Below are 115,343 nucleotides of genomic sequence, written 5' to 3'. Positions count from 1 at the left end.
GCAGAAAAATAATTTTAAAAAATAAAAAAGTGGTAAATATAACGCATAAAAGTAATTCTTTACGAAAAGCCATAGCTCAAGCGGTGGTTAAGGTGGGATCTCAACAAACTATTCAAACTATTAAGGATAACAAAGTTCCCAAAGGAAATATTTTTGAAATGGCAAAAGTTGCCGGTTTATTTGCGGCAAAGAAAACAAGTGACATGATTCCTGATTGTCATCCGCTGCCCATAGAATATACTTCCATAACCTATGAAATGAAAGAGTTAGAGATTTATATTTATGCTGAAATACATACCATTTATAAGACAGGAGTTGAAGTGGAAGCTATGCATGCGGCATCGGTAGTTGCCCTAACGATGTATGATATGCTTAAACCCATTGATAAGAATGTCGAAATCCAACAAATTAAATTATTGGAAAAAAGAGGAGGAAAATCAGATAAAAGTAATTCGTTTGATTTACCATTAACTGCATCCATATTGGTTTGTTCTGACAGCATTTCTAAGGGTGATAAAAAAGACCGTGCTGGTAAAGTAATTATGGAAAAACTTCAAACCATAGGAGTAGATGTTTCCGATTATGAAATTATTCCGGACGAAAAAGAGGATATACAAACCAAAATTAGAGAATATCACCGGAAAGGAGTAAATTTAATTTTGGTAACCGGCGGTACCGGATTGTCCAAGAGGGATGTTACGCCTGAAGCGGTTCAACCTTTACTGGAAAGAGAAATTCCGGGAGTGGCAGAAGCGATAAGAAGCTATGGGCAAAACAGAACGCCTTTAGCCATGTTATCCAGAAGCATAGCCGGATTAATCGGAAATACCTTAGTAATTACTATGCCGGGTTCTACCAAAGGAGCAGAAGAATCTATGGATGCAGTTTTTCCTTCGATACTGCATATTTTCAAAATAATTGAAGGAGCACAACACTAAAAATTTTATATAATCATGAAACGTAAGCTAGTTTTTTTGCCGATATTACTATTTTTATTCGGCTTAATATCTTGTACAAAAGAACGTAAAGCTACTATTGCCGCTGCTGCTAATTTAAGATATGTACTGGAAGAAATTAAAGAACAATATCTTAAAGATTACCCGGGTGCAGATCTCCAAATTACTTATGGATCTTCAGGAACTCTAACCCAACAAATTATTAATGGAGCCCCTTTTGATCTTTTTATGTCTGCAGATACTAAATTTCCCGGCAAATTAGAAGATCGAGGGCTAACTTCTGCATCGGCAGTTAACTATTGTTACGGAAGAGTAGCCATGTGGAGTTCTACATTGAATTTATCGCAAGGATTGTCAGCCGTTTTGTTACCGGAAGTTAAAAAAATAGCCATTGCTAATCCGGACAATGCTCCCTATGGTTTAAATTCTGTTAATGCACTTAAAAAGGAGGATTTATACGATAAAATAAGTAAACGTATTGTATGGGGAGAAAATATTAATCAGACGGCTCAATATGCATTTTCAGGAAATGCAGAAATAGGGTTTATTGCTTTATCGCTGGCCTTAGCACCCGAAATGAAAAATAAGGGGCACTATTATGTATTACCGGAAGATATATGTCCACCGATAGCACAAGCTGCCGTACTTATAAACGGGTGGGAAAAAAACGGTGAAGCTTCTCGTTTCTTGGATTATATCATCAGTTCCAAATGTGACAATATTTGGAAAAAATACGGATACGGTTTAGCAAAAAAAGATTAATTAATTGAGCGAAGATTTTATAAACACTCTTTGGCTTACAGGTAAGTTGGCAACTCTATCAACCCTTTTCTTATTGTTTATAGGGTTGCCGGTTGCCTACCTGTTGGCATATACGCATTTCAAAATAAAACCCCTGGTAGAAGCTTTGATCTGTATGCCTTTAGTTCTTCCTCCCACGGTACTGGGTTATTATTTATTGGTGGCCTTTAGTCCTCAAAACATACCGGGCGCTTTTTTAGAGAAACACTTTAATACCAGATTAGCTTTTACTTTTGAAGGCATAATTATAGCAAGTATTATAGCAGGTTTGCCCTTTATGATACAATCTCTTCAAAATGGATTTTCGTCTCTTCCTGTAAGTTACAGAGAAGCTGCCTATACTTTAGGAAAATCCAAAACAACTACATTTTTCAAAGTTTTATTACCTAATATAAAGCCTTCTCTTATCACCGGTGTAGCATTAACTTTTGCGCATTGTATAGGAGAATTTGGAATTGTGCTAATGGTTGGAGGAAATATCCCCGGAGAAACTCGTATAGCTTCCATTGCCATATACGATCAGGTACAAGCATTAGATTATAAGACCGCAAATCAATATTCATTTATTTTATTTTTAATTTCATTTATATTGCTTACTCTCATTTATAGCATTAATAAAGGTTTTAAAATTAAAACTATATAATTTTCTTAATGATATATATCGATATTGAATATAGAATTTTAACCTCGGAAGGAAGTCGTATTCTATCTGTCCAAACTGAACTTCCCGAAAACCAATTAATATGTATTTCCGGGCCTTCGGGAATAGGAAAAACTACACTTCTTAGAATGATTGCCGGTTTAACAAAACCCGATCGGGGAATAATTCAAGTAGGAGATCGCATTTTCTACGATTCTTTAAATAACATAAATTTAAGTCCGCAAAAAAGAAACATAGGTTTCATGTTTCAAGATTATGCTTTATTTCCCAATATGACGGTAGAAGAAAATATATCTTTTGCACAAAATAAAGTAAAAGATAAAGCATGGGTAGATACTCTAATTAAGTCTTATGGATTAGATGCTTTACGAAATCAGAAACCAGATAAACTTTCAGGAGGACAAAAACAAAGAACTGCTCTTGCTAGAACTTTGGCTAAAAAAGCGGATCTATTACTTCTGGATGAACCTTTGTCTTCTATAGATTCGACAATGAGGATAAAACTTCAAAACGAAATTTTAAAGACACATGCTGTTTTTGGTTCTACTACCTTAGTAGTTTCTCACGATCAAGACGAAGTTAACAAAATGGCTCAGTGTGTTTTATATATGGAATACGATCAAATTCGACTAATCAAGAATTCTTAGAATTATACTATATTTTATTTTATCTTTCTTGTATAAAATACATGTATTTTTATTAAAATTCGTATATTTTTTTAGAAATTTGTATCTTTGTGTGCACTAAATAAATTTTTCACAATATAATTGAAAAATTAAAACTAACTTCTAGATAAATGAAACTATTAATTTTTCTTTCTTCTTTGCCGGGATTTTTAACAATTACTTTTATTATTTTAAAACTTTTAAATATTATAGAATGGTCTTGGTTGATAGTTTTTTCGCCTTTATGGTTTACTTTTTTATCTAGTATGATTTTTATTTTATTATTAATTTTTCATGTAAAAATTTATAAAAGATATCTTGAAAATTTTTTTAAAATAAATGATTATTAGGATTATTAGGCAAAATAATATAACGCTAAAAACGTTCTATTAAACGTAAACAATTGTCTGTATTTAACGGGGGTAAAAAATACAGTACATTACCGGTATGGAAATAATAATTGATTGAAAACAAAATTATTAGGTTTGTAGTAAACCTGTTTTATTGTTTTTTCAAATAACTTCTTAAAATTCTTCTTGCATCTTTGTTATCCGATTTAGGCATAATAAACGTTAACGGATCTTTTCGAGATCTTTTCGGGCAGAATCCGAATCCTTTATAAATTCCGTTTTCAATTAAAACTAATCCCTTTTCATCCTTTGTTCTTCCCGGAAGTTTTAATAATACGGTTTCTTGTGGAAAAGAATTTTTTTCTAAATATTGATGCACACGCTTGTTATAATCATCTACGGGTTCTTCATTAACGCAGGCGCCTAAACACTCGTGTAGCGTATATTGGAAACATTGAGCCTTGGATTTATACAATCCGTTTATTTTTTGGCAAAGTTTATAAGTTTCCGTAATGCGGAATAAATCTTCTTTTCCTTGCTTTAAGCTCAAATAAGAATTAATTTCCTGTGATCGGTTATCTATCTTTTTCAATTGTAAGGATATATACCCTTCTTGAGTTATTTCGGGATATAAGCCATAATAAAAAATGCTGTGCCTTTGCGCTCTATTATAAATAGGTTTGTGGTGTTTTATTTCCTCAGATTCCATAAGCAGGGCAATTAATTCGCTTCCTGTAGGTTCATACCTGACTTTGGAAGCAAAGTTTTGTATTTTTACCGATTTACGGTCGGTACAGGTAAAATGTTGGCTTAATCTTTTTTTGATATTATTGCTTTTTCCGATATAAATCAATCGTTCTTCATGGGTATAAATATAATATACTCCCGGAACGGTGGGTAAATCGGAAACCATCTTTTTTAAATCCTCACGCATATTCACTCTGTTTTTTATAAAATTATCATCGGATGATATTTAGCCGGATCTTCCTTATACCTTAACTTGTATAAGTTCCCTCATATCGGTAGAGAAACGTTTAGAAAGTCGGGTCTGCTTCATCTTCCAAGTCCTTTTAATATCTTGACAACCCAATTTCAGTTTATCTTCATGGTATTTATGGTTCAACTTATCCATAATCTTCATAATAGGTTGGTGCTTCAGGTAATAATCCTCGTCAAACAAAGAAATTTGTCTTTCCGATTCAGGGATAAGACCTGAAACAATAACTCCTGCTTTTTTGTATTGATACCCCTTTTTATATATGGTTTCCAATGCTTTTTGAGCACATTTACTTAACTCAATAGCTGAATTGTGGGGATTAGACAGCGTTAAAGTAACAGCAGGGTGATGTTGAATTAAATCGCCCCTATAAAAATTTGTATGCAGGAATACAGTCACATAATTACAACAACTTTGTTGTGCGCGTAATTTTTCTGAACATTTCACGGCAAAGGTAGCTACTCTTTCTTTTAAATCTTCTAGTTTGTCGGTCATGTAATCGAAGGTGCGGGTAGTGGCAATGGACTTTTTACGAGCCGGCAAGTCTATATCCAGCTGAGGAATTCCCTTTAATTCATTAATCATGCGGATTCCTACTATTCCCATTTCTTGACGTATAAATGTTTCCGGAAGATTAACCAATTCATAAGCTTTACGAATACCTTTTGCTTGAAATCGTTTGTTTAATCTTCTTCCAATTCCCCATATATCTCCAATATGTAACCATTTGAGTGCTTTTTCAATTTTTTCGGGAGAATCAATAACATATACATTATGGGTTTTCTCGGGGTATTTTTTGGCTATCCTGTTAGCTACTTTGGCAAGTGTTTTAGTAGGAGCAATTCCTATGCTGGTAGGAATGCCTACACCCTTAAGTATATATTTTCTTAAATCTAAACAATGTTCCCGCAAATTCAATTGCATATAGCCGTTAAAGTTCATAAATGCTTCATCGATAGAATATATTTCAACTTCTTTGCAATAACGCCCGATGATATTCATTACACGGTTACTTAAATCACCATAAAGGGGAAAATTGGCGGAATAGAGGAATATTTGATTTTCTTCAAATACTTTTTCATATTTAAATGCAGGAGCTCCCATAGGGATGCCGAGGGCCTTTGCCTCATTGGAGCGGGCAATTACGCAGCCGTCGTTATTTGAAAGCACACAAACAGGTTTACCTGTTAAAGAGGGATTACTCACTCTTTCGCAAGAAGCATAAAAGTTATTACAATCTAATAAAGCATACATGCTATGAAAATTTTATAATGGTATGGGTAAGTATTCCCCAAATAATAAAATCTTGATCAGGAGTAACCCGGATCGGTTCGTATTCCTTGTTTTCAGGCAGGAGAATAATTTCTTTTACTATTCCTTTTTCCTTTACTACCTTTAGTCTTTTTAATGTAAATTCCCCGTCTATATAACATACGGCAATATTGCCGTTTTTAGGTTCCAATGCTTTATCCACGATAATAAGATCTCCGTTATAAATCCTCATATCTTTCATAGAATCCCCATTTACTCGTGCCAAGAAAGTGGTTTCGGGATCTCTTATTAATTCGTCGTTCAAATTAATTCGTTCCAAATGAAAATCATCTGCTGCCGAAGGAAATCCGGCTTTGATGTCTCCTGCAAACCATAAAGATAAATTATCTTTTCGCTTCATAAATGCAAATTTATTATGAATTATGTTGAAAAAGAAGCGATAAAATAGCAATTTGATTGATATTTAGATAATATCAATGATATATCCTTAATAAAATAAAGGCATATTTATGAGGTGCTAACTGTTTCAACAATCATTTATATACCGAAAGGATATAGGGATCGGATATTTACTGTTTAATTGATGGATTTCATGAATATATGCATTAAACTTTCATATGTAATTGAAAATAAATCAATTAGGTTATAAAATATTTTTTAATAAATTTTACCGTACGATTTATATTAAGTTCCAATCTGAAAATAAAGTAAGTAAATGTAAAGTAGTTGCAGCTCCGGCATGTTGTCGAATCGATACCAATCTTTTATTTAAATAACTTTCACTGTTGGGATATACCTTTTCTGTTTTGAATTTGACTGAAATTTCAGGCACATTCATACCAACCGATAATAGGCGCACTAATTCCAGGTCGTTGTTTGTGAACTCAAATAATCCGCCTTTTTGAGATTTGTTGGAATACAGGTATATTTTATTTTCATATACATCTTCTATAGCTTTCTTTAATTCTTTTGCACTTTCTGCGCCTTTCGTTATAAAAGCATCTATATTATATTTTTCAAAAAAAGAATTAATAATAGGCTGTCTGTCTTCAATGGAAAAAACAATAATTTTAAGATCGGGAAATTCCTCTTTAGCTACTTTAATAAGTTCTTCCCCGCATGTAATGACATGTTCTTGATTAGGGTCAAATGTTAAGTCTGTAATTAATAGCCCATAAGGTAAATTATTAGAAAAAGACTTTCGAATTTTAGAAATGGCATCATCACAATAATTTGCTTGGTCAATATGAGGAATATTTAGTTCTTCAACTATCTTTTTAACAGCAAAATTATCGTTAGAGAAATTCTCTGCAATAAGAATCTTTTCAAACATAATAAAACTTTTTAGTGTTGTGTTGTTGTCTTTGTATTGCCTGCAAAAATAAGATTATTATTTTAAAATTCAGGGATAAAATTTTACACTTTTTTAGTAGAGATTAAAAACGAAATAAGGAAAAGGGTTTTGAGGATATCATAACAGCAATAGAAGTTAAGTCATGTTTTTTAAAGATTAAGTAATTTATATATAAATATCGGTAATTTTTTACTAATTTTATTGAAATGGTATATATAAAAAATGGCAAGGCTATTAAAACTATTTAATAGCCTTGCCATTTATGAAATTTTTTTAAAACTTCTAGTTATTTACTAAGAAACTGCTTATTTGCTTAATCAATTGAGTATGAATATTTGCACGCTCATTCGTGTCAAATTCACAAGTAGGAACTTGATCCGGTCTGTCTTTTTTAAATAGTTCTATTGCATTTTTTCTGCAGATAGCCATAAAGCTATAATGGGTAGCATTATTCAAAACTATGTGTTTGGAAGTTTTTTCCGGTAGATATTTAGTTAAATAACCGGTTTCTAATTCTGCCGGTATTCTTTCTACAAATGGTCCGGCGGAATACACTAAAACCGGAATTTTTATTTCCGATAAGCTGGACGGAATAAACATGCGGCCAAATCCTATATCTAAGATTACTGCTCTTTTGATACGGGGATCTTTCATGTCTTTATCTAATTTCAGAAAATCTGATCTTTCATCCAAACCTTTCATTTGCTCATTGAAAACGTCACAAGCTAACATGATGGGATATTTACGACATTCTTTTTTGAAAACTTTAGCAGAAGATTTACCGCCAATAGCTTCCACTGCAGTCCATCCTCCATAAGAATGCCCGATAATAGAGATATTATTAGCATCTATATGATCTGAAAATTGTTTAGTTTCCAATAAATAACTGATTGTACGACGAATATCTTCCGGACGGGCTAACATATCTCGAGCAAGTTGCGGATCCATATCTTGCAAAGTAGTTCCTGGATGATTAGGCATTGCTACAATAAATCCCCGTTTACTTAAAGCTGCAGCTAACCAAATATGATTATCCCAAGACCCATTCAGTCCATGAGAAAAAATAACCAAAGGAAAGCTTTTATCGGATATTTTCGCATCATAAATTACATTTTCACCGATGATATATTCATTATCTCCAATTCTTGCAATGGGATGTTTTGCCGAGGTTGGATATACCAAAGCAATTTGAAGCGGTCTTAAATAATCATTTATATTTATTTCACGGAATCCTGTTTTGTAGAAACTTTTTTTAGAATTTGATAACGATTGGGCAGATAAATTAATACTATTAAGTAATAAACATAAAAAAGCTAAGATAATTTTATTTTTCATTTTCATTTTTATATATTAAATTATATTTATTCAATAATATTTATCGTAATTATTTTAAACGTATCCCGTTGGTATAAATAATTACTCCTTACTAGGCAGTATATAATGTAAGCTTAATTATAGAAATTGGTTTTTATTAGAAAAAAATCTATAAATAAGGTGATCCAATTTTATCAGGTTAGATAAAATAAGTTTACTGATTAAATACAGACTTAATCCATAGTGATTAATTTATGAACATTCTTTTTTAAAGTCATAATCATTCATATATATCATTTTAAAATTAAATTATTTATACACAATAATACATATAAATTTTAAAATAATTTTTTAAAATTAATAAAAATATATAAGTTAAACTCCTGATAATTGTCATTTTTATGTTTATTTATATATTATTGTTATTGTGTTTTTTGATTGAATCGGTACGAAATATTATACTCATATTCAGTAAATATTTTTTATTATTTAATTATAAAAAAAAATAATTTTATTAAACTAAAAAATAAATTTTTATATTATGAATTCGAGTGAATACGTGTAAATAATCCAATTTTTATATTTAAATATGGTTAATTGATTTATGTGTATTAAAAAATGAAAAATAAATAAAATATTATATATTTATTTTCATATATTTGATTTATGCTAACATAAAATATAATTTTATGAAATTAACATCAAAAAGTAAGTTTTTAACTCTAAAAGGAAGGCATGTAAGCCGGAAAATTAATTTGAATAGTTTAACTAAAAATTTAATCTAAAGCGTTAACAATTGTTACTTATAAATAAAAAGCATACATCAGGATAATAGAAAGGGTATATGATCAGTCATGAATTAGTATATCCTGCTTGAAATATGAAAAATTAAGTAAAACGATTATAATATTGATTTGCACATATCAGATAGAATATAGGTCATTTCAATCAGAATTATAAAAAAATAGAAATTAAATAGGTGCTATTCTTTTAAAAATAGATAATCCTAAATATAGGGAACGCAGTAGTAAATGAAACTAATTTATTTAAAGAAAATAATTACGGAAAAATTTTCCGGCTATTACCAGGATTAGATTTGTTTTTATAGCAAAAACAGTTTCATTAGTTAATTCATATATAGCTTAAAATGAAAAAAATTAACACAATGATATGAGATAAAATAAATAAGTGAATCTGCTAACCACTCGAAATTCAATAAAACTAAATTTAAACTAAAAAAATAATACTTATGAATAAGACACAAAAAACAGATGAATTTTTGCAAGTATTGCTATACAAAATGGTCATATTTGAATCAGTACTACAAATAATAAAAAAATGGAATTCCTTATTTCCATTAGAAATAGGTGCGTATGTTGAAAAATATGTAATGATATTTTCAAATAAATATTTTTTATTAATAAAGAATGTAAAGAGCATATCGCTAATAGATTCTAATATTTAAATAATAAAAAATGAATCCAATAAAGCCTATTTTAAGACAAATAAAGGGAGTATATAGTTTTTTACAATACACCAAAAAAATAAATGCCATCCATCTCTCAGTACCCGTAGATGCTACTAATCTCGTTGAGTATAGAAATAACAATACAAGAAAAAAAATTTCTTATACTGCTTATATGATATATATTGTATCAGATGTATTAAAAAATTTTCCGGAACTAAATATAGCTGTCAAACGCTCCAAATTTTTTCCGAAAGTGGTACAATACGAAACCATAAATGCAAAATTTATGTTAGACAAAGAAATCAATGGGCAAAAGAAAAATATATCTTGTGTAATTAAAGATTCGGATGAAAAAAAACCTGAAGAAATACAAGAAATTATAGATAAATGCAAATTTTCTGACTATAATACTTCCATCTTTTTTAAAGAAACCAGATTAATAGAAGCTCAACCCCAATATTTGAGACGTTTGATTTCATTTTTAATTTATAAAAATTTAGCTAAAAGACACCGCATTCAGGGAAGCTTTATGATTACTTCGCTAAAGGATAATGATCTAATTACAGAAGTTCCTGTCATAAGTTCAACAATGAGTATAAGTTTAGATGAGTTAAAAAATATTCCGATTGTAAAAAATAATGAAAAGTTTTATAAAGTTATTATGTATTTAACCATGACATTTGAAGAACATGTACTTAATAGTACTTTAGCATCCAATTTTTTAAGTGAAATAAAAAATAAAATTGAAAATTTTAAATAACTTTTAATTAAACATTTGATCTACACGTCAACAAAAAAGAAAAAGTAACAAATTAGAGAAAAATTGTAATCAGGCTTAAAAATTATAGTTGTCTATTGGTAAACTATTTCTACAAATTTACTTGAAACTTTTTTCTTATAAAGAAAGATTCAAATTTAGACCTTACAATAAATCTAATAAGGAGTTGACTTAAACGATTTATTTAGACGCCGATCCATCCCTCATTAATAAATGAAAAACCGGTACTATAGAAGATTACGTAATGTAAACGAATTAATCATATATCCAATATTGAATTTTAATCCGTAATGATGATATCATGAACTATATTTAACGAAAAAGAGTAAACAAGGAATAAATTAATGTTTAACGTTTATAATGAATATAAAATAAATACTTTTTAAGCATATCTTTTACAATAAACCGTTCGTAATTGGAAACTATTTAAATTATTTATGAATGGTATTTTAATAAAAAATAAAATAAAAAATATTTTATTTGGTTTAAAAATATCTTTATATTTATCCTGTATATATATTTATATATCTATAAACAAACTAACTAAAACATTCCTGTCATGAATCCAATTATGCCGGATGAAGGAGAATCCTTCAAACTATTAACTCAAAAAGAAATAGAAGAAGCTAAACAACAAAAAGGAGTTATAGCTGCCTATGGAGGAAGTAAACAACAACTCTATGGAAATTCACATCTTGTTCATATAGAAGTACAAATAAACGGAAATCCGTTTTTTTCAAATACCTGTATACATTTGAAGCTAATTCAGAAAATCAATGCAGATCATGAATTTACTCTAACCGCTGATCCCGGAGAATTCGATGAATCCAATGCCTATTTGCTTCAGAATTCAAAAAAATATCTGGGAAGTCGCATAACTTTTAGTTTCATACAATTTGGAAAAATTGTCTCCGTATGGACAGGACTTATATCAAGCATATCCTCCAATAAAAAAGACGGGATAAAGAAGATTATCATTCGAGGAAAAACTCCGGCTTTTCTAATGGAAAATGGAATTCATTGCCGAAGTTTTGAAAATCAAACCTTAGAAGAGATTATACGAGAAGTTTCCCAAGACTATCCAAAAGATATAGTTTCGTTTGATTGCAATCCCAACCTTAAAAACAAATTGCCCTATACCGTTCAATACAATCAAAATGATTTTCAATTTATAAAAAATCTCGCCGTAAGATATGGAGAATACTTTTATTATAACGGAGAAAAATTTCAATTTTCCTCGTGGGGCAGCCGCATAGTTGAATTGACCGAGGGCGAAGATATATATGACTATGAACTTAAACTTGAAACCAAACCTCAAAAATTCTCTTATGCCGTTTACGATCCCATACAAGGAAAAGATTACACGGTAAACTCTGAAAGAGAAAACCTCCAAAAGTCCACAAATCCCTTTCAACAATCAGCCTTTAATTCCAGTCAAAATTTGTTTACCAAAGCACCTACCGCACATTTCCATCATAGTCTTTTACACAAAGGACAGGTTGAAATAGAAGAGGCGATTATCAAACAAAAGTTAAAACAACAAAATTTGGTTTATATAGAAGCTACCTCTAATAACCCTGAACTACGGATAGGAGATATTGCGAAAATAAATATTTGGATGCCCGGGCATGAGATTTTCAAAACGGGTAAAACTCCCATTGAATCCTACCGAATAACAGAAATAACTCACGAATTTTCAGATGGAGAAGGATATACCAATACCTTTATCGGGTTACCCAAAGAGGTAACCGTTCCTGCGTATTGTGATGAATACGAATATCCGAAAGCCCCCCTGCAACATGCCATCGTTACAGATAATAAAGATCCCTTGCGAATGGGAAGAGTGCGCGTACAATTTGTTTGGCAGAAACCCGACAATCAGCAAACCCCTTGGATTCAAGTAATCCAACCCCATGCCGGATCAGGAAAAGGTTGTTTTATGAATCCCGAAATAGGAGAAACCGTATTGATAGCCTTTCAAGGCGGCAATGCCGAAGCGCCTATCGTAGTAGGAACAGCATACAACGGAGGAGAAATTGCGACCTATTACACAGCCGAAAATGACATTAAAGTCATACAAACAAGAAGCGGAACCCAAATACTGTTTAATGATGCAGAGGGTAGCATTTTAATAACCGATCCCGGAAAAAACAGCTGGTTTATGGACGGAAAAGGAAATATTTCCGTAAATGCCCCTAATAATATGAATTTTACCGTAGGAAATGATTTTACGGTTACCATAGGGAATAATTTTCATGTACAAGTAGGAAATGACAATCATTTGGAAGTAGGGAATGAGCACAAACATATTTCTCATTCTTATACACAAAGGGTATTCGAAAATAAAAAAATTACGGTTAACGGAGAATTAACCGAAACAACAGCTACTTCCACCTATAAAATAGTAGGAGGGGATCTTTGGATACAAAGTTCAGGTACAGCAACAATTTTAGGGGCCATTGATGCAAGAGTAAATAAAGGATAAAAACAAGGTGATTCGAATAACAACAATATATAAATTCCTACTCATGCTTTCATTTATATTCAACAGCTGTCAGGATAAAAATAAAAAAACTATGAAAGAAGAATTTAAATGGAAGGAGTCCGTCTCCTGTCCTTTAGGTTATCCGGTAGACGTATTTATGGGAGGGTTAGAATTAACTGATGGTAGCTTTACCAGTTTATTTTCTGGCTTACATCCAGGGTTAGGTGGATGGGGTAGTTTTGGAAGAAGTATGAGTCATGGAAAAAAACCACTGCCTAAAAGACTAAATGTAATTTGGATCTCATTTGTCGAAAAGACCTTTTATCATGTAGATGCCGAGTTGGATTATGAAAAAATAGCCGGGCTTTTCAGAAAGGGATATTACATCCCTTCATACAATGAAGAAATTCCTGAACCATTTAAAGAAGATTATGGAACCATCAATGTAGGTTTTGCCCCGGGAGGAGTAGCTGTAGTTTGGATAGCGGGAATAGGTCGTCAAATAGAAGTGGGCAGGTACCAGGGAGTGAAAACGGAAATACCCAAAGAACAAGTAGAAAAATTAAAAGACGAACCGGAATACAGCATGCTACGGCCGGAATATCAAGAATCCATAATGAAAAATCCGGGGATCATCCCTCAAGAAGTACAAGATGCTAATAAAGACAAACCCATTCCTTACGGGCTATGGGATACATACAGGAAAAAATACAATTGGAAAATAAATTATGAACTACCCAAAGAGGCAGAATTGGATGAGATGACGTATGAATTCTATAACGGAGAAGAAACAAATTTATTTGGAGACTATCAAATAAAAAGATATCAAATACCAAAGGAATTGCACTGGAACTATGAAGAGGAAAAAGCCATACCTAAACAAATAAGCTTTCGTTGGAAGGAAAAAACAAAAGAGAATTGTGGAGGATATATCAAATTTAATGAAGATCAAATATTTAAAGCCTTTGAAGAGCTTACACCAGGTAAGGCGGAAGAACCTCTACAAATAACCATACGAATCACCCATACCGGAGATGATGCCTCGGTATGGTTGGAAGGAAACGGAAAAAGCATCGGGTTGTATAAAAGTGAGGTAAAAATATTTTAAAATGGGAAACCATTTATATATATAAATATTTAACAATGAAACTAAAAATAAAAAATTATTTCCTGGTGGCCATGCTACAACTTCTTTCCGTGGTGGTAAGCTGTCAGGATAAAAATAAAAAAACTATGAAAGAAGAATTTGAATGGAATGAATCCGTCTCCTGTCCTTTAGGCTATCCGGTAGACGTGTTTATGGGAGGGTTAGAATTAACCGATGGTAGCTTTACCAGTTTATTTTCTGGGTTACATACAGGGTTAGGTGGATGGGGTAGCGAAGGAAGAAGTATGAGCAGTGGAGTAAAGCCGTTGCCCAAACGTCTAAATGTAATATGGATTTCATTTGCAGAGAAGACCTTTTATCATGTGGATGCGGAACTAGATTATGAAAAAATAGCCGGTCTTTTTAGAAAGGGATATTTAACTCCTTCATATAATAAAGAGCACCCACAACCCTATAAACGGACCTATGAAACGATCAATGTAGGCTTTGCCCCGGGAGGAGTAGCCGTAGTTTGGGTCGCGGGAATAGTAAGACAAATAGAAATAGGAAGGTATCAGGGAGTGAAAATGGAAATACCTAAAGAACAAGTAGAAAAACTAAAAGACGAACCGGAATACAGTATGCTACGGCCGGAATATCAAGAGTCGGTGATAAAAAATCCGGGGATTATTCCTCAAGAAGTGCAAGATGCTAATAAAGGCAAACCCATTCCTTATGGGCTATGGGATACGTACAGGAAAAAATATAATTGGAAATTTAACTTTGATTTTCCAAATTCAGATGAAATAACCAATAGAGTTACCTGTTTTTATTTTAATGGGGAAATGGAAATTTTATTTGGAGATTATCCGATAAAATTATATCAAATACCGGAAGAGTTGAGATGGAACAAATCAGAAAAAAAAGCTATACCCAAGAAAATGTCATTTACGTGGATAAATAAAGATAAAATCATAAAATCGGGAGAAATAATATTTAACGAAGCCCAGATATTTAAGGCTTTTGAAGAACTAACTCAGGGAAATAAGGAAGAATCAATACAATTAACCATACGAATCATTCGGACAGGAGATGATGCTTCAGTATGGTTGGAAGGAAACGGAAAAAGCATAGGATTGTATGAAAGTGAAGTAGATATATAATGGGAAACCATTAATTATATAAATATTTAACAATGAAACTAAAAATAAAAAATCATTATCTGATAGCACTGCTACAACTGCTTTCCGTAGTGGTAAGCTGTCAGGATAAAAATAAAAAAACTATGAAAGAAGAATTTGATTGGAATGAATCCGTCTCCTGTCCTTTAGGTTATCCGGTAGACGTGTTTATGGGAGGGTTAGAATTAACCGATGGTAGCTTTACCAGTTTATTTTCTGGGTTACATACAGGGTTAGGTGGATGGGGTAGCGAAGGAAGAAGTATGAGCAGTGGAGTAAAGCCGTTGCCCAAACGTCTTAATGTGATATGGATTTCATTTGCAGAGAAGACCTTTTACCATGTGGATGCGGAACTGGATTATGAAAAAATAGCCGGTCTTTTTAGAAAGGGATATTTAACTCCTTCATATAATAAAGAGCATCCACAACCCTATAAACGGACCTATGAAACGATCAATGTAGGCTTTGCCCCGGGAGGAGTAGCCGTGGTTTGGGTCGCGGGAATAGGTCGTCAAATAGAATTGGGCAGATACCAGGGAATTAAAACGGAAATACCCAAAGAGCAAGTAGAAAAATTAAAAGATGAACCGGTCTATAGTATGCTACGTCCGGAATATCAAGAATCGGTAATAAAAAATCCGGGGATCATTCCCCAAGAAGTGCAAGATGCTAATAAAAACAAGCCCATTCCTTACGAGTTATGGGATACGTACAGGAAAAAATATAATTGGGAATTTAACTTTGATTTTCCGAATTCAAATGAAATAACCAATAGAGTAACCTGTTTTTACTTTAATGGAGAAAAAGAAATTTTATTCGGAGACAAACCGATAAAATTATATCAAATACCGGAAGAGTTGAGATGGAACAAATCAGAAAAAAAAGCTATACCTCGAAAAATATCATTTAGTTGGATAACAAAAGAAAACTTACTAAAATCAGGAGCAATAACTTTTAATGAAGCCCAGATATTTAAGACTTTTGAAGAATTAACTCAGGGAAATAAGGAAGAATCAATAAAATTAACTATACGAATTATCCATACCGGAGATGATGCCTCGGTATGGTTGGAAGGAAACGGAAAAAGCATCGGGTTGTATAAAAGTGAGGTAAAAATATTTTAAAATGGGAAACCATTAATTATATAAATATTTAACAATGATATTAAAAATAAAAAATTATTTCCTGGTGGCCATGCTACAACTTCTTTCTGTGGTGGTAAGCTGTCAGGATAAAAATAAAAAAACTATGAAAGAAGAGTTTGATTGGAAGGAATCTGTCTCCTGTCCTTTAGGTTATCCGGTAGACGTATTTATGGGAGGACTTGAATTAACTGATGGAGGATATGCCAGCCTCTTTTCTGGCTTACATACAGGTAGGAAAGGTTGGGGAAGTTTAGGAAGGAGTATGAGTCATGGAAAAAAGCCTTTGCCCAAACGATTAAATGTTATCTGGATCTCATTTGTCGAAAAGACCTTTTATCATGTAGATGCGGAACTGGATTATGAAAAAATAGCCGGTCTTTTTAGAAAGGGGTATTATCTCCCCTCTATAAATAAAGATAAACCCGAACCATTTAAAGAAAATTATTGGACTATCAATGTAGGCTTTGCCCCGGGAGGAGTAGCCGTGGTTTGGGTAGCAGGAGCAGCTCGTCAAATAGAAGTGGGCAGATACCAGGGAGTAAAAACAGAAATACCCAAAGAGCAAGTCGAAAAATTAAAAGACGAACCGATCTACAGCATGCTACGGCCGGAATATCAAGAATCGGTGATAAAAAATCCTGGGATCATCCCTCAAGAAGTGCAAGAGGCCAATAAAAACAAACCCATTCCTTACGGGCTATGGGATACATACAGGAAAAAATATAATTGGAAAGTAAATTATGAACTACCCAAAGAGGCAGAATTGGATGAGATGACATATGATTTTTATAACGGAGAAGAAACAAATTTATTTGGCGACTATCAAATAAAAAGATATCAAATACCAAAGGAATTGCACTGGAACTATGATGAGGAAAAAGCTATACCCAAACAAATAAGCTTTCGTTGGAAGGAAAAAGTAAAAAAAAACTGTGGAGGATATATCAAATTTAATGAAGATCAAATATTTAAAGCATTTGAAGAGCTTACACAAGGTAAGGCGAAAGCAGTACCTCTACAAATAACCATACGAATCACCCATACCGGAGATGATGCTTCAGTATGGTTGGAAGGAAACGGAAAAAGCATCGGGTTGTATAAAAGTGAGGTAAAAATATTTTAAAATGGGAAAAACCTTTGTATTTAACAGTGGAGAGGCCCGATCTGAACCGGGAGAGCTTCAACTTAATTATGGATTGTTTTTCGACGGAACACTTAATAACCGAGAAAATACCCGGATATGGAAAAAAGTGCGAGGGATAGATGGGTATGGAAATCCCACCGAGGAAGAAATTGAAATATTCGAGCAAAATGCACAAGAAAAAAAATTCTTAAGCAGAAAACGAGTAGATAAAGAAAGCGCCAGCTATTTAAATGATTTTACCAATGTCGCTAGAAAATCCATGAGTTGTGATGAAGAATATACCATTTATGTGGAAGGTATCGGTACCCAAGACAAAAAGGAGGATAAACTATGGGGGTATGCCTTAGGAAGAGGAGAAACGGGAATACAGGGAAAAGTAACCAATGGATGTGAATATTTAGCTAAAAAAATTTATGAAGTCTATAAAAAATATGTTAAAGAGAGTGAAAATATTGATACCATTATAATTATCGTAGATGCTTTTGGCTTTAGCCGAGGAGCTGCTGCTGCACGGTATTTTGCTTACAATATTCAAAAATTAGCGTATTCAGCGAAAGTAAAAAACGGTAAATATTTGGATCATGAAGGAAAGGAAGTGCCACAAGCTTGGGTAAAAAATGGAAAACTGCCCCAAATGGGTAATTTAGGAACAGCCTTATTAAAAATGGGATTTAGTCATGAACTGATCGACAATACCTTCATTCATTTGCGTTTTTTAGGAATCTACGATACAGTAGTTTCTTACGATCCGGATACCTTGCTTTTACCGAATTTCAAAAGTAAAATATCTAAATTACATTTAGATGAATTAGGAAGACCACAAAAAATCGTTCATTTTACCTCGTTGGACGAGCATCGGGAATATTTTCCACTTACCCGCATTAAGCCGGGGAACAATCGCATAGAACGCAATTTTCCCGGGGTTCACAGTGATATAGGAGGCAGCTATTCCAACTATACCGAAACCGGCAGCGAAAACCTGTTGATCGAAAAAAGATCAAAATATGAATTGGAAAAGCTGATAGACTATCGAGCAGAACTGATCCAAGGCGGATGGTACACTCCGGAACAATTAAAAATAGAACCCAAAATGGTAACCAAGCACAGCCATTACAGCTTAAAAGGCGAACGGAACCTAAGGAAAGAATACAGCTATATCTTTCTACACCTGATGCGGGAAGAGTCAGAACCCTATATGGGGAAGTATTATATGCCCGGCGAAATGGAGAAATACAGTCTTTCGGGAAACAAGACCCTGCAACAGGCCAAAGAATATTTACAGCTTTATACCATGAAATGGAATGAAGACTGGGTATTGAAAAGTGAAAAAGAAGAAGAAAAAAAACTCAACCAAGCCACTTCAACAAAAGAAATCAAGGAGAATCACTTGAATCAAGCAGACAAGAAGATACCAACAGAAGAAAAAACAGAAACTAACCACCAACCAATCGAAAAAGAATTAGAAGAAATATACGTCACCGATTCCGATCGATTGCTAAAGAAAATAAGAAACTACTACTTGCATTGGTCTTCCCGTTGGGGAGAATTGGGCAATTCGCCCAATAAAAGCAGAAAAAGAGAATATTATAATGCCGATGGAACCGTTGACACCAATTGAAATAAAAATGCAGCCGGGAAAAACGTACTACTACCGACTCACTACAAGTTTTATGGATCAAATGAATCATGGAAAAGGTAAGGAAAAATTTTGGACCAGAAATGTCGGAATCTTATTTACCGGAAAAACCCGTGAACACTTTCACTTTCAAATTCTGTGTTTTCGCACGGAAATAAAGTTGGAAAAAGCCATACCTCAATATAATTTGCTTCGGGAAATCTCCTATCTTTTTAACGATATACGTATTTGTGTTAATGAGAAAGGAGAAGCCGTTAAGCTTAAAAATCTAAAAAAAATTCAGGAACGTTGGAACACAGAGCGGAGAAAATTGGAAGCTTATCACAGTGGCTCTTCTATTGAATTGTACTTTGATTTTTTAAGCCGTTTACTTCAGGATGAATCAAGAATGATCGGCTACTTGTTAAGTTATGAAATGTACGGTATGTTTTTTAACGGAAGCCGTATCGGAAATTTAAAAAATGAAAATGATACGAAGTATCCAAGAAAAGTAAAACATCCACATTGGAATAAAGTTTTTGCGGAAGAATGGAATGAAGTGAAAGAAAGGGAAGGAGACATAAAAAAATGCTTCCACGTAAAAGGAAAACCATGGCAGACAGAAGAGACAAACACGACTTTATATGAAGGCAGCTATCTCTATTCTTCGGGGCTATTGCATGAGGGATCTTTGGATATAATTTATGAAAATCAACTTAAAAAATACAGAATAGTATGGATTGGTTAAAAAAACTCTTTTCGAACAATAAAGCAAACCATTTTCCCACACTACTAGATGCATCTCGAAGTAGTAAAAAAGCTTGGGACAAGGAGTTTGAAAAACTTCCGATTATGGGAAAAACAGCTACTTCCGAGGATAAGCAATGGAATGAAATTAGCCGAATGGAAGAAGAAAATGCCCGGATACTCGAATCAGATAACACAGAAAGAGAAAAAGAAAGGCAGAAAATATGGGATGAATTAATCGTTATTGACGGAGCAGAGCTGGAATGTCCGTTGTGTACCAATCCCAAAGGAATACTTAAAGTAAATTTAGATACCCCCACTACACAAGAAAAGAAAACAGCAACCATAGAAGAGAAAAGTTCCTTAAGTCTTGTTTTTCGGGGAAACTGTAAAAAAAGCCCGAACCGTTCTTTTCCTTGTCACGTATCCATGATAACGGGAGATTGGAAAAACACAGGAAGTATGAAAATCCAAGATCGGCCGCCTTTATTGCTCAAAAGCACGATTCCTTGCCATTATGGCGGAGTAGATATAAAAATTGTTGACAGCGGTCAAATTAATAAACCTGAACTGAATATGGAAGGAGCCCCCATACCGATTCCCAAAAAGAAAATAAAAATAAAAGCCCTTCAAGATCAATATACAGTAGTGTTGAAAAAGGACGGAACTTTATTCGGCCCAAGCTATCCCAATCTGGAATTTGAAATTACCGACGGAGCACCCGGGGAACCAATTGATATTCAGGTGGCAAAGGTTGATCCTTCTTTATTAACAAATACGGTAGGAATAACCGACAGTTGGGATAAAAATAAATTATCTGTGGAAAGGATTTCGATGAAAACGTTCAGCAGCTATTCTCATGAAGAAAACCCTTTGACTTTAGATGCTTCGGGTAAGGCTTATTACACAATGCCGTTAGAGTGGTGGAGAGATTTAGCCAGACAGCCGTTACACGAATTTTCAACCATGAAAATTTATTTTAAAGTTTTATCATTTTCAGACCCCTCAAAGGTAAATGAAGAAAGTATAGTTCATTTTGTGGAGGTTAGTAATAATTTAATTGAATTACGAACTATACAAAATGTTTATACAGAAAACGCTTTGGGTTTGCCTGTAAAAGATTTTTCGGCAGAATTTGTGGTTAAAGAAGCAGGTACCACCGAAATGTATACTTGGGTTCAAAGGAAAAAAGGTGGAATGGGAATATGGGATGTAAACAAACGGATGACCCGACCGATTATTGAAGAGCATGATCAAAAGCAAATATGCCATTATCCGGAATGGACCTTAGACAGAATTAATTTAAATCCGAGATATGCCGATGGGGTATATCCAATTTCAAACGGAGGAAAAACGGCAACTATAAAAAAACAATCATCTTCACAATCGGTAAATTCTAAGTTTCCTTGGGCATATACACATATTGATTTTGATACAAGAATCCATCTAAATTTTGATGTTCCTGATGCGATCAACGTTATTCGTTTGCCGGATAATACTATCAAAGGAGCGATTCCCTCGCCGGAGCCGCTGCCGTTAGCAAATATTTTTTGGAATGCCCGAATCTTACAAAGTTGGAATTCCGCTCAAGCTAAAACCCTTGTTTCTCATCCTGCTGTATTTATAGGTCCTTAAGAGGATTAAATGTTGAAAAAACTAGTCTTTAAAAAGTACTATGCAGCTAATTTGAACGTTATTTTAAGAAACAATTTAACTATTTAACAAAAAAATGAGTCATCGAAATTCTGATAAAATTTACATCACATGAAATTAAAAAGATAATAGATTTACCCAAATAAAAGATATTAAACAATCGGAACAATCAGATTTTAAAGATTTTAATATAACTGAAAAAAAATTATTTAGAAGACAACCGGCTGCAATTCCTGAATTATTTAATTATGATTGAGTTGAATATCAATCTTCTCTAATCGAAAGTTTTAAAAATTCTATGTTCGAACTTTTTGATTATAATATAGAAGACAACATTCTATGGTTTGTTCTTTGAATGAAGCGGCTAACCGATGGATAAGTTGGAATTGTGAAAGAGACAGGCCGTATCGAGCAAAAAATAGATACTATTATTTTTACTAATTAAATATGTGTTTAAGCTAAGGAATGCATTTAATCATTAGATAAAAATTGGTAAAACCAATCAATAATAAATGTCCAGTAACGGATTTAAATAATAAGGATCATTGAATTAAATTAACGCTTCTTCATAAAAAAATTAAAACAGCAAAACAAAAAGGAACAATTTATGGACACAAGATCACAAAATTTTGCAAAATATTGGCGTAATTCTTTAGCTGATGCCACTTTTACAAAGGGAGGATTAAATAAAAAAGATACCGAAACAATGATATTTTGTTCTAAGGAATTTCTAACGTCAGGAAAATTAGATGAAAAAAAAACCAAAGATCTTTTTAAAAATGAATCATCAGATTGTAATGTTATTGAAATTATTCTAAGACCTATAGTTTATCATCAAATTACAGAACATTGTTTTGGTAAATTTAATGAAACTCCGGAATATCTTGTCCCTATATCAACCGCTGCTTTTTTGGCCAGAGACGGAAGATGTTATCCTAAAAGTGGCAGTACATTTATATCTCGAGATATACTGAAACCTTTAGTTAATGGTTCCTATGCAATTGGATCCATGTATGATTTAGATATTTATCTATCCACATATTCTATATCAGGTATTAATTATAATGAATTTGAAGATGGAGATTTAAAGTTAAGAGATGAAAAATATTTTGATGCTTGGAAAAAATATTGCAGCCATATCGATTTATTATTAAATACGGTGGCAAAAAAATGGGTTAAAGATAACAGATCTTATGAGCGTTTAGATCACAGTTTTATAATAAAACAAGATCTTGTGAAAAATGCGGCAATACATATTTTTCCTTTATATGAACAATTACGAAACAGCTCTAAAAGTATTCCTTTATTTGAACGTTATGCTTCAATAACCTCTCCACCCCAACAACCATGTCTTGAAAGTAATAGTTTCTTTTCAAAACGGTTGGCCCATTCAAGTAATAGTTTTCCTTTAGCTCAAGCGCAACGCGATGCATTAAATCATTTATTAAATGCTGAAACTGGAGAAATTCTTGCGGTAAATGGGCCTCCGGGTACGGGTAAAACGACCCTGTTACTTTCCGTAGTTGCTTCTTTGTGGGCAACGCGAGCATTGGAAGGATCTGAACCCCCCATTATTATTGCAGCTTCAACAAATAATCAAGCAGTAACTAACATAATTGATGCATTTGGAAAAGATTTTTCTAAAGGTGAAGGTCCTTTTTCAGGGAGATGGTTACCTAATATAGACAGTTTTGGCGCTTATTTTCCGGCTAAAAGTAAGTCTCTACAAGCTGAAAAGAATTTTCAAACTGAAAAATTTTTTAATCAAATCGAGGACACAGAATATTTTAAAAAAGCGAAATATTTTTATATAGAATGTGCAGCAAAAGCATTTCAAAATCTTGAAAGTAAAAATACTACCATAGAAGATGTCGTTAAACGATTACATAAAGAAATTCTATGGAAAACAAAACAATTAAAATGCTTGGAAGAATCATGGAACGCTTTATATAATATACGTTTGCAAGTTCATCAAGAATTGGGTAATAACCCCTATGAAAAATTAGCACTCTATGAATATCAAGAAAAAATTTTGAACGAAAAGATAAAGTTATGGAGTAATATTCGATCTAAATGGGAACAATTTCAAGCTGAGGAAAATATATGGTATCAAGTTTTTTCGTGGATACCTTTTGTAGCTAAAAAACGTATGCTTAAGGCTAAGATGTACCTTGCGGATGTATGGGATAAAGAAGATCAATTTCAATTTAAAACTCTTATTTCTATTTCAGAATATATTGAAAATAAAGAAGTTTCAGTAAGTAAGTCTATATTTGAAAATGAGCGGATTTTAGAAATTATTAAAAATTTGTTACAAAATTTAGAAACCTGTTTAGCGAAATGGAAAATTGCATTAGCACCATTACATATTACAAAGAATTCTGAGAAGGTAACACTTAATCAAGCGGATATTGAAGCAGACACTAAAATACGATTTGATATTTTTTTGTTAACTACCCATTATTGGGAAGGGCGTTGGCTATTGGAAATGGAAGATTTACTGCCCAATTTAGAAAAATGGAATAAAAAAAACGCAGAATCTGCCATAATTAAACGATGGAATCTAAGGATGAAATTGACTCCTTGTGTAGTATCAACTTTCTATGTGCTTCCTAATCATTTTATTTATGCGGGAACAGGTTACGTGAAAGATTATTTATATAATTTAGCCGATTTATTAATTGTTGATGAAGCAGGTCAGGTATTACCGGAAGTTGCAGGAGCTTCATTTTCTCTCAGTAAAAAAGCTCTGGTAATTGGAGATACTCATCAAATTGAACCAATTTGGGCCGTTTCTCCAAAAGTGGATGTGGGTAATTTTTTGGAAGCTAAACTTCTGAATAGTGATAATGTAGAAGACGAATATGAAAAATTAACTGATTTAGGAAAAACGGCTTCATCAGGCAGTGTGATGAAGATTGCACAAAATGCATCCAGATATCGTTATGATCCTGATTTGGAACCGGGAATGTATTTATATGAGCATAGGCGTTGTTATAATGAAATTATTAGTTATTGTAATGAATTGGTATATAAAGGAAAGTTATTACCAAAACGCGGAATTTCACCTAAAGAATCACTTTTTCCGGCCTTAGGATATTTACATATTGACGGTATATGTCAAGATTCGGGATCAGGCAGTCGTTATAATTTATTGGAAGCTAGAGTTATTGCTAATTGGTTGATTGAAAATAAACAAAAGTTAGAACAAAAATATAATCAGCCCTTGAATGAAATTGTAGGGATTATAACACCATTTGGAGCTCAAGTTAACGAAATAAAACGGGCTATAAGAAATTCTAAAGCAAATGTAAATGTAGATAAAGGCGAAGATCATCTAACAATCGGTACGGTTCATTCTTTTCAAGGAGCCGAAAGAAAATTAATAATTTTCTCTGCCGTTTACTCTAAACATGTCGATGGTACTTTTATAGACAATGCGCCAAGTATGTTAAATGTTGCCGTATCGCGAGCAAAAGATAGCTTTTTGGTTTTTGGAGATATGGATATATACAATCCACAGTTAAAAACGCCGAGAGGAATTTTAGCGCGTTATCTTTTTTCTTGTGAGAAAAATAGTTTATGTTTTAAATATTTAGAAAGAAAAGATTTATTAGAATCGGGAAGTGTTGGTTTTCAAGTTCTTATAAATTTAAATGATCACGACTCGTTTCTTAAAAATGTAATAAATAATGCTGTTAAAGAAATATATATAGTATCTCCTTGGTTTTCAATAAATGCCGTTAATAATAGCAATATATTGCCATTTATGGAATCAGTGATTCAAAAAAAAGGCATTAAAATATCAATTTATACAGATGATGAACTCAATTTATTAGGCGATAATGAAGAAAAAAAACAATTTCTTTTTAAATTAGTAAATATCGGTATAGATGTTTATTTTGTAACTAAGGTACATAGCAAAATTGTGATTAAAGATGAAGATTTGCTATGTATAGGTTCATTTAATTGGCTAAGTGCACAAAGAAAAGGAAATTATGTAAGACATGAAACATCTTTAGTTTATCAGGGAAAAAACAAGAAATTAATTGATGAAATTAACATTTTAAAAAATAGTATAATGGAAAGGAGTTCTTCATTCAATCAAACTTTAAATTAATTTAGTAGTAATATGAAAAAAAATCGGTAGATAAATTATTTTTATTTTTCCAAATGATCGGATTAAAATTTTACTGATGAATATAAAAGTGCTAAAAAAATAAAACTTGGTAATTATTTTTTTTATTTAATCAATTAACTAAAAGTGTTTTTTAATATTAAAAAAATTAATAAGAATTAAAAATATAAAATTTAATATATATCATCTTTCATCTTTGGATGAATTAAAACTCGAATTACATTTTTCGAGTTTTTTTAATTTTACATCTTAGTATTATAGATTCTATACAATTCTTTTTATTTTTTACGAGTCGTAATGATTTAATTTTAATTTTTTTATTTTTAATTTTTTTACAAAACTCTGAAAATGTAATTATTTCATTATTATGAATTACCGGAAATTCATACTTATTACACGTATATTTTCCAAAGTCTTCCATGGTTTTCGTCTGTTTTGAAACATCCAGTAATAATAATTCGAATTGATTTTCAGAAATTGAGGGAGCTGAAGTATTTTCTGTTTTAGTTTTACTCTTTTTAGAAGAACTTTCTATGGGTTGAAAGGGAATGGATTCTAAAAACTCTTCAAATGGATCTTTTTGAATTTTACCCGGAGGTAATGTGTATACAATCTTATTTTTATTTTTAAAATTTTCTTTGTACGTTTTATACATTTCGGCGGTTAATTTTTTAGGTATTACGATAATATCTTTACTTGCAATATGCGTCATATCCCCGTTGATCACCAAGGTCAATCTTTTTTTTCCGGGTAAGCTATAGCTGTATACAGGATATTCCTTTGTAGAGTCCATTTGTCCTGATTCTCCAAAAGACCATTCCCAAGAAAAAGCTTCTCCAATATATTCATAATAGATATCGAGGGGTTCATCTACTCTAACTACACTTGGAACAATAATTTTTGGAATTTTTAAGGAATCTGTAATCCTATCCCCTGGATTAATCTCAATTGTTTTTTGCAATTTACAAGTGCCATTAACGTGTAAGGTCACAATGTAAGTTCCGGGATTCTCATAGGTATGCACGGAATATTGATCCTTTTTTTTCTCAGTATAATCTCCAAAATCCCAAACCCAATTTTTGGCACCGGGGGTAAGATCTTTAAATTTAATAGATTCACCAACTTGATTGTTTTCAGCTATAATTTCAAAATTAATTTGATTACATTCCTTTTGCTTAGAATATTTATAGTATAAAAGTAAGAGACCAATTAAAATAGATGTTGAAAAAACTAAAAATATCCGTAAATCTACTTTATGTACATAATAAGTTACAGTATTCCTTAATTTATAATTCATAGTAGTTAAAAAATAATAATAAGTATTGCAGCGAACTAAGGTAAAATTAAATATATATATAAAATATAAATAAGTGTATTTAATAAATTATAAATATATATAATAAATTATTTTATGTCAAAAATAAAAATAAAAATTTAAAATTATTTTTAACCCATGTTATTTTATAAATTAAAAATTTAACTAATTGGATAAGAAGAAGAGTAACTCGATTTAATCGCGCTAAAATATATAAAGCAAATGTATGGGATGTGAAATATAAATTAAACTTAGTTAAAAGAAAAAAAATTTCAAATCTTCAAAAATTTAGTAAAAAAAATAATTTTATCCGGGATTGTTTTTATAAATTTATACTATATAAAATTTTAACTAATTAAAATTAACTATTTATGGATTTATCTGTTGGAGCAAAATTAATTGGGACTTTTAAAGATCAAATATTAAATTTAGGTAACAATATAAAAGATGAATATCTTTTTATATATAAAAATGGACTTATAGATTATATAAATAATTTTTATGAAAAATATTCATCAATTAAAACATTTATTTATAGAGATGAAAAAGTTAATTTTTATGATATTTATTATCCGATAAAAATTCAAAATAAAAAGAATTCTATTGAGATAAACAATTTTAATGAAATATTTGAAAATTATCAATATTTAACAATAATAGGTAATGCCGGAAGCGGTAAAAGTATGTTAATAAAACATATTTTTCTATCATCTGTAGGAAATTGTAAACGTATACCGATAATTATTGAACTTCGAAATCTAAATAATTGTAATGAAACAATTGAAGAATATATTACTAGAATTATATCACAAAATAAAATATCTCCTAACTATAAAATTACAGGAAGAATTTTAAAAGAAGGTAATTTCATTTTTTTATTAGATGGTTATGATGAAATTTATTCAGAAAATAAAAACAAAATTACAACAGATATTGAAAATTTTGTAGACAGATATAATAAAAATGTATTTATCGTTACCTCAAGACCGGGGGCCAATGCAGAATCTCTAACAAGATTTGATAATTTTGAAGTACAATCTTTAAAAGGGGGAGACATACATGAATTTATAAAAATGCAACTAAGATTACAAGAAAATGATGAGTTAGAAAGAAAAATTATGTATGAAATTAATAAACATGAAAATGATGAGTATAGAGAATATTTATCTAGTCCCCTTTTATTGTCAATGTTTATTTTCACATTTAATAATTATCCGGAACTCCCTAAACAAAAAAGTAAATTTTATTGGAATGTTTTTGATACGTTGTGTAGTAAGCATGATTCTTTTACTAAAGCAGGGGGATGGCAACATGAACGAAAGTCCGGTTTAAAAAATGATGAATTAGAAACAATTTTAAAGTGGTTTTCTTATGTTTCTTTATTTGAAGGAAAATATAATTTTGATGTAGAATATTTAAAAACATCTTTAATCAAAATTGGTAATAAACTGGGTATACATATTGATTTTGACAATGTTCTGTACGATCTAACCACCTCTATTTCAATTTTAATACAAGATGGAATAGAATATACTTTTCCTCATAAATCTTTGCAAGAATATTTTGCAGCATCTTTAATAAAATCTCTAAATAATGATCAAAAAACTAAAATATATACAGAAAAATTCTCAAAATTTTTTGATTTTAGTTATGGAGGTAATGAAAACTTTTATAAATTATGTTATGAATTAGATAAAATAAATTTTTTGAAATTTTTTTTAATACCTCAGTTAAAATTTTCTTTTCCTGAAAATAAAAATGATAAAAATGAAATATTTAATATAATTTGTGAAAATATTGGTATTGAATATATGATTCTTACTGATAAATATAAAAAAATCAAAGCCGGATTTATCTTTTTTTCATCTACAAAATATATTGATCTATCTTTGAGTACAAATGATAGGTTTGAATTATCAAAACCAAAAGAAATAAAAATATTAAATGAAGAGTTCAAAAACTATTTATTCATAAATTCTAAGGACTCAAATATTTATAAGAAAATTGGAATGTATCATATTAGATTTAAAAATATTAACCATATGGATCATCAAATGATTGATTTTATAAAAATAAATGGAATTATAGATGATGTATATAATTATTATAATGAAATTTGGATCTATATTAAAAAATTAGAATTAGAAATAATAAAAGACGAAAAAGGAATTTCAGAATTACTTGACATTTTATAATATTTCATCTAAAACCATTTAAATTTTTTTAGGTGAATAAAAATAGAATAATTGAAACGCCTTAGATAAAAAACAAATCAATAAATAATAATACAAAAAAATCCTTACAATTTTGTAAGGATTTTAATTTTAAAGTGGTCCCACTTGGGCTCGAACCAAGGACCCTCTGATTATGAGTCAGATGCTCTAACCAACTGAGCTATGGGACCGCTGCTGCTTTGCGTTTGCAAATATAGTTATTTAATTTATTACTGCAAATTTTAAATACAAAAAATAAAGGCTATTTATACAATAAATAGCCTTTTTACTTTAGTATCAGGTAAATAAAAAATTATTTTCCTAAATAAGATTTTAAAATTTTACTTCTACTGGTATGTTTTAATCGGCGAATAGCTTTTTCTTTTATTTGTCTAACCCTTTCACGAGTAAGGTCAAAAGTTTCACCAATTTCTTCTAAAGTCATCGGATGTTGACCGCTTAAACCGAAATATAAACGGATTAAATCGGCTTCTCTTTGAGTTAAGGTAGAAAGAGATCTTTCAATTTCAATCTGAAGAGATTCCAACATCAATTCTTTATCAGGACTTGGAGATTCACCCGAACGTAAAACGTCGTATAAATTAGAATCTTCCCCTTCCACTAAAGGAGCATCCATAGATAAGTGGCGACCTGAATTTTTCATGGATTCTTTAATATCGTCCTCACTCATATCCAATACCTCACTTAATTCGGCAGCAGAGGGAGCCCTTTCATGCTCTTGTTCAAGATGGGCATATGCTTTATTAATCTTATTAATAGAACCGATTTTGTTTAAGGGCAGACGTACAATTCTGGATTGCTCTGCTAATGCTTGAAGTATGGATTGACGAATCCACCAAACAGCATAAGAAATGAATTTGAAACCTCGGGTTTCATCAAAGCGTTTAGCCGCTTTAATTAATCCTAAATTTCCTTCATTAATTAAGTCAGGTAAACTAAGTCCTTGATTTTGGTATTGCTTAGCCACAGAAACAACAAACCTCAGGTTTGCTTTAGTTAATTTTTCCAAAGCTACCCTGTCACCCGCTTTAATACGCTGTGCCAAATCAACTTCTTCATCAGCAGTAATTAGATCCACTTTTCCAATTTCTTGTAAATACTTGTCAAGAGAGGCTGTTTCTCTGTTCGTTACCTGCTTAGTAATCTTTAATTGTCTCATTTAATAGTAACTCTTTTTATCTTAAACAAAAGTAGATGAACTGTTTACTCACCTACAAATTATACTTACTTACTTATATATACGAAAATTACTTGTAAAAGGTTACAATACCTGCATTAATTTGTGAATATTTCGAATAATCTTGTTAAATTGCAAAGAATAATTAAACATTATCTTAAATGATAACCTTAATTCAACTACAATATGTATTAACTGTTGCCGAATATAAAAATTTTACGATAGCAGCAGAAAAAGCTTTCGTAAGTCAGCCTACCTTAAGTATGCAGATACAAAAGCTTGAAAAAACGTTACGAGTTGAGCTTTTCGATAGAACAACCAATCCTATAAAAATAACTCCTATAGGAAAGAAAATTGTAGAACAGGCTAAAATAATTTTATCTGAAGCTAATAAATTATCACAAATTGTAGAAGAAGATAAAAAAAGTATGAACGGAACGGTTGTCATTGGTATTATACCAACAATAACCCCCACCTTAGTGCCACTTTTCTATAAAACTTTCAGGAGTAAATACCCGGAATCCGACTTGGTTATTAAAGAAATGAAAACCGAGGACATTTTAAAAGGCATTAAAGAAGGCTATTTGGATTTTGGAATTGCAAGTACACCTTTACATGACAATCAAATTATTGAAAAGCCTATTTACAAAGAGCCATTAGTAGCTTACGTTTCTCCGCAAGATGCTAAAATGTATAAAGAAACAGTTTTAGATGTTGATAAATTAGACTTTAATTATCTCTTAATGTTGGAAGAAGGTCATTGCTTCCGAGATGTAGTGTTGGATCTTTGTAAGCATAGAGAAGCCATTAATTCTAATATAAAATTAGAAGGAGGAAGTTTTACTACACTGATTAACTTAGTTAATGAAGGGTTCGGATTTACCATTTTACCTTTATTAGAATCAGAAAATTTATCGGAAGAAGAAAAGAAAAATATCAGATATTTTTCATCTTCACCCTCCAGGGAAATATCATTAATTTATTCTACCAATCAAATTAGAACGACTTTTGCAGAGAAATTTGTGGATTTAATTAAAAGTATTTTAAGAGGGAAATTGTTTTTAGAAGATAAAATAGAACATAAGCCCCAATTAAAAGTAATTTAATATTTATTTGGAAATAAGTTATCTGTAAGTTTCAGCATTATTTAAAAATATTTTATCATTTAGAAGATAAAAAATATATAGCTTATTTTACTTAGAAGAAATAGATTTTAAATAAACCTTTTATACATTGTTATTATATAAAAATATTTAGAAAAAAATTATGATTGAAACAGATATTTTGATAATAGGAGCAGGTCCTACAGGACTTTTTGCTGTATTTGAAGCGGGATTATTAAAATTAAGATGTCATATTATTGATGCGCTTCCAAACATTGGAGGGCAATTAACAGAACTCTATCCTAAAAAACCGATCTTTGATATTCCGGGATATCCTTCCATTCAGGCAGGAGAATTAGTTAAAAATTTACGCGAGCAAATTAAGCAATTTCAACCCGGGTTTACTCTCAATGAAACAGCTAAAACCATTGATAAACAAGCAGACGGAACTTTTATTGTTACTTCAGATAAAGGTACCCGGCATCATGCTAAAGCTGTGGCGATTGCAGCCGGATTAGGGAGTTTTGAACCTAGAAAACCTTTGATAGATAATATTGCCGATTATGAAGAAAAAGGAGTTGAATACTTTGTAAAAGATCCCGAAAAATATAAGGATAAAAAAATAGTAATTGCAGGAGGAGGAGATTCGGCGTTGGATTGGACCATTGTTTTAGCAGATATCGCTAAAGAAGTAACATTAGTACATCGTAGAAATGAATTTAGAGGCGCTCTGGATTCCGTTGAAAAAGTTCAATCATTAAAAAATCAAGGAAAAGTAAATTTAATCACTCCTGCCGAAATTGTAGGAATCAAGGGGAACGGTAAGGTAGAATCCTTAGTTATTGAAAAAGAAGGGCAAACCTTTGATAAAGAAGTGGATTATTTTATTCCTTTATTTGGACTTATTCCTAAATTAGGACCTATTGCCGATTGGGGATTGGAAATTGAAAAAAATGCTATCAAGGTAAATAATGCGTTGGATTACCAAACCAATATTGAGGGGATTTATGCCATTGGAGATATCAACATATATCCGGGAAAATTAAAATTAATTCTTTGCGGTTTTCATGAGGCCACCTTGATGTGTCAAAGTATTTACAGTAAAATATATCCCGACAGAAAATACGTTTTAAAATATACTACCGTTGGAGGTGTACAAGGATTTGACGGAACAGTAAAAGAAGCAGAAAAACCGGTTGTTAAATCAATTCAATAATTTTAACAAATTATATGTCAGAAGTAACCATCAATATCACCGATAGGGAAGGAAATAAACATGCGGTTTCAGCGCCGACGGATATGTCCATGAATATCATGGAATTAATACGAGCTTATGAATTAGTGCCTGAAGGAACGATTGGAATTTGTGGAGGTATGGCGATGTGTGCATCATGCCAAATCTATATTTTAAGTAACAATATTCCTTTACCGGAAAAAGGAGATGAGGAAGAGGCTATGCTTTCAGAAGCATTTCATGTAAAAGAAAATAGCCGCTTAGGATGTCAAATTCCAATTACTAATGATCTAAATGGGTTAGAAATTCAAATCGCTCCTTTTAGCTGATTTGCATTATTGGGTAAATAATAAACGTGGAAAAAATTCTGAAATTGAAGCCCTTTTTAGATGAAAAGGTAGAACAATATAATACACTCAATTTTATTGAAACAGATCCCATTCAAATTCCTCATCGATTTAGTAAAAAAGAAGATATTGAAATTTCAGGTTTTCTGACAGCAATTATAGCCTGGGGAAACAGGAAGTCTATAATTAAAAATGCAGAAAAAATAATGCATTTTTTAGACCATGCACCCCATGATTTTATCTTAAATCATTCTTTTCAAGATTTAAAAAAGATTGAAGGAAGTATACATAGAACTTTTAATTCACACGATTTAGTGTTTTTTATCAAATCCCTGCAAAATATTTATAAAAATCACGGAGGACTTGAAAAAGTTTTTTCTGCAGAAAAAGAAGAAGAAGACACTTTCTTAGTGATAGAACGATTTAGAAAACGATTTTTCGAAATAGAACATTTACAGCGAACCCAAAAACATATAAGCAGTCCGGCCAAAAATTCATCAGCTAAGAGAATTAATATGTTTCTTCGATGGATGGTACGAAATGATCCCAATAAAGTTGATTTTGGATTATGGAATTCCATTTCTCCATCCCAATTGGTTTGTCCACTGGATGTGCATTCCGGAAATGTAGCAAGATCTTTAAATTTGTTGTCCAGAACTCAAAATGATTGGAAATCGGTTTCCCATCTCATGAAAAACCTAAAAATGCTGGATGCCGACGATCCCGTTAAATATGATTTTGCCTTATTCGGACTGGGAGTTTTCGAAAAATTTTCAAGTTAAGTGGATAAAGAAATTATTGTAATGGCTGCAAGCGCAAGTACCAATCCCAAATAATTGAGTTTATTCATTTTTTCCTTAAAAACTAATATTCCGACTAAGCTGCCCAATACAATTACTCCTAAATTCATCGAAGCAAAAACAAGAGAAGGATTATCTTTAAAAGTTTGATGCGCTTTTAAATAAAAATATACATTTCCGAAATTAAAAATACCTAAAGCAATTCCCCATAAAATTTCTTTAAAAGTAAACCGTATTTTTTGCGCGAAAGTAATAATACAACCAACTATAAAAGAACCAATGAATATAAAAAAGGTGGAAGTCGTAAACGAAAAATTTTGATTTACCGCTATTAACTTATATAAGATGTTAATAATTCCTAATCCGAAAAATATAAGAATAAGGAGATACAATTTAGTATAAGGAAAAGTTTGATCTCCTTTTTTAGCGTAAAATATAAAGAGTATTGAGATAAATCCAATCAATAATCCCAAGATTTTAAGAGAATTGATAGACTCATTAAAAAATAAAAAAGAAGCGCTCACTGTTAATAGTAAAGACATTCTTTGTGCTATGTCCGTTCGTGCAATTCCCGTATATTTAATAGATTCAGCAATCAATAAAAAAACTACAGGCATTAAAATACTCATCAGAAAATAAATGAACCACGGAGCCGATGAATAATTTAAAGAAGGTAGATCGGGTTTGAAAAGTATATAGCAAAAAATTGCTGAAAATAAATAATTGTACGTAATGACTAAAGAAACCCCTTTGGATTTCTTATTATATAGTTTTAATAGGATTGAAACAACTATATTGAAAAAAATACTAATTATAATTTCTTTCATAATTTTTTAAATAGTTAACAAAAATACAATTACAAATTCTAATTTTTTTGAGAAGCAAACTACAATTAATAAAATTTATTAGCAATCATGTAAACTTATCAAACATGAATTATGTACAACTTATATTTCGTATGGTAGAAAAACGAAAAAGCAAATTATTTTATTTCATTCTCTTTTGTAGTTTTTTACAAAAAAACTTCTCATATAAGCATAAAAAATTCTCTTAAAATGCAAAATACTTTATGACATTTAATAAAAAAATTTTAGATTTACATACTTTTAGAAAACATATTTATGAGTTTACAAGATTTAGACCAGAATTGGATTAAACAATTCGAAAAGCCTTTAGTAATAGCAGGGCCGTGCAGTGCAGAAAGCGAAAAGCAAGTTATGGAAATAGCTGAGCGAATGGATCGGAATTATATGCAGGTGTTTCGTGCCGGTATTTGGAAACCTCGTACTAAACCCGGAAGCTTTGAAGGGGTAGGGGCTATAGGTCTTAATTGGCTTAAAAGGGTAAAAGATGAATTTAATATGCCTATAGCTACGGAAGTAGCGAATGCTTCTCATGCTAAATTAGCTTTGGAATTTGATGTGGATTACCTTTGGATCGGAGCTCGTTCAACCGTAAACCCTTTTACCATACAAGAAATAGCAGAATCTTTACGAGATACAGATAAAATCGTTTTAGTTAAAAATCCTGTTAATCCTGATTTAGATTTGTGGATCGGGGCATTGGAAAGATTGGCAGCTCAAGGAATTAAAAATTTAGGGGTTATTCATAGAGGTTTTTCTTCACACAATAAATCAAAATATAGAAATAACCCTCAATGGCAGATAGCCTTAGAACTTAAAGACCGATTTCCCAATATTCCTATTTTAGGAGATCCGTCACATATAACAGGAAGAAGAGATTTAATTGCAGAAGTAGCTCAACAAGCTTTTAACTTAGAATATAACGGATTAATGGTTGAAGTCCATAATAATCCGGATGAAGCTTGGAGTGATGCCAAACAACAAATTACGCCTGAAGCCTTGAAGGATATTTTGGTAGATATTACTTTGCGAAAAAAAAATGATAACTCGGATGATTTTTCAGCCAAATTAAACCGATATAGAGGAGAAATAGATGAGTTGGATAATCAATTGTTAGGTTTATTAGCAGCCAGAATGGATGTAGCCAAAAAAATCGGAAATCTTAAAAAAGAACATAATGTGGCTATATTTCAACCCGATCGATGGAATGTGTTAAAAAACTTAGCCATTCGCAATGGTGAACGAATGGGATTATCAGAAGATTTTTTAGAACATCTTTTAGTTTCCATTCATAAAGAATCCGTTGAATTGCAGAATAAAATTATGGAAGAATAATCATAAGTTTTAGATAGTACTAAAAATGCATCAATTTAGGATGCATTTTTTTTATATTTTTGAGTTATGAATGAAGCAATCGTATTAAAATCTACAGGAAGTTGGTATTTGGTAAAAGACATAACAACGGGAAAAGTTTATGATGCTCGAATTCGCGGGAAATTTAAAAAAGATAAAATTAGAAATACCAATCCGTTAGCTGTAGGAGATCGCATACAATACGAATTAGAAGATCATGATATTGCTTGGATAACGAAAATTTATCCTCGAAAAAATTATATTATTCGCAAATCGGTTAATTTATCTAAAGAAACACACATTATCGCATCCAATATAGATTTGGCTTGTATAGTTTTTACCCTAAAACATCCTCAAACCTCTTTAGGTTTTTTAAATCGATGTTTAATTACTTGTGAAGCCTATCAGATTCCTGTTTTGATTGTGTTTAATAAAATCGATTTGTTATCCGAAACGGAATTAGAAGAATTGCAAGAGATTGAAAAAATATATCAAAATATTGGATATTCAACCTTACGAATTTCTGCTTTAACGAATCTTAATATAGAAGAGTTGAAAAATAAAATAAAAGATAAAACTTCTGTATTTATAGGACATTCAGGAAGTGGAAAATCTTCTACCATCAATGCTTTACAAGAAAATTTAAATTTAAAAGTAGCGACTATATCAAATTATAATGAAAAAGGGAAACACACCACCACATTTGCGCAAATGTATGAGTGGGATTTTGGGGGGGCAATAATTGACATACCCGGAATTAAAGAATTTGAATTAGTAGACATTCATAAAGAAGAATTACAAGATTATTTTCCCGAAATTTTACGCGAAAAAGCTTATTGCAAGTATAATAATTGCTTACATATCAATGAACCGCAATGTGTCGTTATTGAGGCAGTCAAGGAAGGTAGAATATCAGAAAAAAGATACTCACATTATTTAAAGTTAATGCAAGAATTAAAATAATACGTGTGTTTTAACATACCGGTAATTTACAGCATAAAATAAAAAGTCGGATTTTATAAAAATCCGACTTTTTTAGTACATTACATCTTTGGTTTAGTTAACACCTCCACCTAAAGCTTTGTAAAGGTTAATTGAAGCTTGTAATTGTTGAAGTTTATCGTTTACTTGACTTAATCTTGCATTTAATAAGTCTCTTTCAGCATTTAAAACTTCTGTATAATTAGCATCGCTGTATATTAATAATTGTTTAGTATAATCAACAGATTTAACTAAAGAATTTATCTGTAAACTTCTGTCGTAGTCTTTACTTTTAGCTTTTTCATAAGCAAATAAAGCATTAGAAACTTCAACACTTGAATTTAAAACCGAATTTTTGAAATTAAGCAAGGCTTCTTCTTGTTGAGCTTGTCTTATTCTCAGTTGGCTTCTTAATTTTCCTTGATTAAAAATAGGTTGTGTTAAACCTCCTACCACACTTGCAAAAAGACTGGAGTGATCAAAGAAATTATCTAAATTCTTTAAGGTAGAATATCCTGCATTACCGGTAATTGTTAAAGAAGGATATAAAGATGCTTTCGCAACATTGGTATCTTCAAATGCAGCACGATACGCAAGTTCATACATCATTACATCAGGTCTTTTTGACAATAATTGAGCAGGCACTCCATAGTCAAATTGACTAGGAACTGTTTGTTGTGCCATTGAAGATCTTTGTATAGGTCCGGGAGTTCTACCCAATAAATAACAGATGTTGTTTTCCAAAGCTTTGATATTATTTTCCAAATCAGGAACACTCACTTGAGTAGAGTATAATAAAGCTCTGCTTTGTTCAACAGCTGCACCGGTTACTATGTTAGCTTCTTTTAGATCTTCCATAGTTTTCACATTATCTTCTAATAATTTAATGGTGTTTAGCGTTATTTTCAATTGTTCATCTTGAGCAATTAGAGAATAATAATTATTTGCAATATTTGCCACTAAAGAAGTTTGAACTAAACGTCTATACGCATCACTTTGAAGATAAGAAGCCAGAGCAGATCTTTTGGCACTGGAAATTTTTCCCCAAATGTCAAGCTCCCAGCTTGCAGATGCTCCCAATTGGAAAACTTCTGAATGAGTTTTAACACCGTTTCCTTGAACAGTATTTAATTTACTGTTAGAATAAGAAGCGTCTGCAGACAAACTAGGTAAATAACCTAGTTTGGCAGAACGAAGCGCAGCTTCTGTTTGTTTTATTCTCGTAACAGCAATTTTTAAATCATAACTGTTTTGAATACCTTCATTAATCAAGCTTTGCAAATTAGGATCTTTGAAGTAATCACTCCAAGGAATATCTGCAATAGTAGTACTATCTTTAACAGGCATATCCCTGTACAATTGATTATCGGTTATCTGAGGTTTCTCATATTTAGCGGTAATACATGAACTAAGTACTACGGAAACTAATAATAAGGTTGTATATTGAATTGGTCGAATTTTCATTCTTAATTCTTTTATTTTGTTATACTTATTCATCATCATCATCATCGTTATCGTTTTGTTCTCTTAAAACCACGGAAGGTTTATGCGTTGCCTTTTCCTGTAAAGATTGGAATACAGCAAACAGCATAGGAGTAACTACTAATCCAATTACAGTACCAATTAACATACCACCAATAGCAGCTGTACCGATTGAACGGTTACCAACAGCTCCTGCACCGGTTGCTACCATTAACGGGAATAATCCGAAAATAAATGCAAAGGAGGTCATTAATATAGGTCTTAAACGGGCAACGGCACCTTCAACGGCAGCATCGATGATACTCATTCCGTGCTCTCTTCGTTGAACGGCATACTCTACGATCAAAATAGAGTTTTTCGCTAATAAACCGATAAGCATAATTAAACTGATCTGTAAATAAATATTGTTTGTAATTCCGAATAATTTAGCGAATAAGAAAGCTCCTGCTAAACCTATAGGTAAAGAAATGATAATAGCTAAAGGTAAAATGTAGCTTTCATATAAAGCTGATAATAAGAAATATACGAAAATCAAACACAATAAGAATATATAAACAGTTTGTGAACCACTGTTGTTCACTTGCTCTCTGGTCATTCCTGAATATTCGAAAGAATATCCTTGAGGAAGCGTTTGTTTAGCAACTTCTTCAATAGCTCTAACCGCATCACCGGCACTATATCCTGCATTGGGTTGTCCATTTACAGGTATGGATTGGTAAAGGTTAAATCTTTGTAGAGATTGCGGACCGTACACTCTAGTCAAGGTAATAAATCCGGCAATTGGTGCCATTTCACCACTATTGGTCCTTACATACATTCCATTAAGATCTTCCACATTTTTTCTGTATTTAGGATCTGCCTGGATCATAACCTTATATTGTTTACCGAATTCATTGTAATTAGAAGCATATACACCACCAATGTATCCTTGTAAGGCACCTAAAATGTCTGTTACGGCTAAACCGGCTTGTTTAACTTTAGCAACATTTACATTAATTTGGTATTGAGGATAGTTCGGGTTGAATGAAGTAGTTGCATACATGATTTCAGGACGTTGATTTAACGCTCCTAAGAACTTACCGCTGATTTCAGAGAATTTACGGATATCACCTCCGGTTTTATCTTGAATTTGGAATTCAAATCCGTTACTGATACCGAAACCTTGAAGGGTAGGAGTTCCGAAGAAGATAATCTTACCACCTTGTATTCCTGCTGTTCTAATGAACAGTTGTTTTACTACATCGTTTATTTGGATTTTAGGACGCTCTTTCCACGGTTTTAATTTTACTAATATTACGGAGTAGTTTCCTCCCGCACCACTAATAAAGCTCATACCGTTAATTTGAGCAACATTGGATACTCCTTCAATTCCTTTCGCAACTTCAAATACTTGTTTAGCAATAGCTGTTGATTGCTCAAGTGTTGAAGCCGGAGGAAGACTTATATCCCCGATGATAAATCCACTATCTTCTTGAGGTACAAAGTCGGTAGGAGTTGTTTTCATAAGAAAATATAAAATTCCGCAGAAAACAATAATAATTGCAAATGCAGACCATTTAGCTTTAGAGGTCCAAATTAAAACTTTTTTATATCTGTTGGTTAAACTTTCAAAAGCTCCGTTGAATCCGTCTTTTAATTTTTTAACAACAGAATTTTGTTTTTTGTCATCATGAGGTTTTAATAATAATGCACATAATGCAGGACTCAACGTAAGCGCATTAATCGCAGAAAGTACAATAGAAACCGCTAAGGTTAACCCGAATTGTTTATAGAAAACCCCTGAGGTTCCACCAATAAAACTTACCGGAATAAACACTGCAGACATTACCAATGTGATAGCTACAATTGCTCCCGCTATTTCGTCCATCGCATGTAAAGAAGCTTTTTTGGCATCTTTCATTCCGTCTTCCAATTTAGCATGGACGGCCTCGACGACCACAATAGCGTCATCCACCACGATACCAATTGCCAGAATTAATGCAAATAAGGTTAAAATATTAATGGTAAATCCAAATATTAACAAGAAGAAGAATGTACCAACGATAGCAACGATAACTGAAATGGCAGGAATCAAAGTAGATCGTAAATCTTGTAAGAATACTAAAACTACGATAAATACTAATACGAATGCTTCAAATAAGGTATGAATAACTTTTTCAATGGAAGCATTAAGGAAATCGTTCGCATTCATCATATATACAGTTTCTACTCCCGGAGGATAAGAACTTTTTGCATTATCTAAAACTTTTTCAACCTCGTTGATAATTTGTTGTGCATTAGAACCTGCAGTTTGCGCAATACTGATAATTACAGATGGATTTCCGTCGATGGTAGAAGTAATTTGATAGTTTTCAGAACCAACTTCCACTCTTGCTATATCTTTTAATCGTAAAACATCTCCATTTGGAAGAGATTTTAAAACCATATCACCGAATTGTTCAGTACTTACTAAACGACCGGTGTATTTTAACGTATAGGTAAATGTTTGTGCACTATTTTCACCTAATGCACCGGGAGCTGCTTCTAAGTTTTGCTCTGCTAATAAAGCATTTACGTCAGCAGGAGTAATACCGTACGTTGCCATTACGTCAGGTTTCAACCATATACGCATGGAATAGGTATTAGCACCTCTCGCTTGAGCATCACCCACTCCGGAGATTCTTTTTATCTGAGGTAATATGTTAATGTTGGCATAGTTTTGTAAAAATTTTTGATCGTAGTTTTTACTTTTACTAACTAAACCGATAAACAAGATATTACTACTTTGTGTTTTTTGTACAATCACGCCGTTTTTGGTTACTTCCGATGGAAGTAAACTGTTGGCACGAGCTGCCAAGTTTTGAACGTTAACGGCAGCAATATCAGGGTTCGCATCTTGTTTAAAATAAACAGTAATGGTTGCACTACCGTCATTGGTTGCACTCGATGTTATATAAGTCATGTTTTCAACTCCATTGATTTGTTCTTCCAATGGAATGATAACACTTTTCATGACCACGTCGGCATTTGCTCCCGGATAGTTTGTAGTTACCTGTACCGTTGGCGGAGCAATTTCGGGATATTGGGCAACCGGTAGAGAAACTACCCCTAAAATACCCAGAATCACAATTATAATGGATATAACTGTGGAAAGAACGGGTCTTTCTATGAATGTTTTAAGCATTGTTTTATTTCTTTTTTATTATTTAAAGTTATAATACTTTTTTTTACGATAAGAAAATTAAAGTTGAGGTTTGATCTCCATTCCCTCTTTTAAATTCTGGATTCCGTTAACAACTATTTTATCGTTTTCGTTTAATCCTGAATTTACGATAAAGGATTGTCCATCCGGTGTTGGAGTAACTTTGATGGTTACTTGTTTTACTTTATTATCTTTTTGTACCACGAAAACAAAAGTTTGACCTTGAATTTCAAAGGTTGCTTTTTGCGGGATAACCAAAGCATTTTCAACAGTTGTACTGATTCGTATAGATCCGGTTGAACCACTTCTTAAAATACCTTGCGGATTAGGAAAACTAGATCTGAAATTTGCAGAACCTGTAGAAGTGTTTACAATACCGTTGATAGTTTCAATTTTTCCTTTTTCATTGTATTCGGTACCGTCAGCTAAAATTAAAGTCACCGGTTCGGATTTTTTGATTTTTTCTGCTTGAGTTGCACCCGGTGTATTTTTAAGGAAATCCAATAACTGTTTTTCGTTTAAAGAAAAATATACATATACATTGGAAGTATTCGCCACAGTGGTTAAGGTAGTGGTACTATTAACTAAACTACCTAAACGATAAGGTATGGAACCAACAATTCCATTAACCGGACTGGTAAGAACGGTATAAGATAAATTAGTGTTTGCAATAGCTAAAGCAGTTTGTGCTTGATTTAAAGCGGCACGTTTAGTCTGTAAAGCATATTGTGCAGATTCTAATTGATATTTACTTACAATTCCTTTTTCAACCAAAGGGGTGATTTTTGTTACATCCATAACTGCATTGTCAACTTGAGCTTTTGCAGTTTTAATGGCAGCTTCTGCATTCAATACATTTTGTTTGTATTGTGGAGCATCCAATGTAAATAAAACTTGTCCTTTTTTAACTACAGAACCTTCGTCTACATTAATTGTTTTAATGAATCCTTCAACCATTGGTCGAATTTCAATGTCTTCTTCACCTTTTATGGTTGCCGGATAATCTGTTTCCAAAACAGCAGTTTGTGAAGTAACTACTTTTACCGGATAGGGTAGCACTTGATTGGCTTGCCCGCCCATAGCAGCCATACCTGCTGCATTTTTCTTATCACCGCCACAAGACACATACAATGTGGATGTTGCAGCAGTGAATAGCAAAGCTATAATTTGTATTTTTCTGAGTTTCATATTTATGATTTTTCTAAATTATTGTTATTATTAAGTACGTATTCTTTACAACAGGTTTGTTTAATTTCATCAGCATAGATGTCGTCATCTAAAAGAGTTACCAAATTTTGTTGAAATTGGTTTTGTTGATCTTTTAATGAACTAAAAAATGATGTATTGAATTTTTTTATAACCTTAGTTGCATTTTTAATAATTGTTTTTCCATCTTCTGTTAATGAAATTAGTTTAGTTCTTGAATCTTTTTTATTAAATTTTCTTTTGATCAAGCCTTTTTTTTGTAAAGTTCGTAAAACGGTAGAAGTAGTCATGGGATCAATACCCGCTTTATCTGAAAGACTTTTTTGAGTTACTTCGGTTTGGTTAGTTTCTCCCCATAAAATAGATAAAAGCAATACTAATTGGCTATGTGTCAAATCTAAGTGTTCAAAGTTTTTTTTAAATTCTCTTTGCCAAAGATTATTTACTTTCCAAAGCAGAAATCCTGTTTTGTCGCTATCGGTGATATTTAGGAGAAATCCCTTATAATTAGTTTGCATATTTTTTCGTTAACAAAAATTGAAAGTGCAAATATAATATGTATACTTACTAAAATGCAAATTATTGTTTGTTAAATTTATAAGTTTCCATATAATAAGTGTGCTTATTAATCGTGTTTTACAATATCAAATACTGGGCCAAAATGTATTTGACCTAAATATTTGACGGTGCAAATATATAGTTATTTTAACAATATGAATAAATTTTTAACTTAATTTTTTAAAGACATTCGTAAAATTTTTCAAAATAATTAAGTTAGTTTAAAGGGAAACTAGATTTTTAAAAAGCTAGTTTCAGCTATTAATTATCATTGGCCATATGCACGGTAAGCTGAGGGAATGGTATATTAATTTTGGCATGTGTAAATTTCTCATAAATGTTTTCATTAAGAAAGAAATAAACAGGCCAATAGTTGGATGATTCAACCCAAACCCTAATTACAAAGTCAATAGAACTGTCATTTAATTTTAATAATCCAATGAAAGGTTCAGGAGACTTTAATATGGAGGTATTAGATCTGATAATTTCATTAAGAATGTCTTTGACATCTTGAAGTGAAGTTCCATAATCAACCCCTATGGTTATATCTATTCTTCTTTGTGGTTGCGTTGAAAAATTAAGTATGGATCCTGTGGATAATGGTCCGTTAGGGATATATATGGTTTTATTGTCACCGGTGGTTAAAACTGTATATAATATACCAATGGATTGCACCACTCCTTCTTGATTTTGAGCTAAGATGTGATCTCCAATTTTTATAGGTTTGTTAAAAAGAATCATGACTCCTCCGGCAAAATTTCCAAGATTGTCTTTCATTGCCATACCAATAGCCAAACCGGCAGAAGCAATTAATGCTGCAAAGGAGGTGGTTTGAATTCCTAAAATTCCAATTATGGACAAAACCAACAAAATGGTTAATGTAATATTACATAAACTTCCCAGAAATGACTTAACAGAAGGATCAATTTTTCTCCTTTCTAAAAATTTATGAAATAATTTTTCAATCCATTTTATTAAAAATCTTCCCAGGTAATAAACCACTAAGCAGGTAACAATCTTTATTCCCAGATCATAAACCAAATCAAGTAATTTATTTAGCAATTTTTCAATAGCTGTGGGATTGATTATTTCATTGGAAATTGATTGATGATTTACTTGGTACAAATTCATTTTTAATTTATTTATTATCTATTAATTATACATTATTTTATATATAAGCAAAAATAATACTATTTATAATTAAATCTTCGAGTTGTTAAGATATTAGTTAAAAACTGTTTATCCGTCTGAAATTTTTATTTGTTGAATGTTTCAAATTTTTCTGATAAATTATAATTTACCGGTTAATTTAATAGGACTTTATTTATTTTGATAATTAATTACTAAAATCCATATAGTATACTATAAAAATTGATACGTATAAAATAAAAAATAATAATTACAAATTAATATAAATTATAGATATAATGTAGTGATGATAAAATAATATGAAAATTTAAATAAAAATAAGATTATAAAATTAAAATTTTTGCAGTACTTAAAATTATCTAAATTTGTAAAATAGTTATGGAAAGCAATAGACAAAAGAAAATAAATCAATTATTACAAAAAGAGTTAGCTGAAATTTTTAGGAAACAATCAGCGGAGATGAATTCTAAAATACTAATATCTGTTACCGAAGTAAAAGTGTCTTCAGATTTAGGAGTGGCTAAAGTCTATTTAAGTATTTATCCGCAAGAGTACAGAGAGGCCTTAATGAAGGAAATACAAATTCTTAATCCAAAAATTAGAAAAATTTTAGGTAATAGAATTGCTAAACAGGTAAGGCAAGTTCCCGAATTGATATTTTATCTTGATGTAACCTTAGATACAGTTGAAAAGATAGAGAAAGCTTTAAAAGGCAAAGATGAAAATCCTATTTTGTAATTTGTGAAAAATCTATCCTGGTACATAGCCTTCAGGTATTTTATATCCAAAAAGAGCACTCAAGCTGTAAGTATCATTATGTATACTTCTTTAACGGCCATAGCGATTGCTACCTGTGCAATGTTTGTTATCCTTTCGGTGTTTAGTGGATTAGAGAGTTTTAATATTAAACTTTTTAGTGATGTAAATCCGGATCTAAGAATTTTACCTGCAACAGGCAAAACCTTGCCTGATATTGAACGGGTTGAAAAAATTCTTTCTTCTCATTCAGAAGTTAAAGCATTTACGAAAGTCATAGAAGAGAAAGTATATGTCTTGTTTTATGAAAAGGATGAAATAGCATATCTTAAAGGGGTGGATGAAAATTTTTTGAAAGTTGTAAAAATCGATACTTGTTTTCAAGCGGGTAAATTTCCTAACACATCTTCTGATAATGAAGCGGCTTTTGGTAATGCTTTAGCTTATCGTCTGGGTGTTCCTATTGATAAAGAATATTACGCTTCTTTATATATGCCTAAGCCGGGAAAAAAATTGATATCTAATACGGATGATGCATTTAAAAAAGCAACGGTGCATATGACGGGGGTATTTGCTTTAAATGATCAATATGAAAATTATATTTTTGTACCCATACAGTTATCACGCAATCTTTTGAATTTACCCCCTAATAGTGCTTTTTCAATTGAATTAAAAGTTAAGAACAATGTAAAATCGTTGCAAAAGCAATTAAAAGACGAACTGGGAAAGAACTATATCATTCAAAATAGACAAGAGCAAGATGCTTCTTTTTTAAAAATGATGAAAGTAGAGCAATTGTTTATTTATTTAATATTTATTTTAGTAATTATAATTGCTTCATTTAACCTAGCGGGGGCTATTATTATTATAATATTGGATAAGAAATATCAATCCAAATCACTTATTGCTCTGGGATATAGCATTTCAGGATTAAAAAAATTATTTTTTACCATTGGTATTATCATAACCATGTTTGGAGTTGTTATAGGTATAGTACTAGGAACCTTTTTGACCTGGTTACAATCTAATTTCGGACTAGTAATGGCAAATCCTTTTATGCCATTTCCGGTTAAATTCGATCTTACTAACTATCTTATTGTATTGATTACTGTATTATTTATAGGATTTTCTGTATCATTTTTATCGTCGAGAAAATTAAATTTTTAAAATGTTTTTTTATTTAAATAATTAATTTAATATTGTTCATTGAAAGAAATTGAAGTTCATTTTTTCTATATTTGTATAAAATAAAATATGAATTAACAAACATAAATAAATCATTTATATATTTTATTGAACTAGCTATTTTTAACCGTTATTTATAAAATTATGAAAAAAGTAAAAAAGGCCGTTATTCCGGCTGCTGGCTTAGGTACCAGGTTTTTACCAGCTACAAAAGCATTGGCTAAAGAAATGCTTCCTATTGTAGATAAACCTACTATCCAATTCATAGTAGAAGAGGCTATAAACTCCGGTATTGAAGATATCTTAATTGTAACCGGCAAAGGAAAACGACCTATAGAAGATCATTTTGATTCCAATCCTGAATTAGAAGCTAATCTTAGAGAAAAGCATAAAACGGAATTATTAAAACTCGTTGAAGAAACGACTGATATAAATTTACATTTTATTAGACAGTCTCATCCTAGAGGATTAGGACATGCTGTATTACAAGCAAAAGCATTTGTAGGTAATGAGCCTTTTGTGGTAATGTTAGGAGATGATATAATGGAAGATAAAATACCACTAACAAAGCAATTAATTATGGATTTTGAAAAAACCTATGCTTCTACTATTGCTGTAATGAAAGTTCCCCATGAAGAAACTTCAAAATATGGAATTATCGCTCCTGAAAGAGAAATAGAAAAAGGGTTGTATAATGTGCTCAACTTTGTAGAGAAACCTAAGCCCGAAGATGCGCCCAGTGATCTGGCAATTATCGGTAGATATTTATTGACACCTGAGATATTTAGTATTTTGGAAAATCAAGCTCCCGGAGCAGGTGGTGAAATTCAATTAACAGACGCAATTGATACACTTAATAAAATTCAAAGAGTATTTGCTCGTAATTTTTGCGGTACCCGTTATGATGTAGGAGATAAATTCGGTTTTATGAAAACTAGTATTCAATATGGTTTAGTCCATCCACAAATAAAAGATAGTTTGCATGACTACATTATTGAATTGGGCAAAGAACTTGAAAAAAAACAAATTACAGAAAAAGAAAAATTAGCTGTAGTTAGCAAAAAATAATAAAATAAAAAATCTTTCATGAAGTTGAAAGATTTTTTTTATTTAAATTTGCTTCCAAATAATTTATACAATCTAAAGTGAAATTTCTTCATTCCAATAAAATACGAATTATCTATCTTTTATTTTCGATAGTATTCGTATTTAAGATATTTTCTATACAGGAATATATTCACTTAGAACAACATAAAGTAAACAAAATTAGTCATGATCATTGCCAACAATGTCATACTATTTTTCATTTAGGAAAATATCAATTATTTGATGTAGCGGAAGACCCAACATTTATACTTCATCATCACTCTGGAATAATTAATCACCCTGAAGATATTTATACCTTTATATTTTATAAAAATATAAATAAATCTAATTATTTCAACAGGCCACCTCCCATATTTTCATAAAAATAATAATATGATGCGGATTTTTTAATAAAAATTAGAAAAAAAGATCCGTATTTATATCTTTTTTAAAGGATATAACTTTTTTCAATTAAGTCATACCTTATATTATTTATTTTATGAAAAAGACAATATACGTTTTTTTTACATTTCTTATTTTATTGAATATAAAATCGTATGCTCAATGTACCTTGCATATTAAAGGTAAACTTACCGATTTACATTCCACTCGTGGAATAAAAAACGGTTCTATACAGCTCATAGCAACTAATGGAAAAGAATCCATAACAATAACTGATTTATCCGGAGAATATACAATTTCCAATGTTTGTCCAGGAATGTATCGACTTATCATTTCACATCCTAACTATAGTTCTCAAACGTTAGAAATAACAGTAAAGAATAATTTAAATCATGATATTTCATTAGAACGTAAAGAAAAAGAATTACAACAAATAGTAACTGTTGGAAAATCTTTAGGAAAAACTAAAACTTCAACAGAAAATAAATTAACCAAAAATCAAATTAATGAATTTTCGGATACTAACTTAGCTAGTGCATTAGCTTCGATTGCGGGAGTAAGTATATTAAAAACGGGAAATAATATAGCTAAACCAATTATTCATGGATTGCATAGCAGCCGAGTGCCCATATTTAATCATGCCATAAGGCAGGAAGATCAACAATGGGGTGTTGAACATGCTCCGGATATTGACCTTAATGTTGCCAATTCTATTTCAATCATTAAAGGAGCGGGAGCATTACAATATGCGGGCGATGCTACCGGGGGTATCGTATTGGTTGAACCAAAAAAATTATATACAAAAGATACTCTTACGGGAAGTCTTATAACTTCCTATGTTTCCAATGGCAAAGGAGGAAATACTACAGCTCAAATTGAAAAAGGATGGAAAAAAGGATGGGCTATGCGCTTACAAGGTACTTATAAAAGATCCGGAGATCTATCAGCGCCTAATAATATTATGTCTAATACGGGGCTTAAAGAAAATGATTTTTCAATTCAAATAGGTAAAAATCAAAGAAAATATGGCATAGAATTATTCTATAGTTATTTCGGTTCAGACACTGGTATTTTAAAAGCAGCGCATGTAGGTAACCTGGAAAATCTTTTAAATGCCATCAATAATAAACAACCCTTAGTTATTGATGATTTTACGATGAAAATAGATGCGCCCAAACAGAAAATTCAGCATAATTTATTTAAATTCAATACTCATTATAATTTTAATTTTGGTAAATTAAGTTTAGTGTACGGATATCAATTTAATAATCGGAAAGAATATGATATCAGAAGAAGCGAGCTTGCCGACAAGGCATCTCTCAATTTGGATTTAACTACACATACTCTCAATTTAGATTACGAATCGGTTGCTCAAACTAAACTTAAAACAAAATTAGGAAGCGGCTATTCTTATCAAGAAAATTTTCCAAATGCTGGTACCGGCGTAAGTCCATTAATCCCCTTTTATGAAAAAAATAATTATTCCTTCTATTGGATTGAATATTTTAATATTAGTAAAAAATTACTAATCGAAGGAGGAATACGATTTGATCATCAAAAAATAGATGCTTTAAAATTTTATAAAAAAAGCCGATGGGTATCTTTGGGTTACGATAAAAAATATTCAAAAAAAATACTTAAAGATACCGGTCTCAATTATTTGGTAAATCCGATTCTTACCTATAACGGTTTTGCATCTACTTTAGGCTTAAAATTAAAGTTGGGAATGTTTGATGAAATTACATTCAATTATTCATTAAGTAGTCGAGCACCTAATCCAAGTGAATTATTTAGCGACGGATTGCATCATTCAGCCGCAGCTATTGAATTGGGAGACTTAGACTTAAAAAATGAGAAGTCTAATAAGTTCATGACGACCTATAAAGGGTTTGGATTGGATAATAAGCTAACTTTTGAATTAACGGCTTATTATAATTATATAAATGACTTTATAAACTCTATTCCTGTAAGTGCAGAATATACTATTAGAGGAGCATTTCCGGTTTGGCAATATAAACAAACCAATGCTAAAATTTACGGTATCGATGTAATGGCTGATTATCAAATATTGGGACCATTGAAATTTTCCACTAATTTTTCTTATTTGAGAGGAAAAGATATAAAAAATAAAACGTCCTTAATTTCCATGCCTCCTTTGCAATGGATCAATTCAATAGAATATAAAAATAAAAAATGGAGAAATTATTTTGCAAAACTTACTTCCACTTCGGTGTTTAAGCAAACGCACTTTCCTAATTATAATTTTGAAATTGACATAGTGAAAAATGGAGCAGTGGTTTCGGAAACATTAGATATTAGTTCTCCTCCTGCTGCTTATCAGCTATTTGATTTTATTACCGGTTTTTCATTCGATATCACAACTATACACACGATGAATATTTCATTAGGTGTAAAAAATATTTTTGACACCGCATACAGAGATTATATGAATCGGTTGCGTTATTATACGGATGAAAGCGGAAGAAGCTTTTTATTAAAAATACAATTTAACTTTTAAAAATATACAATACATATATGAAAATAAAAAATTTAATCTATTGGTTACCGTTAACCTTACTTTTAGTTACTATTTTTTCTTGTTCTTCCCATGACAGAGATGACATTTTAAATTCCCTACCGGAACACGATCACGATGAAATGTCAAAGGTGATATTGCAATTTAGAAATAGTTCAGATCCAAATTTAATTCGAGAATATGTTTACGAAGTACCGGAAGGAAGCACCGAAATACCGATTACGGATATTAGCTTACCCACAGGAACGTATAATGTTGAAATAAAATTTTATTCACAACATGAAAATCATTTACACGATGTGACCGATGAAATTTTTATTGAAGATGCCGATGATCATTTTGTATTTTATCAGAAGGTTGATTCTAAAGGGTTAAGCATTACATATGCTGATCATGATAATATTGATACATTAGGCAGAAAGTTAGGACATCATACGGTCTGGACCGTAGAGGATCAAGCTTTTTCAACGGTATATATTTATTTACTTCATCAACCGGCAAAAAAAGACCCTGAAGCCACTTCTGCAGCTTTATTAGGTGGAGAAATTGATTTAGAAGCTCACTTCACAGTAAAAAATAAAGATATAAAATAAAAAAATTGTTTATATAACAATAAATAACATACAACTTTTGTTTATAATATAAATTTATTTTGATAAGTAAATCTCAATTACTGATTGAGAAATTTATATTTACCGTTACGTACGCTTAAAAACAGGGAAGCAAAAGTTGTATGAAATTTATTTGTATAGTTTTGGCATTTGCAGGTATATATGTTATTGATGTAAATGCACAAATTAATGCTTGCTGGAAATTAATTTCAGTAAAAAATTATTACAGTTTAGGTATACAAAATAATGGCACCTTATGGGGCTGGGGAAAAAATGATAAACGCCAATTAGGAGACGGCTCCGACCAAAACAAATCCCTTCCTGCCGAAGTGGATCCTTCCAAAAAATGGAAATCAGTGTATTCCGGTTACAATCATTCATTAGGTATAAAATCTGATGGTTCCTTATGGGGTTGGGGATTGAATGAAAACGGTCAGCTGGGTAATGGTACAAATTTTACTAAAATTTATCCGGTTCAAATTGATCATTCCAATTGGAAAAGTGTTTCCGCCGGAGAATATCACTCATTAGCTATAAAAGAAAACGGTACTTTATGGGCATGGGGAAGCAACGAAGAAGGTCAGTTAGGAGATGGCACAACCGACGATAAAAATAAACCAATTAAAATAGGAAATGCAAGATGGAAGTTTATAACGGCCGGTTTTAATTATAGTATGGGAATACAGGAAGACGGGACATTGTGGGGGTGGGGTAATAATGAAGACGGTCAGTTAGGTTCTGACCAATTTAAATACTCGACTATTCCTGTACGAATTGGTTACAGTAAATGGAAATACATTACGTCCGGATTTGACTATACTTTAGGAATTCAAGCAGATGGTAGCCTTTGGGCTTGGGGATATAATGAATTTGGCCAATTAGGTGATAAATCCAATCGGGATAAAGATTTTCCTGTTCGTATCGGTCATTCTAAATGGAAAATGGTTGCTGCAGGAGAATACCATTCCTTAGGCATACAAGAAGACGGTTCACTTTGGGGATGGGGAAAGAATAATAGCGGACAAGTAGGAGACGGAACCCAAGTTAATAAAAATCTCCCCGTATTATTGGATCATTCCCAATGGAAAACAGTTTCCGCCGGTTTTGAGCATAGTATAGGCATCAAAGAAGATGGGAGCTTATGGGGATGGGGGAGGAATGATTACGGAGAACTTGGATTTGGAATTGAATTTAGCAGAAATATTCCTACGCAAATATCCACATGTGCTGTAAAACATTGATTAATAAAAATCTCTCACATGTACCAATACTTCTTCCATCTGTTTCTTTATTTCTCCGGATGGATATTGGAAATTGTTATTCATAAAGCTAAATATCAATACTTTTCCCGATTTGGTCTCTAAATATCCGCTCAGGTTTGATATTCCTTTCATTCCTCCTGTTTTTGCAAATATATACGGCGGATTCCCTTTATAATTATTTTTTAAAGTTCCACTAACACCTCCTGCCGGAAATAAAGAAATTAATCTTTTATACGGGATTTCTTCATAGAGCTTAGTTAAAATATAAACCATATCTTTAGGAGTAAAATTATTATATCTGGAAAGACCGGATCCATCAACCCATCTGGGTTTTTGTGGCAAATCTTTTAAATAAGAAGACAACATATGATGTATTGCAGAGGAACTGTTAAGTTTATCTGAAATGGAAAGACTTCCCATCAGAAGAATTTGTTCTGCTAAAAAGTTATCACTTACAACCATCATTCTCCTGTATAAACTGTCGCAGTTTATACTATATAAATAGGAAGGTTTTTCAACAGGAAATTTTTCGGTTAAATAAACGGATTTATTTAGTTCTCTTTCTAAAAGTATTTTAGTTAACGAATCGGAAGTAATAAAGGGTATCTCCATTTTTTTATTATCGGAGTAATGAAACTTATTTTTTCTTAAATCTCTTACAATTTCTTTATGGTCCAATAGTACATCATTTATAAAATAAGAGGGATATACTTGAGTTGGTGAAGAAATAGTTACTAAATTTCCGTACATAGGAAAAGAAGTGCGTTCAGGTGAAAAATATTCTTTATAATCTTCCCAAGACCAACCGGGGCCGTAGATAGTATCATCAAAATTTTTTGTAAATAAAGCTATAGTTTCTTTTCGATTTTTTAAAAATTCAATTACTTTATTTTGTTTAAAATAGGGTTCCAATAGAGTTGGATCTCCTGTTCCACAAATATAAAGAGTGTCATTTTTGGAAACATATTTTAGGGAAGGTATAGAATCAGAAATTAATTTCAATCCGGTATATAAGGTAAAAATTTTTACATTGGATGCCGGAATAAAATACTTATTACCATTATAATTAAAAATTTCCTTTTTTTGCACAGGATCATATAAATAAAAGCCGGCCCACTGTTTTGCATAAAAATCAGAATCAAAATGTTTAATTAAAAATGTTTTTTGTGAATAAAGAGATATACTTATCAAAATATAATAAACTATAAAAAATATTTTTTTCATATGATAACTAATTTATAGCATTTCATTCAAATGTACTAATATGAAATCTTATAATCTAATTTTTTATCTTAAATTTAAAATTTTTAAAATTTAAGCTAATCAATCTATGAATATTGAAGAATTTAGAGAGTATTGTTTACAATTTATAGATGTGGAAGAATGTTTTCCTTTTGATGAAAAAACTTTAGTTTTTAAAGTAAAAGGTAAGATGTTTGCATTAACTAATCTATATGATCCGGATTTTAAAATAATTTTAAAATGTGAGGCAGAATATTCATTGGAGTTAAGAGAAAATTATTCGGAAATACAACCCGGATATCACATGAATAAAAAGTATTGGAATACAGTTTTTATGAATGGGAATTTAACGGATGATTTTATAAAAAATCTTATTAAACTATCTTATACAGAGGTGTTTAAAAAAATAATTAAAAAGAGATGAACAAAATTTTAAAATTTTGGTTACTCAAAAATCTTATTATATCTTAGCATAATGATAATTACCAATTATATTTCAAATGATGTATTAACTCTCTATGAAAATGACAGCGTTGCAAGAGCAGAGCAATTGATGATTGATCTGGGAGTTAGCCATTATCCTGTTATAAGTAAAGGAAGAGTAAAAGGAAATATAGGGTTAAATATCATTAGAGATTTAGATAAATCAGAATCATTAAAAGATCATCTTTTAGATTTAGAACAGTTCTATCTACTTGATAGTGCTATACTTTTTGATTCCTTACGCGTTTTTAGCGAAAATGAAACTAATATAATTCCAATCTTATCTTACCAAGAAAAATTTTTGGGAGTAGTATTAGAAGAAACAGTTATTGATGAATTGGCCTCCTTTCAGTTTACTACCGAATATGGAGTTTATATGATCATAACGACTCCTATAAAAAAATATTCTACCAGTGAAATAGCAAATATTGTTGAAAGCAATAATGGAAGGATATTAGGGATGTTATTAGTCAATACCGATGAAGACTCAACTCAAATAGTACTTAAGATTAGTGCAGAAAATATAAGTTCCATTGGAGATACTTTCGAGAGATTTGGATATCAAATTTCCAACAAATACTTTGAAGATTCCAAGCAAGAACTTTTAAAAGAGAGATTTGATCAATTGCAAAAATTTATGGAAGTATAAATTAATTATAATTCAATGATAGTAGGTGTATATGGAAAAGTAGTTCACAAAGAAGATTATGAACTTTATGCGGCTTTTTTTCAACAATTAGAAAAAAAAGGTATAACCATTTATGTATATGAATCCTACGTGAAGGAATTAGAAGAAATGTTAGGATTAAAAAATCCCGGCTTTATTCCTTTCACCAAAAAGAAAGGGCTTCCTAAAGAAACCAAATTATTATTTACTTTTGGCGGAGACGGAACTATTTTGTCAACTGTGGCTTATATTAAAGGATCTAATATTCCGATTGTGGGAATCAATACAGGAAGATTAGGATTTTTAGCCACATTTCAGAAAAATGAATTTTTAAAGGAATTGCCCCATATTTTAGATGGTAATTGTACTATAAGTGAACGTTCCGTATTAGAAGTGAAAAGTAATTTTCATAAATTCTTGCCTTATGCCATAAATGAAGCTGCAGTAATGCGTAAGGATACAACCTCAATGATAACCATAGATGCCTATGTAGATAATATATTTCTGAATACCTTTTGGGCAGATGGTTTAATTATATCAACTCCTACCGGTTCAACCGGCTATTCTTTAAGTTGTGGAGGACCCATCATTTATCCTAAAGCCGATATTGTTGTTATTACCCCAATTTGTCCGCACAATTTAAATGTAAGACCATTAATTTTAAAAGATGATGTAGAAATACGGTTGAAAGTTCATAGTAGATCGGAAAAATATTCCTTGTGTCTGGATTCACGATATAATACGGTAGGAATAGACGATGAAATAATCATAAAAAAAGCACCATTTAAAATAAAAATAGTCAAGTATAATAATTATTCTTATTTTAAAAATCTTCGGGAAAAATTAAAATGGGGAACTGATTCGAGGAATTAAAAAACTTGTTTTTTCAATTCAAAATAAAATTGTGTGTTTATAACTTCTTAATATCTTTTGAAATTCTCTAGGGGCAAATATGTTAAATATTTTTAATTTTAAATACATAGTAAGAGCCTAAAACAAAAGAATTAATTAATTGAAAGAAAGTTAATTATAAAAATCATAAGATTATAAAATTTGAATATAAGAGTTTGTATAAGTTAAAAATTATACACGAGACCTGCTCTTATAAAGAATTTTCTGTCTTTTAAAAATAAAGTAAAAATTATTAAAAAAAGAAAAATAAATTAAGGATTATGTCAATATTTGATAGAAGAATTAATTACAAGCCTTTTGAATACCCTGAAATTTTACAATTTACAGAGGCAATCAATCATGCCTATTGGGTACACTCAGAAGTAGATTTTACTGCCGATATACAGGATTTTCATTCGCATTTAGAAGACAGAGAGCGAAATTCAATCAAAAACAGTTTATTAGCAATTGCCCAAATTGAGGTTGCTGTTAAAAGTTTTTGGGGAAATATATATCAGCATTTTCCAAAGCCGGAGTTCAATGGATTAGGAAGTACTTTTGCGGAATGTGAATTTAGACATTCAGAAGCTTACTCAAGATTGTTGGAGGTTTTGGGATATAATAATGAATTCGAAAAGTTGTTGGAAATTCCCGTTATCAGGGAAAGAGTGGAATACTTAGATAATGCATTAAAATATGCTAAATCCGATGACCGAAAAAAATACGTAGTATCACTTATTTTATTTACTATTCTTATTGAAAATGTATCTTTATTCAGTCAATTTGCCATAATCTTATCATTTACAAGATTTAAGGGTCTGATGAAAAATGTTAGCAATATCATTGGTTGGACTTCGGTAGATGAGCAAATTCATGCCAATGCGGGAATCTATTTAGTTAATAAAATTAAAGAAGAATATCCCGACTTTTTTGATGAAGATACCATTAAGCACATTCAAGATACCGTTAAGAATTCAATCATCATTGAAGGTAAAATATTAGATTGGATATTTGAGAAAGGAGAAGTAAACTCAATTGAAAAAGAAAATCTTCTAAACTTCATGAAATTCAGGGTAGATGAAAGCTTACAACAAATAGGAATGGAACGGTTGTATCATGTTACACCTGAGCAATACAAACCTATGGCATGGTTTGAAGAGGAAGTATTTGCCAATAGTTTGGACGACTTTTTTGCGAAAAGACCTACCGAATATACCAAATATGATAAAAGTATAACTGAAAACGATTTATTTTAAATGGGAGATTTTTATTTAATTAAAGCCAATTTTATATATCTTGATTTTAATGCAACCATCGAAAGAGAAATTGCTACCAAATTAGAAGACAGAGATCGTCATATAGAAATATGGGAGGAGTTAGTAGAAATAATTTCAGGATATCTTCGAGCATTTTCTTTATCTGAAATATATGAAATGCCTTTTATTGATGAAGAAGGAAAAGATAACGGGTATTTTTTAAGAAGAATGGCAGTAAATAATGAAACCGGATTAAAAGGTAAATTAGAATTAATGGTTAAAAGATTAGATTAATATATATTATGAGCGAAAAACTTTGGTGGAAAAATTCGGAAAGTGAACAAATATTAAATAGGGGGTATCTTCTAAAGGGAGAGACGGTTGAAGGAGCAATTGATCGTATTACTTCCGCTGCAGCTCAACGATTATACAAACCTGAACTTAAAGAAGCTTTTCAGGAAATGATTGAAAGGGGCTGGATGAGTTTAAGCTCACCCATATGGGCAAATATGGGAACAGAAAGAGGATTGCCTATATCATGTTTCAATGTTCATATTCCTGACAGTATAGAAGGAATAACTCATAAATTAGGAGAAGTAATCATGCAGACCAAAATTGGCGGAGGTACTTCCGGTTATTTTGGAGCTTTAAGAGAAAGAGGATCAGCGGTTTCGGATAATGGCAAAAGTAGTGGAGCGGTAAGTTTCATGAAATTATTTGACACTGCCATGGATACCATATCTCAAGGGGGAGTGAGAAGGGGAGCTTTTGCTGCTTATTTGGATATTGATCATCCCGATATTGAAGAATTTTTATCCATACGCGATATAGGAAATCCCATTCAAAATTTATTTTTCGGTATATGCGTTCCTGATTATTGGATGCAGGAAATGATTGACGGAGATATTGATAAAAGAAAAATTTGGGCTAAAGTTTTAGAAAGTCGTCAACAAAAAGGTTTACCTTATATATTCTTTACTGATAATATTAATAAAAATAAACCACAGGTATACAAAGATAAAGGAATGGTTATCCATGCTTCTAATCTTTGTTCAGAAATTATGCTTCCTTCCACAGAAGAAGAATCTTTTATATGTTGTCTTTCATCCATGAACTTGGAATTATATGATGAATGGAAAGACACGGAAGCAGTAAAATTAGCCGTATTCTTTTTGGATGCCGTTTTACAGGAATTTATTGTAAAAACAGAAGGTAATTATTACTTGTCACCCGCAAATAAATTTGCTAAAAAGCACAGAGCACTAGGCCTGGGAGTTTTAGGATGGCATTCTTATTTGCAAAAAAACATGATTCCTTTTGAAGGAATGGTTGCTAAACAAAAAACCGTTGAGATTTTTAAATATTTGCAGGATAAATCCAATAAAGCAACTGAAGATTTAGCCAGAATTTACGGAGAACCAGAATTATTAAAAGGTTACGGAAGAAGAAATTCTACTTTATTGGCTATTGCGCCAACCACTTCATCTTCTGCGATCTTAGGTCAAACCTCGCCGGGGATTGAGCCGTTCAGTTCCAATTATTACAAAGCGGGTCTTTCTAAAGGTAATTTCATGCGTAAAAATAAGTATTTGGATATGCTTCTTACAGAGAAAAATATTAATAATGAAGACACTTGGAGAAGTATTATGCTAAATGGTGGAAGTGTACAACATTTAAAAGATTTATCATACGAAGAAAAACAAGTTTTCAAAACTTTTAAAGAGATCAGTCAATTGGAAATTGTTCAACAAGCCTCTATAAGACAAAAATATGTGGACCAATCCCAGTCTTTGAATTTAAATATACCTGCTGAACTTCCGGTAAAAGAGGTAAACCGATTATTAATAGAAGCTTGGAAATTAGGTATTAAAACTCTTTATTATCAAAGAAGTCAAAGTGTGGCCAAAGAGTTGGTGGTTAATTTGGTTAATTGCAGCAGCTGTGAATCGTAGTGATTATAACTATCTTATATCCTATAAAAAGACTATTTTTAAATAGTCTTTTTTCGTTTAAATGTTTATCAATCGGTGTAAATGTATTTTAAATAGCTTATATTTGTGCCGAATGTTCTTTTTAATACTGGTTGTAGCCTAAAATAATGAAAGATTTTTATACTATATTAGAAGTCGATCCGACTGCATCGCATAAGGAAATTAAAAAATCTTATAGAAGATTAGCTCTAAAATATCATCCTGACAGGAATTTAAATAATAAAGATAATGAAAAGCTTTTTATAGATATTAACGAAGCATATCATATTTTATCTAATGAAGAATTTCGTAAAAATTATGACGTAAGGTACAGAAAAAAAATATCTTCTTATTCTCAACCCATTACACCTTATATTTTTTTAAAAAAGTTTCAAGATATTCGTAAATTTATTTATGATAGAGGCATTAATAAAATAAGTAAAAATGCGTTATATTCAGGGTTGGAAAAATTATTGTCTGATGAAAATATCAACTTCTTACTTTTAAAAAGTGATAAAGAAGTTCGTAAGCAAATTATAATTGAAAATTTAAAATGTATAAAGTTTTTATCATCTTTAGATAAAGAAAAAATCATAATCAAGCTTTTAAAATTAGCCGATAATGATCATAATCTTGTAGCTCTTATTAGTTTCTCTACTAATCAGACGGAAAACAAGTATTTTTTTACCTCTATTTTTTCAAAGTTTACTTATAAAATAAAACAAATGTTTGTTCCATAAATTAATGGATTCAAACAATAGGCTAAAACAGACGTTACAGTTTGAAATTGTAATCTTAAAGCCAAAAAAATTAGATATATTGTAAGATACTAAAATAATTATAATGAAAAAAATTGTATTCGTTTTCACTCTACTAATGATTTTAAACAGCGGAGAGCTGTTTTCACAAAATAAAACCAATAGGATAACAACTACTAAATTAAAAAAGAAAAGCCTTATTTTAGGTCCCAAATCTGCGGCTAAAATTAAAGAATTATTTTTTACTGCTAAAGGATTTAAATTACCGCAAAAAATAGAGGCAATCAATACTATAGCTACTTATACGGGTGCAGAACCCATCGAAGGTTCAGGAAACATTTATACTTGGGATTTCACGAATGGTTTTCAAATTAGTGCAATATCAGATGGGGGCGGGCGATTAGGAAGTAATGATAAAATTTCATTGGTTAGTTTCAATTATGGAGGAACCAATTCAGTGGAATTATTAAATTCAATTGTCTTACATCAATCTTCTCTAAGTTCTATTGAAAAAATATATGCTAAGCGTTTAATAAAATTTAAAAATACGAAACAACCTACATATAAAGTAGTGTCAGATAAAATTTATACTACTTTTTACTTTAATGAAAAAAATATTTTAATAAGTTTATCTATCTCTAATTATGATTTAGAATTTTAAATATTTATTTCAAAAAATCGACAAAATTTACTGAGAATGAAATAATCAAGTAATATTAATCTTACTTGATTAATTATATAATTTATTGTTTAAGTAAATATTCTTCAGTATCGTATTGACCTGTATTGTCAAGATAGTACAGTTTTTTTTCAAAAGCTTTAAATTTAAAACCAAACTTATCTAAAGCTATCGTTGAATTTTTTCTATCCCAATTGAAATTACCTTGTTCATAAATAATTGATCCTTTAGAATCTTCATCATTAAAAAGTTGAATTTTTAACTTATACGTATTACTTTGATCTAAAGTCAAAACTACAAATTCACAATCATCACATGAAATACTTCCTTGATAAGTACCGATAAATTTCTTAGGTAAAGTATCCCTAATTGAAGAAGATACTGATAAAGAATCATTTTGGGTAGAAGTTTTTATCGTTTGTTTCTTATCGCAACTGCTCAAAAGGCAACTAAATATAATTAGAAATATATAATATTGTATTGAATGAATGTTCATAGGCTACAATTAATTTTTAAAATATATTTCAAATTTAAAATTTTGTATTAGGATCAAATTTTTCTAAATAATCAGAAACCTTTTTAGCAAAAGCACCTCCTAAAGCTCCATCTATGACCCTGTGATCATAGGTATGTGAGATAATCATCATATGGCGTATACCTATCATGTCTCCTTGTGGAGTTTCAATAACTGCCGGTTTTTTAACAATCGATCCAACAGCCATAATAGCAACTTGAGGTTGGTTGATGATCGGCGTTCCTGCAAGGTTTCCAAAACTTCCAATATTACTCAAAGTATACGTTCCACAATTGGTATCTTCCGGTTTTAGCTGATTATTTCTTGCACGATTTGCTAAATCATTTATTGATCTTGCAAGCCCGGATAAACTCAACTGATCAGCATTTTTTATAACTGGAACAATTAAATTGCCATTAGGAACAGCAGTTGCTATACCTATATTAATATTTTTCCTTTTTATAATTCTATCCCCATCTACGGAGATATTAATCATAGGAAAATCTTTTATTGCTTTAACAATTGCCTGAATAAACATAGGCATAAAAGTGAGCTTTACTCCTTCATTTTTGAAGAAAGAATCTTTATTTTTATTTCTCCAAAGTACTATATTGGTAACATCTGCTTCAACAAATGAAGTAACATGAGCCGAAATTTGTCTGCTTTGCAGCATATTTTTAGAAATAAGCTTACGCATTCGATCCATTTCTATAATTTCATCACCATCCGATATGGAAGGAGAAGAATTTAATATAGAGGTATCAGATGTATTTTCTGATACTTTAGGGCTATTATGAACCGGTTCCAGTATAGGTGATACTTTTATGGTAGCGGAAAGATTTCTACTTTTTAAATAGGAAAGGATATCTTCTTTTGTAATTCTACCGTTTAATCCAGTACCTTGTAATAAATCTAATTCCGATTGAGAAATATTTTCTTTTTTACAAATAGATCTAATTAAGGGTGAATAATACGTACTTTTAGAAGCATTACTGTTATGTAGTTCAGAATTAGAAACCAAAGGTTTTTCTAATTCAGCTGTTATATTAGGTACATTTATAGAAGTATTGATTGTTAAAGTATCATCCTGATTTAAAGATATTTCGGTTTTAGAAACAGCAGATGATTTTTCATCAGCATCTTCAATTTCTAATATAGCAAAAGCTTCTCCAATTTTGCAAATATCATTTACTTCTTTGAGCTTTTTTAGTAGTTTTCCCGAAATGGAGGAAGGGACATCTGAATCGACCTTATCTGTCGCAATTTCAACAATAGTTTCATCCTCTTCTACATAATCTCCTTCATTCTTAACCCATCCGGTAATTGTAGCTTCCATTATACCTTCTCCCATAGGAGGTAATATAAGTTTATATTCAGCCATAGTTAATAATTAGAAAGACAAAACTAGGAAAAAAATATGGAATGAGATTAAATTTTTTATGTTATACTCAGAATCAGTATCAAATTATTAAAAAAAGACAAATTTTATTGATTAAATTGATGAAAAATTATATAATTTTGTATTACTAACTATTCACTTGTTATTATGAATTATAAATTAAGCATAAAACAGTTATTGCTTAGAATCTTGCTCTTAATTTTTTGTTACCAACTCTGTAGAGCAATTTTCTATGTGTTCAATTTTCATTTTTTCAAAAACATAGGATTATCGGAGTTTTTAGGAGGCTTACGATTTGATTTGGCAGCAATTTTTTTAAGTAATATACTCATAATTGTATTAAGTACGATTCCGGGCAACTTCAAGTATAATCGTACCTATCAAAAAAGTTTAAAAATATTATTTTTTTTAATCAATGCTTTTTTTATAGGAGTCAATTTCATTGATATAAAATATTATATATATACTAATAAAAGAAGTACCTATGCATTGATTACCGCTTCCGGTATGGAAGGAGATATACTCAGACTAATTCCTGTATTCTTAGCTCAATATTGGTATATTTTTTTAGGATATTTAGTGGCTATGTTTTGTTTTTGGAAATTTATTCCTGAAACATCATACAGACAAGAAAAAGAAAACGGATGGAAAGGTATCTTCGTGAGCTCATTAGTTTTTTTATTATTTGTCGGCTTAATTATATTATTGGGAAGAGGAGGAATCCAAAGAGCTCCAATTAAAACGGTTGATGCTATAAATTATACCGATTATCCCCAAAATACCGCAGTGGTATTAAACACAACTTTTACAATTTTTAAAACTATAAATAAAAAAGATAATTTAAAAAAGAAGAATTATTTTACCCCTCAACAATTAAAAACTACTTATCAACCAATAATAGATATCAATTCGGATGGAATTTTTAATAAAAAGAATTTAGTAATTATTATTTTGGAAAGTTTTGGAAAAGAAAATATTTACCAACAATTTGAAGGTAGGAAATTAACACCGTTTTTAGATTCTTTACTAACAGAGGGCAGATATTATACCAATGCTTTTGCTAACGGATTAAAATCAATTGATGCAGTACCATCAGTAATTACATCTATACCTTGTCTAATGGAAGTTTCTTATATATCTTCACCTTATTCCTTTAATCATATCGATGGATTTAATGTTGTTTTAAAAAAAGAAGGATATAATACATCTTTTTTTCACGGCGCATTTAATGGAAGTCAAAATTTCAATGAATTTGCCCGTATTTCCGGTTATGATAATTATTATGGTAAAAATGAATATACGGAAAAAGGGGGATATGATGGAGTATGGGGGATTTTTGATGAAGAATTTTTACAGTTTACACTAAAAAAATTTAATACTTTTAAACAACCTTTCTTTTCAACTATTTTTACCGTTTCTTCGCATTCTCCTTATACCATTCCAGAACAATATAAAAATAAATTTCCTAAAGGAAATAGAGATATTCACGAGAGTATTGCTTATTCCGATTTTGCTTTAAGAAAATTTTTTGAAAATGCCAAAAAACAAGAATGGTATACTAATACGGTCTTTGTTTTAACTCCCGATCATACAAGTAGAGGAGGGGCAAAACCTGAATATTTTTTAACAGAAATTGGTAATTATTCAATACCTATATTATTATTTGATCCTTCTAATTCTAAATTAAAGGAAACAGAAAATAAATTAATGGGTCAAATTGATATTTACCCTGAAGTTTTGAATTATCTGGGTTATAAAGGACAAATTTTTTCTTTTGGAAATCCCGTTGAAAGTAAAGATCGAGTGGTTGCCAATTTTAATGAAGGTATTTATAGATTTTTAATCAATCAGTATTATGCTACTTTTGACGGTAAAAAGATTTTACGTGTATATGATTATACAAAAGACAGTTTATTACAACATTCAATTTCAAATTATCCTAAAGAAAACCTTGAATTAAAAATAAAATCGTATATTCAACAATATAATAACAGGTTGATAGATAATGAATTATCTTTAGTAAAATCAAAGGATTAAGTCGATTACGAATCCCTCATGATTTCTAACATTAAACACCATATTATTATCAAAAAGCAAATATTGACCTTTAACACCTTTTAGAATTCCTTCAAATTCAAAAACCTTTTTAAGGTTTACCGAATTTACTTTATGTGGGTATGCGATTACTGGATATTGAAAGTTAAAAATTTCGTTATCCTCTAAAATATAATTTTCTAATTGTTCGGGTATAAATGTTTTAAGCTCATTTTTCACAATTGATAAATCTATATAGGGAACTGATTCTCTCAACATTTTCCTATAATTGGTTTTATCTGAAACGTGCTTTTTAAGAATGGATTCAATGACTCCTGATTCATATCTATTTTCAGTTTCTGCTAATTTTATGGCATACTCGGCCCCTTGATCGATCCAACGATAAGGTAATTGTGATTTTCTTGTGACACCAACCTTAATTCCACCGGAGTTTGCTAAATAAACTATGTGAGGCTGAAGTTGAGCTTGAGATTCAACACTTAAATCTCTGTCTTCCATACCTAAATGGGCTTTAGATAATTCAGGTCTTAGGATCCAATCTCCTGCATAGGGAGAAGTAAAATAGCAATCCTTACAATATCCCATGGCAAATATTTCTTTATCCAAACCACATCCCAGACATTTATAATGATCAAATCGTATTTTGATTTTTTTATCTAATAGTTGATTTATAATAATTATTTCATCATTAAAATTTAGATAATACTGAATAGGAGAATTATATTCGGTTATCATTTTGGTTAGTTGTCCGGTTAGATGCATAGAGAATAATTTATTTACTTTTAGTCTGTATTATTGTCTTGAATATTACAAATATATAAATATGATAGTATTCAATCCTTACTCATTCATAGTACTTTCAAATAAAAATTTTTGACCCATATAAAGCTTAAGTTATTTTGTGTCAATTAATTCAACAAAATAAAATTAATTTTGAAACTTAAATCTTATTTTTGTTTGAAAAAAAAATATAAAAAAAATAGTTGTTATTGCAGGTTTTTTATATCTTTACCTAATATTTATTATGCTCAAAAAGTTAATTAATCGTACAATACATTCTTAAATATTATGAAAAAAAGTTTATTAGATTTTCATTTAATTTTCTTAGGGTTATTTCCATTATTTTTAATCACTAGCTGTGGAACATCAAAAAAAGCATTAAAAGATTATAACGAAGTTCAAATAAATCAACCGATTGATGAAGTTACTATAAGTACCGATACAATCGATGACGCAGATAATGTAATTACTATAAAAGTAGAGGATCAAGGAACTAATATAACTAAAAAACCTAAGGGCAAACTAGATAAAATAATGGTTTATCTAGGTGATGAGAATGTAGTGAAATGGAGATTAGTTAGATTGAATTCTCAAAATGCTTCTGATTTATACGAAAATTTACCCTTAATGAGATTTGATGAACCTTGGAAACAAATTTACGGAACAACAGGTTGTAACAAATTTACTGCCTACTATACTTGGGAAAATACTATCTTTAATTTATCAAGATTATCTTCAACTGAATTGCCTTGTGATTTTGATGAATCTCAATTTTTAAATGCTATGCAAAGTATTGATGAAATTAGAGAAGGAGATTCAATTTTATCATTTTATAATAATGGACAAGAAATTTTAGTTTTTGAAAGATTCAATTCATGATTTCATAGATAAAAAGTTTTTAAATTTAAACAGTTAATAAAAATTTTTACAAAACGTAGCTTCATGTTAGAATACATGAAGCTATATTTTTATAGTTTCTTTTTATAAAAGGAAACTTCTGTAGTTCTACGGTTTATTCGAGTTAAAACTTCCTTGAAATTTTTAAAATCTCTATTGGTAAAAACTACTTCGTTACGTATTATTTTTTCTGAACTTAAAATAGATCCATTCAAAATTTGATTTTTAATTTGAAAATTAAATTTTATAGGAAAAGCATAACCGTTTTTAATTTTTAAATCTCTGGATTTATATAACACTAATGCTTCCGCACCTAACGGATATATTCTTTGATCTTCAGTGAAATGATCTACCGTTGAAGGATGTCTCTCAAGTATTGCTAATCCACTTATTAGTGCCAGATGGTAAATAATACTGCTGTATATTTCATATAAGAATGTTGAATCAGAATTGTGTAACATATGAACGGGATCACCTAAAACTTTCCAAAAAGAAAATACCTGATTGGGTTTAATTACTACATTAGAAAGTGAATTTTGTATCCATAACATCTGATTAGCTAACCGTTCTAAAGAAACAAAAGGATGGTTCATAATCCTATATGATAAGAGAATTTCATGAGGATAGTTTGCTTCATCTTTTTCTACATGTTTAGCATAATTAGTAAATGTAAAGTAGTTTTTTAAACATTTAACTATGTTCATTGTAAAGAAATTAGTAACGTAAATTTAATAAAAAAACATCTGTGGAATTCTATAGAATGTAAGAATTGATTACATTTGCAGAGCTAGAAGACATTATGATAATAACTTATCCATCAAGAATATATATAATTTGTCCTGCAAATATCTCAACCGGTGGACCCGAAGCATTACATCAATTAAGTCATAAATTACGAACTGTTTTTAAATTAGATGCTAAAATGTATTATATACATAAAAAATCTAATGTAAATCCAAAACCGCAAGTTTATAATATCTACGATACATCAGAGATTGAGACTATTGATGATCATCCCAATAATGTTATTATCATTCCGGAATCCCTTACCAATTATATTTTCAAGTTTAAAAAAAGTAAGAAGATCGTTTGGTGGTTAAGTGTTGATTTCTATTCAATTTGTATGAAGAATCGACACAGAGGATTAAAATTTTATATTTCAAAATATTTTAAAGGTCAGCAAGAAGAGCAAGAGTACCATTTTGAAAATCTTCCTGATGTGTTTCATTGGGCACAATCTTACCGATCCTATATATATCTTATCGAAAACCATATACCGGAAAATAAGATATCTTTTGTGTGTGATTATATAAATCCTCTTTTTTTAGCAAAAAGTAATCAAATTAAAAATTTAGTTAATAAAGAAAATATAATAATCTATAATCCTAAAAAAAATAATAAAGATTTAAAATCCATACAAAAGAAAAGCTCGAAGTATACATGGATAGCCATAAAGAATATGACACCCGATCAAGTGGTTGAGACCATGAAAAAAGCAAAAGTATATATAGATTTTGGATACAATCCCGGAAGAGACAAAATGTTAAGAGAATCATCAGTAATGAAATGTATAATTATTTCAGGTATGGGTGGTTCTTCAAAATATCAACAAGATTTGAATATTCCAATGGGATATAAATTTAAATATGCAAAAAATGAGCTTTCAAAAATTATTGATAAAATAGAATATTCTATGACAAATTATAATCATGCCATTTTGGATTTTAATGAGTACAGAAACGAAGTTCTAAATGAAGAATTAGAATTTGAAAATCAATTACAATTATTTTTTAATAAAAATCCGGCTAATAAATGATATCAGTAATAATTCCCGTCTATAATGTAGAAAAATATTTAAGTAGATGTTTAGATTCTGTAATAAATCAAACTTATTCAAATTTGGAAATACTTCTGGTTAATGATGGATCTACTGATTCTAGCGGATTTATTTGCGATGAATATGCAAAAAAAGATTCCAGGATTGTTGTTATTCATCAGGAAAATAAAGGAACATCAATTGCCAGGAATAGAGGGTTAGAGAGAGCAAAAGGTGAGTTCATTGGATTTGTAGACCCTGATGATGTTATATCTGTACATTTCTATGAAATTCTATATAATACATTGATTAAGACGAATAGTGACCTCATTTTATGTAATTTTCAAAATTTTACCCATTTCAATGAAATAAAGGAGGATAACCGTTCTTTATATAATAGCAATGAATACAATGGATATAATTTTATTAAAAATTTTACTTACAAGAAAGATACCGTTCGTTATGTAGTTATTTGGAATAAGCTTTACAAACGATATTTATGGGATGAATTGAGATTTCCTGAAAATGTAAAAATATGTGAAGATGAATATGTTTGGTATAAAACTATGTTTAAAGCCCATAAAATATGTGAATTGGATCAAATTCTTTATTATTATTTTAAAAGGGCAAATAGTATTACCAATAAAGTTTATGAACAATTTTCATATAAGAAAGAAATCGCTTTTATCGAAGCATTGAAAGATCGAATAGACTTTTGTAAGAAAAACAAATTAAATCAATTACTAAAAAGAACAGAAGAATATAGAAATAAATTACTAAGGAAAATATACCTTACAACCCCTACAAATAAAATCCCGGAATATATAAGCGTTGAACTTTTCAATAATATAAAAAACATTCCTTACTCCAAGCGATTAAAAATTTATTTAAAAAAATCTTTTAAATAAAGTTCCTATATGTATACCTATTCTATAGTTATTCCACATAAAAATACACCAAAATTATTGCAAAGATGTCTAAATTCAATTCCTTATAGAGATGATATACAAATTATAATTATTGATGACGACAGTGATTCTTCATATGTAGATTTTAAAAAGTTTCCCGGATACAATAGAAAAAATGTCGAAATATATTTTACCAAAGAGGGTAAAGGAGTTGGGTACGCACGTAATATAGGATTACAAAAAGCTAAAGGAAAATGGCTATTATTTGCAGATTCCGATGACTTTTTTAATCCAAATTTTTTAAATGCACTAGATAAATATAAAGATAGTACTGAAGAAATAATTTATTATTTGGCTACCAGTGTAGAAAGTAATTCGTTACAGAAATCTACTAGACATTTATATTTACTCAAAACAAGAAAAAAATATTTCAAAAAGTTGCGATATAATAAAATAAAAGCAAAAGATCAATTGATATATAAAAATTGGGAAGTATGGGCTAAAATGTTTAACAGAAATTTTATCGAAAAAAATAACTTAATTTTTGATGAAGAAAGAATAGGGGAAGAGGCTTTGTTTGTTATCAAAGCAGGTGAGTTATCTAAAAACTATTCCGTTGATGATTTTCCTCTATATTGTATTACCTATAGAAAGGATAGTTTATGCTTTAGTCTTGATAACGAAAATGATTTTGACGAACGATTCATGGCTAAAACTAGGATAAATACTTATTTAAAGAAAGTTAAAAAAGATAAATTTACTATTGATCTAGATAAAGATTTATTAGAGTCCTATAATTACGGGGGAGCAACCAAAATGAAAGAAATAATGAAAATTATTAAAAATAATGGTAATAAAATACGCTTAAAAACTTATATCAAATATTATATAAGGACAGTTTATAATCCGAAAATTAAAATGTACCTTTTTTAAAAATTAAATTGTGTATAAAATTACACACATAAATATATAAACTAAAAAAGCCTCTTAAATGAGGCTTTTTTATTAAATAATTAGAATATTAAATTATTATAAAACTGAAAATTCAGTGGAAAATTTATTGTAATCTATTTTTTCATCTTGGATAAAATCTATTCTGCCCATTTTCTCATTCAAAGATAAAACGCTGACTTGAACTTTCATGTCTGCATCTTCAGATTTAAGAAAAAGAGAAAATTGTTGATTTACTTCATTTGTATCCAAGAGAAGTCCTATAAATTTTTTAGTATTATCAGTGGAAAATCCATCTCCTTTATCATTGTCGGCATATGCAACATGTAAATAATGCTTTTTACCTTCGAATTCACCGCAAGATATAGTTATTACATCATCATTGACCGCAAGAAGATCTGTAACTGAGCTCCATGTATATAATTTAGGGTTTTCGATAGTTTGAGAAATACGATCGACATATATACCTACAAAATTTTTACCTTCAGGCGTAATAGAGAATCCATTTCCGTTACTATCATCAGCATAAGCAACATGAACATATTTATTATCAATACAGATAACAGAAGTGCCGGGCAAACCTTTGATCGGGAAAGTCACGCCATTTGTACCATTATCTTGGCTTATAGGTTGAAAAATATAATCATCTGTTTTTCCAAATTCTTTTTTATAATAAAGCTTATAGTTGACATTATCCGTTTTGTTTTCTTGAAGACCTTTAACTATCCTGGAATTATTTATAACACTTGAACGTATATATGCCGTTGAAATGCTATTATTCAAATTAGCATCAATCCCATCTAATAATAGATTTAAAAATGCCTGACCGTTGAATTGATTAAAAGAAAAAGAACATATCTTCGAAAACTCAGAATCATTAATTTCATATTCATGTGAATAAGTAGCCTTAACTATATCTACATATTTCGTTACTCCCACAGTACCTTCATCGTCAGAAACAAGAATAAGGCTTGGTTTAAAATCTCGGTTTAAATCCGCATGGGGCGTATACTCATAATTAAGTCTGTGTTTCCCGTTTATCTTAAACCATTTCTCTTTAAAATCTCCGTAAACTAAAGGATCACTTTTAGGATCTTCCGGTCTTTTGGCATCGATCACCAATTTATTGGTTAGATCAAACCTCATCGGCAAGTTGGCATATGCACCAATAACAACACTCGTATTACCATATACTTGATTGTAACCTTTGGTTATACCGGAACCCAAATAGGTGTTATATTCACCGTAATTTAAAAAATCATATCCGCATTGGTGTCCGATAAATGTATTTTCGCGACCATATAGAGTTTTATATGAAGCATATTTACCAATAGAAATATTACCTCCCGAGGTCATGGGTTTACTGTCTGTAGATGATTTATAATCCACTCCTTTATATTTTCCCAATGCAAGATGACCAATAGCAGTATCATCTGTCAATTGTTGAGCGTTGTAAGCCGCTGCTTGTCCAATCAGAACATTGCTGACAGATTTTATAGCATTCGCACCGGTTAATGCGCCCATAAACGTATCGAAGTTACAAGATTCTAAATTTTGTCCGGCACCGTGTCCTGCAAATAAAGAGTTGGCGCCGTTTCTTAATTTTGTTGCGGAGTTATGGCCAATGCTGGTGATCCAATCGGATTCTGAACCCATACCGTCAAACTCCCTCAACGCATGATTTCCGATTGCTAACATATCGGGACAGGTAACATTTTTCGATAATGCTTGACTTCCGATAGCCAGGTTGTTACGCGTCGATTCGTTTTTGCTCTTTAATGCATCTGTACCAAATTTAATATTACCATTGCTATCAGCTCCCAGAGAAGCAGAATTTATAAGTAAATCTTTAGTGGTTGAATTGCCCTTTTCAGTAATTTGTTGTAACGTATCGGTATGATTGATTTTATCTTTAACAACCTCGTCAAACATGGATTCGTTTATACCCCCTTTTTTTATTGAGATATGATTTTCATTATCTATTTCAATCCCCCCGTTTTCAGTCGCTTTATAAATGTCCTGCAAATCAGAAATATTTGCAGTAAAAGTTTTTCCGCTTTCAAGAATAAACTTAATTTCTTTATGATAAGGATCATAGGTAATTTCCGATAAAAAATTATCCTTTATAATCAGTTCATGGCATTCTCCATTTTGGTATTGAACCAATAATTTGTTGGTCAGATCATTATATTTGATATCAATAACCGCATCCTTAACACACTTATTGATAATTTCTTGAATCTTATCTATGGAATAAGTTTTATCGGAAGCAGAAGATGTATTATCATCGATCAAGCTGTACACATAGTTGGATAAATTTTGCAAACCCTTTTTATCCGCTTTATAATCTAATTGTTCCAATAAAATTCCAAGAGAAGAGGACTCCGCTTTGGTGGAGAGTTTTTGATCAAAAGTTTCAACAATTTGTTGAATTTTATCTATAGAATAGGTCTTATCCGAAGCATGGTTAAGACTGTCATCAATGATTTCTTTAATGGATTTTTTTAAAGAATCCGTAACATCTTTATCTACTTTACCTTCCAGTTGATTTATCAGGCTGTTGACTAAGGAAGTATCAGATTTATTAGCTAGTATATTATTTATATTTTCGATGATATCAATCGGTAATTTTTCATCCTTATGCCAATAGCTGTCCATCCACTCCGAGAATTGAGACTCGTCGGGTTTTTTGCCATTTTTAAACCACTGTTTTAAGGTATCTTTTGTTGTCATTATTTAAATTTTATATTCTTTTTCTTTGAAAAAAATTATGTTGTGAAACCGGATTAGATTAACTGAAATTTTAAATTTCTATAATTAATTATGATGAGTTTATTGGGCTTACTTATATTTATGAAAATGTGTTGTTGAGTAAGAATTTGTACATTCCTGCCATAAAAAATTTTATAAGAAATTGTAATTGAAGTATTTCGGTCAATATTTCTTACTATATACTGGTGATAATAAACTCTTACGTATTAGTTAGTCCACAAAAAATGATACCCCCGAAAAGCTTGTCCAATTATTTCCAAAAGCAGAAGCTCTAACTTCACCATTAGGATCAATCCTAACATTAGTATTTAAATTAGTAGAACTGGTAGCTATAGGTCTAAATACTACAGATGTTGGACGATATTCTTCAGGCAAAATTCCGATCAGTGTTTCGTATTGGTCTAAAGCTAAATTTGGTGATATAGGATGAAAAACCCCCTCGATATATACCTTATTGTTAATTTTTCGATAATAGCATTTATTTAAAAATTGCCCGTTTTCTTTATAGTCTTCGAAATCATTGGTAAAAGGGAAATTAATTTTTTCGGAAGGTTTTATCTCTATATCTTTTTGTACAAAGATCGCTTTCGAATATGAGGATTCTTCATTTTGATGTTGAACCGAAAATGTGTTGTTTAGATTACTATATTTATTATCAACGATTGCATCTTTAACACACGTATTAATAATTTCTTGGATCTTATCTATGGAATACGTTTTATCGGAAGCAGAAGATTTACTATCATCGATCAAGCTGTACACATAATTAGATAAATTTTGCACCACCTTTTTATCCGCCTTATGCTCCAATTGTTCCAATACAATGCCAAGAGAAGAGGACTCCGCTTTGGTGCCGAGTTTTTGGTCAAAAGTTTCAACAATTTGTTGAATTTTATCTATAGAATAGGTCTTATCTGAAGAATGATTAAGACTGTCATCAATGATTTCCCTAATATATTTTTTTAATGATTCCGTAACATCTTTATCTACTTTACCTTCCAGTTGATTTATCAGGCTATTGACTAAAGAAGTATCAGATTTATTAGCTAGTATATTATTTATATTTTCAATGATATCAATCGGTAATTTTTCATCCTTATGCCAAAAGCTGTCAATCCACTCCGAGAATTGAGACTCGTCGGGTTTTTTACCATTTTTAAACCACTGTTTTAAGGTATCTTTTGTTGTCATTTTTTTTATTATTTTGTATTTATATAAAGAATATAAAGGTTTGGTCCGCTGATAAGGTTGGTTAGGTTTACTATAAATTTTATTTAAATAATATAGGGTATATCTAAAAATTTAATAAGTAGTTTTTATATTTCAATACAATTAGTAAGAAACGGAATTATCCAAAAACTGCTTTATTTAATCTGTCAATTTGTTGCTGTAAATAGCTGTGAGCAGAAAGATTTTCATGATAAAGTTTACCATGATCATCTTTGGTAACCCTACCATCAATTTGATTTTGAAGGTATTGATGAGCATCCATATTTTCGTTATAAGAATTAGTAAAATCTTTTAAGGTTACTCGACCATCAATTTGCTTTTGTAGGTATTGATGAGCATCCATATTTTCATTGTAAATATTAGCAAAATGTTCTTCGGTCACTCGACCATCAATTTGTGCTTGAAGATATTGATGAGCATCCATATTTTCTTTATAAAAATGGGCATATTGATCGTGAGTGATTCGACCGTCTATCTGTTTTTGAAGATAGGTATTTATATCTTCATTTTTTTTATTGAAGTTATCGAAATCACTTAAGGTTAACCTTCCGTCAATTTGTTCTTGAAGATACGCTTGAACTTCTTTATTCTTGTTATAAAACTCACCGTATTCATTTTTAGTTAATCGTCCGTTGATTTGTTCTTGAAGATGAGCTTGATGTTTTTTGCTTTCTTCGAGGTGTTGATCAAAAACTTCATAAGGAACTCTTCCGTCTATTCTCCAATCCAACCGTTTAAAATCTTCAGTAATCAAGCTAAGATCCGGTACTCGTTTAAATTCACTCCAGGAATAGGAGACAGCTCCCGAGCCAAAAGTGGCATGTCTGATAACAATGGTTACCTTTTTTTCACCATTTTCAAATTCATACTCTTTATTTTCTTCAATTATAGTGATGGATTCTTGTTTAGTTCCTTCAGCTAAAATAAAAATTTCATCGTCTATTTGAATGAGCCCTTGGGTTATCTTAGTGCCATATTCTTCACATCCGCAAATTATTGCTCTTCTTCCGGCCATACGTCCTATACCGTTAAGAAATGGTCTGAACATTTGTTGCAAAAACTCTAAAGTGTCTGTTTGCAAGGGAAATCCACCGGTTTGATTAAATTTAATATAATCCATTTTTAGTTACTTATACGTTTATAATTTTTCAATTTTGTATTTTTTATTCGCTAGCTTGTAATAATCAATAATTGCTTTTATTTTATTTATATTATCGATTAACAGCTCATTGGGTACTTTAACTACAAAGTTTATGGAAGTTAGATTATAGTCAGAAGCCTGTCTTAAATACATGGGGCCGCAATCGGTTGATGAGCTGTTTCCCAGTTTATAGGGCTTGTTTTCTCCTTCAGTATAAATATAATTTTGTTTATATATTTGAGAATCCGAAATAAGTATTCTTCTTTCTACAGGGTCAAAACGATCATTTAGAGTTTTGCGCAGGTAGCATACTTGTGAATTGTGGTTTAACTTATATATATTTTCATTTCTTAGCAATAACCAATCGTAATGTATACGGGATAACGGCTTTACCAGGCTCAGTAAAAATTTGATTTCTCGGGCTTTTCTAAGCACCGTGGGTAAATGTAAAATTGCCAGTTTTTTTATATTTATATTATACCACATTGTAATCTATTTTTACTAAATTTTCCAACTTATTATCTCCATTGTTTTTTATAGTGGTAAAATATCCGGAATTAGGGATTATACTCATCGTAAAGTCAATTGGATTTCCGTAATTCTTAGTTTCAGGATCGATCCATGAAGACGAAGCTCGGTAAATATTTACGTCTTTAACCCCCGGAGTCAGCTGCAATTTGTCCACCAATTTCGACAACATTAATTCTCCATTAAAAGGTAATTCACGTAAATATTGACGTATTGTGGTTTCCACCGGTTGTATATTTCCATTTAATGGGGCTATGGCGTTTCCGTGTTCATCCAATACCAATGGATCAATTTTTATTGTAATATTTAAATATAATAAATCAGGCAGATAATTGATGATGGTTAACGGTACACCCGCATCTTTAATTTCTTCCATGTATGCTGTAAAAGAGTTTACTTCACCCGTGGTTAAAGGCACCAAATCACCATTTTTTTCACCGGCCACTTTTACAATAAGTCTGCTTTGAGTGCTGTCCTCAGTTATGGCAGAATATTTTACTACTTTACTTGCTTCTATCTGATCATCGGTATACCCTTCATTATTAAATACATCCGTATCCGGATACAAATCAAATCCATATTGAAAGGCCAATGCTTTATTTCTGTACCATTTTGCCGAATGCGGTTTCAATTCGGCAATTAAGCTGTCTACTTCCTCTTTATGTCGGTCAAACAGCAATTCTAAATTAAATATGGTATAGGCTATTACATATACAAACAATCTCCATATTGAGGTTTTTGAGGTAGAATCCAACGGATCCAATTCACGATATTTTCCTTTTTCGTTTAAAATTTCTTCTGTTATGTCCTTAAGTTTCCTTGCCATATCTTAACTATTTTTTAATGCTTTAGGCTTAAAGTTTATATTTATAATCATCTCTCCAATTTCCAGATCTACCAGATTGTTAATAAAATCATCGGATATGGAGGTAGCGGGTAAAAATCCTTTTCCTTCGTAATACTCAGAAACTATTTTATTATAATATCGTGTATTGGGAATGATCAGTTCTTGCCCTGTTGTAAGATCGTCCGTAATGCTTATATTATTAGCCAAAGCTATCTCAAAGGCAGCTTCAGCTGTTCCTCGATATTGGACGGCTACATCCAATAGGGATTGATTATTACGAATAATTATTTTCATATTACAGTTGTTTTTTCAAGTCTTCAATCCTCCTTTTTAAGGAAATATTTTCTTTTCGCAATATTTTTATCTTATTTTTCAATGCCATTATTTCATCCCTTAAAAGTTGTTCACGACTTTCGTATAATGTTATAATGTTTTTATATTTTTTTTCATAACAGATCCCCAGATCTTCCAATGCTTCTTTATAAATATTAACAGCTCTTGCTCCATGATCTATGGCTGCATTATGATTATTGTTGGAATCTTTTTTTCGATTATAAAACCATCCTCCGAAACCGGCCGTCAGCACGGTTAAAAATTCTCCTACATAGGTTGTAAATAATTCTTTCATATTATCCGTATTCTGCATCTATAATCATATTATCTTTGGACTTAAAAAGTAATTTTTTAACTCTCATTCCATCCGATATAAATTGCTTATGCGCTTCAAATTCGCATTCGTCCATACAGGAATCCAAAATATAATTTTCAATTCCCACGCCCAGCATCGGATCTTCTTTGAATTCTCCCGGATTGGCTAAAAGTATCAACGCTTGATGTTGTAAAGTTGAATTTTCAACTACAAAATCTCCGTTTTCGATTTTAAGCTCACCTTCATTTGTAATTAATATGTCTCTCATTCCAATTTTCCTTTAAAAGTTCCGTTTACCGGTCCGTTGGGAGCAGATAAACCGCCATCATATTTTATAGTAGCTGTTTTTACATAGCTGTCTATCAATTCACTTAATCTCTTTGAAAATTCTTCTATGGATGAATCTTCTCTGGTATGCATGTCAGTTAACAATTTTTTTATGCCTGATTGTAAACTTCCTTTATTTAGTGCCATTTTAACATCTATTTTAAAAGTGATTTAAATCCCGTTTCAAAATCAATTAATTTTTTTTGAGTATCCGGTAAAGGAGTTCCGCTGGCTCCTGTTGATGTAAATACTTTCAATCCCTTGAGAGTATCAGTCAGCAGCTGGAACAGGTCTATTAAACTGCGAGAGTTATTTTTTATACAAACTTTTCCATCAGTACTGTCCAGCAACAAGACCAATCCGTTTTGGTTGATTTCTATTTTTTCAATTTCATCTACCTTGATTATCATCAAATCAGAAAGCTCGCCGCTGATACTCAAGGCCACAACTCTGGAACCTATTTTAGGGTACTGAATCATATAGTTTTCCGAACCACCATAACTAACCTTTAACCTCACATCGGTAATAATCAAATCTTCATCCAATGCCAATGAACAGGTTTCTTTTTGTAATTCCGTAACAGTCCCTATAATTGGGAAATTAGGATTTGCACCAACCAGTTGTTTTATTAATCGTTTTATTTTTTCTCCCTTTTCCATAGTTTAAACTGATAAAAGTATACCCGGTGTAATGGTTCTTTTTCCTCCGGAAGAACTAAAACTGGTTTTAACGCTTACCACGTAATACTTGCTGTTTTTATCCGGATAATCTTCATCTGTTATTTTTGCTGAATAACTTGGCTCAACATAGGGCAGAAGCCAGGTATCAAAAGTACCTTCGTATCCGTCGTATGCATGCTTGGTATATTCATATTTTGCTCGTATTTTAAGTGAAGCCAGCGCTATGCTTGATATTTTAACAGTTTTTTTCTCTCCATCTTCATTGCCGTAAGTCTCGGTAAGCACTTTACCGTTTTTATCTGTTGTTTCAACAGTAATTTGAATTTTTTTGTCTGACGCTTTTTTATATTCTAAAGAGGCTTTTTCTATATTATGTTGCATTGAATATTTGACTTCGCCTTTTTTTTGAGCATAAGGAGGATGAATATGGAGTACTTTATTTTCGGTATCTAAATATATATTTCCTGCGGATTCTTCCTGTAATTTTTTCAATACATCATAAGCCGTTGTTCGAAAGATGACGAATTTTTCATAGTAAAGTTCATAGTCACAGTTCAAAGTATATTCGGGCATGACTTGATTTAGCAGGGTTTGAGCAATTTTGTCAATAGAAGTAGGCTTTAATTCCTCATTTTTTACCGGTTTTCTAAATACATACATATCATCCTCACAAAAAATTTTTAAACAGCTGTCTACATTGGTTATTCTTTGCACGTATCCGCTAAACTCATTGATTAAAACATCGTCGTATCCTAATTTAATTTTTACTTGAGAACCTATCGGAATCTTTTTTTCGAGATTCAAAGGACGATTGGCTATGTATTCAGGCAAGATGATAACAGCGGTGGCTACTAAAGAATCAACAGATTTATTTATTTCACATTCTGCAATTACAGGCAAATTAAATTTTTTAGATTCGTGGCTGAATTCTATGTCCCATGACAACTTATACATATATTTTAGTCATTTAAAAGTTTAAACAAATCGTAGGTAGAATCACTCACTGCTTTAATTTCATATGCCTGTACATTTTCACCTTTGGTGAACGGAAATGTAAAATCTTCAACTACTATTCTGGTAATGTCTAATAATTTCAGCGGTTGACAATCAATTTCAATTCCTTGCGGATTGAGAATAAAGTCTTTAAGCGCTCTAAAATCTTCTTTAGGATAACAATCATCAACAGATCCGGTTTCTAAAGCTCCATATAAGGCACCGGTTATCGTAATTTCGTAATCGTCTTGACTCCAATATTCTTTTATAGTACCGAACAAATTTTTGTCATTTCCTTTTTTAGCTACTTCTCGCTTGATGATATTGTTTTTACCTGAGATTGTAATCATAGGTTCATAAGGCAATAAATACCATTGGCTGTCATTGATATTTCTGATTTTTACGGGAAAAAATTGTTTATCCTCCGGAATTTGTTCCGGCATTACCATGAATTTATCATTCCAATCTACTTCCTGATAAGTAAATCTTGACTTATTTTTAAGAGGTAAAAAAGGTTTTGGTGGCAACACATGTTTAGCTAATTCATTTTCAAGTGCTTCAAACCGTGGTAATTTTTTGGCCACCTTTGAACCTAATAAACTGGCCAATAATAAATTTTTATTATTAATTTTCATACGTTTATTTTTTATCCTACTGAATAATTTGCCATGGCTAATAATCGTAATAGTGCGTCTGCAGTTTGATCAACCATTTTATCCGTTGTTTCGTTGAAATCTTTACCTTGAATATTTAATACTCCGATTAAATCTTTAATGGAAATATTTATTGTGCTGGATTTTTCTCCACCGGTAACAATAGAGCTATTGGTTGCTGCTCCTGTTGCTTTTATCGATGGATTTACAGTTTTTAATGAATTAGCCGATGTTTCATCGGTTAATTTTTTAGGCGGTGCAATTTTATTTTTAGGATTATATTTTTCCAAAGTATCACTGATGAAAGATAATCCGCCTTTGTCGTTAAATAGACTATTGTCCGTAGTGGTTTTGTTGTAACTGTCAGTAAGTAACGAAAAATTTTTATTGATTGCTGTTAAACTCTCAGCTCCGGCATTTTTAGAAGATACCTCAGTAGTATTGTCTAAAATAATCGGACTCTCTTTATCAGAACTGGTTTTAAAAGATAAACTTCCTCCAATTTTTTTAAAGTGATCCCAAGCATTTAACATACTATCAGCCATGTCGTTAATTAATAGCTTACGTTCATCACTACGTTTTTTAGCATTTTCTCTGATTTGTTTTAAATGTTCTTCTGCTGATTTTTTATTCCAAAGCTTAGAAAACGTATACCAAGCAATTTGTAATTGTTCTATACCGGTTAAAAGTATATCTTTAAAATTCAACCACGAAAGTTTCAGATATGAAATTCCTGCATCCCATAATGATTTGACCATTTCCATGGTATGATCCCAAGCATCACCCCAACCTTCCACAGAGTTTATTAGAAGATATATAAAGGTTATTAACCCCACGACACCGGCTATAATAAGTCCGATTGGATTGGCAATCATAACTCCATTGAGGATTGCTTGAGCTACAGCAGCCAAGCCCATAACAAATTTATATGTCATAAATGCAGATGCTAAACTCACTATAATCGCTTTGAGAGTTGTTATTGCACCTTTACCGATGGAAAACTTATTCAATACTTCACTGAAAAAGTCAGTAACATCAAACAAAGTATCGGCTAAAAATAAGGCAGCGTCAATTAAATCCAAAAACATATGAACCATAGGGGCAATGATTTCATATAATCTGAATAATACATTATTTAAATTATTGGTAGTACTTTGTAAATGACCTCCCAACGTATTGGACAATTGATTGGCAACTCCAAAGAATTGTCCCCCTTCTGAAGCCGCTGATTGAAAAGCGTTGGTAACCATTTGGGCAGTAATAGTACCATTCATCATTTCTTCATTAACCTTATCCATGCTTAATCCGGTAGTCCTGCAAATTTCATTCAGAGGATTGAAACCTGCCTCAACCATAGCCAGTAACGAGTCTTCGGTAAGTGTACCCATATTTATTACTTGGGCTAAAGAAGAAGTAAGAGAATCCATGGCATGAGTATCACCCATGGATATGTTACTGATGGCATCCAAATTAGGCACGACCTGATCCGCATTCATTCCACTTTTTAATAGTGTTTGAGCATTGCTTTCCAGAGTGGATTGATCAAAAATCTTTACTTTTTTCGACAGATTTGTAATATCATCCATCATTTTTTTAGCAGAACTCTTTGAACTAAGTAAAACCTCAAACTTTTTTTTGCTTAATTCTTTTTGAATTCCCATATTCAAAAAATCGACAAATGCTTCTTGTGGAAACTTAAAATTTAATTCATTTTCACTGCCATTTGTTTCAGAATCAGAAGTACTGTTTGTACTATTTTTTCCGGATTTTTGATTATTTGAACTCTTTTTAGATATGCCTCTTTTACCAAAATTTTTTACTTTTGATGCAGCTTTAGTAACGGTTTTTTGAACCACGGATCCTAATTTTTTAGAAAATCCAATGGTTTTGCCTAATCTACTATTAGAAACAGTTTTTTGAAGCGCAGATCCAAATCTTTTAGAAAATCCAATGGTTTTACCTATTATATTAGAAACAGATTTATAAATTATAGATCCTAATTTTTTAAAACTATTGGCTGTTTTAAGTATAGTTTTTAGAATAAAAGGAGCTATTTTTTTTGTAAGTCCTGATGAATTAGCTATCTTATTATAAATAGTTTTTAAAATTATAGGTCCTAATTTTTTAAAAATATCTGCTGTTTTAACAAAAGTTTTTTGAATTACAGGTGCTATTTTTTTAAAACTATCCGCAGCTTTAATAAAATTATCGGCAAAGATTTTATGAATTCCGGGTCCAAAATTTTTAAAATATTCTGTTGCTTTAAATAAATTACCTATAACGGAATTCTGAATTTCAATTCCTGATTTATTAGAACTTTCCGTTGTATTAGTAAAATTATAGGAAACGTTATTTTGAGCTCCGGATCCTGAATTATTAGAAAGTTCCACTACATTTTCTAAAGAATTGGAATTGATACTTTTAATAGTATAACCTAATTTTTTAGAATTATTCTCTAATTTTTCTAAAGTATTGGTTACGGATTTTTGAATTTCTGATATTGATCTATTAGAATTTTCCGCTGCTTTAATTAACTTTTTAGATGTCTTGGAAGCTAAATTGCCTAATCTTGCGTGTAAACTTATTGTACTTATATAAACCAATTCTTGCATTTTAAATGATGCAGAATTGTTACCCATACCCATTTTTTGTATGGCTTTTAGAACATTATCGGTTATCTCTTTTGAGTTTTTCACTAGGTATGACATTAATTGGCATTAGTTGAATTTTCTTTAATCCGGATATAATTAAGCTCTTGCATTCTTTCTGCCCATTCTTTATCTGTTAATATATCCGGATCTATATGAAAATAATATCTGAGCATGGCATGGCTCAAACGTATCCATTCTACATTTTCCTCGACGATCTTGGCAGCGGCTAAAGCTTTTCCAATTCCGCTTGTTTTATTTCGATTAGCTCGCTTAATTTAGCGGAAGCACCTAAAAAGTAAGAATCATCGGTTTTTATTTCTTCATCTCCCCCTAACCAACAATTGGTAAGAATAACTTCATTAAACTTCATAGGATTAGTTGAACTTGCAGCAGTTGCGGCAGCTAAGATTTTCCTGTCCGGTTTTTTTAGATAGGCCTCTTTATCTTCAACAATTAATTTAAAAATTTCTTTGTGTTTAGCTTTCCATGCCTCGATTTGTTCTTGGCTGATTGGGTTAGTTTGAGTATTCATAATTTTTTTTAATTTCTAATTAGCATTGAGATATTACATCAAGAGCAATAAACGGAAGGGTAATTTCCATGAATTTGTCTCCTTGTTTAAATTCTTTTCCGGCCTCTGTAAAACGTACACCTGTGATACGATCCATAATTAACATATCTCCATTGGTTGGGTTACCATAGGCACCTACTAAATCTAAACAAAGGTTAAGTATATCTCTGTTTTTAGCAGAAGCTACTAAACTTTCATATTCTGATTGCAGTAATGTAATTTCACCTTCTATGGAAACATTTCCGGATTGAATTGCTCGTGCATTTCTGCCTTTTCCATATACGGCTTCTCTTTCTATTTTTCGGGTATATTTTACACCTCTGATTCCGGTTAAATCTTTACCTCCTAACGTAGCAGTAAAATCTGCCCATTCATATTCTCTACTGTTAAACATTTTTTTATTATTTTTTAGTTATATCAAAGCCTAATAACACATCTACAAATCGGTTATATCCGTGAGGACGAACTCGAGCCACAACATTTATTCGGGAGGTTGCCACAACGTTTTGAGACGGGTCTACAAATATTTTAACTCCATTATCTCTATTTTCAATGTTAGAAGACAATTCACCGTAGTTTGTCATAAGCGAAACCAAAGCATTTTCAAGATCACCTTCTATACATTTGGCATAAATAGGGTTGATGGTTCCGTCGATTTCCAAATCGATATCATCTAATAAATAGTTGATTAATGTTTGATACGTAATTCGGTATGCTTTGTCAATTACTCTTCTGTTAGTAAGATAATGATAGTCATCACTCACCGGGCTGGCTGTATGGTCGTCTGTAAAATAATAGCCTGATTTTCCAACATGAGTTCTGAAGGAGATAAACCCTTTTTCATTTAAAGCTTCTACATCAAAAGTTTCTGCCGGTTCATTTGCAATGTAAGCATGTAAATTGCTTAAAGCCCCGTCTCTAACTTTTCCAATATTTTGATGTACTTGATTTTTTGCCAATCTGCCGGCTACGATACCGATGGCTGAACCTTTACCTTTTTCTGTATCACCTAAAAGTATGGATACACGGTTGTTGGAATATTCGAATAAGTTTGGTAATTCAATTACATTACCGGTAAATCCATATCCTTCTAAAACCACAAAGAAAGGTGCATATTTAGATTTTGTGTAACTTTCTGCTAAGGATTGAGCATTGGTTGCAGTAAGTAACACATCTTCATCTAATCCGTTAACGATGGTTAAATTCTCATTATCATCTGAAGAACATTTAGTAAAAATACCGGTAAGCTTACCATTGGCAGCATCTAATAATTTTTCAACCGGTGCTTTTCCTGTAACTTCGTCCACTGAAAACCAATTTGAGGTTTTTGTGCTTTTAGGCATACCCAGTAACCATAATTCACGCCCTTCTCCGCTTTCTTTATAAAATTCAGAAAGGGTTTTATATAAATTTTGGTTCGTTGACGATACTATGCCCAATTGAGCTACTTGTTTCATGGATTTAACCATGTAGGGTTTATTCAATTCGAAAAATTCAGTAGCTTCTGCATGTGCCACTAATCCGAATACGCCATCCGAATTGGCTGCTACTGCTCCTAGAACACCATTGTCAAAGTCTATGGTTATTTTTGGTAAATTCATTATTAGTTAATTTTGATTTTTGATTATTGATGTTATTTATCTTATTTGTTTTTTATGATTGATTGTAATACACTTTATTTCTTAATACCCTTTCTAAGTAGATAGATAATGAAAGTACTTATGAATAATAAAGTCACAATTTTACCTGTCCCTAAACAAAAACTTTCCCAGCGTGATAAATTTTTAAATTCGGTATGGGTTATGGTTTCGGTTTTAAATTCTTTTGTGTGATGTTCTTTCCAAGTGGCCACTAATTCTTGCGCACGAGTTTCACAATCCACGGTAAGAATATTATCCTTAATTTGGATTTTAGGGAATTTTAGATGGTTTTTTCCGGATTCTGATTGGATGATCTCTTTAATTACAGCTTTTCCGTTTCTCCACTCAATTAAAGCCTTTAAAGAACTTGTATCGGGTTGGATTTTAAAAATCGAATCTCTGATTACTTCATTATTAGTTATTTTTTTATCTGTGAATCGATCAGGGGTTGCTATTTTATTATTTTCATTACAGCTTATCAAAAGCATAGTAAAGAATACGGGAATAATAAAATTTAAGACGATCTTCTTATAATTGTACGATTTCATTTCTTTAAATATTTTTATATTCTTCTATGGCATCAAAACTTGGACAAGTGGTCTTGGCAGATGCAAAATCTCTATGTCCCAGTATTTGAGCATTTGGATATAATTTTCTTAATTCTTTAAGTAATTCAATCAGACTTTTTTTTTGGGCCGGATTTCGTGTGTCTTTAGCTTTCAAGTTTTTGTCAGCTCCTCCTATATAGCAAATACCTATGGCATTTTTGTTATGTCCGGCAACTTGGGCAGGTATCCTGTCTACATCCCTTCCCGGTTCAACAGTACCATCTAAATCTATGACGTAATTGTATCCGATTCCGGCCCATCCTCTTTCTTTATGCCAACGATCTATGTCTTTGGCCTTATCGTTCCTTCCTTCGGGAGTCGCGGCGCAGTGTATAACCAAATATTTTATGGTTCGTATAGATTTTTTAAGGTTCATATTGCTATTTTATTAAATACTGTCTGCCTGCGATTCATTCGTGAATTTCGTTTTAACGCGTTGGTTAACCTTTTGCTTAGCAGACAATATTTTTTTATTTGGTTTATTTTCTTTGTATGCTTTCAAATGATTTTTTTTAATGACGGATAATTCTTTTACCGTAACTAATCCTTAATCGTTCGAAATTTTATACGGCAAAATTGAGTCATAAAAGATAGCAAGTAAAGAAAGTTGTAAAGCTTCTTGACAATCTTGTAAAGTACTTGCACAGAAGTGTCAAGTTTCTTTACATACTAATACAAGTTGCGTTTATTTTCTTAGATATTTGTTTAAAACCATAGTACAGGTTACTCTTAGACGCGGGTAATTATGATCTACAGCCGAATTATTTTTCAGCGATGTATCGGTTACTTATTAATTAGTGATTTTAGTAAAGAGTAACCTTTTTTAAGAATATAAGTTTTTATAAGCAATTCATTATTGATAAAATTTTCAACTGAAGAGTATTTGAGAAAGTTTGTTAAATAATACTTTTTATGTTGATGTAAGATATTTATTAACCAAATTTATAATTAATGATCGAAATTTTAGAATCTCTACAGGCGAGAATAGCTGAAATTAAGGAATTTTCATATGTTGGAGAAGATTGGGGACAATTAAATTATGAGGAAATCCCTTACCCTTTATCTTGGCCTTGTGCATTAATTTCCATTACAGAAGCTACTTTCGAAGATAATGGAAAAAGCAAGTCAATGACTTCCCATCATAAACAACAAGGTTTTATAACGTTAGACATAACGGTTGCTACTTTAAAATTTTCAAGTCAAAGCAGTAATTCTGAGGATGTGCAAGCAAATGCTTGGGAAGGTTGGAAATATTTAAAAAAAATACATGAAAAATTGCACGAATGGAGACCGAAAAGTTTTTGCGGAAGCTTGAAAAGATCTTCTTGGAAATCTGTCCTAAGAGAGGATGGTATTCAAGAACTTCATGTATTTTATACGATGAGCATATCCAATTGCTAGTTTAAATCGGAATCCGGAGTAAATATGATCGTATATAAGGTTTGTCTGGATATGAAAAACTTGGGATAAATAAATTGTCTGTATATCTGAGTAAGAGGCATACCGTTATTGCGTTTAACTTGTAAACGGTATTCTTCTTTTATGGCTCTGTATCTTAATTTTGTATTATTTCGTAAGTTTTTGGTACTCATTTACACAAAATTATTATTATTGTATGAAATATCCAAATAATGATTTTTTTGTGATTTTTTGGCAGTTAGAATGATGTAACCTCTTATCATTTTATTGTTCGATCGATTGAACAGATTCTTTTATACAACAATTATCGCTCATTGGTGACCCTGTTTTTTTTAAAAATAAAATGCACAAACAAAATATTTTTCAACAGGTGGCGGCGGTATTTTTCAATCCATTTTTTTATACTTAAATTTAAGTATTCCTTCTAAGGCCGTAATTAGTTTACTGCATTCTTTTACTGACATTTCTAATAAAGGTTTTCTTACCGGTGATTTTTTACTTGCTATAAATTTTCCCAGAGTATTTAAATCGGCGACTATACGGTTATGTTTTTTATTAAAAATAGTCCAATTTAAATCGTAACATAAACGTAATAGAGTTAAATGCTGTTTATTATTTTTATCAAACTTTCCCCAGTGGGTATATGTTTCTTTGAGAGCAGCAATTAACCTGTTTGCTTCTTCATCGGTAAGATCTTTGGTGCTGGTTACCCTCCCGTGAGTAAAATGAAAAATTAACTGTTGACGCAGGGCAGGATCTTTTTTTACATCTTCGGAGAATAAACTGAAAAGTTGCTTGATTTGATAGTCATGTACTTTAGGTGTTTTCATCTTGTTTATGTTTTTCTGGAAGTAAGAATGTTAAATCAAAATCTTTTGGAAAATCCACGGAGGCGATGGAGAGATCTATGGTTACTTTATGACCCAACTCATCGAGGTAATGAGCTTTTATGAAAAAGCTGGAACGTGTTGGCTTATAGGCTTGTTGTATGATACGAACCCCATCGGTGAAAGTTTCGTGATCCAACTTATCGGCTAATGAAATTAATTCAAGCACACGGGAACTTTTTAAATTTCCTTTGGCATCTTTTTTTAATAGTTGATTAATGATGGTTATAGTATGGGCGTCTGCCTCTTTCTTAGCAAGGAACCTTATGTATTCATTTATTTTAGCTATTCCTGAGTTTACCGTGTCATCCCAATTATCGGTAACGTGGTAGCCGATGGTTACAGACTCGCCGTTTGCGGTAGTAAAAGTATGGGATTGTTGTTCTTCTTTTACTCCGTATATGGAGTATTTTAATTGAATAAGTTTTTTTAAGGCAGAAAATGTAAATTTTTTGGAAGAGCGAAGTTCTTGGGAAGTTTTAATTAAATGGTGGATGACTTCCGGTATAGTTTCTTCAACTAACTCTTTATAAGCTATCCGGTCCGATTCTTTTTCTTTTTTTTTCTTTTTTAAAGCTTCTAAAAGCTCTTTTTCGGTTACTGTGCTTAGATCTGGTATGGACATGTTAGTATTGATTTTAAATTAAAGTTTTTAAAAGCTAGTTAATTTTTATTTTCACTTTTTGGCCGAAATGATTTTCTTCCCAATGCATCGTAGGGCGTTTCCATTCGGTTCTTCTGATTTCCAAAAGTTTGGTAAATAATTTTTCCTGTAATGAAAGGGGAAAAGAAGGGGGCTGACATCTTGTAATCTTTCCTATGTTTCGATGGATTTCACAGCGCTCTGCTAAGTTTAAAAATTTCTTTTCTTCCGTATCATAGGATAAAAGATCTCGTAATATTTCAATATTTGCCAATAGTTTCATGTTAACATTTATTTTCGTCTCGTCTTATTAATTCTTTTAGTATTCGTGTTCTTTCCATACGGAGTAAAATTCTAAGCAAAATACTTCCTTGTTGATATTTATCTAATTCACAGCTCAACCGATACACGTGCTCTTCTAATTCGGTTTCGCTCCATTCCTTTAGAGGTATTTGATTTAAGGGTAGTGGTTTCATGTGTTTGTATTTTTTCTTTTAAGGCTTTCATTACTAAATTATTAGGGTAAATATGTTGGTAGCTTGATAAGCTGTGCGCCGAGGCAAATGCTTCGTTGAGGGCATCTGTTTCGAGTGAATTTATATGGGTTTCATTTTCTGATATTCCGACTACTCCGAATGCTTCTTGTGTTCGGATATTCCATTGGGTTGACCACCACTTCCAATATTGGGGTAGAGAAAGTAATATTTGTATGTATTCTTCTTTATATTTTTGAGGACAGGTATATCCCAAGTTTTCGGCAAATTCGCATCCCGTTTCAAACAGATTGGTTTGATAGTCTTCTTGTGAAGTTTTTGTAAGTCGGCAAAAATTAATTTGTGTATGGGTTGGTTTCATAGTTGTTTATTCATCAGATAAAATAATAGATTCATCATTCATCAGGGTAACCCGGAAAAAAGGATCTATAAATAATTCTTCATTTACTTTAATTGTATTTAATAGGCCATATTTAAACTCTTCTTTGGTTTGCTCTAGCATGACTTCCATATCGTCAGGCAAATCATTGATTTTTTCTTTTAGTTCTTTTACTGTCATAAATGTTTATTTCGGGTTAGTTTTACCTAGTTATTGAGAGTTCAACTTTTACTGTTTTTCATGGAGTGAAAGTTTAAAAATTAACTTTTTTTTCTAACTGATTGATTTTCATCTAATGGTTAGATTGTATTGGTCGGCACCTTCTTGCCAAATTATATAACTTTCTTTTCCCCCGTATCTACTTACGGCATTTGCTGTATAGCCTTCAACATAAATTTTAACAAAGGCATCGTATCGTACTTTTTTTGCAATTCGTCCTTCCGGATTGCGACCTTCGGCATGTGAAATCCATATAAATAATTTGTTTGAGTATTTTTTAATCAATTCTTTATACGAGGTATAATTGATTCCTGAATATTGTAAACTGTCAATGAAAATTATATCCGGCGATTTGTGCAAGTTTAAGCGATGGTCTAATTCTTCAATGCTGTCTTCAATCAGTACAAATCTTCCTCGACATTTGTCCATATTATTTCTTTTGCAGGCTTCTGCAAAAGATTCGCTGTTTCCTTCTTCTAATCCGTTATAAGCCACTCTGCCAAACTTTGAGAGATATTTGGCTAATTGTATGGCATATCCGGTTTTTCCGTTACCTGAATTTCCCCAAATAATCCAACTGCCTTTTAATTCCGGTTTACCTATATGTGCTTCCCATATTCCATCAAATGGTAATACTTTTCTTTTTTTGGTATAAATTTCATGAATGGATATTGCTCGTTTCATTTAATTTCTTTGTTTATTTTTTTTAAAGCATATATTTTTCTTTTCACTCTGCGCAAATCTCCTTCACTATCTTGCCATATTTCTTTAATACGGCTTTTATTTTCTATTCCGTTTGCTATGCAAATGGAAGCGACATCTGATGCCGTAATTCCTCCAAATTCTATAAATCTCCTGCCAATTCGGCTGAAAATTTCTTTATATCCTTTTTTGTTTAATTTTAAACCTCTTTTGATTCTTTTTTCCAGATGATCGGTTGCCATTAAGATAATGGCGCAATGATCTTCTAATTGATTGTAGAGGGAAATGAAAAAGTAAAGGACTTGATCGCTTAATTTATCTGCTTCATCCAGGATTATACCGGGCTTTTTATTTTTTTTTAAAATCCGTACTGCTTCAGACATCATCTCGGCAACGGTCAGTCCACCGGAATCTCGTCCCAAGACGTTTAATAATTCAGCTAAAAAGTATTTCCGATTCCAATATTCATTGCATTGTAAGAGATAGGTATTGGGTGTATTTTCAACAAATGCCTTTGCTGTCTCGGTTTTACCGCTACCGGCAAAGTTTATTACGGCAAATACTTGTGAGTCGTCAACTGCATCTTGAAACAGGGTACGAAGATTTTTAAAATTCGTTGTTTCTACTACTTTCCAACTTTTTTCGTGAATTTTTAGTTGTGCATTGATAGATTTCCATACGTTGTCTTTGATAACCGGCTTTTCTCCTTTGAGTATCTGAGTGAGTTGATCCGTACTTAGTTTCAAGTTATTGGCGGCTTCTGTTTCACTTCCCAGTTGTTTAACATAGGCTTGAATTTTTTGAACCGTTTGTATTTTTTCTTCATTATCCATATTTTTGTTTGGCTTTTAGTCCCCTAAGGGGGGACATTTTTGTTTTTAATAAAGTTCTCTTATATCTTCTACGGTTTGTAAACTTTCTTTTTTCTGCCAACTTCCAACATCTTCATGCGTTACTTTTTTGCTTTTTCTTCCAATTTTGGAATTTTCCAACCCTTTCAGATTGGGTTTAACTAATCCATAGGACTCCGCGTCCATATTAAAACTTTTAAGGATCTCATCCATTTCATTTCTTCGTTGGATACGCTTATTCTTATTTTCTTTTTTGACCTTTTTAATCCATTCTGCTTCGAATTGTTCTTGTTCTTGTTTTCCTCGGTGTATTTCGGTTTTTAAAACGGCTTCTCTTATAAATCTTAATTGTCCTTGAGGATCTTTCTGATATAAATAAATCATGCTCATATCTTCCGGATCATATTTGACAAAGAATGATTGATTCACGGCTTTTTCGTGAAAATCTAAATCGGGCATACCATCTTCTCGATAAACAAAATAGTCGTAGGTTACTTTTTTTTCCTTAAAAGAAAATCCGAAGGAAGACCATTTTACAGGCTGTTTTCTTTCTACCCAAAAGAAATTGACCATATCCCACATTTCTATTTTAGGTGCTTTTTCATTTTCGCTGTCTAAATACGTTTGAAGTCGAGATTTACCGCTGAACGGATGGGGAGAAAGATTCCATTCTTCCCGTATTTTTTTATAAATTTCTTTTATTTCGGTAAGGGAGGGTAGATTGCTTTTATTAGCTAAGATGAATTCCATATTAGCTTTAGAAATTTCTTTTTTAGCTTGGATATTTTGTCCTGTAAAGAACCAATATCGAGCAAGATATTGATTTTGCAGACGATAAAATGCATTTTCAATGGTTTTGGATTTTCCATTGTATGGTTCGGTTTTTATGGACAGATGGGCTATTTTATTTAAAAAATTTTCGGTTTCAAGCTTTTTATGTCCTCCTTGGTTATCAAAACCTATTTGATAGGGTTTATGTCCTGAAAATTGTATGGCCATCCGATATGCTGAATATTGGGCTTGATAGTTTTCTTCTTTACTGATATGATATCCAAGCAAAACCTCGCTGTATGCATCCATAACTTCATAAACAGAAATGGTTTCCATTTTGCCCTCCTCAGTTAGGTAAAAGAAGTTTAATTTGGTTCCGTCGCTATACCAGAGTGAATCTCGTAGTGTTGGTAATTTAGTTTTTTGTTGGTAGTTATATTTTTCTTTGTATTTAAGTTCTCCAAATTTGTGTCCGTACCACAAAGGCATTATTTCTTCATCATATATAAAATTGTATATGGTTTTTTCTTCAACTGTTTTTAATCCTTCGCTCCGGGCATAAAGGTTATATTCTTGATGTAATTGTGATATGCAGACTGTTCTTTGGACTTGATTACTCCATTTGGCTAACAGCCAGAGTTTGGAATTTTCTGTTAGTTTTTGACTGTGGGTATGGCAATAGTTTTTATGTATTAAGATTTGATATCCATGGGTTTGATATACTTTTAATCGTTCTCGTAAACGGCGGTAATTTTCCGGTAAAGAATGCGGCCATTTGTTTTTATCGAGATTTTTTACAATTTCCGCTATATTTTCCCACATTTTTTTTTGACTGCCTCCCAAGACACGACGGCGCATCAGTGTGTGGTTTATAATTTTAGAAATAGTATTTAGCAGGGATGCATTGCAGGTATATTCTTTTTTTCTGTTTTCAGGCAAGGATTGACCATTTTCCAATAGGTATTCATTGAAAAATTTTTCCGCTTTTTCGTCTTTTTCTATGCATTCTAAGAAAGTGTATTTTTTTCCTATAGTATAGGGATCTCCGGCTAATTCTAATACCGATTTTTTAATGTCGGATCTCATACTGTCAAATTCAACTAACGCCTTTCTACCGTTTCCTCCTTTTCGTAAAAGAATTAAATGGTTTCTTTGTGTTAATTGTTTATAGGTACTTTGTTTGAGTAAACCGGATTTTCCAAACAACCAATTGGATAAGACTCCCCATTTATTATTATAGAATTCATAAACTTCCATTTGTATTGATAAAAAATAGTATTCTTATTCTGCGTTAGTTATTTAGACGAGTTTTTAATATACTGATGCATATTTTCTTAGACTATTTTTGATTCATTAATTTGTTTTTAAAACAGTTGAATTTTTTTTTGTAGGATTTTTTAAGTGGTATTCTTGGATAATTTTTTTTCGAGTTTCTATAATAATATCCAGAGCTTCTTTTGCATTTAAATCTCCTCTTTCATACCTCATACGTGCTGCCTGACTGGTACAACCTAACATTTCCGATAGGGTTACAAAATCTCCATATTGTATTTTTTGTGCGTTTTTGTTAACATTCTTACTTCTTTCCATAACTTTGTGTACATGTTTTTACAAATATATAAACAATAGTCTAATAAAACAAAATATTTAGACAATATTTTAATATTTATTATGAAAGCTATACATAGAATCAAGCAATACATTGATTATAAAGGACTTAATAATAGTTCTTTTGAGAAAAAAAATAATCTGTCTAACGGGTATATAGGTACTCAATTAAAAAGAGAATCTGATTTAGGGGAAGGCGTACTTAATAAAATATTAGACAATTGTTTAGATATAAATCCTGTATGGCTTTTAACCGGTGACGGCGAAATGTTAAAGAGTAATGATGATTTAACTGACATTGCACTTATAGATGCTATAAGGATGCAAAAAAAACTTAATGTAGCCGAAAAAAAAATAAAAATATTAATTGAACTAAATGAATTTTATAGAGAAGAAATTGAAGAGCTCAAACAAGAGATAAAACAATTGGAAAAAAAAATTAATACTTAGTTTATAACGAATAAATAATATTAAAATATATATTTTAAAAAGATAAATTTTAGGTAGCTATATATAAATATCGTTTCATTTATCCTGTATATTCGTACATTTATAGTTTTACAAAAAAACAAAAAAACTTTACACTACTATTAATAATGGACGAAAATACGCTTATAAGAATAATTACTTATTTAAATAAAAAGGGCACTATTTCTGAAAAAAAATTTAATTGGTTATATAAAAATAAAGATATAATATTGGAATTATTACAGATATATTTTGATTATTTAAAAAATTTCGCATACGATAATGAATATTATATCAAAAAATATAATAAATCTAATTTGATAGATTTTAAAATACTTTGCAAAAAGTATTTAGACAAAAATTTAAATAATTAATAAATAATATATGAAGAATCTTTACTAGAAATCTACTACTTATTTTAATTATAATTTATGCTTTAACGAAATAGATTTTAATTATTTTTTAACCTTATTACCAATTTTTTATATATCCACGCAAAAAATTATATCTTGTCTCAATCGATTGATAATCAATTTATTGTATGTGAAATATTTTTTTTAGCGTGGAATATATGTATGTTATTATTACTTTTTAATTATATTTTTTATAGATAATTAGAATTATATATATGCCATCGATATATATTATATTGTTTTTTGTATACCCAACTGTATACCCAATTTTGTCCCCAACTTTTTACTGAGGTTTAGAATGAATTTTTAGGAAATAAAAAAAGAATTATTTTTTTAAATTTATTTTATTATAAATGGTTGTAAATGATTAATTTAGAAGGTTAATTGGTTATATCGTTTTAGTCGCATCTCTAGGGAATAGAGAATATGCAAAAAGGGGAGATGATCGTATTAATGTACATTTTAAAAATGTTGAGTTATCTTCTTATATCTCTTAATTCCTTAATATAAAAAATAGTATAGGAAATTAAATATTTTGATTTAAGCACATTTTATTTTTACTGTATTAAATGCAAAAAATAAAAAAAAGAGTATGATATTTTATACTCTTTTAAACATATAGATTTTAAATAATACCCTATTAATGGGAATAATACAGAGTCCTAGTAAATTTTTATTAATTTAACAATTTAAAGTGCATATGATTTATTATGTGATTAAAAACGTAATATTTGTATATTTCATTTTTATAAAAACATTTATAAATTTCACTTTAACCTTTTATTATCAATATGATTTTTTTGGCTTATTTTTATTTATAAATTATACATAATTCAATTTATTCCGTATAAATAATAAATTTTTAAAGTCTATAAATTTCGATTTTTTTAATATTTAGTTAATTTCATAACATCTATATTTATAGGAAATTTATATTCCGTATTTTCATTTTGCTCAAAATATTTAGATAATTTACTTTCCATACTATTATTTCTTATTCGGAGATAATTTTCTTTAGATATCTTAGCGGGAATACCTGCTAAAATTGATCCTTCTTGGGTATCATATTTTTTATTTAATAATGTATTGGATGCAATTATAGAATAATCAGGTATTTTAGTTCCTTTCATTATAGTTACACGATTACCAATCCAACTATAGCTACCTATGTATACAGGCATATTATTATTTTTCGTACTCTTAGACTTTAAATTAAATAAATAATGGAAATCTGTATCAAATATTTGTGTCTGATGAGCTATATTAACAAATTCTCCAAAAGTTATATTGTTACAACATCCGATAAAATTTTGATTATTCATACGAAAATTTTTTCCAAACACTATTTCTCCCTTATTATAAACTAGAATTTTACAACCACATCCAATATCAGCTTTACCGTTGAATTTAATTATTGAATGGTTAGTTATTTCTGTGCCTCCTCCACTGGAACAAGGAGAATCATTGGATTGACCAATTTTAATCATTCCTTTTTTAACCTCTTTAACATTTAAAATTATTTTTCCTTTAAACGATAAAAACTTTGTTTTGCTATAAATATATATAGGGAATTTGATAGCTTGATTAAAAGGTAAAAATTTAAAATTTATATAAATTGTTAAAAAAGGATTTATCCAATTTTTAGTAAATAAAAGTATGTAATAGGAGAGATGGGACCTTGATCTTATAAAATTATAGAGTTTTTTTATCATTTAAAGACAACTTTATTTCAATACTGGTTAAAAAAATATTTTTATTTTATATCAAAACAATTAGTTATAAACATATAATTTAATTTATAAACAATTTTAATAATAATGGCGCTAATTTATAAATTTTTATAATATTAATACTTAAATATTTTTTTAATTATTAAAATATTTAAGTAATTAAAATAAATATATGTAAAAAAATAATATTTATTAATTTACTAATAGCATAATATTGTTTGATACATACATTATTATATTATAAGATTTGAATAAACTTAAATTGAAATTAATAGTAAACAACTATTGAGAAAAATTTGTTTTTTACTAATAATTATAGGCTAAATGTATGAATTACAAGAGTATTGGTTTATTAAATTATATTTTATCATAATTTTTAGTATATATAAGCCTTGTTTAAAAGTAATTTTGCGTTGGTCCATAAACTATAATGAAATTTTTTCTTAATTAATTTATAAAAATAAAGTATTTATTATAAATTAAAGAATAGCAACAGGTAGAATTTAATAAAAACATAATACATAAGCATAAAATAGATAATATTTATTTTGATAAGAAAGTAAATTTTTTATGTAATATATAAAATTATATACTATAAATTATGAATTTTAAAACTATTTTTGACTACATTTTTATTATTAATCAAGCAATTAAGGCAATAAAGAAGATTAGATTATTTACTAATTTTAGTTAATAATGATAGTACAACTTGTTAATTATAAATATTTTATATGTATAAAAAATTATATAGCATTTAATAATAATTTTTTTCATTCTCAAATTTTTATAATGAAGAAAATGTAATTATTATTTGGGATAATTTCTATAAATATTTAATTAATTTTTCAGTCAAAAATTTTCTATGAAAATTGGAAATTTTTGCTGAGGGAACATGCGCAGTATTGCTTTTCCAACTATTAAATTCGGTTAAAATGAATTGTTTTAGATGATCGTGATCGTTATAAGTAAAATGTTTACCGGATTCGGTTTCAATTAAAATTTTCTCAACATCAGCATTTTGTGGTCCTATAGATAAAATGGTTTTACCTGTTGCTAAATATTCAAATAATTTACCCGGAATGATACCTTTGGATTTTTCATTATTAAAATTGGTTAATAGCAATAAATTAGAATTATTCATTTCTTTAATCGATTCAACATGGGGTAAATAGCCTATATTGAACCAATTATTTTTTAAAACCGAATTATTTAACTCTTCTATAATTGAATCAGAAATTTTTCCCACTAATTTTAAACGGAATTGAGAGGCAAATGCTGGATTCTCTAAAATTAATTCCATTAATACATTCCATAAATTAGTGGGATTTCGCAGCCTCTCGAGCATTCCAACATACGAGATGGTGAATACAGAAGTTGGTTCATCTGCTCTATTTACTTCTGAATCAAAACCATTAGTAATACATTCAACATTTTTAGCTCCTAATTTTTTAAAATTTTCTTTATCTGTATAACTGGTCGAAAGAATCAGATCGGCATTTTGAAAAACTTCTTTTTCCATTTCCTTATGTTTTTGATCTGATCTTTGAGTTAGTTTTAGTTGAGAGTAATAGGAAATTTGAGTCCAAGGATCTCTAAAATCGGCGATCCATTTGATTTTGTCTTTTTTTATTTGCTTTAATCCTAATCCTATTAAATGCATACTATGAGGAGGCCCGGTTGTTACTAAAGTATCTATATTGTATTCATCCATATATTTTTCAAGAAACTTAATAGATGGTTTAATCCAAAACATACGAGCATCGGGAATAAAAAAATTTCCTCTTATGAATACGGAAACCCTGGATAAAATGCCTTGTTTTTTAGCGGTTTCAAATTGACCGGCTTTAAAATCTTTATTTTTCTTGGTGAGTGTCTCAGCTAAACGGTACGGTTCCCATATAGGTTTTTTGATAATTTTTATTTTAGGATTTATTTCATCAACCAAGCTTGGGTCTAAAATAGGATAGGAGGGATTTTCGGGAATATAAACATGAGGTTCAATACCGAATTCCGGCAGATATTTTGTAAATTTTAACCATCTTTGTACCCCTGGGCCTCCGGCCGGAGGCCAATAATAGGAAATGATCAAGACCTTTTTACACATGTCTTACAAAGGTTTTGAAATCTCAGAGGATTTACTTCTTTTTTTGTAGTCATATATCAATAATATACTGCTTATGATTACAAAAAGAAGACAAGTGCCCAGAGTTATATATTTTCCTTTTTGAATTACGGGAGGATTGAAGGAAAAATTTATAGTATGTTTTCCTGCAGGTATTTTTAAGGCACGTAACGTATAATCGGCTCTATAAATAGGAACTTCTTTTCCATCGATTGAAGCCTTCCAACCATGTGGATAATAAATTTCCGAAAAAACTCCTAATTTTTCCTCTTTACTATTAGAAACATAGGTTAAATTATTCGGTAAATATTCTTTTAATTCTATAGAAGACAAACTATCAGAGGAAGATTGTATGGTAAGGTCTTTTTTATATTTTGAATTTATGACAGCTTTTCTTTTGTTATCAATCTTTCCCAATCCTAATAATTCCTCATCGGCATTGTTGGCAAAAACAATTTCATTTACAAACCAAGCATTTCCATTATTATTAGGATTAGGAATAGGTCTGATTATAGAATCGGCAGTGATGATGTACTTAGTATTAAGCATATCAAGTATAGGTAAATTTAAGCTGTCCGATAAATAAAAATCTATTAAATCTTGATATCTCCTTAATTTAGCTCCATGATATCCACCAATCGATTGATGAAAATAAGAGGTATTAGTTTCATTAAATGGACTTAATAACAAATTGAATACTCTGTAATGAGCATGATCGTTTTGTTTAATTATATCTAATGCATGGTTAATAGGTGCTGCATTGACAATACGAGCCAAGGTTGGATCGGTTTGGGCTTTTTCTAATTGACTTTCTGTTACTTGAGTAGGAAAAGGATTTTTATAAAATTGTTTGTCCACAAAATTATCATCATTTAAATAACGTTTATCCACTCCCCATAAATCAACTAAAGATAATGCGGCAATAGCTAAAACCGCATAACTTGATTTAAAGGACTTAATTTGCGCTGCCCAAAGAAGTACAGAACAAACTAAAACGAAGAAAAAAGTTCGTAAAATATCTGATTGGAAAAGGGCAAAACGATCTTTTCTAATAGCTTCAAGTATTTCAGATTTTATAGCATTACCTTCTAAAGAAGTATGAAAGCTAAATATTTGTAATCCTAATACATATAGAAGTAATAAAATAACCAATATAAAACCGGAACTTATATATAAAATTTTAGTTTTATAAACTTGGGTAAGAGATTCATCCATAAAATATGAATACGTACCCAATAAAGCTAATAAAGGAATAGTAAATTCAGCAATCACGAGAGCGGAAGAAACAGCTCGAAATTTATTATATAATGGGAAATACTGAATCATGAAATCAGTAAATATCCCAAAATTTTTACCCCAAGCTAAAAAGAAACTTAGAACGGTTGCTGCAACCAACCACCATTTATATCTGCCTTTATAGTAAAATAAAGCTAAAAATGCTAAAAATATTACTACAGATCCTTGATAAGCAGGGCCTACGGTACCCGGTTGCTCTCCCCAATAAGAGCCATTAAAAGCACGTTGAAATTGAGTATATTCTTCCTGTGATCTAATATTTTCCTGTAAAGATGATTCAAGATTAGAGGTTTTAAATCCTTTTTCATTGTTGCCCCCCCCCATAAAATTAGGAACAAATAAATTTGCCGTCTCTAAAATGCCGTAGCTCCAATGAGTAATATAATCTGTATCTAAACCCTGATTAGAGGAAACGTTATTTTTACTTATAGTTAATTCTGACTTTCCTCGCGTAGTTTCCTTTGAATATTCATAGGTTGATAGTAAACGGGTAGAATTCATTCCCAGCGCCAGTAAAATGGCCAGAAGAAAAAAGCCAGAAGAAATACCAAAAGTTTTTAAAGTTTTCGTTTTAAAGCTGTGAATAAGTTCAATCAAACCAAAAATTCCTAAAGCTAAAAACAGATAATAGGTCATTTGTGGATGATTGGCTGCAATTTGTAACGATAATAATAAAGTGGTAAGAATAAATCCGGTAACATATTTTTTTTGATACAGTAAATATACACCTGCAATAAATGGCGCAAAATAGGCTATCGTATGAATTTTAGCATTATGACCGGCTCCAATTATGATAAAAAAATAGGTTGAAAAAGAGAACATAATACTTCCCAGCAAAGCATATTTCCAATTTTTTAACCATACCATACCTAACAAGTAAAAACCGGATAACAACAAAAATAAATAACTGGCGGGAGTAGGAAAAGTTCTTAATAAACGATCGATACTTTTAATTATATCTGAAGGATAATTAGCTCCCATTTGGTAGGTGGGCATTCCCCCAAACATGGAATTGCTCCAATAGGTGTCTTCACCATGAATAGATCGATAATCTTCTAATTCATGCGCTCCGCCTTTATAATGGATGATATCAGGTTGAGAAATATACTTACCTGATAATAATGGACTAAAATACATAAAGGAGAGGATGACAAAAAAAAGCAAACATCCTACAACCGGCAAAAAATAACTATTTTTTTTCATTGTCTTTAGTTTCTACTTCTTCGTAATCAACTGTTTCTGCATCCCATTTAATACCCTTATTCTGAGAAGAATTTTTTCTTTGGTTATTAAATTGATGGGGCTTGGACCTGGAAAATTTCTTTTTTGCACGAGTACCCGAGAAAATTTTATTTAAAATATTAAAAACAAAATAAGCAACTGTGGCAAAAAATATAAATTCAATTAATCTTCCCATCGATAAATATATAAATTAATTAGTAACCTATCAATTAATATACGTGTTATTTACAGATTTCTGAACCACCTTTTCAGTTTCATTACCTTTACTGGCTGATTTGGTTTCCGTAACAGTCATAGTAAAATTGGCATTGGAAATCCAACCGGATTTATTATTTATGATAATTTTTCCACTTTGAGTTCCCTTTACAGACAATTTATAAGTTATCCCTTCTACCACTTTAGAATCTGTTTTAGACGGTAAAGTTCCCTGAATACGAACTTCAGTTAAACTGTCACCCACTTTTACTAACTGATTATACCCTTGGTCTTTCAATTCCGGATGAGAATTCCATTTCTCTCCAATTTTTAATCCTTTAGATGGAAATTTCATAATGGAACCTTCAAATTGTGCTTTAAAAGTTTCAGGATTCAGACCCAATTTAAAAGCATTAATAAAATCTTCCAGTTCTTTTCCTTTCAATTCGGATTTTAAGGTTGATTTTGCTTTTTCATAAATGGCGTCCATACCCTTTATGTTGGAAGCATTTCCGTAAATATCCATCGTTAATGTAAAAGTAACATTGCTGATTGCTCTGTATATTTTCCACAATTTTGCTTGATCGGGATTTTCCGGTTTCTTACCGTTGGTATCAAATACTACTACTTTACCATCCGCTTTAGTAATAACTTTTTTGCCCCCCATGGATACTTGTAAGGTATATATATCATTTTTGATATCTAATACCGTAAAGCTTATTGGATCTATGGATTCTTGCGAAACAGATTGACTTTTATCTCTAAAAGTTACTGTTTGCTTATTAATTTCTCTGGAATTAAAAGAATAGGTTTTACCTTTTTCAAGAATATATCTAAGATGATAAAGGCTATCCGCATCTTGATAGATACCGGTTATAATTTCTGGACTACTTTTTTCTTGTTTATTAGTATCATTACTCGGTAAAGAAGATTCCGCGTTCAAAGAATTTCCAGAACGGTTTGTTTCATCTTTTTTTGAAAGGGAAGTATGTGGTAATTGTTTGGATTTTTCTTCATTTTTGCATGATACAAGACTACCACCCAATAAAATAGATATAAACAAATAAGATACTACTGACAATTTTTTCATTACGTCAAAATTTTCTGCAATTTACTAAAGATAATTAGTAAACGAATGATAAAGCTCGGAAAAACCTAAGTTTTTTCTCAGTTGTTTACAATAATTCTGAAAATTATATATTTTGAAAATTTTGTCGGGCTAATTAATTTGTATTTTAGCGTTAAATATTATTTATTCGAGGATATTTGAAAAATCGTTTAGAACTTAAGACATACAAAGACCAAGAGCTTTTAGATAAATATAGGGAAACTCAAGATATCGAATATTTTGGTGTATTATATAGCAGGTATATTCCTTTACAATATGGACTTTGCCTTAAATATTTAAAAGATGAACATAAAGCCCAAGATGCAGTAATGCAACTGTTTGAAAATTTGCTTCCTAAAATTTTAAATTATAAGATAGATCATTTCAGATCATGGTTATATACAGTTTCCAAAAATTATTGTTTACAACAATTAAGAAGAGAAGGTATAGAAATAAATATAGATCATGCTATGGAAAATGTGCAATCTGAGGATGTTTGGGATCTATTGGATGAAAATAATGATGATGAAAAATATCAAATGTTAACCGATTGTATATCTAGGCTACCTCAACCTCAAAAGACATCCATTGAAATGTTTTTTTTCAAAGATAAATCGTATAGGGATATTTGTGATGCAACTCAATACAGCTTGAAAAGTGTTAAAAGTTATATACAGAACGGTAAAAGAAATTTAAAGCTTTGCTTAGAAAAAAATCTTAAATGAAAAAATTACTTAACTATATAGGAGGCAAAAAAAGAGGTAAAGATGCTAGAGATATTGAAAGGCAATCCATGAAGGATGACTTTTTAAGAGAAGCTTTAGAGGGTTATGATGAAGTTCAAGGTGACCCAAGTAAGGATATTGAAAAGCTTGAAAGAAAAATTTTAGATAAAACGAGTCCTCGAAAGAATAGATTTCCAATTTATGCAGTAGCAGCCGGTTTAGTTCTTCTAGTTAGTATAGGTATACTTTATAAATTAACAAACGATCAAAGAAAGGAAAGAAATTTAATCGCTTTTGAAAAATCAGGAAGTAACGACAAGAATATAAATATTCCCTATGCAATTAATGAAAACAACAATAGTTCAAACAATGAAAAGAAGGATTTTTCAGATACTTTTAAAGTAAAATCACAAAATAAAAGTAAACCTTTGACCATCGTATCTAATCAAACATTAAAACAAAAAATTGATCCTAAAGAATTTATTCGAAATATAGAACCGGAATCAATCGAAGAAGATACCGATACCTTTGAAAATAAATTTATTGCACACCGGGATATAAGCGCTGAACTCAGTCAAGAAAAAGTTGAGGAACCGTTATTATCTTTGAAAACAATGAATAGAGATTCCTCTCTTGAACCGGTAAAAAAACTCAACAAAACTGATCAAGAAATAGATCAAATCTATTCAGGCGATTCTTTAGTAAGAGATTCACAATCTTATGGTATTACACATAAAAGTTTTGAATCTCAGCCCACTATTGGAAGGGACAATTTCAATACCTACATCGATAAAAATCTGTCGGTTAAAAAAGAAAAATGCGATACTAATGAAGTTAAGATAGTTATCGGATTTACTGTAAGTAAAGAAGGCAGACCGAAAAAATTACACATTCTTCAATCCAATTGCGATAAATTAGCCAATAGAATCATTAAATTAATTAAATCGGGAAGCAGTTGGACAGAAGGAGAAGGAATATATCATTTTGTCAGATAACTTAATTATTTACTAAAATTAATTGGAGTTTCTAAATTTTTATAACTACTTAAATCGGCTTTTAAAGATCCAACGGCTAATTCAGCTTTAATTTGAATTGGAACATGATTTGAGTCATCGGTTACCCACATAGTTACACTTTCTTTCTCTTTAAAAACTCTTCCTGCAAGGACATAGGGTCTGATTTTTAAACATTTTACTTTTCCAAAACTTGAAGAGACTGTTTCTCTATTCAAAATTTTAAGTTTAAAATTTAGAGTTTCACCATCCATAAATATATTAAGATTAATATAATCGCCCGCTGTATAATTATCGGTATTCATATTTCTTAAATAATAAAATGCAGATAACATATCGTGCATTTCTCCCGTATAATTATAGGTTTTGGAAGTATTGGATTTATTATTGGTATAAGTAATATTTTTATTCGTATGATCAATGACCATCGTTTGATCTCTTACATAGGAACCTTCGCGAATTTTACGTATAAATTTAGAAGAAAGCATAGTGGATTTATCTATATAAGTTTCATATAGGTCTTCCACTTTAAAAAATAATTTTACCGCACCGGTAGAATATCCTTTACCAACCACATGATAGTGAGTTTTTTCATTATATGTTACCACATTTGTGGTAAAAGTAGCATATCCGGCATTTAAAAAACCATAATGAATCCTGTACTTTAAATATTCCCCGTCTTTAAATTGAGTAGGAGAGGGCGTTGAATAATCCGCTGATATAAATATAAAAAAGAATAAGAACGTAACTACTATCGTAAATAATTTTTTCATTCCAAATTTTTGGTTATTAGTTATAGCTCATAACATTTATTAAATAAAAGTAATTAATATAAAAATAGATTAAAATATCATAATTCTATCAAACTTATTGCCAAAAATTAAATAACAAAAGAGCAGGATTAAATTTTTTATTCGCTTATACTTATTACTTCTTCAATTTCGGGTACATGTTTTTTTATAGTTGATTCAATACCTAATTTTAATGTACTTTGATTAATTGAACAATCAGAGCATGCGCCGGTAAAGCTTACAAAAACCTTATTATCTTTGATTTCTATAAGTTTAACATCGCCGCCATCGGACATTAAAAAAGGACGAATTTCTTCTAATGCTTGATTTATTCTGTCTGTTAATGTATTCATTTGCATGTAAAATAATAAAATTAATTGTTAGAACATCCCGCCATTGTTGTAATTCTTACCGCTTCTGAAGGTGGTAAATCTTCATTTCTTTTGACCAGGCTGCTTATCATATTTTTAGCCAAGTTCATATAAATTACGGATACCATTTCATCTTCTTGTAATACGGCCGGTCTTCCGTAATCAGAAGCCTCTCTGATGGATTGTATGATAGGAATTTCACCGAGGAAAGGAAGGTCCATAGATTCAGCTAATTTTTTAACACCTTTTTTTCCGAAAATATAATATTTATTATTCGGTAATTCTTTTGGCGTAAAATAAGCCATATTCTCAATTAAACCAAGAACAGGTACATTAATTTCCGGCATTTGGAACATAGCAACCCCCTTTTTTACATCCGTCAGGGCCACATGTTGCGGTGTACTAACTATAACGGATCCGGTTACGGGAACTTCTTGTACGATCGATAGATGTATATCTCCGGTTCCCGGAGGAAGGTCTATAAGAAGGAAATCCAATTCGCCCCAATTGGCATCATGAAGTAATTGGTGGATCGCTTTGGAAGCCATAGCTCCCCTCCAAATAACCGCCTGGTTGGCTCCTGCAAAAAATCCTAAAGAAAGAAGCTTTACTCCGTAACTTTCCACAGGTATAATTTTATTATTATCTGATAAAGGCTTTTCATTGGTAACATCAAACATGGTAGGAACCGAAGGTCCGTATATATCAGCGTCCAATAAGCCCACTTTAAATCCCATTTTAACTAAGGCTGTTGCCAAGTTGGATGCAACGGTAGATTTTCCGACACCGCCTTTTCCTGAAGCAACTGCAATTATATTTTTAATACCCGGAATAGCATTTCCTCTGGAATCCTTTTTTTCCGGTACTTCTACTGAAATATTCAATTTAAGCTGTACATCTTTTCCAAACTTTTGTTCAAAAGCTGTATGCATAGCTGTTTCCATTCTTTTCTTTTCATGTAGGGCAGGTGAATGAGAAAGCATATCGATTATAACGGTATCACCCATTATTTGTACATTCCTGACTAAGTCATCAACCTCTATTTCCTTCAAAAAGTTTTTAATTTCTTCTTTACTTGCCATCTTGTATTTTCTTAAAATAAAAAAGTATAATTCCTTTTTATTGTCTGTACAAATGTATTAATCTTTACGGATTTATATATACTTTTTACTAAAGAAAATCTATAGTTGAATAGTTTAAATGAATCAAAGTATATTAAATTTTTAAACTTGCCTGGTGAAGGGTATTCGGATTTAATTTGAGTTTAAGCTAAGATAAAAAACTTATGTTGAATGAAAATTTAATTTTTCATAAAAATTAATAGTTAGAAAAAAATGTAACTTTACCGAGGATAACCCATTCACTATGGAACTGAGAAGCGTACACGTTACAAGATACATTACCCCGTTGAGAGAAGGAGGTTCCTTACCTGCCTTGGCAGAAGCTGATGACGGGTTTAATTACGTGATCAAATTCAGAGGAGCAGGACACGGTACTAAGGCTTTAATATCTGAGTTAATTGGAGGGGAAATTGCAAGATTGTTAGGATTGAACATTCCTGAAATAGTATTTATCTATTTAGACGAAGCGTTTGGTCGTACGGAAGCTGATGAAGAAATACAAGATTTACTTAAAGCAAGTAGAGGTTTGAATTTAGGTTTACATTTTTTGTCAGGAGCGTTAACTTATGATCCGGTGGTTACAAAGGTTGATTCCTATCTAGCCTCAAAAATTGTATGGTTAGATGCGTTTTTAACTAATATTGACAGAACGATTAAAAATACGAATATGCTTATTTGGCATAAAGAATTATGGCTGATTGATATGGGAGCTTCCTTATATTTTCATCATTCTTGGATAAACTGGGAACGATTATCGGTTACACCTTTTGCCGAAATTAAAAACCATGTATTATTACCTTTTGCCTCGCACCTCGAAGAAATTGATCAACAGTGCAAAGAACTAATAAGTTTAGAAAAAATCGGTGAAATAGTAAATTTAATACCCGATGATTGGTTAGATTGGAGAAGTTCAGAAGAATCCATACAGGATATAAAAAATATTTATCAAGAATTCCTTTCTAACAGATTAAATAATTCACAACTATTTATAAAAGAAGCAAATAATGCAAGAAAAACGATTATATGAATATTCCGTCATACGATTGGTGCCGAAAGTTGAAAGAGAAGAATTTATAAATGTGGGAATTATTTTGTTTTCAAAAGAAGCTAAATTTATCAAAGTCGAATATATAGTTGATCAAGAGAAAATAAAATGTTTTAGTAAAGATAATACTTTTGACATTGATTGTATCATCAAAGCATTGGAAGCATTTAAAAAAATTAGTATAGGAGATTCTACAGGACGAGGCATAGCTGCTATGGGGGTTGCAGAAAGATTTCGTTGGCTAACTTCTGAAAGAAGTACTATGATTCAAACATCCAGACCACATCCCGGGTTTTCTTCGGATCTTAATCAAACATTTTTAAAATTATTTAATGAATTGGTATTGTAATACAAATTACTTGTTATCACAAAGATCATTTTCTTTTATCTTTTCATTTAAAATTATATATAATTTTTCGCTAAAATTTAGCAATCATAGTAAGATAATTAGTTCTAATACGAATAATTGTTCCTTAGCTTTTTTTATTGTATTATATAATTTATAGAATATTATATCATATTACCAATTAAGTTTATTGTTTTTTTATCCATGTATAAGATTAATTTTTTAAAAAATTATATACAATCTTTATGGAATTTAGTAATTTAAGCATCTTTATTGTAATAAATTAACAATAGATATTTTATAATTTGAAATAAAATCATATGAAATCGATTTTTTTATTTTTAAGTTTTTGGATAATTCAAATAGGTATGGCACAAGTTATCAATTATGATAAAGAAAGGAAGAAAATTGATATAGAAATGAAGAATGGAGAGTTTAAATCTTTACTTCCTAAAGTTAATCAACTATACATTCAGGCAAAAAAAGAAAATAATTCTTCGGAAATTATTAATTCCTTGATATATCAATATCTAATCTTATCTCAAACTCAAGAGGATAAAGATAATGATCCGTACAAACTTGTAATCCAAAATTTTGAAAAGGAAATGAATTCTTTTAAGGGGATTACTTTATCCTTAACAAAATCGATGTTAGCAAAAATTTATGAAGATTATTCAATTAGAACTCGTTGGGAAAGAAGAAATATTACAGAAACTGAATTTCATTCCAATGATATTAGCGATTGGTCCACGCAACAACTCATGCAAAAGAGTTTTTCCTTGTATAAAGAATCCATTAAAAATGATCAATTACTTAAGAAAGAAAAAACATTACTTTGGAAAAACATTTTAAATTCAGATGAAGATATAGAATTATATCCTACTTTATACGATATTTTAGTGTTTCGATATATCCATGCTTTAGAAAAAAATGATTTATCAAGCGAGTTTATTTTAACGCAGAATACAATTGAGACCAAAGGGTCTTTGGATAAAAAGAATAAAGAAGAAGAAATTAACGATCTTTATAAAGATTTATACGAATTTCATAAAAATGATCCGGATAAATCAGCTTTTCTAAACGTTAAATTAAAACAAATTGAAAATACTATTCATTCTTCTGAAACTTTGGAGAAGAAAGCAGATTTAGTAGAGAATTTAGCAAATTCTTATCCGACTCAAAAATTTTCCGCCTATTTATATTACAAAGCTGCGAGTATGAATATGAATTCAAACAAAGAAAAAGCATATTCAATTTGTAAAAATGTTACCTATTCTGAAAATAATCCGTGGTCTATAAATTGTAAAAATCTTATCGAAGAAATTCAAAAAATATCCCTCAATGCCTCATTGGATGAAGTTCAATTACCAAATGAAAACATCCCGTTGATAATAGAAGCTACTAATATCAATAAAGTTTATTATCGAATTTTTCAGCTAAATACGGATAATAATACGATGTTAAATTCGACTAATTCAGAATTTATATCCAATGGAATTTATTCCATGGTAAATAAAAAACAGATCAGAAATGGTGTGTTGGAATGGAAATCGTTTTCAGATTTTAAGACTCATTCCACGTTAATTAAATTGGAAGGTCTTTCCGAAGGAAATTATATGTTGGAATTGTCAACTAATTCATCATTTATACCCAATCAAGAATTAAATTCAAAGTTCAATGGAACCTTATACTTTATGGTCCATGATTGGAGTATTGTTAAATTAGGAAGATACGTAAATCCATTATTTCAATTATTAAATCGTAAAACGGGAAAGGTTTATCCAACTAAATCTATAACCGTATACAAAAAACAAAATAAAAATATAGATTCAAAAAATTTACTTGAGCCCTATACCATTACAACCGACTCACACGGACTTTTTGATTTATCTAAACTCAGCTCAAAATTTGGAGATACTTATATGTATATTCCTTCTTCACATTCCTACATGAAACTTCCTTCAAGCATGTACAATGATGAAAGTGATGTAATTAAAAATGATATTCAAAAGATGAGTGCTTTTTTTACGGACAGATCCATCTATAGACCCGGACAAAAAGTTTTTTTTAAAGTAATACTTTATACTAAAGATAAGGATAAAACCTTAGTAGTAAAACAGCAAAAAGTGACTCTATCATTAAATAATGCGAATGGACAGGAAATTTCAACATTAAATTTAACTACAAATGATTACGGAAGTATATTTGGAGAGTTTATTCTGCCTCAAGAAGGTTTGACAGGAAATTATTATATATCTTCCAATTTCAGTAATGATACTCATTATTTTTCAGTAGAAGAATACAAAAGACCAAAATTTGAAATCATATTTGATGATTTTTCAGGAAATTATAAACTAGATGAACAGGTGGTAAGTAAAGGTAAAGCATTATCATATAACGGATCGCCTGTTACTGATGCAAAAGTTATATACAGGGTTGAAAGAAAAGGTTTGGTACCTTTATATAGGATGTATTATCCTATGCCTTATACGGATCAATCCGAAATAATAGCACATGGAGAAGTAAATACAGATAAAGAGGGAGTTTTTGCAATTTCCTATCTCGCTAAGGCTAAAGATGTTAAAAAGGATAATAAATATAGATATTATACCTATATTTTAACCGTAGATGTTACAGATAATACCGGAGAAACCCAAACTAAAAAAACTAAAATTTCATTGGGAGATCTCCCTTTGCAACTAATCTTACATACACCGGATGTATCCACTCAAAAAGATTTTACAAAACTAATCATACAATCAACTAATTTAAATGAGGTAAAAGTATATGCTCAAGGGATGGTTAACCTATATAAATTAGAAGGTCCATCCAGAATACTTCTTCCAAATAAATTAGCAATCGTTCCGGAATATCAATTATACGATAAAGAATCATTTGAACGTTATTTTCCACATTTACCTTATGCTAAAGATGAGCAGGATCCGTCGGCGTGGAAAAAAGAAAAAATAAATACCTATAAATTTGATACTCAAATATCTGATACTCTTAACCTTTCTTCTCCATTATCAAAAGGATTTTATTTAGTGGAAGCTGAAACTGTATTGGGTACTGATACCGTTAAAACTCAAAGAATTATTGAAATAAAAGATGATAAAACATTAAAATCATCAGATTATGAATATTTTAGCGTGAATGCCTCTCAATCATCATATCAGGTAGGAGAAAAAATTGAACTCAACTTTTTTTCTGATTTAAAAAATTCAACAGCCATTTTACATTTGGAAAGTAACGGAAAATGGATAATACACAAAGAAATACCTTTAGTTAAAGGTAGAGGAACCTATTCCTTTATGGCAACTAAGGATTTTATTAGTGATGGACTATTTGTTTTAACTTATTTGGTTAATGAAAATGGATATCAAGTAAAAAGCTTTCAAATTGAGGTTGTTGAAAAACCTAAAGACTTAAAAATTAAAACTGATGTATTTAGGAATAAGCTAAATCCGGGACAAAAAGAAACTTGGACTTTGACTATTAGCGGGAATGATAAAGATAAAATTGCTGCAGAAGTACTGGCTACAATGTACGACGAGTCTTTAGATCAATTTGCTCCAACTACTTTCACATTCACTCCTTGGAAATATTATACGTATGGGGTATTATATCAATCGGCTTCTACCATTGGTTATAATCTCATTTCAAATAGATTATCAGAAAAGTTACCTAATTTAATTTATAAAAACCCAAAAAATGTTGATTTGAAGGATATATCCATAGGCACTTTATACGATGGGGAAGTGGTAGCTACTTCTGCAATTGCCATTCCTAAAAACGCTGATTATATGCAATCCGATTCAAATTTGGAAAATGGACTTATAGGAAGAAATAGTATACAAAAGATAATAAATCAAGATGCAGATGTAGAAAAGAATCTTTCTCAATTTAAATATCGTACGAATTTAGAAGAAACTGCATTCTTTTATCCTAATCTTTATACAGACGAGAAAGGTAACGTTACATTTTCATTTACCTCACCGGAGGCTTTAACTCAATGGAAACTTCTTATTTTAGCTCACACCAAAGATTTACATACGGGAACAGCCGAATTTCATGCACAAACTCAGAAAGATCTCATGGTGGTTCCTAATCTTCCCAGATTTTTAAGAGAAGGAGATGAACTAACGATACGTACAAAAATTAATAACTTAACCGGAAAAAATATAACAGGAAATGCACGGCTTTTTCTTTTTGATGCATTGACTCAAAAATCGGTAGATAATACATTTAATAATTTATCCCCTGTTATACCTTTCAAAGCAGAACTTTCTAAAAATACCGAAGTAAGTTGGAAAATTAAAGTTCCAAAAAATATTCAAGCCGTCAGTTTCCGCATAGTTGCAAATGCAGGTAATTTTTCAGATGGTGAAGAAAGTGTACTTCCCATACTTTCCGATAGGGTATTAATTACCGAATCTGTACCTATCAACATAAAAGAAAATGAAACAAAAGAATATCATTTAGATAAGCTTAGTACTCATTCTTCAAAGTCCTTATCTCCATTAAGTTTAAATTTGGAGGTTGCTAGTAACCCTGTATGGCTGGCTATATTTACCATTCCTTATTTAAAGGAATATCCCTATGAAAATTCGGAGCAAGTGTTTAGTCGTTTATATGGGAATATATTGGCCTCTTTTATAGTAAATACCGTTCCGAATATTAAAAATGTATTAAATGATTGGAATTCTAAAGGGATCTACATATCCAATTTAGAAAAGAATCAAGAATTGAAAAATATACTATTAGAAGAAACCCCTTGGATACGTACCGGTGAAAATGAAACCGAAGAGAAAAAGAGAATCTCTTTGCTGTTTGATTTAAACCAAATGGCTCAAGAAAATGCTAAAGTTCTAGAGAAACTCAAAAACTTGCAGAATCCTGATGGTGGTTTTGCTTGGTTTGAAGGAGGAAATTCCAATGCATATATAACTGATAATATTATTGCCGGAATAGGTCAACTCAGAAAAATGTTGGGCATTCAGTATTCAACATATATACCGAATGATCTGGAACAGGTGATTAAAAAAGCTATTGCATATTCCGATCAAAACGCTTTGGATTATATCCATAAAAATCAAATGGAAAAAACAGGAGAGGAGGGCGATTTACTACAGTATTATTATGTAAGAAGTTTTTGGAAAGATCGTTATCCATTACCGTTAGAAACAGAAAACTACAGTAAAGAGATTAACAGAAATTTTACAAAATATTTTAAAAAGTTAGATACACAAAATAAAGCGATGTTGGCCGTCACTTTGCATAGATTTGGATATACTACATCAGCGCAAACTGTGCTTCATAATTTGAAAGAAACATCGGTGAAATCAGAAACTACAGGTATGTATTGGAAAGATAATCTAGCCGGATGGTCCAGATACCAAACCCCGATCGAATCTCAAACTAAAATTATAGAAGCCTTTGCAGAGGTAACTCCCCGGGATATTAATTCTGTAGAAGAAATGAAAATTTGGCTGCTAGGTAATAAACAGACTAATTCTTGGGGCTCTACGAAAGCTAAAACGAATGCTTTGTATGCATTATTGAATTTTGGAAAAGATTGGTCTGAAGGAGAAAAAAATGTGACCATTTTTAGTGGAAACAAGCAAATTTATCCATCAGTCGATGCTTCCTTGATTCAAACTACAGGATATTTTAAAAAAACATGGAATTCTGAGCAAATGAAATCGGAAATGGGAGATATAAAAATTGAGAAAACATCTCCCGGTATAGCTTGGGGAGGATTATATTATCAATATATCGAAGATTTAGATAAAATAACTGATGCAGGAAATGCTATAAAAATTCAGAAAAGATTATTTAAAAAAACGGTATCTGATCAAGGTTTTATATTACAGGATATTTCGAGTAAAAATTATATATCCATCGGTGATGTAATTACTGTAAGACTGATACTAAAAGCAGATCGTGATATGGATTTTATTCATATTAAAGATATGAGAGCATCAGGGTTTGAACCAGTTAATATTTTTTCTTCGTATAAATATCAAAACGGATTAAGTTATTATGAAAGTACCCGCGATTCATCTACTAATTTTTTCTTTGAACATATAAGAAAAGGAACGTATGTGTTTGAATATGAGGTAAGAGCTACTAATAAAGGAGAATTTTCAAACGGGTTTACTTCAGTGCAATCCGTGTATGCGCCTGAAATGTCCGCTCATAGTGGTGTAGATTATATAACAATCAACTGATTTAAAATGTTGAAATTTTAATTTAAATTTAAAAAAATATAAAAAACACATAAACTATTATGTGTTTTTTATATTTGTAACGAAAAATAAAATCTATGAAAAAGTATTTTAGCCTAATCGTTATATATCAATTTTGTTTTGTTTTTTCACAAAGTTATAGTTCATTTACATTTGATTTAAAAGATGGAGATTTACTATTTCAAGAAACCTATGCTAAAAATATGGATAGCGCAATCAAACAGGTTACTTCAGGCATAGATAATTATAATTTCACCCATGTTGGAATGGTATATAAAGATTCTATCACAAAATCATTTTATGTAATTGAAGCAACTCATCCCAAAGTACAAATTACACCGCTGAAAGAATTTTTAATTCCAAAAAAATATGAAAATAAACCGCCCATTTCTGTTGTTGGAAGATTGAAAGCACCCTATCAAAAATTGATTCCACAAGCGATAAAAGAAGCTCAAAAATTAATAGGTAAAGAATACGATGATGCTTTTGATTTAACTAATGATCAATACTATTGTTCAGAGCTTATATATAAAATTTTGTATATATCCAATGGTAATAAAGAAGTATTTCCTTTAAATGTAATGACATTTAAATCCTCCGAGACAGGAAAATTTATTCCGTATTGGGAAAGTCATTTTCAAAAATTAGGAATTCCTATTCCGGAAGGAGAATTAGGAATTAATCCTGGAGCTATGTCTAAATCTGATGTCATCGATATCGTTTATTATTATAAACCCTAGATATCAATATGATGTTTTACATACATCATTTATATGTTTTTTTATACCATTAAATTGTCAAATAATATAAATCTAAATTTTACATTAATTAATTAGCCCATTTCTCTTTAAAAATTATTCTAACGCTAGAAATAAAAATTGAATTAAAATTATTGTTATTTATATTAAACTAATAAATATATTATTATTATTATTATTATAAATGTATTATCAAATATAAAAAATTTATTAATTTAATAGATTGATATATTAATAATTTGATCTAAACACCTAACTTTAAAAAAAGTCTCAGCCCTTTATATTTTTTATAAATCTTAATTATTTTTAATCAAAAATTCATAAATAAAACTATAAATATATTTTTTTTAATTAATGATATAATATATTGATTATAGTTGTTATAATGACAAATAAAATATATTTATTATAATTTAATATGTTTTAAATTTATTTTAGTTTAATTATTAAATATAAACATAGTATATAATAAGGATATTGATTATTATTTAATTATATTTTTGAAATTTTCAATTTAAATGTAAAATAATTTATTAATGAATTAATATTATTTTATATTTGTATAATATATACTATTTATTATTTTATATAAATATAAACAATTTGTTTATATTTTATATATTTTTATTTAAATAGATATTATTAATTAAATATAATTATTTATGAATAGATTATTATTAGTTCTTATATTTTATCTGTTTTCATTTTCTCTATGTTTTTCACAATCATTGAATGTTAAGCAATTACCTGAAAAAGAATACCAAGCCTTAGTAGATATTTACAACCAATTGAACGGTTCGAATTGGAGTGGATCCAATTCATGGAAAAAATGGGATATATCGGAGAATAATTTACATGAGATACCATGGAGTGGAGTAACAGTAGAAAATGGACATGTCACCGGACTTAGTTTATATTATTTTTATAATGTAAAAGGTAAACTACCGGAAAGTATAAAAAATTTGGAGTACTTAAATTATTTAAGTTTATCCTCTTATTATATAGAAAAAGATTTTCAGGGAACGGATTGGAGTATTTTATCGGGATTAAAGAATTTAGAAAGCTTATACTTATATGGAAGCAAAATAAGCGGACCAATCCCAGAAAGTTGGGGAGAATTACAGAAATTAAAATATCTGGATGTAGGTAAATCAAAGGTAACCCAATTAAACTCAACCATAGGAAATATG

105 protein-coding genes, 1 tRNA gene and 1 pseudogene (1 of these 107 running past the window's edge) are annotated in these 115,343 nt (G+C 30.6%); 52 read left to right on the top strand and 55 right to left on the bottom strand.

Annotated elements, in window-relative coordinates; all coding sequences use genetic code 11:
* The 6 genes from J3U20_RS02600 to J3U20_RS10085 all read left to right on the top strand — a co-directional run.
* Positions 1 to 12, top strand: the end of a protein-coding gene (locus tag J3U20_RS02600; protein WP_160542284.1) for an alginate export family protein. It extends 1,248 nt beyond the left edge of the window; only the last 12 of its 1,260 coding nucleotides appear in the window; its start codon lies beyond the left edge, outside the window; its stop codon occupies positions 10 to 12.
* Between the two features lie 17 nt (positions 13 to 29).
* Entirely contained in the window at positions 30 to 938 is a 909-nt protein-coding gene (gene moaCB / locus J3U20_RS02595) for a bifunctional molybdenum cofactor biosynthesis protein MoaC/MoaB (RefSeq protein ID WP_160542283.1), read from the top strand.
* Positions 939 to 953: 15 nt separating this feature from the next.
* The gene (gene modA / locus J3U20_RS02590) at positions 954 to 1,718 is read left to right on the top strand and encodes a molybdate ABC transporter substrate-binding protein (RefSeq protein ID WP_105297402.1); all 765 of its coding nucleotides are present in this window, start codon (positions 954 to 956) and stop codon (positions 1,716 to 1,718) included.
* A 4-nt stretch (positions 1,719 to 1,722) separates the two neighbouring features.
* Positions 1,723 to 2,400, top strand: coding sequence for a molybdate ABC transporter permease subunit (gene modB / locus J3U20_RS02585; protein WP_160542282.1), 678 nt, complete (start codon positions 1,723 to 1,725; stop codon positions 2,398 to 2,400).
* A gap of 8 nt (positions 2,401 to 2,408) precedes the next feature.
* Positions 2,409 to 3,065, top strand: a complete 657-nt coding sequence (locus J3U20_RS02580) for an ATP-binding cassette domain-containing protein (RefSeq protein ID WP_160542281.1) — start codon at positions 2,409 to 2,411, stop codon at positions 3,063 to 3,065.
* 149 nt (positions 3,066 to 3,214) lie between these two features.
* Positions 3,215 to 3,433 carry a hypothetical protein gene (locus J3U20_RS10085; RefSeq protein ID WP_160542280.1) on the top strand — a complete coding sequence of 73 codons (219 nt, stop codon included), beginning with the start codon at positions 3,215 to 3,217 and terminating at the stop codon, positions 3,431 to 3,433.
* Positions 3,434 to 3,584: 151 nt separating this feature from the next.
* Here the strand turns inward: J3U20_RS10085 and J3U20_RS02575 are convergent, their stop codons facing one another.
* The 5 genes from J3U20_RS02575 to J3U20_RS02555 form a co-directional block, all read right to left on the bottom strand.
* Complete coding sequence (locus J3U20_RS02575; protein WP_160542279.1) at positions 3,585 to 4,367, bottom strand: GIY-YIG nuclease family protein; 783 nt, start codon at positions 4,365 to 4,367, stop codon at positions 3,585 to 3,587.
* Positions 4,368 to 4,421: 54 nt separating this feature from the next.
* Positions 4,422 to 5,684, bottom strand: a complete 1,263-nt coding sequence (locus tag J3U20_RS02570; RefSeq protein ID WP_160542278.1) for a Y-family DNA polymerase — start codon at positions 5,682 to 5,684, stop codon at positions 4,422 to 4,424.
* A gap of 1 nt (position 5,685) precedes the next feature.
* A complete protein-coding gene (locus tag J3U20_RS02565) occupies positions 5,686 to 6,102 on the bottom strand; it encodes a LexA family protein (protein WP_105297408.1) in 417 nt (138 codons plus the stop codon).
* A gap of 279 nt (positions 6,103 to 6,381) precedes the next feature.
* Positions 6,382 to 7,035, bottom strand: a complete 654-nt coding sequence (locus J3U20_RS02560; protein WP_160542277.1) for a response regulator — start codon at positions 7,033 to 7,035, stop codon at positions 6,382 to 6,384.
* A 303-nt stretch (positions 7,036 to 7,338) separates the two neighbouring features.
* The gene (locus J3U20_RS02555) at positions 7,339 to 8,391 is read right to left on the bottom strand and encodes an alpha/beta hydrolase family protein (RefSeq protein ID WP_160542276.1); all 1,053 of its coding nucleotides are present in this window, start codon (positions 8,389 to 8,391) and stop codon (positions 7,339 to 7,341) included.
* 1,228 nt (positions 8,392 to 9,619) lie between these two features.
* Between J3U20_RS02555 and J3U20_RS02550 the strand changes: the two genes are divergently transcribed.
* The 11 genes from J3U20_RS02550 to J3U20_RS02500 all read left to right on the top strand — a co-directional run bounded on the left by J3U20_RS02550 (position 9,620) and on the right by J3U20_RS02500 (position 25,793).
* Positions 9,620 to 9,835 (top strand): hypothetical protein, encoded by a 216-nt coding sequence (locus J3U20_RS02550; RefSeq protein ID WP_160542275.1) that lies wholly within the window; start codon positions 9,620 to 9,622, stop codon positions 9,833 to 9,835.
* 10 nt (positions 9,836 to 9,845) lie between these two features.
* Positions 9,846 to 10,598, top strand: a complete 753-nt coding sequence (locus tag J3U20_RS02545) for a 2-oxo acid dehydrogenase subunit E2 (RefSeq protein ID WP_160542274.1) — start codon at positions 9,846 to 9,848, stop codon at positions 10,596 to 10,598.
* A gap of 577 nt (positions 10,599 to 11,175) precedes the next feature.
* Positions 11,176 to 13,101: a type VI secretion system Vgr family protein gene (locus J3U20_RS02540; protein WP_160542273.1), complete on the top strand. Its 1,926-nt coding sequence runs from the start codon at positions 11,176 to 11,178 to the stop codon at positions 13,099 to 13,101.
* Positions 13,102 to 13,144: 43 nt separating this feature from the next.
* Entirely contained in the window at positions 13,145 to 14,209 is a 1,065-nt protein-coding gene (locus J3U20_RS02535) for a DUF2931 family protein (protein ID WP_160542272.1), read from the top strand.
* 35 nt (positions 14,210 to 14,244) lie between these two features.
* Positions 14,245 to 15,351 (top strand): DUF2931 family protein, encoded by a 1,107-nt coding sequence (locus J3U20_RS02530; RefSeq protein WP_160542271.1) that lies wholly within the window; start codon positions 14,245 to 14,247, stop codon positions 15,349 to 15,351.
* Positions 15,352 to 15,383: 32 nt separating this feature from the next.
* Positions 15,384 to 16,493, top strand: a complete 1,110-nt coding sequence (locus J3U20_RS02525) for a DUF2931 family protein (protein ID WP_160542270.1) — start codon at positions 15,384 to 15,386, stop codon at positions 16,491 to 16,493.
* Positions 16,494 to 16,527: 34 nt separating this feature from the next.
* Complete coding sequence (locus J3U20_RS02520) at positions 16,528 to 17,637, top strand: DUF2931 family protein (protein ID WP_160542269.1); 1,110 nt, start codon at positions 16,528 to 16,530, stop codon at positions 17,635 to 17,637.
* A gap of 1 nt (position 17,638) precedes the next feature.
* Positions 17,639 to 19,276: a phospholipase effector Tle1 domain-containing protein gene (locus J3U20_RS02515; protein ID WP_160542268.1), complete on the top strand. Its 1,638-nt coding sequence runs from the start codon at positions 17,639 to 17,641 to the stop codon at positions 19,274 to 19,276.
* A complete protein-coding gene (locus J3U20_RS02510; RefSeq protein ID WP_160542267.1) occupies positions 19,254 to 20,021 on the top strand; it encodes a hypothetical protein in 768 nt (255 codons plus the stop codon). Before J3U20_RS02515 ends, J3U20_RS02510 begins: the two co-directional genes overlap by 23 nt.
* Positions 20,009 to 21,655, top strand: a complete 1,647-nt coding sequence (locus J3U20_RS02505) for a DUF4280 domain-containing protein (RefSeq protein ID WP_160542266.1) — start codon at positions 20,009 to 20,011, stop codon at positions 21,653 to 21,655. The genes J3U20_RS02510 and J3U20_RS02505 overlap by 13 nt, the downstream gene beginning before the upstream one ends.
* 625 nt (positions 21,656 to 22,280) lie before the next feature.
* Positions 22,281 to 25,793, top strand: coding sequence for an AAA domain-containing protein (locus J3U20_RS02500; protein ID WP_160542265.1), 3,513 nt, complete (start codon positions 22,281 to 22,283; stop codon positions 25,791 to 25,793).
* A gap of 235 nt (positions 25,794 to 26,028) precedes the next feature.
* On the opposite strand, the gene J3U20_RS02495 is transcribed toward J3U20_RS02500, so the two are convergent.
* Positions 26,029 to 27,108 (bottom strand): PKD domain-containing protein, encoded by a 1,080-nt coding sequence (locus J3U20_RS02495; protein ID WP_160542264.1) that lies wholly within the window; start codon positions 27,106 to 27,108, stop codon positions 26,029 to 26,031.
* A gap of 389 nt (positions 27,109 to 27,497) precedes the next feature.
* Between J3U20_RS02495 and J3U20_RS02490 the strand changes: the two genes are divergently transcribed.
* Entirely contained in the window at positions 27,498 to 29,321 is a 1,824-nt protein-coding gene (locus J3U20_RS02490; protein ID WP_160542263.1) for an NACHT domain-containing protein, read from the top strand.
* 135 nt (positions 29,322 to 29,456) lie between these two features.
* Here J3U20_RS02490 and J3U20_RS02485 read toward each other — a convergent pair.
* Positions 29,457 to 29,530: transfer RNA gene (locus J3U20_RS02485), tRNA-Ile, on the bottom strand.
* A 122-nt stretch (positions 29,531 to 29,652) separates the two neighbouring features.
* Positions 29,653 to 30,519, bottom strand: coding sequence for a sigma-70 family RNA polymerase sigma factor (locus J3U20_RS02480; RefSeq protein ID WP_055425808.1), 867 nt, complete (start codon positions 30,517 to 30,519; stop codon positions 29,653 to 29,655).
* A gap of 179 nt (positions 30,520 to 30,698) precedes the next feature.
* Here J3U20_RS02480 and J3U20_RS02475 point away from each other — a divergent pair, with 179 nt between their 5' ends.
* The 4 genes from J3U20_RS02475 to J3U20_RS02460 all read left to right on the top strand — a co-directional run bounded on the left by J3U20_RS02475 (position 30,699) and on the right by J3U20_RS02460 (position 34,003).
* Positions 30,699 to 31,643: a LysR substrate-binding domain-containing protein gene (locus J3U20_RS02475; protein WP_185149971.1), complete on the top strand. Its 945-nt coding sequence runs from the start codon at positions 30,699 to 30,701 to the stop codon at positions 31,641 to 31,643.
* Between the two features lie 160 nt (positions 31,644 to 31,803).
* Positions 31,804 to 32,856 carry an NAD(P)/FAD-dependent oxidoreductase gene (locus tag J3U20_RS02470; RefSeq protein WP_160542262.1) on the top strand — a complete coding sequence of 351 codons (1,053 nt, stop codon included), beginning with the start codon at positions 31,804 to 31,806 and terminating at the stop codon, positions 32,854 to 32,856.
* 14 nt (positions 32,857 to 32,870) lie between these two features.
* Positions 32,871 to 33,203 (top strand): 2Fe-2S iron-sulfur cluster-binding protein, encoded by a 333-nt coding sequence (locus J3U20_RS02465; protein WP_105297415.1) that lies wholly within the window; start codon positions 32,871 to 32,873, stop codon positions 33,201 to 33,203.
* A gap of 26 nt (positions 33,204 to 33,229) precedes the next feature.
* A complete protein-coding gene (locus J3U20_RS02460) occupies positions 33,230 to 34,003 on the top strand; it encodes a TIGR02757 family protein (RefSeq protein WP_267434195.1) in 774 nt (257 codons plus the stop codon).
* Here the strand turns inward: J3U20_RS02460 and J3U20_RS02455 are convergent.
* Positions 34,000 to 34,848, bottom strand: coding sequence for a DMT family transporter (locus tag J3U20_RS02455; protein WP_160542261.1), 849 nt, complete (start codon positions 34,846 to 34,848; stop codon positions 34,000 to 34,002). The two genes, J3U20_RS02460 and J3U20_RS02455, sit on opposite strands and share 4 nt — an antisense overlap.
* 294 nt (positions 34,849 to 35,142) lie before the next feature.
* Between J3U20_RS02455 and J3U20_RS02450 the strand changes: the two genes are divergently transcribed.
* Positions 35,143 to 36,219 carry a bifunctional 3-deoxy-7-phosphoheptulonate synthase/chorismate mutase type II gene (locus tag J3U20_RS02450; RefSeq protein WP_105297417.1) on the top strand — a complete coding sequence of 359 codons (1,077 nt, stop codon included), beginning with the start codon at positions 35,143 to 35,145 and terminating at the stop codon, positions 36,217 to 36,219.
* A 66-nt stretch (positions 36,220 to 36,285) separates the two neighbouring features.
* Positions 36,286 to 37,200, top strand: a complete 915-nt coding sequence (rsgA, locus tag J3U20_RS02445; protein ID WP_160542260.1) for a ribosome small subunit-dependent GTPase A — start codon at positions 36,286 to 36,288, stop codon at positions 37,198 to 37,200.
* 93 nt (positions 37,201 to 37,293) lie between these two features.
* Here the strand turns inward: rsgA and J3U20_RS02440 are convergent, their stop codons facing one another.
* The 5 genes from J3U20_RS02440 to J3U20_RS02420 all read right to left on the bottom strand — a co-directional run bounded on the left by J3U20_RS02440 (position 37,294) and on the right by J3U20_RS02420 (position 44,776).
* Positions 37,294 to 38,715 (bottom strand): efflux transporter outer membrane subunit, encoded by a 1,422-nt coding sequence (locus J3U20_RS02440; RefSeq protein WP_255449002.1) that lies wholly within the window; start codon positions 38,713 to 38,715, stop codon positions 37,294 to 37,296.
* Positions 38,708 to 41,863, bottom strand: coding sequence for an efflux RND transporter permease subunit (locus J3U20_RS02435; protein WP_160542259.1), 3,156 nt, complete (start codon positions 41,861 to 41,863; stop codon positions 38,708 to 38,710). Before J3U20_RS02435 ends, J3U20_RS02440 begins: the two co-directional genes overlap by 8 nt.
* A gap of 57 nt (positions 41,864 to 41,920) precedes the next feature.
* On the bottom strand, positions 41,921 to 43,069 hold the full coding sequence (locus J3U20_RS02430) for an efflux RND transporter periplasmic adaptor subunit (protein ID WP_160542258.1): 1,149 nt from the start codon (positions 43,067 to 43,069) through the stop codon (positions 41,921 to 41,923).
* A gap of 2 nt (positions 43,070 to 43,071) precedes the next feature.
* Positions 43,072 to 43,605, bottom strand: coding sequence for a MarR family winged helix-turn-helix transcriptional regulator (locus tag J3U20_RS02425; RefSeq protein WP_105297421.1), 534 nt, complete (start codon positions 43,603 to 43,605; stop codon positions 43,072 to 43,074).
* A gap of 301 nt (positions 43,606 to 43,906) precedes the next feature.
* Entirely contained in the window at positions 43,907 to 44,776 is an 870-nt protein-coding gene (locus J3U20_RS02420) for a mechanosensitive ion channel family protein (protein WP_160542257.1), read from the bottom strand.
* Between the two features lie 396 nt (positions 44,777 to 45,172).
* Between J3U20_RS02420 and rbfA the strand changes: the two genes are divergently transcribed.
* The 6 genes from rbfA (at position 45,173) to J3U20_RS02390 (ending at position 52,611) form a co-directional block, all read left to right on the top strand.
* Positions 45,173 to 45,532 (top strand): 30S ribosome-binding factor RbfA, encoded by a 360-nt coding sequence (gene rbfA, locus J3U20_RS02415; RefSeq protein WP_160542256.1) that lies wholly within the window; start codon positions 45,173 to 45,175, stop codon positions 45,530 to 45,532.
* A 3-nt stretch (positions 45,533 to 45,535) separates the two neighbouring features.
* The gene (locus J3U20_RS02410) at positions 45,536 to 46,717 is read left to right on the top strand and encodes an ABC transporter permease (RefSeq protein ID WP_160549983.1); all 1,182 of its coding nucleotides are present in this window, start codon (positions 45,536 to 45,538) and stop codon (positions 46,715 to 46,717) included.
* A gap of 162 nt (positions 46,718 to 46,879) precedes the next feature.
* Positions 46,880 to 47,803 carry a UTP--glucose-1-phosphate uridylyltransferase GalU gene (gene galU, locus J3U20_RS02405; RefSeq protein ID WP_160542254.1) on the top strand — a complete coding sequence of 308 codons (924 nt, stop codon included), beginning with the start codon at positions 46,880 to 46,882 and terminating at the stop codon, positions 47,801 to 47,803.
* Positions 47,804 to 48,320: 517 nt separating this feature from the next.
* Entirely contained in the window at positions 48,321 to 50,741 is a 2,421-nt protein-coding gene (locus J3U20_RS02400) for a TonB-dependent receptor (RefSeq protein ID WP_160542253.1), read from the top strand.
* 17 nt (positions 50,742 to 50,758) lie between these two features.
* Positions 50,759 to 51,352 (top strand): hypothetical protein, encoded by a 594-nt coding sequence (locus J3U20_RS02395; RefSeq protein ID WP_160542252.1) that lies wholly within the window; start codon positions 50,759 to 50,761, stop codon positions 51,350 to 51,352.
* A 140-nt stretch (positions 51,353 to 51,492) separates the two neighbouring features.
* On the top strand, positions 51,493 to 52,611 hold the full coding sequence (locus tag J3U20_RS02390; RefSeq protein WP_160542251.1) for an RCC1 domain-containing protein: 1,119 nt from the start codon (positions 51,493 to 51,495) through the stop codon (positions 52,609 to 52,611).
* Here J3U20_RS02390 and J3U20_RS02385 read toward each other — a convergent pair whose 3' ends face one another.
* The gene (locus tag J3U20_RS02385; RefSeq protein ID WP_160542250.1) at positions 52,612 to 53,856 is read right to left on the bottom strand and encodes a D-alanyl-D-alanine carboxypeptidase; all 1,245 of its coding nucleotides are present in this window, start codon (positions 53,854 to 53,856) and stop codon (positions 52,612 to 52,614) included.
* A 106-nt stretch (positions 53,857 to 53,962) separates the two neighbouring features.
* Here J3U20_RS02385 and J3U20_RS02380 point away from each other — a divergent pair, with 106 nt between their 5' ends.
* The 8 genes from J3U20_RS02380 to J3U20_RS02345 all read left to right on the top strand — a co-directional run bounded on the left by J3U20_RS02380 (position 53,963) and on the right by J3U20_RS02345 (position 60,560).
* A complete protein-coding gene (locus tag J3U20_RS02380) occupies positions 53,963 to 54,298 on the top strand; it encodes an MmcQ/YjbR family DNA-binding protein (RefSeq protein ID WP_160542249.1) in 336 nt (111 codons plus the stop codon).
* A gap of 51 nt (positions 54,299 to 54,349) precedes the next feature.
* The gene (locus J3U20_RS02375; protein ID WP_160542248.1) at positions 54,350 to 55,006 is read left to right on the top strand and encodes a CBS domain-containing protein; all 657 of its coding nucleotides are present in this window, start codon (positions 54,350 to 54,352) and stop codon (positions 55,004 to 55,006) included.
* A 15-nt stretch (positions 55,007 to 55,021) separates the two neighbouring features.
* Positions 55,022 to 55,897 carry an NAD kinase gene (locus tag J3U20_RS02370; RefSeq protein ID WP_160542247.1) on the top strand — a complete coding sequence of 292 codons (876 nt, stop codon included), beginning with the start codon at positions 55,022 to 55,024 and terminating at the stop codon, positions 55,895 to 55,897.
* A gap of 299 nt (positions 55,898 to 56,196) precedes the next feature.
* Positions 56,197 to 57,171: a ribonucleotide-diphosphate reductase subunit beta gene (locus J3U20_RS02365; RefSeq protein ID WP_160542246.1), complete on the top strand. Its 975-nt coding sequence runs from the start codon at positions 56,197 to 56,199 to the stop codon at positions 57,169 to 57,171.
* Complete coding sequence (locus tag J3U20_RS02360) at positions 57,172 to 57,465, top strand: hypothetical protein (RefSeq protein WP_160542245.1); 294 nt, start codon at positions 57,172 to 57,174, stop codon at positions 57,463 to 57,465. It begins immediately after the preceding gene.
* Between the two features lie 8 nt (positions 57,466 to 57,473).
* Positions 57,474 to 59,123, top strand: coding sequence for a ribonucleoside-diphosphate reductase subunit alpha (locus J3U20_RS02355; RefSeq protein ID WP_105297435.1), 1,650 nt, complete (start codon positions 57,474 to 57,476; stop codon positions 59,121 to 59,123).
* Between the two features lie 146 nt (positions 59,124 to 59,269).
* A complete protein-coding gene (locus J3U20_RS02350) occupies positions 59,270 to 59,881 on the top strand; it encodes a J domain-containing protein (protein ID WP_160542244.1) in 612 nt (203 codons plus the stop codon).
* A gap of 103 nt (positions 59,882 to 59,984) precedes the next feature.
* Positions 59,985 to 60,560 (top strand): hypothetical protein, encoded by a 576-nt coding sequence (locus J3U20_RS02345; RefSeq protein ID WP_160542243.1) that lies wholly within the window; start codon positions 59,985 to 59,987, stop codon positions 60,558 to 60,560.
* Positions 60,561 to 60,642: 82 nt separating this feature from the next.
* Here J3U20_RS02345 and J3U20_RS02340 read toward each other — a convergent pair whose 3' ends face one another.
* Together J3U20_RS02340 and J3U20_RS02335 are read right to left on the bottom strand one after the other, a co-directional pair.
* The gene (locus J3U20_RS02340; protein WP_160542242.1) at positions 60,643 to 61,020 is read right to left on the bottom strand and encodes a copper resistance protein NlpE N-terminal domain-containing protein; all 378 of its coding nucleotides are present in this window, start codon (positions 61,018 to 61,020) and stop codon (positions 60,643 to 60,645) included.
* An 88-nt stretch (positions 61,021 to 61,108) separates the two neighbouring features.
* The gene (locus tag J3U20_RS02335) at positions 61,109 to 62,473 is read right to left on the bottom strand and encodes a dihydrolipoamide acetyltransferase family protein (RefSeq protein ID WP_160542241.1); all 1,365 of its coding nucleotides are present in this window, start codon (positions 62,471 to 62,473) and stop codon (positions 61,109 to 61,111) included.
* A 252-nt stretch (positions 62,474 to 62,725) separates the two neighbouring features.
* On the opposite strand from J3U20_RS02335, the gene J3U20_RS02330 reads away from it, so the two are divergent.
* A complete protein-coding gene (locus J3U20_RS02330) occupies positions 62,726 to 64,528 on the top strand; it encodes an LTA synthase family protein (protein ID WP_160542240.1) in 1,803 nt (600 codons plus the stop codon).
* Here J3U20_RS02330 and J3U20_RS02325 read toward each other — a convergent pair.
* Positions 64,517 to 65,308 carry a DUF2797 domain-containing protein gene (locus tag J3U20_RS02325; protein WP_160542239.1) on the bottom strand — a complete coding sequence of 264 codons (792 nt, stop codon included), beginning with the start codon at positions 65,306 to 65,308 and terminating at the stop codon, positions 64,517 to 64,519. The two genes, J3U20_RS02330 and J3U20_RS02325, sit on opposite strands and share 12 nt — an antisense overlap.
* Before the next feature lie 306 nt (positions 65,309 to 65,614).
* On the opposite strand from J3U20_RS02325, the gene J3U20_RS02320 reads away from it, so the two are divergent.
* A complete protein-coding gene (locus tag J3U20_RS02320) occupies positions 65,615 to 66,205 on the top strand; it encodes an META domain-containing protein (RefSeq protein ID WP_160542238.1) in 591 nt (196 codons plus the stop codon).
* An 89-nt stretch (positions 66,206 to 66,294) separates the two neighbouring features.
* Here J3U20_RS02320 and J3U20_RS02315 read toward each other — a convergent pair whose 3' ends face one another.
* Entirely contained in the window at positions 66,295 to 66,927 is a 633-nt protein-coding gene (locus tag J3U20_RS02315) for a VanW family protein (protein ID WP_160542237.1), read from the bottom strand.
* A gap of 95 nt (positions 66,928 to 67,022) precedes the next feature.
* Here J3U20_RS02315 and J3U20_RS02310 point away from each other — a divergent pair, with 95 nt between their 5' ends.
* Genes J3U20_RS02310 through J3U20_RS02300 form a run of 3 tightly spaced genes read left to right on the top strand, consistent with a single transcriptional unit; the run spans position 67,023 to position 69,880 of the window.
* A complete protein-coding gene (locus J3U20_RS02310) occupies positions 67,023 to 68,039 on the top strand; it encodes a hypothetical protein (protein WP_160542236.1) in 1,017 nt (338 codons plus the stop codon).
* Entirely contained in the window at positions 68,036 to 68,947 is a 912-nt protein-coding gene (locus J3U20_RS02305) for a glycosyltransferase family 2 protein (protein WP_160542235.1), read from the top strand. The genes J3U20_RS02310 and J3U20_RS02305 overlap by 4 nt, the downstream gene beginning before the upstream one ends.
* 9 nt (positions 68,948 to 68,956) lie before the next feature.
* Positions 68,957 to 69,880 (top strand): glycosyltransferase family A protein, encoded by a 924-nt coding sequence (locus J3U20_RS02300; protein ID WP_160542234.1) that lies wholly within the window; start codon positions 68,957 to 68,959, stop codon positions 69,878 to 69,880.
* Between the two features lie 96 nt (positions 69,881 to 69,976).
* Here the strand turns inward: J3U20_RS02300 and J3U20_RS02295 are convergent, their stop codons facing one another.
* The 18 genes from J3U20_RS02295 to J3U20_RS02210 all read right to left on the bottom strand — a co-directional run bounded on the left by J3U20_RS02295 (position 69,977) and on the right by J3U20_RS02210 (position 85,564).
* Positions 69,977 to 72,631: a hypothetical protein gene (locus J3U20_RS02295; protein ID WP_160542233.1), complete on the bottom strand. Its 2,655-nt coding sequence runs from the start codon at positions 72,629 to 72,631 to the stop codon at positions 69,977 to 69,979.
* A 249-nt stretch (positions 72,632 to 72,880) separates the two neighbouring features.
* Positions 72,881 to 73,861: a hypothetical protein gene (locus J3U20_RS02290; RefSeq protein ID WP_160542232.1), complete on the bottom strand. Its 981-nt coding sequence runs from the start codon at positions 73,859 to 73,861 to the stop codon at positions 72,881 to 72,883.
* Positions 73,862 to 74,018: 157 nt separating this feature from the next.
* Complete coding sequence (locus J3U20_RS02285) at positions 74,019 to 75,020, bottom strand: hypothetical protein (protein ID WP_160542231.1); 1,002 nt, start codon at positions 75,018 to 75,020, stop codon at positions 74,019 to 74,021.
* An 18-nt stretch (positions 75,021 to 75,038) separates the two neighbouring features.
* Positions 75,039 to 75,527, bottom strand: coding sequence for a hypothetical protein (locus tag J3U20_RS02280; RefSeq protein WP_160542230.1), 489 nt, complete (start codon positions 75,525 to 75,527; stop codon positions 75,039 to 75,041).
* Positions 75,517 to 76,395, bottom strand: a complete 879-nt coding sequence (locus tag J3U20_RS02275; RefSeq protein WP_255448169.1) for a nucleotidyltransferase — start codon at positions 76,393 to 76,395, stop codon at positions 75,517 to 75,519. Before J3U20_RS02275 ends, J3U20_RS02280 begins: the two co-directional genes overlap by 11 nt.
* 3 nt (positions 76,396 to 76,398) lie before the next feature.
* Positions 76,399 to 76,710 carry a hypothetical protein gene (locus J3U20_RS02270; RefSeq protein ID WP_160542229.1) on the bottom strand — a complete coding sequence of 104 codons (312 nt, stop codon included), beginning with the start codon at positions 76,708 to 76,710 and terminating at the stop codon, positions 76,399 to 76,401.
* Position 76,711: 1 nt separating this feature from the next.
* Positions 76,712 to 77,044 (bottom strand): hypothetical protein, encoded by a 333-nt coding sequence (locus J3U20_RS02265; RefSeq protein ID WP_160542228.1) that lies wholly within the window; start codon positions 77,042 to 77,044, stop codon positions 76,712 to 76,714.
* A gap of 1 nt (position 77,045) precedes the next feature.
* Positions 77,046 to 77,333: an oxidase gene (locus J3U20_RS02260; protein WP_160542227.1), complete on the bottom strand. Its 288-nt coding sequence runs from the start codon at positions 77,331 to 77,333 to the stop codon at positions 77,046 to 77,048.
* On the bottom strand, positions 77,330 to 77,539 hold the full coding sequence (locus J3U20_RS02255; protein WP_160542226.1) for a hypothetical protein: 210 nt from the start codon (positions 77,537 to 77,539) through the stop codon (positions 77,330 to 77,332). Before J3U20_RS02255 ends, J3U20_RS02260 begins: the two co-directional genes overlap by 4 nt.
* A gap of 8 nt (positions 77,540 to 77,547) precedes the next feature.
* Positions 77,548 to 78,051 carry a hypothetical protein gene (locus J3U20_RS02250; protein WP_160542225.1) on the bottom strand — a complete coding sequence of 168 codons (504 nt, stop codon included), beginning with the start codon at positions 78,049 to 78,051 and terminating at the stop codon, positions 77,548 to 77,550.
* Positions 78,052 to 78,054: 3 nt separating this feature from the next.
* Positions 78,055 to 79,026 carry a hypothetical protein gene (locus J3U20_RS02245; protein ID WP_160542224.1) on the bottom strand — a complete coding sequence of 324 codons (972 nt, stop codon included), beginning with the start codon at positions 79,024 to 79,026 and terminating at the stop codon, positions 78,055 to 78,057.
* A 5-nt stretch (positions 79,027 to 79,031) separates the two neighbouring features.
* Entirely contained in the window at positions 79,032 to 79,700 is a 669-nt protein-coding gene (locus J3U20_RS02240) for a DUF6046 domain-containing protein (RefSeq protein WP_160542223.1), read from the bottom strand.
* Between the two features lie 11 nt (positions 79,701 to 79,711).
* The gene (locus J3U20_RS02235) at positions 79,712 to 82,414 is read right to left on the bottom strand and encodes a tape measure protein (protein WP_160549981.1); all 2,703 of its coding nucleotides are present in this window, start codon (positions 82,412 to 82,414) and stop codon (positions 79,712 to 79,714) included.
* A 181-nt stretch (positions 82,415 to 82,595) separates the two neighbouring features.
* Positions 82,596 to 82,901, bottom strand: a complete 306-nt coding sequence (locus J3U20_RS02230; RefSeq protein ID WP_160542221.1) for a hypothetical protein — start codon at positions 82,899 to 82,901, stop codon at positions 82,596 to 82,598.
* 19 nt (positions 82,902 to 82,920) lie between these two features.
* Positions 82,921 to 83,334 (bottom strand): hypothetical protein, encoded by a 414-nt coding sequence (locus J3U20_RS02225; RefSeq protein WP_105297459.1) that lies wholly within the window; start codon positions 83,332 to 83,334, stop codon positions 82,921 to 82,923.
* 7 nt (positions 83,335 to 83,341) lie between these two features.
* Entirely contained in the window at positions 83,342 to 84,541 is a 1,200-nt protein-coding gene (locus tag J3U20_RS02220) for a DUF2586 family protein (RefSeq protein ID WP_160542220.1), read from the bottom strand.
* A gap of 74 nt (positions 84,542 to 84,615) precedes the next feature.
* Positions 84,616 to 85,128, bottom strand: a complete 513-nt coding sequence (locus J3U20_RS02215; protein ID WP_160542219.1) for a hypothetical protein — start codon at positions 85,126 to 85,128, stop codon at positions 84,616 to 84,618.
* A gap of 4 nt (positions 85,129 to 85,132) precedes the next feature.
* Complete coding sequence (locus J3U20_RS02210) at positions 85,133 to 85,564, bottom strand: N-acetylmuramoyl-L-alanine amidase (RefSeq protein ID WP_105297462.1); 432 nt, start codon at positions 85,562 to 85,564, stop codon at positions 85,133 to 85,135.
* Between the two features lie 575 nt (positions 85,565 to 86,139).
* Here J3U20_RS02210 and J3U20_RS02205 point away from each other — a divergent pair.
* On the top strand, positions 86,140 to 86,589 hold the full coding sequence (locus J3U20_RS02205) for a hypothetical protein (protein WP_160542218.1): 450 nt from the start codon (positions 86,140 to 86,142) through the stop codon (positions 86,587 to 86,589).
* Here J3U20_RS02205 and J3U20_RS02200 read toward each other — a convergent pair.
* From J3U20_RS02200 to J3U20_RS02155, 10 genes are all read right to left on the bottom strand, one after another.
* The gene (locus tag J3U20_RS02200) at positions 86,586 to 86,780 is read right to left on the bottom strand and encodes a hypothetical protein (protein ID WP_105297464.1); all 195 of its coding nucleotides are present in this window, start codon (positions 86,778 to 86,780) and stop codon (positions 86,586 to 86,588) included. The genes J3U20_RS02205 and J3U20_RS02200 overlap by 4 nt on opposite strands.
* 213 nt (positions 86,781 to 86,993) lie before the next feature.
* A complete protein-coding gene (locus tag J3U20_RS02195; RefSeq protein WP_160542217.1) occupies positions 86,994 to 87,437 on the bottom strand; it encodes a hypothetical protein in 444 nt (147 codons plus the stop codon).
* A complete protein-coding gene (locus tag J3U20_RS02190; protein WP_160542216.1) occupies positions 87,424 to 88,119 on the bottom strand; it encodes a DUF3164 family protein in 696 nt (231 codons plus the stop codon). The genes J3U20_RS02195 and J3U20_RS02190 overlap by 14 nt, the downstream gene beginning before the upstream one ends.
* A gap of 34 nt (positions 88,120 to 88,153) precedes the next feature.
* Positions 88,154 to 88,420 carry a hypothetical protein gene (locus tag J3U20_RS02185; RefSeq protein ID WP_160542215.1) on the bottom strand — a complete coding sequence of 89 codons (267 nt, stop codon included), beginning with the start codon at positions 88,418 to 88,420 and terminating at the stop codon, positions 88,154 to 88,156.
* A gap of 107 nt (positions 88,421 to 88,527) precedes the next feature.
* Positions 88,528 to 88,992, bottom strand: coding sequence for a hypothetical protein (locus J3U20_RS02180; RefSeq protein WP_160542214.1), 465 nt, complete (start codon positions 88,990 to 88,992; stop codon positions 88,528 to 88,530).
* A 6-nt stretch (positions 88,993 to 88,998) separates the two neighbouring features.
* On the bottom strand, positions 88,999 to 89,190 hold the full coding sequence (locus J3U20_RS02175; protein WP_160542213.1) for a hypothetical protein: 192 nt from the start codon (positions 89,188 to 89,190) through the stop codon (positions 88,999 to 89,001).
* A 108-nt stretch (positions 89,191 to 89,298) separates the two neighbouring features.
* On the bottom strand, positions 89,299 to 89,913 hold the full coding sequence (locus tag J3U20_RS02170) for a hypothetical protein (RefSeq protein WP_160542212.1): 615 nt from the start codon (positions 89,911 to 89,913) through the stop codon (positions 89,299 to 89,301).
* A complete protein-coding gene (locus J3U20_RS02165) occupies positions 89,910 to 90,764 on the bottom strand; it encodes an AAA family ATPase (RefSeq protein ID WP_160542211.1) in 855 nt (284 codons plus the stop codon). The genes J3U20_RS02170 and J3U20_RS02165 overlap by 4 nt, the downstream gene beginning before the upstream one ends.
* Before the next feature lie 45 nt (positions 90,765 to 90,809).
* Positions 90,810 to 92,810 carry a transposase family protein gene (locus tag J3U20_RS02160; protein WP_160542210.1) on the bottom strand — a complete coding sequence of 667 codons (2,001 nt, stop codon included), beginning with the start codon at positions 92,808 to 92,810 and terminating at the stop codon, positions 90,810 to 90,812.
* A 96-nt stretch (positions 92,811 to 92,906) separates the two neighbouring features.
* Positions 92,907 to 93,143, bottom strand: coding sequence for a hypothetical protein (locus tag J3U20_RS02155; RefSeq protein WP_105297472.1), 237 nt, complete (start codon positions 93,141 to 93,143; stop codon positions 92,907 to 92,909).
* Positions 93,144 to 93,224: 81 nt separating this feature from the next.
* Between J3U20_RS02155 and J3U20_RS02150 the strand changes: the two genes are divergently transcribed.
* The gene (locus J3U20_RS02150) at positions 93,225 to 93,611 is read left to right on the top strand and encodes a hypothetical protein (RefSeq protein ID WP_185149847.1); all 387 of its coding nucleotides are present in this window, start codon (positions 93,225 to 93,227) and stop codon (positions 93,609 to 93,611) included.
* Positions 93,612 to 94,929: 1,318 nt separating this feature from the next.
* Here J3U20_RS02150 and J3U20_RS02145 read toward each other — a convergent pair.
* The 5 genes from J3U20_RS02145 to J3U20_RS02125 all read right to left on the bottom strand — a co-directional run bounded on the left by J3U20_RS02145 (position 94,930) and on the right by J3U20_RS02125 (position 101,717).
* Positions 94,930 to 95,529, bottom strand: a complete 600-nt coding sequence (locus J3U20_RS02145) for an acyltransferase (protein ID WP_160542209.1) — start codon at positions 95,527 to 95,529, stop codon at positions 94,930 to 94,932.
* Positions 95,530 to 96,595: 1,066 nt separating this feature from the next.
* The gene (locus J3U20_RS02140; RefSeq protein ID WP_160542208.1) at positions 96,596 to 97,876 is read right to left on the bottom strand and encodes a glycosyltransferase family 4 protein; all 1,281 of its coding nucleotides are present in this window, start codon (positions 97,874 to 97,876) and stop codon (positions 96,596 to 96,598) included.
* A 3-nt stretch (positions 97,877 to 97,879) separates the two neighbouring features.
* A complete protein-coding gene (locus tag J3U20_RS02135; RefSeq protein ID WP_160542207.1) occupies positions 97,880 to 100,393 on the bottom strand; it encodes a YfhO family protein in 2,514 nt (837 codons plus the stop codon).
* On the bottom strand, positions 100,380 to 100,607 hold the full coding sequence (locus J3U20_RS02130) for a hypothetical protein (protein ID WP_160542206.1): 228 nt from the start codon (positions 100,605 to 100,607) through the stop codon (positions 100,380 to 100,382). The genes J3U20_RS02135 and J3U20_RS02130 overlap by 14 nt, the downstream gene beginning before the upstream one ends.
* Before the next feature lie 30 nt (positions 100,608 to 100,637).
* Positions 100,638 to 101,717 (bottom strand): DUF6263 family protein, encoded by a 1,080-nt coding sequence (locus tag J3U20_RS02125; protein ID WP_160542205.1) that lies wholly within the window; start codon positions 101,715 to 101,717, stop codon positions 100,638 to 100,640.
* A gap of 176 nt (positions 101,718 to 101,893) precedes the next feature.
* On the opposite strand from J3U20_RS02125, the gene J3U20_RS02120 reads away from it, so the two are divergent.
* Together J3U20_RS02120 and J3U20_RS02115 are read left to right on the top strand one after the other, a co-directional pair.
* A complete protein-coding gene (locus J3U20_RS02120) occupies positions 101,894 to 102,460 on the top strand; it encodes an RNA polymerase sigma factor (protein WP_160542204.1) in 567 nt (188 codons plus the stop codon).
* Complete coding sequence (locus tag J3U20_RS02115) at positions 102,457 to 103,455, top strand: hypothetical protein (protein WP_160542203.1); 999 nt, start codon at positions 102,457 to 102,459, stop codon at positions 103,453 to 103,455. Before J3U20_RS02120 ends, J3U20_RS02115 begins: the two co-directional genes overlap by 4 nt.
* Before the next feature lie 5 nt (positions 103,456 to 103,460).
* On the opposite strand, the gene J3U20_RS02110 is transcribed toward J3U20_RS02115, so the two are convergent.
* The 3 genes from J3U20_RS02110 to J3U20_RS02100 form a co-directional block, all read right to left on the bottom strand.
* Positions 103,461 to 104,246: a DUF3108 domain-containing protein gene (locus tag J3U20_RS02110; protein WP_160542202.1), complete on the bottom strand. Its 786-nt coding sequence runs from the start codon at positions 104,244 to 104,246 to the stop codon at positions 103,461 to 103,463.
* 137 nt (positions 104,247 to 104,383) lie between these two features.
* Positions 104,384 to 104,623, bottom strand: a complete 240-nt coding sequence (locus tag J3U20_RS02105; protein WP_105298136.1) for a NifU family protein — start codon at positions 104,621 to 104,623, stop codon at positions 104,384 to 104,386.
* Positions 104,624 to 104,637: 14 nt separating this feature from the next.
* A complete protein-coding gene (locus J3U20_RS02100) occupies positions 104,638 to 105,717 on the bottom strand; it encodes an Mrp/NBP35 family ATP-binding protein (protein ID WP_160542201.1) in 1,080 nt (359 codons plus the stop codon).
* Positions 105,718 to 106,000: 283 nt separating this feature from the next.
* Between J3U20_RS02100 and J3U20_RS02095 the strand changes: the two genes are divergently transcribed.
* The 5 genes and pseudogenes from J3U20_RS02095 to J3U20_RS02075 form a co-directional block, all read left to right on the top strand.
* Positions 106,001 to 106,783, top strand: coding sequence for a HipA family kinase (locus J3U20_RS02095; protein WP_160542200.1), 783 nt, complete (start codon positions 106,001 to 106,003; stop codon positions 106,781 to 106,783).
* Positions 106,761 to 107,150 carry a DUF3037 domain-containing protein gene (locus J3U20_RS02090; protein ID WP_160542199.1) on the top strand — a complete coding sequence of 130 codons (390 nt, stop codon included), beginning with the start codon at positions 106,761 to 106,763 and terminating at the stop codon, positions 107,148 to 107,150. The genes J3U20_RS02095 and J3U20_RS02090 overlap by 23 nt, the downstream gene beginning before the upstream one ends.
* Before the next feature lie 317 nt (positions 107,151 to 107,467).
* Positions 107,468 to 113,377, top strand: a complete 5,910-nt coding sequence (locus J3U20_RS02085; protein ID WP_160542198.1) for an alpha-2-macroglobulin family protein — start codon at positions 107,468 to 107,470, stop codon at positions 113,375 to 113,377.
* 95 nt (positions 113,378 to 113,472) lie between these two features.
* Positions 113,473 to 114,135, top strand: coding sequence for a YiiX/YebB-like N1pC/P60 family cysteine hydrolase (locus J3U20_RS02080; RefSeq protein WP_160542197.1), 663 nt, complete (start codon positions 113,473 to 113,475; stop codon positions 114,133 to 114,135).
* 680 nt (positions 114,136 to 114,815) lie between these two features.
* Positions 114,816 to 115,343 (top strand): annotated as a pseudogene (locus tag J3U20_RS02075) (hypothetical protein); the annotation flags it as partial.

This window comes from Apibacter sp. B3919, from assembly GCF_026537405.1.
In the GTDB taxonomy this organism is placed as follows: domain Bacteria; phylum Bacteroidota; class Bacteroidia; order Flavobacteriales; family Weeksellaceae; genus Apibacter.
This window is presented reverse-complemented; position numbering and strand designations above follow the sequence as displayed.

Excerpts from the sequence above, each read along its gene's own strand:
- modA (WP_105297402.1), top strand. The coding sequence starts at position 954 with ATGAAACGTAAGCTAGTTTTTTTGCCGATATTACTATTTTTATTCGGC.
- J3U20_RS02580 (WP_160542281.1), top strand. The coding sequence starts at position 2,409 with ATGATATATATCGATATTGAATATAGAATTTTAACCTCGGAAGGAAGT.
- J3U20_RS10085 (WP_160542280.1), top strand. The coding sequence starts at position 3,215 with ATGAAACTATTAATTTTTCTTTCTTCTTTGCCGGGATTTTTAACAATT.
- J3U20_RS02575 (WP_160542279.1), bottom strand. The coding sequence starts at position 4,367 with ATGCGTGAGGATTTAAAAAAGATGGTTTCCGATTTACCCACCGTTCCG.
- J3U20_RS02570 (WP_160542278.1), bottom strand. The coding sequence starts at position 5,684 with ATGTATGCTTTATTAGATTGTAATAACTTTTATGCTTCTTGCGAAAGA.
- J3U20_RS02565 (WP_105297408.1), bottom strand. The coding sequence starts at position 6,102 with ATGAAGCGAAAAGATAATTTATCTTTATGGTTTGCAGGAGACATCAAA.
- J3U20_RS02560 (WP_160542277.1), bottom strand. The coding sequence starts at position 7,035 with ATGTTTGAAAAGATTCTTATTGCAGAGAATTTCTCTAACGATAATTTT.
- J3U20_RS02555 (WP_160542276.1), bottom strand. The coding sequence starts at position 8,391 with ATGAAAAATAAAATTATCTTAGCTTTTTTATGTTTATTACTTAATAGT.
- J3U20_RS02550 (WP_160542275.1), top strand. The coding sequence starts at position 9,620 with ATGAATAAGACACAAAAAACAGATGAATTTTTGCAAGTATTGCTATAC.
- J3U20_RS02545 (WP_160542274.1), top strand. The coding sequence starts at position 9,846 with ATGAATCCAATAAAGCCTATTTTAAGACAAATAAAGGGAGTATATAGT.
- J3U20_RS02540 (WP_160542273.1), top strand. The coding sequence starts at position 11,176 with ATGAATCCAATTATGCCGGATGAAGGAGAATCCTTCAAACTATTAACT.
- J3U20_RS02535 (WP_160542272.1), top strand. The coding sequence starts at position 13,145 with ATGCTTTCATTTATATTCAACAGCTGTCAGGATAAAAATAAAAAAACT.
- J3U20_RS02530 (WP_160542271.1), top strand. The coding sequence starts at position 14,245 with ATGAAACTAAAAATAAAAAATTATTTCCTGGTGGCCATGCTACAACTT.
- J3U20_RS02525 (WP_160542270.1), top strand. The coding sequence starts at position 15,384 with ATGAAACTAAAAATAAAAAATCATTATCTGATAGCACTGCTACAACTG.
- J3U20_RS02520 (WP_160542269.1), top strand. The coding sequence starts at position 16,528 with ATGATATTAAAAATAAAAAATTATTTCCTGGTGGCCATGCTACAACTT.
- J3U20_RS02515 (WP_160542268.1), top strand. The coding sequence starts at position 17,639 with ATGGGAAAAACCTTTGTATTTAACAGTGGAGAGGCCCGATCTGAACCG.
- J3U20_RS02510 (WP_160542267.1), top strand. The coding sequence starts at position 19,254 with ATGGAACCGTTGACACCAATTGAAATAAAAATGCAGCCGGGAAAAACG.
- J3U20_RS02505 (WP_160542266.1), top strand. The coding sequence starts at position 20,009 with ATGGATTGGTTAAAAAAACTCTTTTCGAACAATAAAGCAAACCATTTT.
- J3U20_RS02500 (WP_160542265.1), top strand. The coding sequence starts at position 22,281 with ATGGACACAAGATCACAAAATTTTGCAAAATATTGGCGTAATTCTTTA.
- J3U20_RS02495 (WP_160542264.1), bottom strand. The coding sequence starts at position 27,108 with ATGAATTATAAATTAAGGAATACTGTAACTTATTATGTACATAAAGTA.
- J3U20_RS02490 (WP_160542263.1), top strand. The coding sequence starts at position 27,498 with ATGGATTTATCTGTTGGAGCAAAATTAATTGGGACTTTTAAAGATCAA.
- J3U20_RS02480 (WP_055425808.1), bottom strand. The coding sequence starts at position 30,519 with ATGAGACAATTAAAGATTACTAAGCAGGTAACGAACAGAGAAACAGCC.
- J3U20_RS02475 (WP_185149971.1), top strand. The coding sequence starts at position 30,699 with ATGATAACCTTAATTCAACTACAATATGTATTAACTGTTGCCGAATAT.
- J3U20_RS02470 (WP_160542262.1), top strand. The coding sequence starts at position 31,804 with ATGATTGAAACAGATATTTTGATAATAGGAGCAGGTCCTACAGGACTT.
- J3U20_RS02465 (WP_105297415.1), top strand. The coding sequence starts at position 32,871 with ATGTCAGAAGTAACCATCAATATCACCGATAGGGAAGGAAATAAACAT.
- J3U20_RS02455 (WP_160542261.1), bottom strand. The coding sequence starts at position 34,848 with ATGAAAGAAATTATAATTAGTATTTTTTTCAATATAGTTGTTTCAATC.
- J3U20_RS02450 (WP_105297417.1), top strand. The coding sequence starts at position 35,143 with ATGAGTTTACAAGATTTAGACCAGAATTGGATTAAACAATTCGAAAAG.
- rsgA (WP_160542260.1), top strand. The coding sequence starts at position 36,286 with ATGAATGAAGCAATCGTATTAAAATCTACAGGAAGTTGGTATTTGGTA.
- J3U20_RS02440 (WP_255449002.1), bottom strand. The coding sequence starts at position 38,715 with ATGAATAAGTATAACAAAATAAAAGAATTAAGAATGAAAATTCGACCA.
- J3U20_RS02435 (WP_160542259.1), bottom strand. The coding sequence starts at position 41,863 with ATGCTTAAAACATTCATAGAAAGACCCGTTCTTTCCACAGTTATATCC.
- J3U20_RS02430 (WP_160542258.1), bottom strand. The coding sequence starts at position 43,069 with ATGAAACTCAGAAAAATACAAATTATAGCTTTGCTATTCACTGCTGCA.
- J3U20_RS02425 (WP_105297421.1), bottom strand. The coding sequence starts at position 43,605 with ATGCAAACTAATTATAAGGGATTTCTCCTAAATATCACCGATAGCGAC.
- J3U20_RS02420 (WP_160542257.1), bottom strand. The coding sequence starts at position 44,776 with ATGAATTTGTACCAAGTAAATCATCAATCAATTTCCAATGAAATAATC.
- rbfA (WP_160542256.1), top strand. The coding sequence starts at position 45,173 with ATGGAAAGCAATAGACAAAAGAAAATAAATCAATTATTACAAAAAGAG.
- galU (WP_160542254.1), top strand. The coding sequence starts at position 46,880 with ATGAAAAAAGTAAAAAAGGCCGTTATTCCGGCTGCTGGCTTAGGTACC.
- J3U20_RS02400 (WP_160542253.1), top strand. The coding sequence starts at position 48,321 with ATGAAAAAGACAATATACGTTTTTTTTACATTTCTTATTTTATTGAAT.
- J3U20_RS02395 (WP_160542252.1), top strand. The coding sequence starts at position 50,759 with ATGAAAATAAAAAATTTAATCTATTGGTTACCGTTAACCTTACTTTTA.
- J3U20_RS02390 (WP_160542251.1), top strand. The coding sequence starts at position 51,493 with ATGAAATTTATTTGTATAGTTTTGGCATTTGCAGGTATATATGTTATT.
- J3U20_RS02385 (WP_160542250.1), bottom strand. The coding sequence starts at position 53,856 with ATGAAAAAAATATTTTTTATAGTTTATTATATTTTGATAAGTATATCT.
- J3U20_RS02380 (WP_160542249.1), top strand. The coding sequence starts at position 53,963 with ATGAATATTGAAGAATTTAGAGAGTATTGTTTACAATTTATAGATGTG.
- J3U20_RS02375 (WP_160542248.1), top strand. The coding sequence starts at position 54,350 with ATGATAATTACCAATTATATTTCAAATGATGTATTAACTCTCTATGAA.
- J3U20_RS02370 (WP_160542247.1), top strand. The coding sequence starts at position 55,022 with ATGATAGTAGGTGTATATGGAAAAGTAGTTCACAAAGAAGATTATGAA.
- J3U20_RS02365 (WP_160542246.1), top strand. The coding sequence starts at position 56,197 with ATGTCAATATTTGATAGAAGAATTAATTACAAGCCTTTTGAATACCCT.
- J3U20_RS02360 (WP_160542245.1), top strand. The coding sequence starts at position 57,172 with ATGGGAGATTTTTATTTAATTAAAGCCAATTTTATATATCTTGATTTT.
- J3U20_RS02355 (WP_105297435.1), top strand. The coding sequence starts at position 57,474 with ATGAGCGAAAAACTTTGGTGGAAAAATTCGGAAAGTGAACAAATATTA.
- J3U20_RS02350 (WP_160542244.1), top strand. The coding sequence starts at position 59,270 with ATGAAAGATTTTTATACTATATTAGAAGTCGATCCGACTGCATCGCAT.
- J3U20_RS02345 (WP_160542243.1), top strand. The coding sequence starts at position 59,985 with ATGAAAAAAATTGTATTCGTTTTCACTCTACTAATGATTTTAAACAGC.
- J3U20_RS02335 (WP_160542241.1), bottom strand. The coding sequence starts at position 62,473 with ATGGCTGAATATAAACTTATATTACCTCCTATGGGAGAAGGTATAATG.
- J3U20_RS02325 (WP_160542239.1), bottom strand. The coding sequence starts at position 65,308 with ATGCATCTAACCGGACAACTAACCAAAATGATAACCGAATATAATTCT.
- J3U20_RS02320 (WP_160542238.1), top strand. The coding sequence starts at position 65,615 with ATGAAAAAAAGTTTATTAGATTTTCATTTAATTTTCTTAGGGTTATTT.
- J3U20_RS02315 (WP_160542237.1), bottom strand. The coding sequence starts at position 66,927 with ATGAACATAGTTAAATGTTTAAAAAACTACTTTACATTTACTAATTAT.
- J3U20_RS02310 (WP_160542236.1), top strand. The coding sequence starts at position 67,023 with ATGATAATAACTTATCCATCAAGAATATATATAATTTGTCCTGCAAAT.
- J3U20_RS02305 (WP_160542235.1), top strand. The coding sequence starts at position 68,036 with ATGATATCAGTAATAATTCCCGTCTATAATGTAGAAAAATATTTAAGT.
- J3U20_RS02300 (WP_160542234.1), top strand. The coding sequence starts at position 68,957 with ATGTATACCTATTCTATAGTTATTCCACATAAAAATACACCAAAATTA.
- J3U20_RS02295 (WP_160542233.1), bottom strand. The coding sequence starts at position 72,631 with ATGACAACAAAAGATACCTTAAAACAGTGGTTTAAAAATGGCAAAAAA.
- J3U20_RS02290 (WP_160542232.1), bottom strand. The coding sequence starts at position 73,861 with ATGACAACAAAAGATACCTTAAAACAGTGGTTTAAAAATGGTAAAAAA.
- J3U20_RS02285 (WP_160542231.1), bottom strand. The coding sequence starts at position 75,020 with ATGGATTATATTAAATTTAATCAAACCGGTGGATTTCCCTTGCAAACA.
- J3U20_RS02280 (WP_160542230.1), bottom strand. The coding sequence starts at position 75,527 with ATGTGGTATAATATAAATATAAAAAAACTGGCAATTTTACATTTACCC.
- J3U20_RS02275 (WP_255448169.1), bottom strand. The coding sequence starts at position 76,395 with ATGGCAAGGAAACTTAAGGACATAACAGAAGAAATTTTAAACGAAAAA.
- J3U20_RS02270 (WP_160542229.1), bottom strand. The coding sequence starts at position 76,710 with ATGAAAATAATTATTCGTAATAATCAATCCCTATTGGATGTAGCCGTC.
- J3U20_RS02265 (WP_160542228.1), bottom strand. The coding sequence starts at position 77,044 with ATGAAAGAATTATTTACAACCTATGTAGGAGAATTTTTAACCGTGCTG.
- J3U20_RS02260 (WP_160542227.1), bottom strand. The coding sequence starts at position 77,333 with ATGAGAGACATATTAATTACAAATGAAGGTGAGCTTAAAATCGAAAAC.
- J3U20_RS02255 (WP_160542226.1), bottom strand. The coding sequence starts at position 77,539 with ATGGCACTAAATAAAGGAAGTTTACAATCAGGCATAAAAAAATTGTTA.
- J3U20_RS02250 (WP_160542225.1), bottom strand. The coding sequence starts at position 78,051 with ATGGAAAAGGGAGAAAAAATAAAACGATTAATAAAACAACTGGTTGGT.
- J3U20_RS02245 (WP_160542224.1), bottom strand. The coding sequence starts at position 79,026 with ATGTATAAGTTGTCATGGGACATAGAATTCAGCCACGAATCTAAAAAA.
- J3U20_RS02240 (WP_160542223.1), bottom strand. The coding sequence starts at position 79,700 with ATGAAAATTAATAATAAAAATTTATTATTGGCCAGTTTATTAGGTTCA.
- J3U20_RS02230 (WP_160542221.1), bottom strand. The coding sequence starts at position 82,901 with ATGAATACTCAAACTAACCCAATCAGCCAAGAACAAATCGAGGCATGG.
- J3U20_RS02225 (WP_105297459.1), bottom strand. The coding sequence starts at position 83,334 with ATGTTTAACAGTAGAGAATATGAATGGGCAGATTTTACTGCTACGTTA.
- J3U20_RS02220 (WP_160542220.1), bottom strand. The coding sequence starts at position 84,541 with ATGAATTTACCAAAAATAACCATAGACTTTGACAATGGTGTTCTAGGA.
- J3U20_RS02215 (WP_160542219.1), bottom strand. The coding sequence starts at position 85,128 with ATGAAATCGTACAATTATAAGAAGATCGTCTTAAATTTTATTATTCCC.
- J3U20_RS02210 (WP_105297462.1), bottom strand. The coding sequence starts at position 85,564 with ATGAACCTTAAAAAATCTATACGAACCATAAAATATTTGGTTATACAC.
- J3U20_RS02205 (WP_160542218.1), top strand. The coding sequence starts at position 86,140 with ATGATCGAAATTTTAGAATCTCTACAGGCGAGAATAGCTGAAATTAAG.
- J3U20_RS02200 (WP_105297464.1), bottom strand. The coding sequence starts at position 86,780 with ATGAGTACCAAAAACTTACGAAATAATACAAAATTAAGATACAGAGCC.
- J3U20_RS02195 (WP_160542217.1), bottom strand. The coding sequence starts at position 87,437 with ATGAAAACACCTAAAGTACATGACTATCAAATCAAGCAACTTTTCAGT.
- J3U20_RS02190 (WP_160542216.1), bottom strand. The coding sequence starts at position 88,119 with ATGTCCATACCAGATCTAAGCACAGTAACCGAAAAAGAGCTTTTAGAA.
- J3U20_RS02185 (WP_160542215.1), bottom strand. The coding sequence starts at position 88,420 with ATGAAACTATTGGCAAATATTGAAATATTACGAGATCTTTTATCCTAT.
- J3U20_RS02180 (WP_160542214.1), bottom strand. The coding sequence starts at position 88,992 with ATGAAACCAACCCATACACAAATTAATTTTTGCCGACTTACAAAAACT.
- J3U20_RS02175 (WP_160542213.1), bottom strand. The coding sequence starts at position 89,190 with ATGACAGTAAAAGAACTAAAAGAAAAAATCAATGATTTGCCTGACGAT.
- J3U20_RS02170 (WP_160542212.1), bottom strand. The coding sequence starts at position 89,913 with ATGAAACGAGCAATATCCATTCATGAAATTTATACCAAAAAAAGAAAA.
- J3U20_RS02165 (WP_160542211.1), bottom strand. The coding sequence starts at position 90,764 with ATGGATAATGAAGAAAAAATACAAACGGTTCAAAAAATTCAAGCCTAT.
- J3U20_RS02160 (WP_160542210.1), bottom strand. The coding sequence starts at position 92,810 with ATGGAAGTTTATGAATTCTATAATAATAAATGGGGAGTCTTATCCAAT.
- J3U20_RS02155 (WP_105297472.1), bottom strand. The coding sequence starts at position 93,143 with ATGGAAAGAAGTAAGAATGTTAACAAAAACGCACAAAAAATACAATAT.
- J3U20_RS02150 (WP_185149847.1), top strand. The coding sequence starts at position 93,225 with ATGAAAGCTATACATAGAATCAAGCAATACATTGATTATAAAGGACTT.
- J3U20_RS02145 (WP_160542209.1), bottom strand. The coding sequence starts at position 95,529 with ATGATTAAAATTGGTCAATCCAATGATTCTCCTTGTTCCAGTGGAGGA.
- J3U20_RS02140 (WP_160542208.1), bottom strand. The coding sequence starts at position 97,876 with ATGTGTAAAAAGGTCTTGATCATTTCCTATTATTGGCCTCCGGCCGGA.
- J3U20_RS02135 (WP_160542207.1), bottom strand. The coding sequence starts at position 100,393 with ATGAAAAAAAATAGTTATTTTTTGCCGGTTGTAGGATGTTTGCTTTTT.
- J3U20_RS02130 (WP_160542206.1), bottom strand. The coding sequence starts at position 100,607 with ATGGGAAGATTAATTGAATTTATATTTTTTGCCACAGTTGCTTATTTT.
- J3U20_RS02125 (WP_160542205.1), bottom strand. The coding sequence starts at position 101,717 with ATGAAAAAATTGTCAGTAGTATCTTATTTGTTTATATCTATTTTATTG.
- J3U20_RS02115 (WP_160542203.1), top strand. The coding sequence starts at position 102,457 with ATGAAAAAATTACTTAACTATATAGGAGGCAAAAAAAGAGGTAAAGAT.
- J3U20_RS02110 (WP_160542202.1), bottom strand. The coding sequence starts at position 104,246 with ATGAAAAAATTATTTACGATAGTAGTTACGTTCTTATTCTTTTTTATA.
- J3U20_RS02105 (WP_105298136.1), bottom strand. The coding sequence starts at position 104,623 with ATGCAAATGAATACATTAACAGACAGAATAAATCAAGCATTAGAAGAA.
- J3U20_RS02100 (WP_160542201.1), bottom strand. The coding sequence starts at position 105,717 with ATGGCAAGTAAAGAAGAAATTAAAAACTTTTTGAAGGAAATAGAGGTT.
- J3U20_RS02095 (WP_160542200.1), top strand. The coding sequence starts at position 106,001 with ATGGAACTGAGAAGCGTACACGTTACAAGATACATTACCCCGTTGAGA.
- J3U20_RS02090 (WP_160542199.1), top strand. The coding sequence starts at position 106,761 with ATGCAAGAAAAACGATTATATGAATATTCCGTCATACGATTGGTGCCG.
- J3U20_RS02085 (WP_160542198.1), top strand. The coding sequence starts at position 107,468 with ATGAAATCGATTTTTTTATTTTTAAGTTTTTGGATAATTCAAATAGGT.
- J3U20_RS02080 (WP_160542197.1), top strand. The coding sequence starts at position 113,473 with ATGAAAAAGTATTTTAGCCTAATCGTTATATATCAATTTTGTTTTGTT.